The organism is Sphingorhabdus sp. EL138, assembly GCF_900258045.1.
Taxonomy (GTDB): Bacteria; Pseudomonadota; Alphaproteobacteria; order Sphingomonadales; family Sphingomonadaceae; genus Parasphingorhabdus.
This window is the reverse complement of sequence record NZ_OGVD01000003.1, coordinates 461,374-574,527: the sequence shown is the minus strand read 5'-3', so window position 1 is coordinate 574,527 and position 113,154 is coordinate 461,374. Positions and strand designations below refer to the sequence as shown.

116 protein-coding genes and 1 pseudogene (2 of these 117 cut by a window edge) are annotated in these 113,154 nt (G+C 53.2%); 52 read left to right on the top strand and 65 right to left on the bottom strand.

What is annotated here, in order from left to right; genetic code table 11:
• On the bottom strand, positions 1-493 hold the 5' portion of the coding sequence (locus tag DK507_RS08895) for a diacylglycerol kinase family protein (RefSeq protein ID WP_109356005.1). Its footprint begins 479 nt before the window's first position; the window shows 493 of its 972 coding nt (coding positions 1-493); its start codon is at positions 491-493; its stop codon lies off the left edge, out of view.
• Between the two features lie 29 nt (positions 494-522).
• Here DK507_RS08895 and DK507_RS08890 point away from each other — a divergent pair, with 29 nt between their 5' ends.
• Entirely contained in the window at positions 523-1,614 is a 1,092-nt protein-coding gene (locus DK507_RS08890) for an NAD(P)/FAD-dependent oxidoreductase (RefSeq protein ID WP_109356241.1), read from the top strand.
• Here DK507_RS08890 and DK507_RS08885 read toward each other — a convergent pair.
• The 8 genes from DK507_RS08885 to DK507_RS08850 all read right to left on the bottom strand — a co-directional run bounded on the left by DK507_RS08885 (position 1,611) and on the right by DK507_RS08850 (position 12,742).
• Entirely contained in the window at positions 1,611-3,251 is a 1,641-nt protein-coding gene (locus DK507_RS08885; protein ID WP_109356004.1) for an acyl-CoA synthetase, read from the bottom strand. The genes DK507_RS08890 and DK507_RS08885 overlap by 4 nt on opposite strands.
• Before the next feature lie 73 nt (positions 3,252-3,324).
• Positions 3,325-4,143 (bottom strand): TIGR03084 family metal-binding protein, encoded by an 819-nt coding sequence (locus tag DK507_RS08880; RefSeq protein ID WP_254054314.1) that lies wholly within the window; start codon positions 4,141-4,143, stop codon positions 3,325-3,327.
• The gene (locus DK507_RS08875; RefSeq protein WP_162558980.1) at positions 4,143-5,297 is read right to left on the bottom strand and encodes a CaiB/BaiF CoA-transferase family protein; all 1,155 of its coding nucleotides are present in this window, start codon (positions 5,295-5,297) and stop codon (positions 4,143-4,145) included. Before DK507_RS08875 ends, DK507_RS08880 begins: the two co-directional genes overlap by 1 nt.
• 13 nt (positions 5,298-5,310) lie before the next feature.
• The gene (locus DK507_RS08870) at positions 5,311-6,453 is read right to left on the bottom strand and encodes a nitronate monooxygenase family protein (RefSeq protein WP_109356002.1); all 1,143 of its coding nucleotides are present in this window, start codon (positions 6,451-6,453) and stop codon (positions 5,311-5,313) included.
• The gene (locus DK507_RS08865; protein ID WP_109356001.1) at positions 6,453-8,465 is read right to left on the bottom strand and encodes an acetyl-CoA carboxylase biotin carboxylase subunit; all 2,013 of its coding nucleotides are present in this window, start codon (positions 8,463-8,465) and stop codon (positions 6,453-6,455) included. The genes DK507_RS08870 and DK507_RS08865 overlap by 1 nt, the downstream gene beginning before the upstream one ends.
• A 10-nt stretch (positions 8,466-8,475) precedes the next feature.
• Positions 8,476-9,288, bottom strand: coding sequence for an enoyl-CoA hydratase-related protein (locus tag DK507_RS08860; RefSeq protein ID WP_109356000.1), 813 nt, complete (start codon positions 9,286-9,288; stop codon positions 8,476-8,478).
• A complete protein-coding gene (locus DK507_RS08855; protein WP_109355999.1) occupies positions 9,285-10,907 on the bottom strand; it encodes an acyl-CoA carboxylase subunit beta in 1,623 nt (540 codons plus the stop codon). The genes DK507_RS08860 and DK507_RS08855 overlap by 4 nt, the downstream gene beginning before the upstream one ends.
• 2 nt (positions 10,908-10,909) lie before the next feature.
• Complete coding sequence (locus DK507_RS08850; protein WP_109355998.1) at positions 10,910-12,742, bottom strand: acyclic terpene utilization AtuA family protein; 1,833 nt, start codon at positions 12,740-12,742, stop codon at positions 10,910-10,912.
• 68 nt (positions 12,743-12,810) lie between these two features.
• Here DK507_RS08850 and DK507_RS08845 point away from each other — a divergent pair, with 68 nt between their 5' ends.
• Complete coding sequence (locus tag DK507_RS08845) at positions 12,811-13,542, top strand: TetR/AcrR family transcriptional regulator (protein ID WP_162558979.1); 732 nt, start codon at positions 12,811-12,813, stop codon at positions 13,540-13,542.
• A 58-nt stretch (positions 13,543-13,600) separates the two neighbouring features.
• Here DK507_RS08845 and DK507_RS08840 read toward each other — a convergent pair whose 3' ends face one another.
• The 3 genes from DK507_RS08840 to DK507_RS08830 form a co-directional block, all read right to left on the bottom strand.
• Entirely contained in the window at positions 13,601-15,790 is a 2,190-nt protein-coding gene (locus DK507_RS08840; RefSeq protein ID WP_109355996.1) for a 3-hydroxyacyl-CoA dehydrogenase NAD-binding domain-containing protein, read from the bottom strand.
• Between the two features lie 54 nt (positions 15,791-15,844).
• Complete coding sequence (locus DK507_RS08835) at positions 15,845-17,059, bottom strand: acetyl-CoA C-acetyltransferase (protein WP_109355995.1); 1,215 nt, start codon at positions 17,057-17,059, stop codon at positions 15,845-15,847.
• 173 nt (positions 17,060-17,232) lie between these two features.
• Positions 17,233-18,393 (bottom strand): acyl-CoA dehydrogenase family protein, encoded by a 1,161-nt coding sequence (locus DK507_RS08830; protein WP_109355994.1) that lies wholly within the window; start codon positions 18,391-18,393, stop codon positions 17,233-17,235.
• A 182-nt stretch (positions 18,394-18,575) separates the two neighbouring features.
• On the opposite strand from DK507_RS08830, the gene DK507_RS08825 reads away from it, so the two are divergent.
• Positions 18,576-19,160 (top strand): NADPH-dependent FMN reductase, encoded by a 585-nt coding sequence (locus DK507_RS08825; RefSeq protein WP_109355993.1) that lies wholly within the window; start codon positions 18,576-18,578, stop codon positions 19,158-19,160.
• Here DK507_RS08825 and DK507_RS08820 read toward each other — a convergent pair whose 3' ends face one another.
• From DK507_RS08820 to DK507_RS08810, 3 genes are all read right to left on the bottom strand, one after another.
• Positions 19,161-20,177, bottom strand: coding sequence for an NAD-dependent epimerase/dehydratase family protein (locus DK507_RS08820; protein ID WP_254054313.1), 1,017 nt, complete (start codon positions 20,175-20,177; stop codon positions 19,161-19,163).
• Positions 20,178-20,268: 91 nt separating this feature from the next.
• Positions 20,269-21,303 carry an adenosine deaminase gene (locus DK507_RS08815; protein WP_109355992.1) on the bottom strand — a complete coding sequence of 345 codons (1,035 nt, stop codon included), beginning with the start codon at positions 21,301-21,303 and terminating at the stop codon, positions 20,269-20,271.
• A gap of 2 nt (positions 21,304-21,305) precedes the next feature.
• Positions 21,306-21,908: a phosphoribosyltransferase gene (locus tag DK507_RS08810; RefSeq protein WP_109355991.1), complete on the bottom strand. Its 603-nt coding sequence runs from the start codon at positions 21,906-21,908 to the stop codon at positions 21,306-21,308.
• 138 nt (positions 21,909-22,046) lie between these two features.
• Here DK507_RS08810 and DK507_RS08805 point away from each other — a divergent pair, with 138 nt between their 5' ends.
• From DK507_RS08805 to DK507_RS08795, 3 genes are all read left to right on the top strand, one after another.
• On the top strand, positions 22,047-22,679 hold the full coding sequence (locus DK507_RS08805) for a glutathione S-transferase family protein (RefSeq protein WP_109355990.1): 633 nt from the start codon (positions 22,047-22,049) through the stop codon (positions 22,677-22,679).
• Positions 22,680-22,793: 114 nt separating this feature from the next.
• Positions 22,794-25,661 carry a TonB-dependent receptor gene (locus tag DK507_RS08800; RefSeq protein ID WP_109355989.1) on the top strand — a complete coding sequence of 956 codons (2,868 nt, stop codon included), beginning with the start codon at positions 22,794-22,796 and terminating at the stop codon, positions 25,659-25,661.
• Positions 25,661-26,707, top strand: a complete 1,047-nt coding sequence (locus tag DK507_RS08795) for a phytase (RefSeq protein ID WP_109355988.1) — start codon at positions 25,661-25,663, stop codon at positions 26,705-26,707. Before DK507_RS08800 ends, DK507_RS08795 begins: the two co-directional genes overlap by 1 nt.
• 15 nt (positions 26,708-26,722) lie before the next feature.
• Here DK507_RS08795 and DK507_RS08790 read toward each other — a convergent pair whose 3' ends face one another.
• Complete coding sequence (locus tag DK507_RS08790) at positions 26,723-27,535, bottom strand: amidohydrolase family protein (protein ID WP_109355987.1); 813 nt, start codon at positions 27,533-27,535, stop codon at positions 26,723-26,725.
• Positions 27,536-27,652: 117 nt separating this feature from the next.
• Between DK507_RS08790 and DK507_RS08785 the strand changes: the two genes are divergently transcribed.
• The 6 genes from DK507_RS08785 (at position 27,653) to DK507_RS08760 (ending at position 31,685) form a co-directional block, all read left to right on the top strand.
• Positions 27,653-28,033 (top strand): nuclear transport factor 2 family protein, encoded by a 381-nt coding sequence (locus tag DK507_RS08785; RefSeq protein WP_109355986.1) that lies wholly within the window; start codon positions 27,653-27,655, stop codon positions 28,031-28,033.
• Positions 28,034-28,116: 83 nt separating this feature from the next.
• A complete protein-coding gene (locus DK507_RS08780; RefSeq protein WP_109355985.1) occupies positions 28,117-28,890 on the top strand; it encodes an SDR family oxidoreductase in 774 nt (257 codons plus the stop codon).
• Between the two features lie 83 nt (positions 28,891-28,973).
• Positions 28,974-29,906, top strand: a complete 933-nt coding sequence (locus DK507_RS08775; RefSeq protein WP_109355984.1) for an SDR family oxidoreductase — start codon at positions 28,974-28,976, stop codon at positions 29,904-29,906.
• Between the two features lie 4 nt (positions 29,907-29,910).
• Positions 29,911-30,678 (top strand): SDR family NAD(P)-dependent oxidoreductase, encoded by a 768-nt coding sequence (locus DK507_RS08770; protein ID WP_109355983.1) that lies wholly within the window; start codon positions 29,911-29,913, stop codon positions 30,676-30,678.
• Between the two features lie 69 nt (positions 30,679-30,747).
• Positions 30,748-31,311: an RNA polymerase sigma factor gene (locus DK507_RS08765; RefSeq protein WP_109355982.1), complete on the top strand. Its 564-nt coding sequence runs from the start codon at positions 30,748-30,750 to the stop codon at positions 31,309-31,311.
• Entirely contained in the window at positions 31,308-31,685 is a 378-nt protein-coding gene (locus DK507_RS08760) for a DUF6768 family protein (RefSeq protein WP_162558978.1), read from the top strand. The genes DK507_RS08765 and DK507_RS08760 overlap by 4 nt, the downstream gene beginning before the upstream one ends.
• Positions 31,686-31,691: 6 nt before the next feature.
• On the opposite strand, the gene DK507_RS08755 is transcribed toward DK507_RS08760, so the two are convergent.
• The 4 genes from DK507_RS08755 to DK507_RS08740 all read right to left on the bottom strand — a co-directional run bounded on the left by DK507_RS08755 (position 31,692) and on the right by DK507_RS08740 (position 36,441).
• Positions 31,692-32,690 carry a HupE/UreJ family protein gene (locus DK507_RS08755; protein WP_109355980.1) on the bottom strand — a complete coding sequence of 333 codons (999 nt, stop codon included), beginning with the start codon at positions 32,688-32,690 and terminating at the stop codon, positions 31,692-31,694.
• Positions 32,687-33,499: a peptidyl-prolyl cis-trans isomerase gene (locus DK507_RS08750; RefSeq protein WP_109355979.1), complete on the bottom strand. Its 813-nt coding sequence runs from the start codon at positions 33,497-33,499 to the stop codon at positions 32,687-32,689. The genes DK507_RS08755 and DK507_RS08750 overlap by 4 nt, the downstream gene beginning before the upstream one ends.
• Before the next feature lie 48 nt (positions 33,500-33,547).
• Positions 33,548-35,449, bottom strand: coding sequence for a DUF3604 domain-containing protein (locus DK507_RS08745; protein WP_254054312.1), 1,902 nt, complete (start codon positions 35,447-35,449; stop codon positions 33,548-33,550).
• Between the two features lie 131 nt (positions 35,450-35,580).
• Positions 35,581-36,441: a TauD/TfdA family dioxygenase gene (locus DK507_RS08740; protein ID WP_109355977.1), complete on the bottom strand. Its 861-nt coding sequence runs from the start codon at positions 36,439-36,441 to the stop codon at positions 35,581-35,583.
• 197 nt (positions 36,442-36,638) lie between these two features.
• Between DK507_RS08740 and DK507_RS08735 the strand changes: the two genes are divergently transcribed.
• The 12 genes from DK507_RS08735 to DK507_RS08680 all read left to right on the top strand — a co-directional run bounded on the left by DK507_RS08735 (position 36,639) and on the right by DK507_RS08680 (position 46,483).
• Positions 36,639-38,474 (top strand): DUF885 family protein, encoded by a 1,836-nt coding sequence (locus tag DK507_RS08735; protein WP_109355976.1) that lies wholly within the window; start codon positions 36,639-36,641, stop codon positions 38,472-38,474.
• A 272-nt stretch (positions 38,475-38,746) separates the two neighbouring features.
• Complete coding sequence (locus DK507_RS08730; protein ID WP_109355975.1) at positions 38,747-39,589, top strand: DUF6597 domain-containing transcriptional factor; 843 nt, start codon at positions 38,747-38,749, stop codon at positions 39,587-39,589.
• Positions 39,590-39,670: 81 nt separating this feature from the next.
• The gene (locus tag DK507_RS08725) at positions 39,671-40,126 is read left to right on the top strand and encodes an SUF system Fe-S cluster assembly regulator (RefSeq protein WP_109355974.1); all 456 of its coding nucleotides are present in this window, start codon (positions 39,671-39,673) and stop codon (positions 40,124-40,126) included.
• 50 nt (positions 40,127-40,176) lie between these two features.
• Positions 40,177-41,637 carry a Fe-S cluster assembly protein SufB gene (gene sufB / locus DK507_RS08720; protein WP_109356238.1) on the top strand — a complete coding sequence of 487 codons (1,461 nt, stop codon included), beginning with the start codon at positions 40,177-40,179 and terminating at the stop codon, positions 41,635-41,637.
• Positions 41,637-42,068, top strand: coding sequence for a hypothetical protein (locus DK507_RS08715; RefSeq protein ID WP_109355973.1), 432 nt, complete (start codon positions 41,637-41,639; stop codon positions 42,066-42,068). Before sufB ends, DK507_RS08715 begins: the two co-directional genes overlap by 1 nt.
• On the top strand, positions 42,055-42,798 hold the full coding sequence (sufC, locus tag DK507_RS08710; protein WP_109355972.1) for a Fe-S cluster assembly ATPase SufC: 744 nt from the start codon (positions 42,055-42,057) through the stop codon (positions 42,796-42,798). Before DK507_RS08715 ends, sufC begins: the two co-directional genes overlap by 14 nt.
• Complete coding sequence (locus DK507_RS08705; RefSeq protein WP_109355971.1) at positions 42,795-43,103, top strand: hypothetical protein; 309 nt, start codon at positions 42,795-42,797, stop codon at positions 43,101-43,103. Before sufC ends, DK507_RS08705 begins: the two co-directional genes overlap by 4 nt.
• Entirely contained in the window at positions 43,103-43,858 is a 756-nt protein-coding gene (locus DK507_RS08700; protein WP_109355970.1) for a SufD family Fe-S cluster assembly protein, read from the top strand. Before DK507_RS08705 ends, DK507_RS08700 begins: the two co-directional genes overlap by 1 nt.
• Before the next feature lie 14 nt (positions 43,859-43,872).
• Positions 43,873-45,078 (top strand): SufS family cysteine desulfurase, encoded by a 1,206-nt coding sequence (locus tag DK507_RS08695; RefSeq protein ID WP_109356237.1) that lies wholly within the window; start codon positions 43,873-43,875, stop codon positions 45,076-45,078.
• A 9-nt stretch (positions 45,079-45,087) separates the two neighbouring features.
• A complete protein-coding gene (locus tag DK507_RS08690) occupies positions 45,088-45,609 on the top strand; it encodes an SUF system Fe-S cluster assembly protein (RefSeq protein WP_109355969.1) in 522 nt (173 codons plus the stop codon).
• Positions 45,606-46,118: a GNAT family N-acetyltransferase gene (locus DK507_RS08685; protein WP_109355968.1), complete on the top strand. Its 513-nt coding sequence runs from the start codon at positions 45,606-45,608 to the stop codon at positions 46,116-46,118. Before DK507_RS08690 ends, DK507_RS08685 begins: the two co-directional genes overlap by 4 nt.
• 2 nt (positions 46,119-46,120) lie before the next feature.
• Positions 46,121-46,483, top strand: coding sequence for an iron-sulfur cluster assembly accessory protein (locus tag DK507_RS08680; RefSeq protein ID WP_109355967.1), 363 nt, complete (start codon positions 46,121-46,123; stop codon positions 46,481-46,483).
• Between the two features lie 12 nt (positions 46,484-46,495).
• Here DK507_RS08680 and DK507_RS08675 read toward each other — a convergent pair whose 3' ends face one another.
• Positions 46,496-47,509, bottom strand: coding sequence for a cupin-like domain-containing protein (locus DK507_RS08675; RefSeq protein WP_109355966.1), 1,014 nt, complete (start codon positions 47,507-47,509; stop codon positions 46,496-46,498).
• Positions 47,510-47,634: 125 nt separating this feature from the next.
• Here DK507_RS08675 and DK507_RS08670 point away from each other — a divergent pair, with 125 nt between their 5' ends.
• Positions 47,635-48,015, top strand: a complete 381-nt coding sequence (locus DK507_RS08670) for a hypothetical protein (RefSeq protein ID WP_109355965.1) — start codon at positions 47,635-47,637, stop codon at positions 48,013-48,015.
• Between the two features lie 155 nt (positions 48,016-48,170).
• Here DK507_RS08670 and DK507_RS08665 read toward each other — a convergent pair whose 3' ends face one another.
• The 7 genes from DK507_RS08665 to DK507_RS08635 form a co-directional block, all read right to left on the bottom strand.
• A complete protein-coding gene (locus DK507_RS08665; RefSeq protein WP_109355964.1) occupies positions 48,171-49,100 on the bottom strand; it encodes an electron transfer flavoprotein subunit alpha/FixB family protein in 930 nt (309 codons plus the stop codon).
• Positions 49,100-49,846, bottom strand: a complete 747-nt coding sequence (locus tag DK507_RS08660; RefSeq protein WP_109355963.1) for an electron transfer flavoprotein subunit beta/FixA family protein — start codon at positions 49,844-49,846, stop codon at positions 49,100-49,102. Before DK507_RS08660 ends, DK507_RS08665 begins: the two co-directional genes overlap by 1 nt.
• 132 nt (positions 49,847-49,978) lie before the next feature.
• Complete coding sequence (gene sucC, locus DK507_RS08655) at positions 49,979-51,178, bottom strand: ADP-forming succinate--CoA ligase subunit beta (RefSeq protein WP_109355962.1); 1,200 nt, start codon at positions 51,176-51,178, stop codon at positions 49,979-49,981.
• Positions 51,179-51,294: 116 nt separating this feature from the next.
• Complete coding sequence (locus tag DK507_RS08650; protein ID WP_109355961.1) at positions 51,295-51,822, bottom strand: GNAT family N-acetyltransferase; 528 nt, start codon at positions 51,820-51,822, stop codon at positions 51,295-51,297.
• Positions 51,823-51,824: 2 nt separating this feature from the next.
• The gene (locus tag DK507_RS08645) at positions 51,825-52,139 is read right to left on the bottom strand and encodes a hypothetical protein (protein ID WP_109355960.1); all 315 of its coding nucleotides are present in this window, start codon (positions 52,137-52,139) and stop codon (positions 51,825-51,827) included.
• The gene (gene ppa, locus DK507_RS08640; RefSeq protein WP_109355959.1) at positions 52,136-52,669 is read right to left on the bottom strand and encodes an inorganic diphosphatase; all 534 of its coding nucleotides are present in this window, start codon (positions 52,667-52,669) and stop codon (positions 52,136-52,138) included. The genes DK507_RS08645 and ppa overlap by 4 nt, the downstream gene beginning before the upstream one ends.
• Positions 52,670-52,683: 14 nt before the next feature.
• The gene (locus DK507_RS08635) at positions 52,684-54,654 is read right to left on the bottom strand and encodes a M61 family metallopeptidase (RefSeq protein WP_109356236.1); all 1,971 of its coding nucleotides are present in this window, start codon (positions 54,652-54,654) and stop codon (positions 52,684-52,686) included.
• 161 nt (positions 54,655-54,815) lie between these two features.
• On the opposite strand from DK507_RS08635, the gene hisS reads away from it, so the two are divergent.
• From hisS to DK507_RS08615, 4 genes are all read left to right on the top strand, one after another.
• Positions 54,816-56,147, top strand: a complete 1,332-nt coding sequence (hisS, locus tag DK507_RS08630; RefSeq protein WP_109355958.1) for a histidine--tRNA ligase — start codon at positions 54,816-54,818, stop codon at positions 56,145-56,147.
• Positions 56,144-57,220, top strand: a complete 1,077-nt coding sequence (gene prfA, locus DK507_RS08625; RefSeq protein WP_109355957.1) for a peptide chain release factor 1 — start codon at positions 56,144-56,146, stop codon at positions 57,218-57,220. Before hisS ends, prfA begins: the two co-directional genes overlap by 4 nt.
• The gene (gene prmC, locus DK507_RS08620; RefSeq protein WP_109355956.1) at positions 57,213-58,058 is read left to right on the top strand and encodes a peptide chain release factor N(5)-glutamine methyltransferase; all 846 of its coding nucleotides are present in this window, start codon (positions 57,213-57,215) and stop codon (positions 58,056-58,058) included. Before prfA ends, prmC begins: the two co-directional genes overlap by 8 nt.
• Positions 58,059-58,301: 243 nt before the next feature.
• Entirely contained in the window at positions 58,302-58,970 is a 669-nt protein-coding gene (locus DK507_RS08615; protein ID WP_367889555.1) for a DUF4167 domain-containing protein, read from the top strand.
• Position 58,971: 1 nt separating this feature from the next.
• On the opposite strand, the gene DK507_RS08610 is transcribed toward DK507_RS08615, so the two are convergent.
• Entirely contained in the window at positions 58,972-59,721 is a 750-nt protein-coding gene (locus tag DK507_RS08610; protein ID WP_109355954.1) for a folate-binding protein YgfZ, read from the bottom strand.
• Positions 59,722-59,765: 44 nt separating this feature from the next.
• On the opposite strand from DK507_RS08610, the gene pyrC reads away from it, so the two are divergent.
• Positions 59,766-60,812 carry a dihydroorotase gene (gene pyrC, locus DK507_RS08605; RefSeq protein WP_109355953.1) on the top strand — a complete coding sequence of 349 codons (1,047 nt, stop codon included), beginning with the start codon at positions 59,766-59,768 and terminating at the stop codon, positions 60,810-60,812.
• Between the two features lie 6 nt (positions 60,813-60,818).
• Here pyrC and rarD read toward each other — a convergent pair whose 3' ends face one another.
• Both rarD and DK507_RS08590 read right to left on the bottom strand, forming a co-directional pair.
• A complete protein-coding gene (rarD, locus tag DK507_RS08600) occupies positions 60,819-61,736 on the bottom strand; it encodes an EamA family transporter RarD (RefSeq protein WP_109355952.1) in 918 nt (305 codons plus the stop codon).
• A gap of 263 nt (positions 61,737-61,999) precedes the next feature.
• Positions 62,000-62,221 (bottom strand): hypothetical protein, encoded by a 222-nt coding sequence (locus DK507_RS08590; protein ID WP_109355950.1) that lies wholly within the window; start codon positions 62,219-62,221, stop codon positions 62,000-62,002.
• An 88-nt stretch (positions 62,222-62,309) separates the two neighbouring features.
• Between DK507_RS08590 and DK507_RS08585 the strand changes: the two genes are divergently transcribed.
• From DK507_RS08585 to DK507_RS08575, 3 genes are all read left to right on the top strand, one after another.
• On the top strand, positions 62,310-62,861 hold the full coding sequence (locus DK507_RS08585) for a GNAT family N-acetyltransferase (protein WP_109355949.1): 552 nt from the start codon (positions 62,310-62,312) through the stop codon (positions 62,859-62,861).
• A 37-nt stretch (positions 62,862-62,898) separates the two neighbouring features.
• Entirely contained in the window at positions 62,899-63,336 is a 438-nt protein-coding gene (locus DK507_RS08580; RefSeq protein ID WP_109355948.1) for a DUF1330 domain-containing protein, read from the top strand.
• A 114-nt stretch (positions 63,337-63,450) separates the two neighbouring features.
• Positions 63,451-64,209: a hypothetical protein gene (locus tag DK507_RS08575; protein ID WP_109355947.1), complete on the top strand. Its 759-nt coding sequence runs from the start codon at positions 63,451-63,453 to the stop codon at positions 64,207-64,209.
• Between the two features lie 108 nt (positions 64,210-64,317).
• Here the strand turns inward: DK507_RS08575 and DK507_RS08570 are convergent, their stop codons facing one another.
• The 6 genes from DK507_RS08570 to DK507_RS08545 form a co-directional block, all read right to left on the bottom strand.
• A complete protein-coding gene (locus DK507_RS08570; protein ID WP_254054311.1) occupies positions 64,318-65,082 on the bottom strand; it encodes an SDR family NAD(P)-dependent oxidoreductase in 765 nt (254 codons plus the stop codon).
• 28 nt (positions 65,083-65,110) lie between these two features.
• On the bottom strand, positions 65,111-66,358 hold the full coding sequence (locus tag DK507_RS08565; RefSeq protein ID WP_109355945.1) for a cytochrome P450: 1,248 nt from the start codon (positions 66,356-66,358) through the stop codon (positions 65,111-65,113).
• Positions 66,359-66,378: 20 nt separating this feature from the next.
• On the bottom strand, positions 66,379-66,720 hold the full coding sequence (locus DK507_RS08560; protein WP_109355944.1) for a putative quinol monooxygenase: 342 nt from the start codon (positions 66,718-66,720) through the stop codon (positions 66,379-66,381).
• A gap of 12 nt (positions 66,721-66,732) precedes the next feature.
• Positions 66,733-67,143 (bottom strand): nuclear transport factor 2 family protein, encoded by a 411-nt coding sequence (locus DK507_RS08555; RefSeq protein WP_109355943.1) that lies wholly within the window; start codon positions 67,141-67,143, stop codon positions 66,733-66,735.
• A gap of 86 nt (positions 67,144-67,229) precedes the next feature.
• Positions 67,230-68,513, bottom strand: a complete 1,284-nt coding sequence (gene murA, locus DK507_RS08550) for a UDP-N-acetylglucosamine 1-carboxyvinyltransferase (protein ID WP_109355942.1) — start codon at positions 68,511-68,513, stop codon at positions 67,230-67,232.
• 80 nt (positions 68,514-68,593) lie between these two features.
• Complete coding sequence (locus DK507_RS08545; protein WP_109355941.1) at positions 68,594-69,451, bottom strand: class II aldolase/adducin family protein; 858 nt, start codon at positions 69,449-69,451, stop codon at positions 68,594-68,596.
• 198 nt (positions 69,452-69,649) lie between these two features.
• Between DK507_RS08545 and DK507_RS08540 the strand changes: the two genes are divergently transcribed.
• A complete protein-coding gene (locus tag DK507_RS08540; protein ID WP_109355940.1) occupies positions 69,650-70,264 on the top strand; it encodes a GNAT family N-acetyltransferase in 615 nt (204 codons plus the stop codon).
• A gap of 36 nt (positions 70,265-70,300) precedes the next feature.
• Here the strand turns inward: DK507_RS08540 and DK507_RS08535 are convergent, their stop codons facing one another.
• The gene (locus DK507_RS08535) at positions 70,301-72,415 is read right to left on the bottom strand and encodes a S9 family peptidase (RefSeq protein WP_109355939.1); all 2,115 of its coding nucleotides are present in this window, start codon (positions 72,413-72,415) and stop codon (positions 70,301-70,303) included.
• A 147-nt stretch (positions 72,416-72,562) separates the two neighbouring features.
• On the opposite strand from DK507_RS08535, the gene DK507_RS08530 reads away from it, so the two are divergent.
• A complete protein-coding gene (locus DK507_RS08530; protein WP_109355938.1) occupies positions 72,563-73,042 on the top strand; it encodes an Lrp/AsnC family transcriptional regulator in 480 nt (159 codons plus the stop codon).
• 35 nt (positions 73,043-73,077) lie between these two features.
• On the opposite strand, the gene trpS is transcribed toward DK507_RS08530, so the two are convergent.
• From trpS to secB, 3 genes are all read right to left on the bottom strand, one after another.
• Positions 73,078-74,073, bottom strand: coding sequence for a tryptophan--tRNA ligase (gene trpS, locus DK507_RS08525; protein ID WP_109355937.1), 996 nt, complete (start codon positions 74,071-74,073; stop codon positions 73,078-73,080).
• A 3-nt stretch (positions 74,074-74,076) separates the two neighbouring features.
• Positions 74,077-75,720: a murein biosynthesis integral membrane protein MurJ gene (murJ, locus tag DK507_RS08520; RefSeq protein ID WP_109355936.1), complete on the bottom strand. Its 1,644-nt coding sequence runs from the start codon at positions 75,718-75,720 to the stop codon at positions 74,077-74,079.
• A gap of 120 nt (positions 75,721-75,840) precedes the next feature.
• Entirely contained in the window at positions 75,841-76,353 is a 513-nt protein-coding gene (gene secB, locus DK507_RS08515; RefSeq protein WP_109355935.1) for a protein-export chaperone SecB, read from the bottom strand.
• A gap of 307 nt (positions 76,354-76,660) precedes the next feature.
• Here secB and DK507_RS08510 point away from each other — a divergent pair, with 307 nt between their 5' ends.
• The 3 genes from DK507_RS08510 to DK507_RS08500 are packed head-to-tail and all read left to right on the top strand — an operon-like array spanning position 76,661 to position 79,249.
• Positions 76,661-77,350 carry a Tim44/TimA family putative adaptor protein gene (locus tag DK507_RS08510; protein ID WP_162558977.1) on the top strand — a complete coding sequence of 230 codons (690 nt, stop codon included), beginning with the start codon at positions 76,661-76,663 and terminating at the stop codon, positions 77,348-77,350.
• A 28-nt stretch (positions 77,351-77,378) separates the two neighbouring features.
• On the top strand, positions 77,379-78,683 hold the full coding sequence (locus DK507_RS08505; RefSeq protein ID WP_109355933.1) for a murein transglycosylase A: 1,305 nt from the start codon (positions 77,379-77,381) through the stop codon (positions 78,681-78,683).
• Between the two features lie 5 nt (positions 78,684-78,688).
• Positions 78,689-79,249, top strand: coding sequence for a Smr/MutS family protein (locus tag DK507_RS08500; protein WP_109355932.1), 561 nt, complete (start codon positions 78,689-78,691; stop codon positions 79,247-79,249).
• 3 nt (positions 79,250-79,252) lie between these two features.
• Here DK507_RS08500 and dapE read toward each other — a convergent pair whose 3' ends face one another.
• The 9 genes from dapE to DK507_RS08455 form a co-directional block, all read right to left on the bottom strand.
• Complete coding sequence (dapE, locus tag DK507_RS08495; protein WP_109355931.1) at positions 79,253-80,395, bottom strand: succinyl-diaminopimelate desuccinylase; 1,143 nt, start codon at positions 80,393-80,395, stop codon at positions 79,253-79,255.
• A 9-nt stretch (positions 80,396-80,404) separates the two neighbouring features.
• Entirely contained in the window at positions 80,405-81,076 is a 672-nt protein-coding gene (locus DK507_RS08490; protein WP_109355930.1) for a glutathione S-transferase family protein, read from the bottom strand.
• A 102-nt stretch (positions 81,077-81,178) separates the two neighbouring features.
• Entirely contained in the window at positions 81,179-81,799 is a 621-nt protein-coding gene (gene yihA, locus DK507_RS08485) for a ribosome biogenesis GTP-binding protein YihA/YsxC (protein WP_109355929.1), read from the bottom strand.
• Positions 81,796-83,625, bottom strand: a complete 1,830-nt coding sequence (gene yidC / locus DK507_RS08480; protein WP_109355928.1) for a membrane protein insertase YidC — start codon at positions 83,623-83,625, stop codon at positions 81,796-81,798. Before yidC ends, yihA begins: the two co-directional genes overlap by 4 nt.
• A gap of 91 nt (positions 83,626-83,716) precedes the next feature.
• Positions 83,717-83,929: a membrane protein insertion efficiency factor YidD gene (gene yidD / locus DK507_RS08475; protein ID WP_109355927.1), complete on the bottom strand. Its 213-nt coding sequence runs from the start codon at positions 83,927-83,929 to the stop codon at positions 83,717-83,719.
• Positions 83,930-83,934: 5 nt separating this feature from the next.
• Complete coding sequence (gene rnpA, locus DK507_RS08470; RefSeq protein ID WP_254054310.1) at positions 83,935-84,330, bottom strand: ribonuclease P protein component; 396 nt, start codon at positions 84,328-84,330, stop codon at positions 83,935-83,937.
• Positions 84,331-84,363: 33 nt separating this feature from the next.
• Positions 84,364-84,498, bottom strand: coding sequence for a 50S ribosomal protein L34 (gene rpmH, locus DK507_RS08465; RefSeq protein ID WP_082788408.1), 135 nt, complete (start codon positions 84,496-84,498; stop codon positions 84,364-84,366).
• Between the two features lie 141 nt (positions 84,499-84,639).
• Positions 84,640-84,966: a hypothetical protein gene (locus tag DK507_RS17965; RefSeq protein WP_216822366.1), complete on the bottom strand. Its 327-nt coding sequence runs from the start codon at positions 84,964-84,966 to the stop codon at positions 84,640-84,642.
• A gap of 178 nt (positions 84,967-85,144) precedes the next feature.
• Positions 85,145-85,885, bottom strand: a complete 741-nt coding sequence (locus DK507_RS08455) for an alpha/beta hydrolase (protein WP_109355926.1) — start codon at positions 85,883-85,885, stop codon at positions 85,145-85,147.
• A 202-nt stretch (positions 85,886-86,087) separates the two neighbouring features.
• On the opposite strand from DK507_RS08455, the pseudogene DK507_RS08450 reads away from it, so the two are divergent.
• Positions 86,088-86,936, top strand: a pseudogene (locus DK507_RS08450) (YifB family Mg chelatase-like AAA ATPase); the annotation flags it as partial.
• Positions 86,937-87,313: 377 nt separating this feature from the next.
• On the opposite strand, the gene DK507_RS08445 reads toward DK507_RS08450, so the two are convergent.
• Together DK507_RS08445 and DK507_RS08440 are read right to left on the bottom strand one after the other, a co-directional pair.
• Entirely contained in the window at positions 87,314-87,595 is a 282-nt protein-coding gene (locus tag DK507_RS08445) for a hypothetical protein (RefSeq protein WP_109355924.1), read from the bottom strand.
• A 90-nt stretch (positions 87,596-87,685) separates the two neighbouring features.
• Positions 87,686-88,747, bottom strand: a complete 1,062-nt coding sequence (locus tag DK507_RS08440; protein ID WP_162558976.1) for a hypothetical protein — start codon at positions 88,745-88,747, stop codon at positions 87,686-87,688.
• Between the two features lie 71 nt (positions 88,748-88,818).
• Between DK507_RS08440 and DK507_RS08435 the strand changes: the two genes are divergently transcribed.
• Positions 88,819-89,136, top strand: coding sequence for a DUF1778 domain-containing protein (locus DK507_RS08435; RefSeq protein ID WP_216822365.1), 318 nt, complete (start codon positions 88,819-88,821; stop codon positions 89,134-89,136).
• A 6-nt stretch (positions 89,137-89,142) separates the two neighbouring features.
• Here the strand turns inward: DK507_RS08435 and DK507_RS08430 are convergent, their stop codons facing one another.
• Positions 89,143-89,346 carry a hypothetical protein gene (locus tag DK507_RS08430; RefSeq protein WP_109355921.1) on the bottom strand — a complete coding sequence of 68 codons (204 nt, stop codon included), beginning with the start codon at positions 89,344-89,346 and terminating at the stop codon, positions 89,143-89,145.
• Positions 89,347-89,441: 95 nt separating this feature from the next.
• Entirely contained in the window at positions 89,442-89,801 is a 360-nt protein-coding gene (locus DK507_RS08425) for a hypothetical protein (protein WP_109355920.1), read from the bottom strand.
• Positions 89,802-89,869: 68 nt separating this feature from the next.
• Here DK507_RS08425 and DK507_RS08420 point away from each other — a divergent pair, with 68 nt between their 5' ends.
• Genes DK507_RS08420 through DK507_RS08410 form a run of 3 tightly spaced genes read left to right on the top strand, consistent with a single transcriptional unit; the run spans position 89,870 to position 93,227 of the window.
• Entirely contained in the window at positions 89,870-91,444 is a 1,575-nt protein-coding gene (locus DK507_RS08420; RefSeq protein ID WP_109355919.1) for a recombinase family protein, read from the top strand.
• The gene (locus DK507_RS08415; protein ID WP_109355918.1) at positions 91,441-92,337 is read left to right on the top strand and encodes a ParB/RepB/Spo0J family partition protein; all 897 of its coding nucleotides are present in this window, start codon (positions 91,441-91,443) and stop codon (positions 92,335-92,337) included. The genes DK507_RS08420 and DK507_RS08415 overlap by 4 nt, the downstream gene beginning before the upstream one ends.
• Positions 92,334-93,227, top strand: a complete 894-nt coding sequence (locus DK507_RS08410; protein ID WP_109355917.1) for a plasmid partitioning protein RepB C-terminal domain-containing protein — start codon at positions 92,334-92,336, stop codon at positions 93,225-93,227. The genes DK507_RS08415 and DK507_RS08410 overlap by 4 nt, the downstream gene beginning before the upstream one ends.
• Before the next feature lie 179 nt (positions 93,228-93,406).
• Here DK507_RS08410 and DK507_RS18080 read toward each other — a convergent pair whose 3' ends face one another.
• The 7 genes from DK507_RS18080 to DK507_RS08375 all read right to left on the bottom strand — a co-directional run bounded on the left by DK507_RS18080 (position 93,407) and on the right by DK507_RS08375 (position 97,497).
• Positions 93,407-93,658, bottom strand: coding sequence for an excalibur calcium-binding domain-containing protein (locus tag DK507_RS18080; RefSeq protein WP_254054309.1), 252 nt, complete (start codon positions 93,656-93,658; stop codon positions 93,407-93,409).
• A gap of 172 nt (positions 93,659-93,830) precedes the next feature.
• Positions 93,831-94,271 carry a thermonuclease family protein gene (locus tag DK507_RS08400; RefSeq protein WP_109356234.1) on the bottom strand — a complete coding sequence of 147 codons (441 nt, stop codon included), beginning with the start codon at positions 94,269-94,271 and terminating at the stop codon, positions 93,831-93,833.
• 119 nt (positions 94,272-94,390) lie between these two features.
• Positions 94,391-94,834 (bottom strand): hypothetical protein, encoded by a 444-nt coding sequence (locus tag DK507_RS08395; RefSeq protein ID WP_109355915.1) that lies wholly within the window; start codon positions 94,832-94,834, stop codon positions 94,391-94,393.
• Between the two features lie 75 nt (positions 94,835-94,909).
• Positions 94,910-95,101: a DUF2384 domain-containing protein gene (locus tag DK507_RS08390; RefSeq protein ID WP_109355914.1), complete on the bottom strand. Its 192-nt coding sequence runs from the start codon at positions 95,099-95,101 to the stop codon at positions 94,910-94,912.
• Between the two features lie 39 nt (positions 95,102-95,140).
• A complete protein-coding gene (locus DK507_RS08385) occupies positions 95,141-96,022 on the bottom strand; it encodes a hypothetical protein (RefSeq protein WP_109355913.1) in 882 nt (293 codons plus the stop codon).
• A 346-nt stretch (positions 96,023-96,368) separates the two neighbouring features.
• Entirely contained in the window at positions 96,369-97,085 is a 717-nt protein-coding gene (locus DK507_RS08380) for an RES domain-containing protein (RefSeq protein ID WP_109355912.1), read from the bottom strand.
• The gene (locus tag DK507_RS08375; RefSeq protein ID WP_254054308.1) at positions 97,066-97,497 is read right to left on the bottom strand and encodes an MbcA/ParS/Xre antitoxin family protein; all 432 of its coding nucleotides are present in this window, start codon (positions 97,495-97,497) and stop codon (positions 97,066-97,068) included. Before DK507_RS08375 ends, DK507_RS08380 begins: the two co-directional genes overlap by 20 nt.
• A 39-nt stretch (positions 97,498-97,536) precedes the next feature.
• On the opposite strand from DK507_RS08375, the gene DK507_RS17855 reads away from it, so the two are divergent.
• The 8 genes from DK507_RS17855 (at position 97,537) to DK507_RS08335 (ending at position 106,800) form a co-directional block, all read left to right on the top strand.
• Positions 97,537-98,274 carry a multiubiquitin domain-containing protein gene (locus DK507_RS17855; RefSeq protein WP_162558975.1) on the top strand — a complete coding sequence of 246 codons (738 nt, stop codon included), beginning with the start codon at positions 97,537-97,539 and terminating at the stop codon, positions 98,272-98,274.
• A complete protein-coding gene (locus DK507_RS08365; protein WP_109355911.1) occupies positions 98,249-99,445 on the top strand; it encodes a ThiF family adenylyltransferase in 1,197 nt (398 codons plus the stop codon). The genes DK507_RS17855 and DK507_RS08365 overlap by 26 nt, the downstream gene beginning before the upstream one ends.
• Entirely contained in the window at positions 99,442-99,906 is a 465-nt protein-coding gene (locus DK507_RS08360; protein ID WP_109355910.1) for a DUF6527 family protein, read from the top strand. The genes DK507_RS08365 and DK507_RS08360 overlap by 4 nt, the downstream gene beginning before the upstream one ends.
• A gap of 86 nt (positions 99,907-99,992) precedes the next feature.
• Positions 99,993-103,382: a TM0106 family RecB-like putative nuclease gene (locus DK507_RS08355; protein WP_109355909.1), complete on the top strand. Its 3,390-nt coding sequence runs from the start codon at positions 99,993-99,995 to the stop codon at positions 103,380-103,382.
• A 79-nt stretch (positions 103,383-103,461) separates the two neighbouring features.
• Entirely contained in the window at positions 103,462-104,886 is a 1,425-nt protein-coding gene (locus tag DK507_RS08350; protein WP_109355908.1) for a DUF2235 domain-containing protein, read from the top strand.
• Between the two features lie 32 nt (positions 104,887-104,918).
• Positions 104,919-105,407, top strand: coding sequence for an MbcA/ParS/Xre antitoxin family protein (locus tag DK507_RS08345; protein WP_254054307.1), 489 nt, complete (start codon positions 104,919-104,921; stop codon positions 105,405-105,407).
• Between the two features lie 71 nt (positions 105,408-105,478).
• The gene (locus DK507_RS08340) at positions 105,479-106,111 is read left to right on the top strand and encodes an RES family NAD+ phosphorylase (protein ID WP_367889554.1); all 633 of its coding nucleotides are present in this window, start codon (positions 105,479-105,481) and stop codon (positions 106,109-106,111) included.
• Positions 106,112-106,173: 62 nt separating this feature from the next.
• A complete protein-coding gene (locus DK507_RS08335; protein WP_162558974.1) occupies positions 106,174-106,800 on the top strand; it encodes a hypothetical protein in 627 nt (208 codons plus the stop codon).
• A 69-nt stretch (positions 106,801-106,869) separates the two neighbouring features.
• Here the strand turns inward: DK507_RS08335 and DK507_RS08330 are convergent, their stop codons facing one another.
• Both DK507_RS08330 and DK507_RS17850 read right to left on the bottom strand, forming a co-directional pair.
• Entirely contained in the window at positions 106,870-108,078 is a 1,209-nt protein-coding gene (locus DK507_RS08330; RefSeq protein ID WP_254054306.1) for a tyrosine-type recombinase/integrase, read from the bottom strand.
• 354 nt (positions 108,079-108,432) lie between these two features.
• Positions 108,433-108,576: a hypothetical protein gene (locus tag DK507_RS17850; RefSeq protein WP_162558973.1), complete on the bottom strand. Its 144-nt coding sequence runs from the start codon at positions 108,574-108,576 to the stop codon at positions 108,433-108,435.
• A 37-nt stretch (positions 108,577-108,613) separates the two neighbouring features.
• Here DK507_RS17850 and DK507_RS08325 point away from each other — a divergent pair, with 37 nt between their 5' ends.
• On the top strand, positions 108,614-109,222 hold the full coding sequence (locus DK507_RS08325; RefSeq protein WP_162558972.1) for a DMT family transporter: 609 nt from the start codon (positions 108,614-108,616) through the stop codon (positions 109,220-109,222).
• Between the two features lie 267 nt (positions 109,223-109,489).
• Here the strand turns inward: DK507_RS08325 and DK507_RS08320 are convergent, their stop codons facing one another.
• Together DK507_RS08320 and DK507_RS08315 are read right to left on the bottom strand one after the other, a co-directional pair.
• Positions 109,490-112,606 carry an efflux RND transporter permease subunit gene (locus tag DK507_RS08320; RefSeq protein WP_109355904.1) on the bottom strand — a complete coding sequence of 1,039 codons (3,117 nt, stop codon included), beginning with the start codon at positions 112,604-112,606 and terminating at the stop codon, positions 109,490-109,492.
• A protein-coding gene (locus DK507_RS08315) for an efflux RND transporter periplasmic adaptor subunit (protein WP_109355903.1) crosses the window boundary here: on the bottom strand, positions 112,603-113,154 show its 3' portion. 561 nt of this gene lie beyond the right edge of the window; 552 of the gene's 1,113 nt are visible here — the last part of the coding sequence; its start codon lies beyond the right edge, outside the window — the gene reads right to left on this strand; the stop codon is at positions 112,603-112,605. Before DK507_RS08315 ends, DK507_RS08320 begins: the two co-directional genes overlap by 4 nt.

Below are 113,154 nucleotides of genomic sequence, written 5' to 3'. Positions count from 1 at the left end.
CCACCGCAACGCCATCGGGACCAGCGCTCAAACAGGCGGCAAAGGGGCCATGGTCACTGGTAACAATGGGTTCTTTCAATCGCGCATCTTTGCCGGCAAGAAAACCGCGCATGACTTCGCTCGCAAACTGCTCCGGCTCTGACGCGTAGCCGATCTCACGGGCTACCAGATTCACGGTTCCTGCAGGGAAAATACAAAGCGGTGTTTGCGATCCGCTTTTTTGCATCGCGGCGATCACCAGGCGCAATGTTCCATCACCGCCCGATACACAGATCAGATCACTGTCGCTGGCCAGTTTCATACTACCATCAATTTCTGTTGTCCCCATGACGACTTTTGCTCCGCACGCTTCAAAAGCCTGTGCAAGAACACCAAGGCGCAATTCGTGATGGGTACCGGATGCCGGATTGTGGATCAGTTGAACAATCATTGGATCGACATGGCGACAGTTTTCCCGCCGCGTCAATGACCAAGGTGGAATAGAGTTGTCCATCGCGGCGAAACCGTTTTATGATTCATCCGATGACCAAAAAAATTACAATTATTGGCGGCGGTTATGCCGGAACCATGTTGGCCAGGGAGCTGGACCAGTATGCCGAAATCAGTCTGATCGAACCGCGGGAGAAATGGGTCCATAATGTCGCGATGATCCGGGCGATGGCACGGCCGGAACTGCTTGATGAGATTATGATACCCTATGACGGCTTGCTGAAAAGCGGCAAAATCATCCGCGGCCGTGCAGCTTCGATTGATGGCCATGTCGCGATATTGGAAGATGGCACTGAGATTGCCGGAGACATGATCATCATCGCCACGGGATCGACCTATGCGGCCCCGTTTAAAATGCAGGGTGATGATGAAGCGGCGTTTCTGACCAAAGCCAAGCAAGTGATCGCCCAAATCGACAAGGCGAAAAATATCGCAGTTGTCGGCGCGGGCGCGGTGGGTAGCGAACTGGCGGGGGAACTGGCTTTTGCGCGGCCGGAGAAACAGGTCACGCTGATCTCGGCTGATGAGAATCTGTTTCCGGACTATCCAGCCAAGCTCGGACGCTCGATGCTGCGACAATTGGGGGAGCTGGGCGTGAAGGTCCGGCTGGGCGAACGGATTGCAAAACTGAAACAAACTGATGCGCCGTTCGTACCGACCAAGAGCAAGATCAAACTGTCCGACGGATTTCCGATTGATGCCGATCTGGTGATTCCGGTTATCGGGTCGAAACCGGTGACGGAACTTTTGCAGGCTCTGGACGGCGTGGGCTTCGATGATCATGGCCGCGCCAAGGTGGACGGCTGGCTGCGGCCCGCGGCCAATCCCGATCTGTATATCATCGGCGACATTGCCAGCACCGGTGACACGATGACGATTGTTGGCCTGACACGTCAGGTGGGGTGGCTGAAAAGAGCCCTGAAAGCCCATTTGCGCGGCCAGCGGATCGAGGATATGAAGCCTTACAAACCGTGGTCCAAGCCTTTGATATTATTGCCATTAGGACCAGACAAAGGAGCCAGTGCACTGCCTTTTGGTGTGACGGGACCGTTTTTAACCTCAGCCATCAAGGGCAAGAAACTGTTCATCCCGCGCTATCATCGGGAATTTGACTGGAAGCCTTAAGCGGCGACCATATCCAGCATTTTTAGCGCGAGATTCTTGGCATCCTTGTAACCGGGCTTGCCATTGGCGGCGCGCGGTACATCATCGACCACCAGAAACGCGCGCGGCGACTTATAGTCGGCGAGTATGCGATGGACATGATCGTTAAGAGCGGTTTCGTCCAGCCCATGTCCATCAGCCAGCGATAAGACCGCAGTGACCTTCTCGCCAAAGCGATCATCAGGCACGCCGACCACCAGACAGTCATAGATACTGTCATGGGTTTTGAGCGCTTCTTCGACCTCTTCAGGGAAAATCTTCTCACCGCCACTATTGATGCAGACCGAACCACGGCCGAGCAAGGTAACGCTGCCGTCAGCCTCGACCATCGCGAAATCACCAGGAATCGAATAGCGCACGCCGTCAAACGTCTTGAATGTCTCGGCGCTCTTTTTCTCATCCTTGTAATAGCCGATCGGAACCATCCCGCCATTGCAGATCATACCGATTTCGCCAGAGCCTGGTTTGACCTCTTTTCCATCTTCGGTCAGAATCTTGGTGGTATCGGCCATGTCAAAGCTCGCGGTTTTGACGATCTGGCTGTTTTCACGGGTCATGACCGATGCACCCATACTGCCTTCGGTTGATCCCATGCTATCGACAATCACCATTTCAATATGGTCGAGCAGGCCTTGCTTGACCTCCGAAGACCACATCACGCCGGATGATCCCATCATTTGAACGGACGATAAATCATAAGGCTTGCCGGCTTCCCTTGCTTCGTTGAGAGCTGCCAGCATTGGCTTTGCAAATACGTCGCCGACAATGGTCAGGTCGGTCACTTTTTCATCGTCGGTCAATTTCCAAAGCGCATGCGGATCAAAATGCCGGTTGTTGAACAGGATGACACAGCCGCCGAGCGCGTGCGGAATCATCGCGCCGATCCACATGCCGGTTCCGTGCATGATCGGGCAAGCGGGGATCGCGCGGCTGGTGGCGCCTGCGGCATGAAGTGCCTGAACCAATGGGCCAAAACCTTCGGCGCCTTCGGGCAGGGCCATTTCCCGCATTTCAAAGCCCTTGGTGAACAAGGCGCTGGAAAAAGTCTGGTGATCATACATCACGCCCTTGGGCATGCCAGTCGTTCCGCCCGTATAGAGCATGTAGAGATCTTCACCGGAGCGCGGGATAATCGGCATCGGATCAGCAGCATTTAAAGCCGTTTCATAGTCCACCGCGCCTTCGAGATGTTCGCCGGATCCATCATCAATTTCCAGGAAAAGCTTCACATGCTCCAGCCGATCCTTGATCGCCGCGACACGCGGGGCGAACTGGGCATGATATACTAGGGCTTCGCTGTCGCTATTGTTGATGACATGAGTCAGTTCGGCTTCGAGATAGCGGTAATTGACGTTGACCGGACAGATCCGGGCTTTGAAGGCGGCAAATTGCGCTTCCATATATTCGGCGCAATTATAGGCGTAAATAGAGAGCTTCGCGCCGGGCTTCAGGCCATGATCCGTATAAACTTGCGCCAGCCGTGCGGCACGCTCTTCATATTCGGCCCAGCTATAACGCTTGTCACCGTCTACAATTGCGGGTTTGTCGGGTATCGCCTGGGCAATATTTTCCCAGATATCGGCCATTTGCCAGCTCATGCGAATCTCTCCTTTTTCTTTTGAACATAACCAGAAAAAGGTGATTCACAATAGATAGACGCGATAGATTTATTTACCTGGTTTTGATAGAACGCATGCCCGGTGCTGGGGGTTTTTCCGCACCCCCGGCAAAACATTGGGCTATGGCCATCCATCTTGTGGCATTTGGTCCGGTAACCTGCAGGTCCGTATCGGCAATGTTGCGGGTCTGTGTGACGACCTGGCAGAACTCCTCGGCCAGCCCCTCAATCCGCTCTTCCGTGCTCTCGTCCCCATAGTCCCAGACCGCGCCGGACGGGGCAGTAAGCTTGAGATAGGGCACAGGCTGTGGAGCTTCTTCGCCATTGACCTTGAACGTCCAGCCATAGGTGTTAAGACCAATCATCACGATGTTGCGGATACGATCTGCATTCTCCCGCTTGAGGCCCAGCACATCATAAATGGCCTGTGCATGGGACCAGTTTTCCATCAACCGCGCCGTGATGGAGGAACGCACACTCATGGAAGGGCCTGCCCATTCGACCCGCATTGCCGGATCGGCTGCACCAAATTCCGGCACCATTTTCTGATAGAAATCCCGCCATGTCTTCACAAGACCCGCGCCGGACAGATTGTCTAGATAGTCCGCCTCAAAGAACCGCATGGACGTCTGGCCCTTTTTTGCGCTCTCTTTCATCCCGGTCATCGCCTCTTTGAAAAAGCCATGGAATTTTTGTGGGTCGGTCAGCGACCAATAGGCCGCCATGTTCCAGATATGCAGATGGCGGAGGATCGCATTGATCGTCCAGCTTTTGAAACCGGTTTCCTGTTCCATCTCCTCATCGGACAGATCTTTGACGAGCGCATAAATGGCTTCGCTTTCGTCGAGAAAATCTTGTGCCTGCTCCATCATTACTTAGTTCCTATTTCCTGCATTATTTCTTCGCTATGCTCGCCGAGCGCCGGACTTGGCCCGGTGGCGGGCAGTTTCTGGCCATTGATATGCACCGGTGAGGCGGCATTATGGATGGTGCCCAGTAGCGGGTGATCCTGTTCCTCAAACGCCTCGATTGCCATGATCTGCGCATGTGATTTCACATCGTCTAGGCGCAGGCATGGCGCGGCTGGCACATCGCCTTTGGTCAAGCCGGCTATCATCGTATCGGTATCATGGCGCGGCGGTTCGGCCGAAACAATCTGCGCAAGCTCGGCCATATGCATGCTGCGATTTTCGAGGCCTTGATATTTTTCCTCCGACTTCAAATCTTCGCGGCCCACCATTTCGAACACGACTTGCCAATGCTCGTCGCTCATTGCGGCATAGGCAATGGCCCCGTCGGTCGTGCGTAGCGGCATCTGGTAATAGTCTGCAAAGGGCGCGGCATGCATCACATCATCGTCCATCAACGTCAGGTGCATGCCCCCGTCGGGCCAGAGGAAGGCAATGCAACTGGCGAGCATCGACAGATCAATATGCTGCCCTTCACCAGTGCGCTCGCGGACAAATAGAGCAGCGGTAATCGCCTGCGCTGCGGTATAGGCGGTCAGCTTGTCGCACAGCAAGGTTTTCACATAGGCAAAGCCATCGGGATGGCCTTGCGTCCCCATGAATCCCGCCATGGCCTGCATCACATGATCATAAGCCGGGCGATCCGCCATCGGCCCGTCGCGGCCAAAGCCGGTAATGGCGCAATAGATAAGTTCCGGTTTTTCGGTGCGCAGGTTTTTGCTGTCGAGGCCTAGGCGCTGCATTACCCCGGGGCGATAATTGTGGATGATAATATCGGCATCGAGGCACAGTTTACGTGCTGTCGCAACGCCATCTTCAGTTTTCAGGTCCAGCGTAATAGAGCGCTTGGCGCGATTGCAATTGTTGAACAGGCCGGAGATGCTTTCTTTGCGGCTGCCGAGCCAGCGCATCGGATCACCAATGCCGGGCGGCTCTACCTTGATAACGTCCGCCCCTTGTTGCGCAAACATCATCGTGGCGAGGGACGCGGTAATCATCGTCGAAAATTCCACGACTTTGATTCCGGCTAGCGGCTGCTGTGCTGTCACCTCTGCCATATTGTCTCCCCGTTCATTCTTCCAGATTGGCGGCAAGCCTTTCATAGGCGGCGATAAAATCCTCCTTGAATCCCTGGACGACCTGCGCAGTTGACATCGGTTGGTTCATCAGGCCGACGCCTTGCCCAACCCAATAGGTGGCAAGATCTTTCGCACCCTGATTGTCGCCCTGACTCAATTTGTCGATGGATCGGAGCGGCGGTTCGGCAACTAATGATTGCAAAGGCATGGGCAGTGGTCGCGGTGCTTCTTCCGCCTCCCAGGCATCGGTCCAGGGGGATCGCAATTGCCGCGATGGTTTGCCGGTGCGGGACCGGGCGCGAACCGTATCGCGCGACGTGGCGCTGAGCATTTTTTCTTTCACCACCGGATTGGTCTCTGCCTCTGCCGTGGTCAGCCAGACCGATCCGCACCATACGCCGCTTGCACCCATGGCCATAGCGGCGGCCATTTGGGACCCGGTAGCGATACCGCCTGCAGCAAGTACCGGTGTATCATCACCAATATCACGCAAGGCGTTACATACTTCCGGTATCAAAACCATGGTCGCGACATCGCCGGTATGACCGCCCGCTTCTCCGCCCACTGCGATCAGGATATCGACGCCAGCGGCGACCTGGCTCATCGCATGTTCCTTGGTGCCGATAAGCGCAGCCACTGGCACACCATGTTCCCGCCCCATATCGGTCATGACCTGCGGCGGTATGCCAAGCGCATTGGCAATCAGCTTGATTGGATGCCGAAAGGCAACCTCCAGCAAGGCCCCCGCATTGCCGCCGCGCAGATTGTCTGCACCGACCGCATGTTCCCGGCGAAGCTCTTCCAAGTCACCGGGATCGACGCCATGACGCGCCATGATGTCCTTGGAAAATTGCTTATGTTCATCGGGAATCATCGCCAGCGTCGTATCGACATCGATCTGTTCGCCTTTGCCTTCAACCTTGTTGGGGACAATGATATCGAGGCCATAAGGCTTGCCATCGACATGATCGTCAATCCAGCTCAGTTCCTCTTCAAGTGTTTCGGGCGTACAGTTGACACCGCCAAAAACCCCCATGCCGCCTGCTCTCGAAACCGCAGCGACAACGTCACGGCAATGGCTGAAGGCGACCAGCGGGAACTCAATTCCCAGCATGTCGCAAATCGGGTTTTTCATCACGTGTCGTCCTCTTCACCCGCCTCATCAGCGGTAATTTCCATGATCAGGTCATCGGCCGCAATCTGGTTTCCAGCGGTAGCGGCAACGGTTTCGACGGTGCCGTCAATCTCTGCCAAAATCTCATGCTGCATTTTCATCGCTTCCAAAACCGCCAGCTTGTCGCCTTTTGCCACAGCCGCGCCTTGCTCGACGAGTATCTCAAGTAATAGGCCGTGCATCGGTGCAACCACCGTGCCGCCGCCAGCCATATCCTCCATGGCGCTGAGGCCCGTCATATCGGTGACCGACAGCGATCGTTGCGGTAGCGCGAGATGCAGATTGCGGCCGCCTGCATGATAAATGACGTCGACCGTCCGGCCATTGACGCGCAGCTTTGCGGTGTCACCGGTTATGGTCAGCAGGGTAATCTGTGCCTCTTGTCCAGCACCTTCGACATGATAGTCCCCGGGCTGTTTCACATGCACATGGATGGCGCCATCACTACCGGTCGCTTCGCCAAGACTCGCATATTGAGTCACGGTTTGCAGATTGGCATTGGTCGACCAATCCAGCATTTCCGGATTGACGTTGAGCGCCAATCCATGCGCCGCCTGTTGGCGCAATTTATGCTGCAGCACAGCAGCAATGGCAAAGGCCGCAAAATCATGGGCGCCAAGATCAACACCCTCCTCGCCATAATTTTCGGCGATAAAAGCGGTAGTTGCCTGACCGTCGATAAAATCGGGCTTGCCGAGTGCGTCTATCAGGAAGTCGCGATTGGTTTTCGGACCGAACAGGGCAGTCTGCGACAAGGCCTTGACCATTTGTCGCCGGGCATCTTCACGGGTTGCGCCGTGGGTGATGATCTTGGCGACCATGCTGTCGTAAAAGGGAGAAACTTCGCCACCGGTGGCGATGCCGCTATCGATGCGGGCCATATCCGATGGATGCCACAAGTCGATATGGCCGGTGCTGGGCAGAAAATCATCGGCTGGATCTTCGGCATAGAGCCGCACTTCCATAGCGTGGCCGGTCAGTGTGACATCTTCTTGGCTGAGCCCTAATTTGTCGCCTTGCGCGACTTTGAGCTGCAGCGCGACGAGATCGAGGCCGGTTATTTCTTCGGTTACCGGATGCTCTACCTGCAGCCGAGTGTTCATTTCGAGAAAGTAAAAACTGTCGGATTGATCGAGCAGAAATTCCACTGTACCCGCGCCGCGATAATCGACTGCGCGGGCCGCTTCCACGGCCGCCGCACCCATTTCGGCGCGCAGTTCTTCAGTCATGACCGGGCAGGGCGCTTCTTCAATGACTTTTTGGTGCCGCCGCTGGACCGAACAATCGCGCTCACCCAGATGGATGGTGTTGCCATGGCTGTCGGCAAAAACCTGAATCTCGACATGGCGTGGTTTGATAATCGCTTTTTCAAGGATCAGCTCGCCGTTTCCGAAAGCGTTTTCCGCTTCCGATCGCGCGAGTTTGATCGCATTGGGAACCTCATCCTGGTCATGGACCAGCCGCATACCCCGGCCACCACCGCCCGCGGCGGCCTTGACCATCAACGGTACGCCAATTTTTTCCGCTTCTGCGATCAGAGTTGCATCGGATTGATCATCATCCTGATAGCCGGGCACGCAAGGGACGCCGGCTTCGATCATCGCGCGTTTGGAACGCGCCTTGTCACCCATCACATCTATGGCTTTTACGGGCGGTCCAACAAAGATGATATTGGCGTCGGCACAGGCTTGTGAGAAAGCCGCATTTTCGGACAGGAAACCATAGCCGGGATGAACGGCATCGGCGCCGCTGTCTTTCGCGGCCTGAATGATTGTATCGATCAGCAGATAGGATTCATTGACCGGCGCGGGCCCGATATGCACCGCATCATCAGCCATGCGGACATGGGGGGCATCGGCGTCGGCGTCGGAATAGACGGCGACTGTTCTGATTCCTTGTGCCTTGGCCGTGCGCATCACGCGGCAGGCAATTTCACCGCGATTGGCAATAAGGAGGGTGGATATTTGTGTCATCTCTGGTTCCTTATTCCGGCTTCACAACCCAGTTGGGTTTGCGCTTTTCAAAGAAGGAGGCGACGCCCTCTTTGGCTTCGTCGCTGACCATTCGGTCTGCGAAATTCTCGGCGGCGAGGCGGATCACCTCTTCGCGCGGTTTGCCCGCGATCTGGCCAAGCAGTTCCTTGGTTGCGGCCACGGCGCCGGGCGCTGCGCCCAGCACCTGTTTCCTGAGCTGCATCTCTATGGCTTCAAGCCCGGGAACATCATCCGCAATGAAATCGGCAAAGCCAAGTTCATGCGCCTGTGTGCCGTCGAAGCGCGCAGCGGTCAGCATCAACCGGCGGCCGGTTGCATAACCAAGCTTTTGAATGACAAAAGGCGATATCTGTGCCGGGGTCACCCCGATCGCGGTTTCGGTCATTGCAAAACGCGCACCAGATTCGCAGATGACCACGTCGGCACAGCAGGACAGGCCAAATCCGCCTGCCATCGCCGCTCCTTCGATCAGTACGATGACCACTTGCGGTGCGGTATTGACCAGGTCGAATATTTCCGCTGCCCCCGTTGACATGGTGATGGTGGCTTCGCGGTCCCCACTCGCCTGAAAATTCTCTTTGAAATTTTTCAAATCCGCACCGGCACAAAACACCCCGCCGCGTCCGCGCAAGGTGATGCCCCTGACCGTCCGGTCATCACGAACGCCTTTTAAAACAGAGGCTAATTCTGCCACCAAGGCGTCACTTAAGGCATTGCGATTATCCGGCTGGTTGAACCAGATGGTGAGCCAGCCTTGCTGAAGATCGAGTTCGAGCGTCTCGGTTTGCGGAAGGTTTGTCATATGCGCGCTACTCCGAAAGCATTGGGATGGAGGGTGCGGTTTTGCGATTCAAAAATTGTTTCGAGGGCAAAGCCAAGCACTTTGCGCGTGTCTCGTGGATCGATCACGCCATGATCCAGCACGCGGCCGGAGGTGAAGAAAGCGCTTTCCTGCGCTTCGAAAATATCTCTGATGCGCTGGTTCTGTTTGGCAATGGCTTCTTCGTCGGGCTCGATACCTTTGCGCTGTGCCTGTACCTTCGCGACATGGCTCATTGTGTTGGCGGCTGAGGCACCCGCCATCACACCGGTTTTAGCATTGGGCCATGAGAACAGAAAATCCGGTTCAAACGCAACACCGCTCATCCCGTAATTGCCCGCACCAAAGCTGGCACCAATATAGAGGGATAGCTTCGGCACGCGCACATTGGACACCGCCTGGATCATCTTGCTTCCGAGTTTGATCATGCCCTTATGCTCGGACTCGGTGCCAACAATATAGCCGGTGGTATTGTTCAGGAAGATGATCGGCAGTTCGGACTGATCACAAAGCTGGAAAAAGTGCGTTGCCTTGGCCGCGGCCTCGGGATCGAACGGGCCGTTATTCCCGATCAGTCCGACCGCATGGCCCATGATGCTCGCCTGCATACAGACTGTGCCGGGCCCATAGCGGCTTTTAAATTCTTCAAAGTCTGATCCATCGACAATTCGCGCCGCGACTTCTCGAACATCATAGGGGATGGTGTAATCGGTGGGCACGATGCCGGCGATTTCGTCAATATCATAGACGGGTTCGTCGTAATCATTCTGCCGGATCGGCGCGGTATTCTTGTTCCAGTCAATCCGCCCCATGGTGTCGCGGGCAATCTCGATGCCGTGCGCATCATCATCCGCCAGATATTCGACAGTGCCGGTCGTGCTGGCATGCATCTCCGTGCCGCCCAGTTCGCGGTCATCGGCCACTTCGCCGGTTGCCGCGTGGACCAAGGCCGCACCGCCCAAGGCCGCCATGCCATTGTCGCGCACGCCGATGACATAGTCGGACATGCCGGGCATATAGGCGCCGCCTGCGGTTGAGGGGCCGTGCAGGACCACCATTGTGGGAATACCCGCTGCGCTCAGCCAGGCGAGATTGCGGAACAGCATTCCACCATAGGCCCAAAGCTCGACTTTATATTCCATCAAGTTGGCGCCCGCGCTCTCGACGAGATGGATGAAGGGCAGTTTCAAATCCTGCGCCATTTTTTGCGCGCCCTTTGACGCATCCCATCCGCCAGTCGTCGCGGCCCCGGCGCGAATGCCGCTGTCATCAACCCAGATCATGCATCGCACGCCTTTGACAAAGCCGATGCCGAGAATGACACTGCCGCCGGGAATGCTGGTGTCGGGATTGGGATCCTCGACCAGATAATTGGCCATATTATAAAGCTGCAAAAACGGCATGCCGGGATCGAGCAGCCGGATCAGCCGTTCATGCGGGGTTAGCTGGCCGCGTTTTTCAAAAGTCGGGCGGCGTTTTTCGGAAGCTTGAACCGCGCGCTCTTCCAGGCTGCGCAATTTTTCAATCAGCGCCAGCATATCCTTGCGGTTCTGGACAAAGCTTTCGGAGCTGACGGAAATTTTGGATTTAAACTGGGGCATGGTCAAAGCGCCTTTGCCAAAGAAGATTGGAGTGATTGCGGAATTGAAACGGGAGCGGCGAGCAGGATCTGGGCATAGCTCTTACCCTGCGGATCATTGCGCATGGATGCAACCCCGCCGCCGCCGAGAATGTCGTGCAGCAGAAAATTGATCGCGCCGGTGCCGGGCATATAGAAACGCTCGACGTTGTCCGGCGCTTCGGGTTTCGCCAGGAAATGGGCGAAGCGTTCGTGCACTTTATCCTCGCCAAGCGCCGCCCAGATGTATGGCGCGAATTTCGGATCACGGGGCAATATGCCGATATTGGATTTGTCACCTTTGTCTCCGGACCGGCCCCACGCCAGAGCGATCAGGGGCACCTCTGTCATTAGCTCAGCGTTGCCAAGATGAGCAGGAGGATCAGGGCGCTGGATGGATGCGGTATCAAAAGCCGCTCCCTTGGCTTCAGCAAATTCTTGACTATCATCGCCTACCGTCACGGAAATCGAAACTTCCGATTTCGGCACCAGCAAGGAGAACAGCCGCACTACCGGGGAGGGCTTGGGTCTTCCACCAGCGAACAGCGCCAATCCCGGCGGCGTGGCGAGGCCCATGCCGGTTGCTTCCTTGAGCAGCAACATAGTTGCTTTCGGATCGCGATGTTTGACGCCGATTTTCAGAACCAGTTCGCGTGTTTCCGCAGCCTGTCCAAAGGCACCAAAATGACTGTCATCGCCCAGTGTCTCAATCAGCACCTCGTCAAAGTCACCGGCATTGGACGCGCGCAATTTGGCTTGTGTCCGCTTGAGAGCATTTTCGGCAAAGCTTTCCGCTTTTCTTTTCGCGTCCATGCCGATGAAGAAAAACGGCGCGACCATCTTCCAGCCATCGGAGTAGGTGGCACAGGTCTTGTAGCTGTCCGGTGCGACATGGCCGATGGCACCGGAAACGGCGACGCGATTATCGCCTATCTGCTCCAAAGTCACCGCGCTGAAATCGCAAACCACGTCTGGCAGCATATAGGCTTGTGGATCGCCGATTTCATAGAGCATCTGCTCGCCGATCGTGCCGATATTGACGATACCGCCTGTGCCTTGCGGTTTGGTGGCGATGAAGCTGCCGTTCCCGGAAATTTCGGCAATCGGGTAGCCGGCATTGTCCATGCTGTCCGCGATGCTTTCCCAGTCTGTGAAATTGCCACCGGTCGCTTGCGGCCCGCATTCCAATATGTGTCCGGCCAAGCTGGCGCCTGCCAGTTGGTCCAGATCATCACGACTCCAACCAAATTCATGGATGCAGGCTCCGAGTGTCACAGCGCTATCAACACAGCGACCGGTGATCACTATTTCTGCTCCCTGATCGAGAGCGGCTGCAATCGGAAAAGCACCGAGGTAGGCGTTGATGCTCGCGATGTTCTCCGGGTCTGGAAAAGTTTCGCCGGAAAACATTTCATGAGCGCCGGCAAAGTCCGCGGCACGGGCGGTCAGGTCATCGCCAGTCACCACGGCGACTTTAATATCCAGCCCGGCTTCTGCAATCACCTCGCGCACGGCCGCTGCACAGGCAACCGGATTGGTACCGCCAGCGTTGGAGATCAGCTTGATACCCTGTTTGGCGATAGCGCCAATATGCGGCCTGATCACTGCAGAGACGAAATCGGTCGCATAGCCGAGATCGGGATTTTTCGCCCGAGCCCGCGCCATGATCGACATGGTAATTTCCGCGAGATAATCGAAGACGATATAATCAAGACCGCTGCCATTCTCAGCCGCTTTCAAAAGCTGCGGCACCGCCATATCGGACTCGCCCCAGAAACCACTGGCTCCGCCAATCCGGATGATCTTGTCATTTGACACATCGAGTCTCCTATGGCTATTTGAATAGCACTCGGCATTTTCGAGTCAAGCTCAATAAGGGACAGGTTTTGACCACTAAAGCAGTCAATCCGGAGACACAGCGCGCCAAGCTGGAGCGCAAGGAGCGCGCTATTCTGGAAGCCGCGCGTGGCGTCTTTGTTGAGCATGGCTTTGATGGCGCACGCATGTCCGAAATTGCCCGCCGCGCCAGCATTGGTGAGGGGACCATCTATAGCTATTATGAATCCAAGGCGGAATTGATGCTGACGGTGCTGCAGCAATTTTGGGATGGCCTGACCTTGGAGGCTGAAGCTGTCATGGCGTCTAGCCAAGTGGATGGATTTTTTGAACGTTTACAGGCGCTGGCGGAATATCACCTGGGCACGGTGATCGCCAATGCGGACTTTATCAACCTGACCTTTGCCCTGCGTCGCAACAATAGCGAGGTCAGCGTGTCGCGGGATCATTTGCGGCACTATGTCGCGGTGTTTGACCAGTTGTTTCGGCGCGGACAGGATCGTGGTGAAATCCGTCAGGATGCTGTACTCTGGCAGGCGCGTGATGTGTTTTATGGCACGCTGGAATATAGCGCGCGGTCGATTGAAATGACGATGGATACAGACCGCACGGAGCGGCTGCAGGGACCCGTTGTGGATGAGATGATATCCCTGTTCCACAGCCATTATGCGGTGGCTCATGACACCATTGAAACCGACAGGGTGACGCTGGATAGCCTGTCGTCGAAACTGGATCAGCTTTCCGAACAATTTGACGCGCTTGCCAGACGGCTACCCCAATAAACGGCCCAATAAAAAAGGGCCCCTGAAGGAGCCCTTTCATTTCCGTTTGTAAGCTGGCTTATGCCGCTTTGTAAAAGCTCTCACCCGCATCCGCTTTTTCGCGGAAGCTCATCGGCGGCTTGAACCGCTCGCCATATTTCTGGGCGAGCATATCGGCGGTGCGCACGAAATTATCGACGCCGATCGTGTCGATATGGCTCATCGGGCCGCCGGTCCATGGTGCAAAGCCCCAGCCGAAGATCGCGCCAAGATCAGCAGATTGCGGATCGGAGACAACGCCTTCGTCGAAACATTGCGCTGTGGCAATCAGCTGGATGTACATCAAACGCTGTTTGACTTCTTCAACCGTTGGCTGGTCTTCGGCGAGCGGGAAATGCTCTTTCAGACCGGGCCAAAGTTTCTTGGAGCCATCATCGGCATATTCATAGAAGCCGCCACCAAAGCGACGACCGCGACGGTCGATCTTCTTGACCATCAGCTCCATCAGATCCTCGGTCCCGCTGGGAACATAGGCGTCTCCCATTTCTTCCTTGGTTGACGTCATGATGTCGTAACCGAGTTGCAAGGTCGTTTCGTCGACAATAGCCAGCGGACCGATCGGCATGCCCATGGATATCGCGGCATTTTCGATCAGCGCGGGGTTCACGCCTTCGGCCACCATCATGGTTGCTTCATTGGCATAAGGCGGGAAGACGCGGTTGGTATAGAACCCGCGGACATCTTTCACGACAATCGGTGTCTTGCGAATGCGCGCATTATAATCAAGCGCTACCGCCAAGGCCTTGTCACCAGTTTCTTCGCCGGGGATGATTTCCAGCAATGGCATTTTCTCAACCGGTGAGAAAAAGTGCATGCCGATAAATTGATCGGGGCGCTCACTGTTTTTCGCGAGACCCGTGATCGGAAGCGTGGAGGTGTTGGATGCGAAGACCACATCTTTGCCAATCACCGCTTCGGTTTTCTTGATAACATCGGCTTTTACGTCAGGACGTTCAAACACCGCTTCGATAATCAGATCGACATCTTTGAGATCGTCATAATTATCGGTCGGTGTGATCCGCGCCATGAAAGCATCGGCTTTTTCCTGTGTCATCTTGCCGCGCTTCACGCCTTTGTCGACAATCTTCTGGCTATAGTCGATCGCCTTTTGTGCTTCTTCCATATTGCGGTCGAGGACGATGACATTCATCCCGCCTTTGGCCGTGACATGGGTAATGCCCGAGCCCATCAGACCCGCGCCCAGGACACCAACAGTCTTGAGTTCGGTGGGCGGAACGCCTTCCGGACGCATCGCGCCTTTGTCCGCAGCCTGCTTGTTCACAAACAAAGTACGGATCATATTCTTGGCTTGCGGGCCGGACAGCAGCTTTGTGAAATATTTGCTTTCCACTTTGAGCGCGGTGTCAATTGGAAGCATTGAGCCTTCATAGAGGCAGGACAGGATCGCCTTGACCGCTTCATAATTGCCTTTGCTCTGTTTCAGCGCCATCGCGGATGAACCGAGGTAAAGAGGCACAGCGCGCGGGTCCATGGAACCGGCACCACCGGGGAATTTCCAGCCTTTCTTGTCCCAAGGAGCAGAAGCTTTCGGATTGGCTTTTACCCACTCTTTCGCTTTGGCAACAACGTCTTCAGCCGGGACGACTTCATCGACAATCTTCTGCGCAAGAGCGGCTTGCGGATTCATCGGCTGACCCATCATGATCGCCATGCCAGCAGCCTGCAATCCTGCAAGGCGCGGCAGACGCTGGGTTCCGCCGCCACCGGGCAACAGGCCAACCTGCACTTCGGGAAGGCCGAGTTGCAATTTCGGGTGATCGGCACAAACGCGGTAATGGCAGGCCAGTGCCAGTTCCAGACCGCCGCCCAGGGCCAGCCCGTTGATCGCGCAGGCAACCGGCTTTGCATGGGCCTTGCCTTTCAGCAGTTCTTTCGCGCTGTTGCCGCCAGTTTCCATCTTGCGTAAAATGGCGTTTAATCCCCAAGCCTGTTCAAACGCTTCTTTCATCGTTTCGGCCTTGGAAGAGCCAAGCATGTTGAGGTCGGCACCGGCGAGAAAACCGGATTTCTTGCCCGATGTGATCACCGCGCCTTTGATGCCGTCATTGGCAATCAGCTCATCAACGAATTTCGGGAAGTCAGCCATCAGGCCTTCGTTCCAGACGTTCATCGACTGGCCGGGAAGGTCGATAGTGACAAGAGCAATGCCGTCGCTGTCAATATCGACGGTGAGTGTTTCGTAAGTCATGAATTTTGTCCTGCTAAATATGGGATTGGAGTGATTGGAGGCTCTCGCCGCGCTCTAGTTCACTCGCTCAATGATGGTGGCAATGCCCATGCCGCCGCCGATGCACAGCGTCGACAAAGCGGTCTGCTTGTTCGAGCGTTCCAGCTCGTCCAGTACCGTGCCAAGGATCATCGCGCCCGTGGCGCCCAAAGGATGGCCCATGGCAATCGCGCCGCCATTTACATTGATATCGCTATGATCGACATTCATCGCCTCCATGAAGCGCAGGACCACGGCAGCAAATGCCTCGTTCAATTCCCATACGTCAATATCGCTGGCGTCCATGCCGGCACGCTTGAGTGCTTTTTGAGCCGCAAATTCAGGGCCCGTCAACATGATGGTTGGCTCTGATCCGATCGACGCCATGGATACAATCCGCGCACGCGGTTTCAGGCCATATTTTGTGCCTGCTTCTTCGTTGCCGATGAGGACGGCTGCTGCACCATCAACAATACCGGAGCTGTTACCGGCATGGTGGACGTGATTCATTTTCTCGACATCGGGATGCTTCAGGATCGCGACATCGTTAAAGCCGGGCATCTGCTCACCCATCATCTGGAAAGCGGGGTTGAGTGAACCCAAAGACTGCATGTCGGTTTCGGGGCGCATCAACTCGTCATGGTCGAGAACGGTTTCGCCAATGACGTCCTTGATTGGCAGGATCGATTTTTCGAAACGCTTTTCTTCCCAGCTTTTGCCAGCGCGTTTCTGGCTTTCCACAGCGTAAGCGTCAACATCATCACGGCTATAGCCATATTTGGTGGCGATCAGATCGGCGGAAATACCCTGCGGCACGAAATATTCCTGAAAAACGAGGGTGGGGTCAGCCATGCCGCCCAAACCGTCGCTGCCCATCGGGATACGGGACATGGACTCAACGCCGCCGCCAACGGCCAGATCCGCTTCGCCCGATTTAACCTTGCCGGCTGCGATATTTACGGCTTCGAGGCCAGAACCGCAGAATCGGTTAACCTGAATGGCCGAAGTGGTGTCGGCATAGCCTGCTTTGAGTGCGGCCATACGGCTGATCACGGCACCCTGTTCGCCAACGGGGGAGACACAGCCATAAGCAATATCTTCGACTTCATGACCGTCCAGTTCGTTGCGGTCATTGACCGAAGCAAGCACCTGGGATGCAAGATCAAGAGCGGTGATTTCGTGCAAGCTGCCGTCGCTGCGGCCTTTCCCGCGCGGGCTGCGCACAGCGTCATAAATATAGGCTTCGGTCATGCGATATTCCTTATTTTGAAAAAATCTGAACTATTAAGTGCATAGTTAATGTTGCGCTGCAGCACAGTCAAGCAGTTTACGTAAACGTCAATCAAGAAAGAGGGCGACTCGCCTTGCCCTTCTTCTGCTTCCGACCAGTCTAGCCGGGCTCAAGAGCTATTCAAGCCAGAAGCCTATTCAAGGATGCTTTGATATTTCTGGCTGAAGACATCACGGCCGACAATGTAGCGCATGATCTCGCTACTACCGGCATAAACCCGGCTCATCCGCGCATCGGTGAAAATGCGGCTGATCTCATATTCCTTCATATAGCCCGCGCCGCCATGCAATTGCAGACCCAGATCGGCCATTTCCCATTCAATCTCACTACCCAGCATCTTGCCCTTGGCCGCAATATTGGCGTTAAGGCCGCCTTGATTATGCACCTCGACGCAATGGTCGATATAGACTTGCAGCATATCGATCTTGGCATCCATCTCGGCCATTTTAAACTGCGTATTCTGCATGTCTGACAGCTTCTTGCCAAACACATCGCGTTCCATGACAAATTCCCGCGTCACGTCAAAAGCCCGCCGCGCGGACGCGCCATAACCGACCATACCGATCAGTCGTTCCTCGGCCAAACCTTCCATCAGATGGATAAAGCCTTTTCCCGGTGTACCGAGCTGATTTTCCTTTGGAATTTTGACGTTATTAAAAAATAGCTCCGCCGTGTCCTGCGCATGCAGACCGATTTTTTCCAGATTCTGGCCGCGTTCAAAACCTTCCATGCCGCGCTCGACAATCAGCAACACCATTGCATGCTTGTCGTCGACGCCCGCTATTTTTGCTGCAACGATTACCACGTCCGCGTTAATGCCGTTGGAGATATAGGTTTTGGAGCCGTTCAGCACCCAGTGATCGCCATTATCGGTGGCGGTTGTCTTCATGCCGGACAAGTCACTGCCAGCGCCAGGCTCGGTCATGGCGACGGCGAGGATGGTTTCGCCACTGACGCATTTGGGCAGGAAGCGTTCGCGCTGTTCCTCGTTTCCGATATTCTTGAAATAGGGGCCAACCAAACGGCTATGCAGCGTATTATACCATTCGGCGCAGCCCGCCCGGGTGGTTTCCTCAATAATAATTTGCTCATAGCGGAAATCATTGTCACCCATGCCGCCATATTTTTCATCCGGCCAGATCATCAGGAAGCCCTGATCACCGGCTTTCTTGAAAATTTCGCGGTCGACTATGCCTGCTTCGCGAAATTCGTCCATGCGCGGAGCAACTTCATCAGCCAGAAAGCGGCGATAAGCATCGCGGAACATATGCTGTTCTTCGGTAAATTTACGCATGGGAGGAATCCTTCGAATTTATCTGATAAGCGCCAATATGGCCGTCAAGCGCGATATCGAATCGGCTTTAACCGGTCAATTAAAACATGGTCCGGACACTGGCTGCAACCCGTATTTTTTGCCATGAGCGCTGATCCCAGTTGGTCGTTGCAATTATTTGAAAAGCCTTGTTAAGAGGTTCAATGGCGAAAAATGAAGACAGACCATTCATATTGGGCCTTGGCGGCACAACCAATCCGCACAGCTCGACCGAACAGGCATTGGCCATCGCCCTGAAGACCGCTTCGGAAGCCGGTGCTGAGACAGAATTGTTCGGATCGGAGCGGCTTTGCGCTCTTCCGCATTATCTTTCGGATCCTGCCGGACTCAATGAAACCGGTAAGGCGCTTGTAGAATCCGTCCGCCGAGCTGATGGGATCATATTGGCCAGTCCCGGTTATCATGGGACCATCTCGGGTCTGGTCAAAAACGCCGTTGATTATATTGAGGAAACGGCGGGTGATGACCGGGTCTATCTGGATGGCCTGCCCGTCGGATTGATTGTTACCGCCTATGGCTGGCAAGCGACGGGTTCAACCTTGGCGGCGATGCGTTCGATTGTTCATGCGCTGCGCGGCTGGCCGACACCGCTTGGTGTGGGGATCAATGCGTCCGGCGGAATATTCAAAGACGGACTATGTACGGATGAAAGCGTGAACGAGCAGCTCCACCTTGTCGCCCAACAGGTTATGCGTGGTTCGCACCGGAGAGAATATCTCGATCAATAATTATTCCGGCGGTGAATTGCCGTAAAAGTCGCGATACCAGCTGACAAAGCGCTTTAAGCCGTCTTCCAGCATGACCTCCGGTTCATAGCCCGTCAGCGCATGCAGTTTCGACACATCGGCATAGGTTGCGGTGACGTCTCCGGGCTGCATGGGACGCATAATTTTTTCCGCTTCCATGCCCAGTGCCTGCTCCAGCGCTTCGATCATCTCCATCAGACCGACGGGCCGGCTGTCACCGATATTCAAGACCCGGTGTTCGCCAGAGGCTGGCGGATTGTCCAAAGACCCCAATATACCATCAACAATATCGTCAACATAGGTGAAGTCCCGGGCCATTTTGCCTTCGCCATAAACTTCGATGGGCTCGCCAGCGAGGATCTTTTTGGTGAATCCGAAATAGGCCATATCTGGCCGGCCCCATGGCCCGTAGACGGTGAAAAACCGCAGGCCGGTTTGCGGAAAGCCGTAAAGCTTTGCATAGGATGCGCTCATCAATTCGCAGGAGCGTTTGGTCGCTGCATAAAGTGACACAGGATCAACAGCGGGTTCTTCTTCTACAAAACCCTCGCCGCCCATCGGTTTGTCGCCATAGACAGAGCTGGATGACGCATAGACCAGATGTTCAAAATCCGGCGCATGGCGGCTGGCCTCCAGCAGGCTTAAATGTCCTTCCAGATTCGATTTTTGATACGCGAATGGATTGTCGATGCTATAACGCACACCGGCCTGGGCGGCGAGATGGATAATGCGCTTCACGGCATGTTCTTGCACCAGTTTGCTGACACCATCGGCACCGGAGACATCCAGTTCCGCAAATTGAAACCCTGGCAATTGCTGCAAATTTTCAAGCCGTGCCGCTTTTAGCTTCGGATCATAATAATCATTCAGATTATCGATACCGATGACGCTCTCTCCCCGCGCGATCAGTTGTTGAGAAACCGCGTGGCCGATAAATCCCGCTGCGCCGGTAACCAGTACGGCATCAGAACGACACAATTTATCACCCATTTGGCTCATAAGTTCATTCCTCAATCATTCAGGATCATCGTTCTGCGCAGTAACAGCAAAAAACAAAGATTTCCAATGGAGTAACTTCGATTCAGCCCATTTATCCATCAAATTGCAAAACATAGTCATCAATATGACGGAGGGATTGCGCAATGGTTTCCTCGTCGAGAAACGAACCGCGGAAGCTGTTTTTAGCCAGCGCGACAATGTCATCCTTATCAAGGTCCAGGGCAGACGCCGTTGCCTCGTAATTATCATTCAGATATCCGCCGAAATAGGATGGGTCGTCGGAATTGACGGTGGCACGCAGGCCAAGGTCCAGCATCTTCTTCAGCGGATGGTCTTTGAGATCATCAACAACGCATAGTGACAGATTGGACAACGGACAGACAGTTAGCGTCATTTGACTGTCTTGCAGTCTTTGAACAAGCCGAGGATCTTCCAATGACCGGTTGCCGTGGTCCATGCGCTCTATCTTCAAAATGTCGAGGGCTTCCCAGACATAGTCCGGTGGCCCTTCTTCGCCGGCATGGGCCACTGCCTTGAGGCCAAGGGCTTTAGCTTTGGCAAAGACCTTTGCAAATTTGGAAGGTGGATGACCCAGTTCGGATGAATCAAGCCCAACCCCAGCGATTCTATCTAGATAAGGCGTTGCCTCGCCAAGCGTTGCGAGCGCATCCTCCTCGCTCAAGTGACGCAGGAAGCACATGATCAGCTGTGATGATAGCTGCAGGTCCGATTGTGCATCGTCCATGGCGCGCAATATGCCGTCTATTGCGGTTGAAAAGGCGATCCCGCGCTCGGTATGACCCTGCGGATCAAAAAATATCTCGGCATGGATTGCATTATCAGTGTGGATACGCTGAAAATAGGCCATGGTCAGGTCATAGAAATCCTGTTCGGTGCGCAGGACATTCATTCCCTGATAATAGATATCCAGGAAATCCTGCAGATTTGAGAAGGCATAGGCCTTGCGCACTTCTTCGGCCGAAGCAAAGGGTATGTCGATGGCGTTGCGCTGCGCCAGCGCAAACATCATTTCCGGTTCAAGCGATCCTTCAATATGCAGATGCAGTTCGGCTTTCGGAATACCGGCAATGAAGGCTTGACGCTGTTCGGGGGATGCAAAAGACATATCTAGCTCTTTATCATGACAGGGTTGGGGATTTCTTCTTCATCAAAAATGACCGCGGCATCCGATTTATTTGCGCATATTTCTTCTTTGGTCAGTCCATCCAGCTCATGCGGAAAGATCAACCAGTCCTCGGTTTCGTGAATGAAGAAATCGGGCTTCAGAGCCGTCTTGTTACGCGAAGGCTTACTATAGACCGTGGCTACCCGAACATCCTTCGGCATATTATGGCGGCATCGCTCTCCAAGTTCTTTGAGGAACGCTTCGATGCTTCGGCCACTGTCAAACACATCATCGACAATCAGCAAATTATCTTCCGGATTGAGCGTATCGATCAAATAGCCGAGCGCAAATACCCGCACGGATCGTTCCTGTTTATCAATACCGGAATAGGAAGATGTCCTTATGGCAATATGATCCGTCGAGACGCCGTGGAATTCCAATATCTCCTGCACCGCAATGCCGACCGGTGCACCGCCGCGCCAGATGCCGACAATATGAGTTGGCGAAAAATCGCTTTTCAATATCTGCATGCCCAGCCGAAAGCTGTCCGACAGCAAGGCGTCGGCAGTGATATATGTTTTTGTGATGGGTGTTTCTGAGACCATATTGATCACATTCTCCGGCTGCCTTTGGGAACGCTATCACGAACAAAATCCTAGGATATTACCGCATTAGCATTATGCAGGGAGACAAGTAGCCGCTGTTTTACACATGTTAAACCCATATTTCCCGGAGAGCTGAAAATGACACTGATCGTCCACCATCTTAACAATAGCCGGTCCCAGCGGATATTATGGCTGCTTGAGGAGATCGGCCGCCCTTATGAGATTCGCCACCATCAGCGTGATACCGAGACCAATTTGGCACCGCCCAGCCTGACCGCGCTGCACCCGCTGGGCAAATCACCGATGATTGAAGATGACGGACGCATGATCATCGAATCGGGCGCGATTGTCGAACATATCTGTGCGCATCACGGCGGCGGGCAATATGTGCCAGAGCGCGGGACGGATGACTATGTTCGTCATCTTGAACTGATGCATTTTGCCGAGGGTTCGGCAATGACGCCAATTTTACTGAACCTCTATGTGGGTCGGCTGGAAGAGGCCGGTGCGCCTTTGATGCCGCGGATCAACGAACAGCTGACCAGCCATTTTGACTTCATGGAAAACGAACTCAGCCCGTCGGGTCATTTTATTGGCGATAGCCTCAGCGCTGCAGACGTCATGCTCAGCTTCCCGGCAGAAGTGGCTATCGCTCAGGGCAGAGCCGAGACACATCCGAAGCTGGCCGCATTTGTTAAGGAATTACAATCGCGCCCAGCCTATCAAAAAGGTCTTGAGAAAGGCGGAGAATATAGCTTCGCCTCAGGCTGACGTTTGTGAGAACATAAAACTGCAATAGCACCGTCACAGCAGAGTCACGAACAACGCATATTTTTGGAACAAGCAGTCCCTAGGGCACCCTGAAATCGAGGGAGTTCTTAATATATGCCTGCACAAAAAAATATCCGCCGCCTTGCCGTTTACTCAGCGCTGTTTGCCACCGCAGCCATGCCGGTGACGGCTTGGGCGGGGACGATTGTCGGTACGGTCAGCGATCCAAGCGAAACCCGCGGTTTGCAATCCGCGCAGGTGCGGATTGTGGAGCTGGACCGGACGGCGACAACCGGCCGTGACGGCAGCTATCGCTTTCCCGATGTTCCTGCGGGCAGCTACACGCTTGAAACACGCTATGTCGGGGCAGATACGATCCAGACTCGCGTCACGGTTTCTGACACAGGTCTGAACCGTGCAGATATCGTTCTGCGAGCCGGTGAAAACAATGAGATATTGGTGATCGGACAAAGTGCGAACCAGGCGAGCGCCTTGTCCCGCAAGCGTGAGGCCGACGGGGTTTCATCCGTTCTGACGCGCGATGCGATCGGACAGTTTCCGGACCAGAATGTTGCCGAATCGCTGCGCCGTTTGCCGGGTCTCAATGTGCTCAATGACCAGGGCGAGGGGCGTTTTGTATCGGTTCGCGGCCTGGACCCCAGCTTGAACAGTTCGTCGTTGAATGGCGTTCGCATTCCCTCGCCCGAGGATGACGTCCGGTCGGTGGCGCTGGATGTTATTTCCAGTGACCTGATTGAATCGATCGAAGTCAAAAAATCGCTGACACCGGATATGGATGGCGACACGATCGGGGCTTCTATCGAGATTAATACGGTCAGTGCTTTTGACCGCAAAACGGACCTGCTCACGGCGAAAGTGGAGGGCAGTTATAATGATTATTCAGGGGAGGTTACGCCGAAAGCGAGCGTCGATTTTTCGACGCGGCTGACAGATGACATCGGCATTGCGGGCGGCTTCTCTTATTATAATCGCGAGTTCGAGACGGATAATATTGAAGCCGAAGGTTGGGACATAAATGACGACGGTGTGGTCTATGCCGATGAAGTTCAATATCGCGACTATGATGTCGAGCGCGAACGGATCAGCGCGTCGCTTTCTCTTGATTTCCGCGCGAGCGACAGCACCGAACTTTATGTTCGCGGCGTCTACAGTCAGTTTGACGATCAGGAATTTCGTCGGCGTACGACTTTCAAATTGGACGAAGAGGCGAGTAGCGGCGACGCGAACGGTGCTTTGTTTGATGATGCCGATGGTGAAATAGAGATTGAGCGGGACAATAAGGATCGCTTTGAAAGTCAAAAAATCCGTTCTGTAATCTTGGGCGGCAAGACCGAAACCGGACCATGGAAAATTGAATATTCCGGCAGTTGGGCCAAGTCGAGCGAGCGTGAAGATGGTTCAGTAGATCCCACGACATTCTCGAATGATTTTGATGGTGACGGCGTCAGTATCCTGTTTGACTATAGCGATGACCGGACACCGTTTTTCAGCTATCCTACGGGATCGGCTCTGGCCAATGATGCGAGTATCTACGCGCTGGACGATGTTGAGCTGACAGCTCTTTCGGACTCACAAGACGAAGAATTTGCCGCCCGTCTCGACGTGTCACATGTTTTCGCAATGGGCAGCGGTGAATTCACTGTGCAAGGCGGCGTTAAAGGTCGTTGGCGTGAAAAGAGTTTCGATAAAGATGTCGATTTTTATGAAGATGGCAGCGGAAACTACTTTCTCGATGATGTGCTGGGAGAGCAAACCTATCGCTTGACCGGCCTCGGGCCATTTACCAGTCGTCGGGGCCCGACGGAATATTTCCGGGCCAATTTTGGTGATTTTGAGTTGCAGGAAATTGACAGCCAGTTTGACTCTGCTGTCTCCGATTATGTCAATCAGGAAGATATTTACGCAGGCTATTTGCTGGGCCGCTGGGACAGTGACAAGCTGAGGGTTATTGGCGGTGTTCGCTTTGAGCGGACCGAAAATGATATCTCGGCCAACACTGTGACCTTGGGTGAAGAGGGTGCAACTGTAGATGGGGTAGAGCTGACCGATGACACTGTCTTCGTGACGCCTAATAATTTCACCCGCAGCTATGATGACTGGCTGCCGAGCCTGAACATTCGTTTTGAACCACAGCGCAATCTGGTGCTGCGTGCTGCCGGATATCGCAGCGTGGTCCGACCGAATCTGCAGGATCTGGCGCCCCGTTTTGCGGTGGAGCAAAATGATGATGATGAACGGGAAGGCGAATTTGGTAATCCTGACCTTCTTCCTTACGAGGCCTGGAATTTTGACGCTTCGGCTGAATATTATTTCAGCTCCAACGGTGCGATTACGGCCAATGTCTTTTACAAGGATATCAAGAATTTTATTGTCGATAGTTTCAACGAAGCCGAAGAAGACGCAGACGGTAATTTGATTCCGCTTTTTTATCAGGGCATTCCTTATACGGAAGCCGTGATTCCGGTTAATGGGCCAAGCGCCGAAGTATTCGGATTTGAGTTTGGATTTGCGCAAGCCTTTACCTTCCTGCCCGGTCCGCTCGATGGCCTGCTTTTCAATTTCAACTACACCTATACGGATGCAGCCGGATCGGTTTTTGCCGAACCCAACAGCACGGCGACCAGAGACATACCACTGCCAAGCAGTTCCAAACACACGTTTAATGCGGTTCTGGGCTATGAAAAAGGGCCGGTAAATTTCCGGCTCGCGGGCACATACCGCGATCGTTATCTGGATGAACTTGGGGCCGAGGCCAGCGAAGACCGCTATGTCGACAATCACTTCCAGCTGGATGCCAGTATCAAATTCAAACTGACCAAGAACATCCGGCTATTCGGGGAGTGGATTAACATCAACAACGCCAAGTTTTTTGCCTATCAAAATTTCGACACACGCAAACGGCTGCTGCAATATGAAGAATATGGTTCGACATTCAAATTCGGCGCGAAGGTGAATTTCTGATGCGGCGGTTGGGAAAGGCCCTTTTGGTCGGCAGCTGTTTCTTCGCTGGTGCTTGCAGCGAACAGGCTGCTCCAAGTCTGGATGTTACCGCTGTGCCAGCTGTCGCAGAAACCGAAAGCGTTGGCACGGTCGGCGATGATGCGGCCGATGATCCGGCCATCTGGCGAAATCCGAACAATCCAGCGCAGAGCCTGATCATTGGGACGGACAAAAAGGCCGGCATCCATATTTATGATCTGAAGGGACAACAAAAATCATTCCTTGCAGCTGATGCCTTGAATAATGTTGATATCAGAACGGTGTCTTCCGCATCCGGTGACGTGATCCTGGTCGGTGCCAGTGATCGTAGTGATCGCACGCAACCTCGGCTCGCGCTCTACACGCTGGATAGCGAAAACATAAAATTGAACGCGCTGACCAATATCGCAGTGGGCACGGGCGAAGCATATGGGTTCTGCTTTGGCCTGTTGGGCGATAGCGATTTGCGTGCTTTCATCGTGACCAAAGAAGGCAGCATCATCGATATGTCTGTCGGGCTTTCAAAAGCCATGCCGACTGTTAACGTAAACCGTACTTTCAAACTGGCAACACAGCCGGAAGGCTGCGTGGTCGATGATCGTACGGGCATGCTCTATGTTGGCGAGGAAAACGTTGGCATCTGGTCGTTCGATCTCAAGCAGGACGCGCCTCAGCCGGTTCGGTTTGCTGTGCTGAAGGCGGGTGAATTGACCGCTGATGTTGAAGGTCTGGCGCTGGCTCCGGAGGGTGCATCCGGCGGCTATTTGCTGGCGTCGAGCCAGGGCGACAACAGCTACGCGATTTATGACCTTGAAAGCGGTGTGTTTCGAGCACGTTTTGCGGTTGAAGATGGTGTCATAGACACGACATCAGATACGGATGGCATTGAGCTGATCCTTGGCGATTTTGGCCCGGACTATCCCGGCGGGCTTTTTGTTGCACAGGATGGTGACAATGGTGAAGGCACGCAGAATTTCAAACTCTTGTCCTGGGACGCTATTCGCAAGTCTTTGAATCTTTATCCATAATGCCTTGGATACCGGTTAGAGATTGAACACGCGGCGGGCATTGCCAAACAGAAAGGCATCCTCTTGTTCACGGGAAAGGCCGAGCTGATCCAGATGCTGCAGGCACTGTTCTGGAGAAAGCATGGGCCAGTTCGTTCCGAACATTACCCGCTTGGACCCGATCCCCTTCATGAAGCTGACAAAGTCGCCGGGAAGACGATGAACGGCATAAGCCGACGTATCGACATGGAAATTGGGAAACTTGATGGTTAGCGATGTTAGTTCGTCAATCCATGGAAAGCCGACATGACCCCCCACGACGATCAGCTCCGGAAAGTCCAGTAAGACATCTTCAAGATAGGGAATGGGGCGCCCTGTTTCTGATCGCAGCAGCGGCCCGGTATGCCCGACCTGCGTGCAGAACGGTACGCCAAGATCAACACAGGCCGCATAAACGGGATAATAACGGCGGTCATTGGGCGGCAGATCCCACAACCATGGCACTACACGAACGCCGACAAATTTTTCACCATCCACCCATTTGCGGATATCCCGGACGGCCTGCATCGGATTGCTGAGATCAACGGTCGCAAGGCCACGAAACCGATCCGGCGCGCTGTCGATTTGATCACTTACTTCCTCATTGCTGATCAGCGAGCCCTGCGGTCCATGCCAGGCCGACAAAAGAGAGATATCCACGCCCGCTGCGTCCATTGCCCGCAAGGTGGACTCGGTGGACGGGATGAGTGGATCCCCGGACTGACCTGTCCACCTTAGCAAGGTCTCCAGCCATGGAGCCTTGGCCATCCGCTCCGTTGTCATCTGCGCCCAGACATCAATCGCGCCCATATCAATCTCCTCTTGCAATAAACTACACACATGTAGTAATTAGATGTGAGTAAAATTGTCAACATGAAAAAAACGCCGCTATGATTGGGCGGAGAGATTGGGAATGAAAGGTTCGTAATGCCAAGCCGCAAGAGAGTTGAGCAGTTTATTCACGCCGTGGTGCATGGGGATCATGCCCAGGCCATAAAAGATTTTTATCATGCAGATGCAACGATGCAGGAAAATTGCGAGCCACCACGCCGCGGTCGCGACAATCTGATTGCGCATGAAAGACAAGCGATGGGCCGGTTGCAAGAGATGAAAACACATCCACCTGAAACGGTGCTGGTGGATGGTGATGACGTGATTATCATGTGGACATTTGATGCAACGGACAAACAAGGCGTGACGCGCAGGCTCAATGAAATTTCTCATCAGGTCTGGTCCGCTGATGGCATCATGAAAGAGCGGTTTGTCTATGACAGTGCAACCGCCTGGCAAATTGTTGAACCGGCTTGATCAGAAAAGCCAATCGCGGTCTGTTTATTTCCGAAGCCATCCTCTAACGTCCTGAGAAACAGTTTGAACAGGACATCGGATTTATGAATCTCAAAGACAAAATCATCGTTATCACGGGAGCGGCAAGCGGTATCGGGGCCGCTATGGCGCGGCGCTTTGCTGCTGTGGGCGCCAAGCATGTTGTATGTGCCGACCGGGACGTTGCGGGCGCGCAATCCGTTGCCACTGAAATTGACGGAACGGCGATACAGACGGATGTGTCTTTGGAAGCTGATATCACATCTCTTATTGAGACTGTCGAGCGGGACATTGGTCCAATTGACCTGTTTGTGTCCAACGCCGGGATTATCATGGAGGGCGGCGTCGAGGTCGGCGACGATGGCTGGCAGAAAATCTGGGACATTAATGTACTTGCACATATTCGTGCCGCCCGTACCCTCGTTCCAAAAATGCTGGCCCGCGGCGGCGGGTATATTTTGAGCACCGCCTCTGCGGCCGGACTGCTCGCACAAATTGGTTCAGCTCCTTATTCCGTCACCAAACATGCGGCAGTCAGTTTTGCCGAATGGCTTGCGATCACTCACGGAGATGACGGGCTGAAAGTATCGGTGCTTTGTCCGCAAGGCGTGGCAACGGCAATGACGGCCGATATTGATACGTCAACGGTAGCGAAAGACGGTATGCTGACAGCCGAAGCGGTTGCGCAGACCACATTGGATGCCATTGAAGAAGAACGCTTTTTGATCCTGCCGCACCCGCAAGTAGCCGACTATATCAAGCAAAAGGGCAGTGACCCGGAGCGCTGGATTTCAGGCATGCAAAGATGGCAAGCAATGCTGACCGAGCAGGCATCCTAACACTAATGTCCTGATAAAATGGAGCATTGGGCAGAGGTGCCAGTGCGACTAGCCTCCCGATTAATTATAAAGGAGGATTCGAGATGGCATTGGTATCAGTGGTCGGCGCAACCGGGCGCCAGGGATTGGCACAAATCAGACAACTGGGCGCAACGGGCCATAGGGTACGGGCGCTGTCACGGAGTGAAACGCCTGATTTGGGCGGGAGCAATGTTGCTGATGAAGCGCGGATCTTTGATTTGTATGATGAGGACACCTGGGTCCCGGCTTTTGAGGGCTCCGATGCTGTTTTCTATACTCACCCCTTGCAAGCGCGCGAAGATCGCGCGACCCTTACCGGTCGGGTTGCTGCCGCGGTTCAAAAAGCGGGGGGTAAGCGTTTCATCTGGAATACATCGAGCTGGATTCCCGAACGCCCGGGCGACCCTTTCACCTATGGCAATAACACGATCGCGGTAAATGAGATTTTCCGCTCAGGCGTTCCCGCAACCGTTTTTGGTTCGGTGCTTTTCATGGATAATCTCCTGACCAACTGGGCACGGCCGTTCATCGTTGACGAAAGCCGGTATGTCTATCCGCACGAAGCCCACTTGGAAGCCAACTGGATCAGTCTGGATGATGTTGGCAAATGCATGGTGGCTGCGATGGATCGTCCCGATTTTGAAGGGTCATGGATGAATATCGGTGGACCCCAACGGATCAAGCCGCCACAGGTTGCCGAAATCCTGTCCAAGGTTTTTGGTCGCGAGATCAAATATGATCCCTGCACGCCAACCGAATTTGGCGACCTGTTAGTGGGTGCATTTGGTGATGACGTGCCGGAAGAAAATCGCGCCACCATGTCTGCGGGAATCGCGGCCTTCTACGAATATAATAACAAAGCCGAGACCAAGCCTTTTGAGGTATGCACAGACTTCATGCAGCAACGCTTGCCAGAAGTAGAGTTTGAAACGCTGGAGCAATGGGCGATGCGGCAAGACTGGTCAGACGACGCGCACCGACCACCTGCAGGTTAATTCGATGACCAAACGATTGGAAGGCAAGGTCGCGCTCGTCACGGGCGGTGCCTCTCGCCCGGGTATTGGTGCTGCCATTGCGGAACGGTTGGCGGAAGAAGACGCGATCGTCGTGGTCAGCGATATCGATCATGCTGGAGCGGCGGAAACCGCTGCTTTGATCAGCGAAAAGGGCGGCAATGTAACGGCCGTCAAACAGGATGTGACCTCGCAGCGGGATTGGGAAGAAGTGATGGCGGCAGTGCTGGCGGACCATGGACGGCTGGACGTGCTGGTTAACAATGCCGGTATATTGGATGTGGCGGCGATTAACAGCGACAGAGCTGTGCCCGCGCTTCGCCGTCAGTTTGACGTCAATGTTGAGGGTAGTTTTATCGGAACCCAGGCAGCTGTCGCGGCGATGCGGCAATCCGGCGGGGGATCGATTATCAATCTGTCGTCTGTGGCCGGGCTAGTCGGTTTCCGTGGCAGTGCCAGCTATGCAGCATCGAAAGGTGCCGTAAAACTGTTCAGCAAATCGGTGGCGCTGGAAGTGGCAGAAGAGAATATTCGGGTCAATACAGTGCACCCGGGGATCATTCGCACCAATATGCAAAGCGCAGGTGCAGACACAAACTCGGACAATTATGCCGCGATAGAGGCGGCGATTCCGGCCGGCAGATTAGGTGAACCAAGCGATATTGCGAATTGCGTCTTGTTTCTAGCATCGGATGAATCGAGCTATGTCACTGGCGCGGAATTTGTTGTCGATGGGGGCTACACGGCGCAATAGCGCAAATTTTTTTTGCCAAGTTGAACCTTTTGGCGCTTTGCCCCGACTATAGGGGTAAAGGCCATCAGGATGTCTATGCGCTACAGTGATACAGACCGGGTTTATGACGAATTGTTGCTCAACCGCATTCAGGCCGGAGACCGGCGCGCGGGAGAGCGATTAGCGGCGAGGTGGCATCCGCGTCTGATGCGTACAGCCTATCGGCTTTTGCGTGACGAAGAACAGGCGCGTGCCGCCGTGCAAGAAGCATGGAGCGGTATTTGCAAAGGGTGGCGCAGGTTGCGCAATCCCTCCCGATTTCCGGCATGGGCTTACACGATCCTGCACCGAAAATGTGCAGACCAGATAAGCAAGAACAAAAAGCATCGAAGTCTTCATGCCGTCGCAGTTGAAGATGCGGACATTTCCGTAGCGCCGCGCGGCGAAGACAAGGTTACCATTGATCAAGCCTTTGATCGTTTGAGCGATGACCACCGGACGGCGGCTTTGCTCTATTTTGGTGAAGGCCTGACGATCAAGGAAATTGCCGAGGTAACGGGTACGGCAATTGGCACAGCAAAATCCCGACTGTTTCATGCGCGCCGACAGTTAAAGGCAGCGCTGGATGACGAACCAAATGAAGGAGAAACATGATGACAAAATTTGATGACAAGCTTGGCGCTTCGCTCAGCGCCGACGACCGCGCGTTTTTGGAAGACCTGGAAGACGGGCGCGGATTGTTTGAACAGCTGGGCACCACCTTTCAGGGTCCAATGCGTTTCTGGACCTATTTGATGGGCCTCTACACGCTTGGCTTTGCCATATTTGCATTTATCTGCGGATGGCAGGCGATTGAAGCCGGAGAAGTTCGGGAAACCATCCTGTGGTCGTCGGGCTGTATCATTTCATTCATTGCCATCGGCCTGCTGAAAATGTGGCTGTTCGACCGGATGAATACGCTTACCATTTTGGGTGAGCTCAAAAAAATCGAACTGCGCGTCGCTCAAATAGATGATGCGCGCGGCTAGACCCGCTCAGGCGATCATCCGTTCGATAAACCAATAGGTGGCGATGATGCCGATGGCATAGGAGGTCGCTGTCTTGGCGGGTTGTAGCCATGATTGCTGAAAGCGGCGGATCAAAGCCAACACAGCAAAGGCAATTGCAACGATGATCAACTGTCCGATTTCAACACCCAGATTGAATGTGAGCAGCGCCATTGGCACATCATCCTGCGGCAATCCGATTTCAGCCAATGCGCCTGCAAAACCAAAGCCATGGAGCAGACCGAAGAGGAAGGCGACGATCCACGGGAAGCGTTCCGACAGACGCGGCCCGTGGGTTTCATGATCCTTTTGTGCTTTGACGATTTCAACTGCGAGAAAGATAATCGACAGGGCGATTATCGCCTCCACCGGTTGCGAGGGCAGGGACAGATAGCCCAGTGTGGAACCGATCAGCGTTATGCTGTGGGCTATGGTAAAAGCGGTCACCGTTTTGGCGACCAGCCAGCCGCCTTTCAGCAAAAGGACAAGCGCCAGCACGAACAGCAGATGATCAAAGCCAAACACAATATGCTCGATGCCGATGATGGTATAGGTCCAGGCAACATTGGCGATCGCTTCCTCCCGCGCGATTGTGGCCATCGGCGCGTCGGGTGTCAGGCGCAATGTTTGCGTTTCTTCATCAAGCGGCGCGATCCGGACCAGCGCATCGGTTGTCGCGAGCTCCAGTCCTTTAAGGCCAATGGACTGTCCGGCAATGGAGCCGGAACATTTTAATGTTTGGCGGGTCAATATATTGGATGCGGAAAAGCGCCGTTCGGCTTCGCCAACAGGAGTACAGGATTCAGGAATTATGACCTCTCCCGTGCGGCCCAATCTGGAGCGCGCGGACGCCTTCCACAGTACGGACCACTCGCCCTGAGATATCTGGTTCAGCTCCACATAAGCGGGGCGCAGTTCATCGGCATGGGCGTCAGATGGCCAAAACAGGCCGACGAAACAGGCAATGGCGAGCAGGCAGGTCTTCATTCCCGGCCAGAAACTTTAATATCATATTGCTTGCGATATTTGTCGAAGGCAGCTTCCTCCAAACGCGCTGTTTGTGCGGCTTGCCAATCATTACTGACTGATTGTCGAACATCTTTCAGTGCCGGTGCTTTGCCGGGTATTTTCGCGGTGATTTTGACGAAATGTTGCCCAAATCCTGACTCTACCGGCCCCTGCCACTGACCAACGGGCAGAGTGCTGAGCTTTGCGGCGAACTTTTCTCCGAACTGCCGCGTAATTTGGGAGGCTTCTGCCTGAACCAGTTTGGCAGGGAGCGAAATTGGTTGTCTGATTGTGTTGGGTTCAACGGCTCCCTGATTCAAGCCATCCAGCTGGGCCAAAGTTGAGGACTCCGGATCTTGGCCGAGATAGACCTGCTCCAGATCATAGATTGAAGACAGAGCATATTTATCAGGATGGTCATCCAGCCATTTCTGCAATAGCGCATCTGATGGATTGTCTTCGGCATCTTCCTGATTGTCCAGAAACCGCATTTTGGTAAACAGGCGTCTGCGGATAAGTGGATCGTTGCGATCCAGACCGAGACGCAATGCTTCGCGGTAGTAAATTTCCTCCTTAATCTCTTGATCGATTAGGCCGTCCAGCTCGTCCTGTGTGGGCGGCCGGCGGAAATTTTGTACCCAGCCAGCCTGTAATCGCGCGACATCCGATTCACCGATGGTGATTTCATAGTCCGCCGGATCACGGTTCGACCCGGTGGCCCAAAAAAAAGCGAATACCATTAACGCGCCGCCCAAAAAATGGACCAAAGGTTCTTTCAGCAGTTTCATCTCCGCACGATATTCCCGATTGGCCGCACAGATTCATTGGTCATGGGGTTAGCTTGTCGTTGCGGCTGGTGTGTACCAGATCGGCGATGAATAAGCCCGTTCTTGCTGAATCTTAATCACATCATCCGGCAGTGTCAGGCCGAATTTCAGCGCGTCGTAAACCGGCCAAGTCGGTGTGGGAATTTCCAGCACACGGACATAATAAAACGCATTTTGCGCCGCGTCGAAATCCGGATCTTGCCACCATGTGGTCAGCTCCGGCGCACCGATATTATTCTCCCAAGTGCCCTTGGTGAGATCAACCGTGTTCCCGACAGCATCAAGTTTTCCGTCAGCGCCGACCTTACGGCTATCCGGGCTGCTCCAGCTGATATTGTAGATTTTCTCGTAGGATTTCCCGCTGGAATCGACCCAGCCTTTAACGACTTGAATGCGATCCAGATTTGCGCTTTCTGGGTCCATCAAGGCAGCGATCAGGAAGGTCGGCGCTTTGCCATCTCCGCCAGAAAGATCGCCGCCCATTGGCACGCCCTTCGCATAGCCAGTTTTGACGAGATCGGCCGTATCGTCTTCGGTAAAATCAAATCCGCCAAAGAAACGTACCTGCATGCGTGGGCCAGTCGTCGCATAGACTTCACGGCGCATCATTGCATCGAAAATGGCCTCCCGCGTGTTGCTTGTTGCCCAGACGGCTGCATAACCGCTCGACAGATAATGCCAACCAAAACGGCCTCTGCGCGTGCCCAGATTTTGCGGCGCCAGTGCCCGGTCCTTATTGTTGATTTCATTGCCGCTATGCTTGCCGTAGAAGTTATTCTCGTCGGCGGTCGCCAGTGAAGTGTGGCTATCGGTCGAACCGATCATGCCGAATTTGAAAGGATTCGCTCCTATTTTCAGCGTGAATTCCAGACCGCGCTTCAACGCCTCGCGGGCATAGCTGCCACCGTAGCTTTCCGGTGGCATATCCTTGCCGCAGCTCAGGTTGCATTTGTCCCAACCGGCATCACCAAAATCGGCAAATTCATCATTGGGGGAAAGGAACGGATGGCTTTCGCTGTCGCCCTTAATCTGCGTCACCTCGACAATTGGCTCGCGCAGAGCGCGTGTTTTTATATATGCCTCGTCAATGGGACTGCCGTCCAGCTTGTTCATCGCAAACATGCGGCCATTGGACACATTGCTGTTATGCGGGATGGCAAGAACTTTTCCGCCCGTGCTTTTTTCATAGGCCGCCATATAGGCCCAAAGCTGTTCCGGATCGCCAGCGTCAAAACTGGCAAAGGGAAGCATGGTGCCGGTCTTGTCCCCGCCGTCGCGGAACATCACTACGCGGTGCAAATTATCTCCGCCGGGCATCGGCGTATATTCAAACCCGTGAAAGGCGGTAAACTTGCCGGGCTCATTATATTCGTCGAGCTTCTCACCATGTTCGGTCCACAACGATTTGATCCGGTCTGCGGATTCTTCCGGATCGAAAAGACCTTCGGGTAAAGTTCCCGCAGCAGCGCCATCGATCAATTCGGCTGTGACCGCCAGTGAGCCTTCATCGCTTTCGTGCATCATGTCATACCAGCGGAGCAGAAAGTCATTGCCCAAAAGTGCAATACGGGGGGCTTCATAAAGCGCCTTGGTTGCGCCCACAGCGTCGCTATGATCCGCGATCACCAGAAAGTCGAGGGGACGGGAAAGCTTGGCCTTTTCACCCTTGGTAGCGGTTACCTCTTCTCCTCTGGCAAAGCGCAAGGCCGCCTCGGTATCGAGCCGGTTGCCAAAACCGAATGCATCAATGCTGTTGTCAGTGTGGAGATGGGTGTCACCCCAGAAAACCTGTTCGGGATATTCGGTGTTGGTGACCTCGATATCGGAACCACCTGATCCACTGTCTTTGCTGCATCCAGAAATGGCCAATGCTGCTGAACAGGCCGCCAGTAAAAGTGCTTTGCGCATCATATTTTCCCTCATCCAATGGAAAGAAAACTATCGGTCATCCGGTCATCGCGCAAGGATTTCATGACGAGTCATTTTATCAGGCGGATTCCGTAGCGTCATCGCTATGACATGTGAAGGCTGGCCAGTTGGCTTTAGCTGTCAGCGGAAAAATATGGCCGATCGCCAGCGATTGTAGCGCGCTCCATGATGCGCCGCGCGGGGAAATAATCGGATGCGGCAAAATGCTGCGACGCTCGGTTATCCCAAAAAGCAATGGCGCCCTTGGTCCATTTGAAGCGGCACTGAATTTCTGGATTGGCAGCCGTTGCGTAGAGCCTCCGGAGCAGTTCCTTGCTGTCGTCTGCATCCATGCCCACTATATGGCTGGTGAAAGCACTGTTCACGTAAAGACTGCACAATCCGGTCTCTGGATGCGTACGCACCACAGGATGCTCTTGTGGCGGATATTGATCATGCAGTTCTTCGGGCTTTTTGTTCAGACGTTTGGCGAACACTCTGGCGATATCATGGACGGCTGTCTTGCCGGCAACAAACTCGCGCACGTCCTGCGGTAGCTTTTCATAGGCAAGGTTCATATTGGCAAATAATGTATCCCCACCTACGGGGGGAATTTCGAGAGCGCTCAGCACCGATCCCAGCGACGGTTCTGGGCGCCATGTGACATCGCTATGCCACATATTTTCCTGACCTTTGCTTTTCGCACCATGTTCGATGCGCAGTATTTCGGGGTTGAGCTGGTCCTTCGGCGTGGCAGGATGGATCTCCAAAGTTCCAAATCTCTTTGCGAAGCCCAGCAGCTGTTCTTGCTCGAGATTTTGATCGCGAAAGAAAATGACCTTATGGTCGAGCAGAGCCTGCCGTATATCCGCAATTGTCTCGTCCGGCAGCGGGTCGGACAGATCAATGCCTGAAAGTTCGGCGCCAATAGCAGGGGTGAGCGGATGAATCTCGAAAGCGCTCTCCATTCCGGATGCCTGTGCCGCACCTGCCATGCCAAATCCTCCCACTATTTTTGCTGTTAGCCTTTGATAGCATGATTGGTTGAACGGCCGCTACCATAAGATCGCTGAATATGACTTTATCGGCAGGATGGATGAATAGATTGTGAGGAATTGTAATAAAGTTGCGTGGCTTGTTTACGGCAGGAAAATGAGCTGATACCAACAGGGTAGTTACAAAGGGAATCGCAATGACAAAATATGTCCTCCTCGCCACCACTGCCTTGCTTGCTGCTTGCTCACCCTCAAACGGAGAAGTTGCTAGCGTCAGCGGGAATGCATCGTCTGCGCCAGCGGAATCAGCCGAAGTCACTCAGGATATTAACACACGTCTCACTGCCTTTTTTGATGATTATGATCAGATAGAATTGGCAAACTCGCCCATTGCAAAATCCTTTCGCGGCATCCGGGACGCGGACTATGGGAAGCTTGATGATCCGAGCGATATTGCAGCGGTTGAGCAATATGAGCGCGGTCAAGAGGCTTTGGTGGTGATGGAAGCGGAGTTTGACGAAAGTCAATTGAACGAAGCCAATCAATTGAGTTATCGTCTATTTCAGGCACGGGCCGAACGATCTAAGGACGCTTTCCCGTTTCGTCGGAACGCTTATATTTTTGATCAGATGAATGGTGCGCAGAGCCAGATTCCAGCCTTCATGATCAATATTCACCGCGTCAGCAACAAGGCGGATGCCGAAGCTTATGTAAGCCGGCTTAGCAATTCAGGGCCTTATATCGAAGCATTGGTCGCGCAATCGGCGGAGCGCGCGAACGATGGAATTATCGTTCCGGACTGGGTCTTTCCTTACGTGATCAACGATGCCAAAAATGTCATCAGTGGCGCGCCATTTGATACAGGCGCGGACTCCCCGATATTCGCTGACCTGAAAAAGAAAGTGAATGCGCTCTCAATTGCCGATGGCGAAAAGGCCGACTTGATCGCACGGGGCCGTAACGCTTTGACCAACAGCCTGGCACCAGCCTATGAAAAACTGGTTGCTGAAATGGAACGTCAGCAGAAAATGGCGGTCGATGGCGATGGTGTGTGGCGGTTCAAGGACGGCGCAGCTTATTATGCGGAGCGTCTGAAAAACTATACGACCACCGATCTGACCGCTGACCAGATTCATCAGATTGGCCTGGATAATGTCGCCCGTATTCATGGCGAAATGCGTAAAATCATGGCCAAGGTCGGTTTTGAAGGCAGTTTGCAGGACTTTTTCAAACATCTCAGAACAAGCGATCAATATTTCCACACCAGCCGGGAGGATTATCTTGCCGAGGCTAATCTGAAGCTGGACGCAATGGAAAAAGAGCTGCCGAAGTTTTTCAATACATTGCCAAAAGCGCCATTTGTCATAAAACCAGTGGAAGCTTTTCGTGAAAAATCAGCCGGTAAGGCTTTTTATCAGCGGCCCGCGCCAGATGGATCGCGGCCTGGCACTTATTATGTCAATCTCTATGACCTGAAAGGCATGTCGAAAACCGAGCTGGAGGCATTGGCTTATCACGAAGCGCTACCGGGCCACCATTTGCAGCTCGCGATTCAGACGGAACTTGGGGATTTACCAGCATTCCGCAAATTTGGCGGAATCACCGCTTATTCGGAAGGTTGGGGCCTCTACACCGAGGAGCTGGGCAAGGATATGGGCTTTTATACCGATCCCTATTCGGATTTCGGTCGCCTCGGCATGGAGCTTTGGCGCGCCTGCCGCCTGGTTGTCGACACCGGCATTCATGACAAGCGCTGGAGCCGCGAAAAAGCGATTAAATATCTGACCGACAATACGCCCAATCCAGATAGCGATATTCGCAAGGCGATTGAGCGCTATATTGTCTATCCCGGCCAAGCGACCGCCTATATGATCGGCAAGCTTAAAATCATGGAATTGCGGGCAAAAGCGCAAAAAGAGCTAGGTGAAAAGTTTACCATGGGTGATTTCCATGACGTGATCTTGCGCAGCGGACCTGTGCCTTTGAATATCATGGAAGAACGGGTTGATAGCTGGATTGCCAAAACACGCTAGGTGCGGCAAATCGGCCGATGCATGGCCGTAATTGTCAACAAATAAAGCGGGATATTGTCTTTTTTGTCCAATCCCCGCGCCGCGGTTTGGGTGCATTTACAGGATGCGACCCAAAGAACCCCACCCGCAACGATTTTGCGGAATGGACTTCTTTTCCTTATTGGCCTGGCTAATTAATTGGCCAGGCCAGTTTTTTTTCCTATTTTTTTTGGCTATAAACGTGCAACCAATGGAATGCCGGTTTGCCCCCGAACCGGGAAAAGGGGTTCGTTTTGGTAAGTCTGAGATATTTCGCGCCTGCAGAAGATGTTCGAGACTTAGTCTCGGTCTATTATTTATTTGAGGTCGAGCACCCTAAATTTGCAGACAATGAGCGTGCTGCCATTGCGCAGCTGCGTTTTCTTTTGGAAGGCACAGCTGAGCTCGGTTTTGCGGATGGAAAAACTTATTCTGCCAAAGATTCGATGCTGGTTGGCCCCTCAACCGGCGCAATGCATTTTGATGTGAAAGGCCCGTTTCGCATGTTTGGCGTCGGTTTGCTGCCCGCGGGCTGGGCTGCGCTGACAAAAAAATCCGCTGCTGATTTTGCCGACAAGGCTGTGCCCGCCGGCAAGATATTTACGGATGAGATCGACAAAAGCCTTGAGTTGTTGAGGAATTGCAAGGATGTGGATGACATGACCGCCTGGGCCGACCGGGTTTTTCGGGACTTGCGGCACCGCGTGAAACCCGAGGTCCGGCAGTTTACAAAAATGGTGGACGAATGGCTGTCGTCCGAACCGTCACCGCCAGTAAGCGCGCTAATGGAGCGATCAGATCAAAGCTCTCGCCAGGTTCTGCGCACGGTTAACAAGCTTTACGGCATGGCACCCAAATATCTCGCACGCAAATACCGCGCTTTGCGGGCGGCCCGGGCTTATGCGGAACAGAATGAGGATGAGCTGCTTGCGCTGGAAGACTCCTTTTATGACCAGTCGCATATGATACGCGAGATAAAGTTTTTCGCTGGAACGACGCCGACCAAATTACGGGTTGCCGAGGGGGAAACCGCGAAGCTGATAGACCAGCGCGGCCTTTTGAAAGGACATATCCCCCCTCTCACTTCTGATACATAGCGCTCGCTGGGAGTTGCAATCCTTCTTAAATACGACTAAATAAGTCTTATTTAGAGAATCACACGAATTTTGAGAGATTTTATGCGGCTTTCCAGCCTTGCCGACTATGCTGTTGTGCTGATGTCTGCTGCCTCGCGGCACTGCGGTGCTGCGCTGTTGGCAGAAGGAAAGCTTAACGCATCTACATTGTCCCAGGAAACAGGCGTGCCGTTACCGACGACGCAAAAGCTGGTCAGTCGTTTATCTGCGGCAGGATTGATCGAATCAACCCGCGGTATTGGTGGCGGAATTCGGTTGGCGCGCCCGCCTGCGTCCATCAGCCTCGCAGATATTGTCGAGGCAGTGGAAGGGCCTCTGGCGATTACATGCTGCACGATTGAAGGCAATCATGATTGTGCACTGGAAGACAGTTGTACGGTCAAGCCGCATTGGGGTGTGATCAACCAGACTATCCGCAAAGCATTGGACGACGTTAGCCTTGCAAGTCTGGCCGAGAAGCCGGCTGCACAGACAATCAAAACTATGGAACAAGCGTGATGAGTGAAGAAGTAAAAACGGATCTTCAGGAACAGGATGAGCGGGCGGCGATGAATGCCGAAGCGCAAGCGGCCGTTGATAATGCCAGCGCCTATGAATTTGGCTGGTCATCCGACATCGAACAGGATTTCGCGCCCAAGGGTCTGAACGAAGATACGGTGCGCTTCATTTCCGACAAGAAGGGTGAGCCGCAGTGGATGCTGGACTGGCGCCTCAAGGCTTTTCGGATGTGGGAAACTATGGAAAGTCCGGATTGGGCCAAGCTCGACATCCCGATGATCGATTATCAGGATGCTTATTATTATGCCGAACCCAAGGCCAAGCCAAAGCTGAACAGCCTCGATGAGGTCGATCCGGAAATCCTGCGGGTTTATGAAAAACTTGGCATTCCGATCGAAGAGCAAAAGGTACTCGCGGGCGTCGAAGGCGCGCGTAAAGTTGCTGTAGACGCCGTGTTTGACAGCGTCTCAGTGGCAACAACCTTCCGCGAAGAACTGGAAGAAGCCGGCGTGATTTTCCGTTCCATCTCCGAAGCGATCAAGGAATATCCCGACCTCGTCCGCAAATATCTCGGCAAGGTCGTACCGATGAAGGATAATTATTTCGCGACGCTCAACTGCGCCGTGTTTAGCGACGGGACATTTGTTTATATTCCCAAAGGCGTGCGTTGCCCGATGGAGCTTTCCACCTATTTCCGGATCAATGCCGAAAATACCGGCCAGTTTGAGCGGACGCTGATCGTCGCCGATGAAGGCAGTTATGTATCCTATCTCGAAGGCTGTACCGCGCCGATGCGGGATGAGAATCAGCTCCATGCCGCCGTGGTAGAACTGGTCGCCATGGACGATGCGGAGATTAAATATAGCACAGTCCAGAACTGGTATCCCGGCGATGAAGAAGGCAAGGGCGGGATTTATAATTTCGTGACCAAACGCGGCCTGTGTCAGGGCAAGAGCAGCAAAATCAGCTGGACCCAGGTCGAGACCGGTAGTGCCGTGACCTGGAAATATCCCAGCTGCGTCTTGAATGGAGAGAATAGCGTCGGCGAGTTTTACTCTGTCGCGCTGACGAATAATTATCAGCAGGCCGATACCGGCACCAAGATGATCCATAACGGCAAGAACAGCCGTTCGACGATTATCTCGAAGGGGATCAGTGCGGGTAAAAGCGACAACACCTATCGCGGTCTAGTTCGCGTCGGCGCCAATGCGGAGAATGTTCGCAATTTCACGCAGTGCGACAGCCTGCTGCTCGGCGATACCTGCGGCGCGCATACCGTGCCCTATATCGAGGTGAAGAACCCGACCGCGCAGATTGAGCATGAGGCAACGACTTCAAAAATCAGCGATGACCAGATGTTCTACGCCCAGCAACGCGGGCTGGATGAGGAAGAAGCGGTATCCCTGATCGTCAACGGCTTTGCCAAGGATGTGCTGAAACAATTGCCGATGGAATTTGCCGTCGAAGCACAGAAATTGCTGGCGATCTCCCTTGAGGGGAGCGTCGGGTGATGTTTCGCTTCGTCATTTTCGCTCTTTTTGTGGCCGCCGCCCCTGCAATGGCGGAAAAATGCGAGAGTGCCAGATTGGACCTCCCGGATATGATTGCCGACTCTGTACGGCCTTATGTGGTTTGCGGAATTTTCAGCGGAAGAAATAGCCATATTTCGACGGAAATAAACGGTACCAGTGCAAGTGTAAGGGGACTTGATTTCAGCACTTGCAAAAATATTCGTTCACAGGCTGTGACAAACGCTGACATAGCTCTGCGGCCGGAAATACCGGACAGTAATGATCGCGAAGAATATATCGAGGACGTCCTACAACAGATCGACATATTTGTGTCGAAATTACAATCAAGCGATTCAATCGGGATTGACCCGACAGAGCAGACAGCACTGTGCAAGACCAAGGAAACTAGGACCAAGAATGCTAAAAATTGAAAACCTCCACGCCAATGTTGGCGATACAGAAATCCTCAAAGGGCTCTCGCTCGAGCTTAATGCGGGCGAAATTCATGCGATCATGGGCCCCAATGGTGCTGGCAAGTCGACACTGTCCTACGCACTCGGCGGACGTCCCGGCTATGAAATCACGTCAGGAAGTGTGAACTTTGACGGCGAGGACCTGCTGGAGCTTGACCCCCATGAGCGGGCGGCTGCGGGCATTTTCCTCGGCTTTCAATATCCGGTTGAAATTCCCGGTGTTTCTAACCTGCAATTCCTGCGCGAAAGTCTGAACAGCCAGCGCAAGTCGCGCGGTGAAGAGCCGCTTTCCGGTGCGGAATTTATCAAGCTGGCGAAGGAAAAATCGGCGCTGCTGAAAATGGACATGGATATGCTGAAACGCGCGGTCAATGTCGGCTTCTCCGGCGGTGAAAAGAAGCGCAACGAGATGGTTCAGATGGGCATTATCGATCCCAAGCTGGCGATACTTGACGAGACAGATAGCGGCCTCGACATTGATGCGCTGCGCATCGTCGGATCGGGTATAAATGCGATCATGCGCCAACCGGATAAAGCCGTGCTGCTCATCACCCACTATCAACGCCTGCTCGACGAAGTTAAGCCGGATTATGTCCATGTGCTCGCCGACGGCCGGATCGTCAAAACCGGTGGCCCGGAACTGGCGCTGCAGCTCGAAGAAGAAGGCTATGAGGCGGTGGCGGCATGATTTTAAGTGCCCTCTTGCTGGCAGCGGTGCAACCGGCTGCGATTGCGGTCGAGGACGAGATTGTCGTCATCGGACGGCGATTGAACAGCATATCGACCATGGTCGGCAAAGACCAAATAGGGCGTTTCACCTGTTCGGTCGACAAGTCATCCGGCAACGTCAATCTGGACAAGCGACTGTGCAAAACAACCGTGCGGTGTATCCGCGACGGGGCTGTTGGCGATGGCGCCGTAAAAGCCTGTGTGGAGGCGGAGAAACCCAAATTACTGGCCAAGCTGCGCCGCGAACTGGAGGGCTCCAGATAATGTCAGCAACAGTTCCTCTCCCCACCAGGCGCGATGAAACATGGCGCTATTCCGACCTCAAGGCGCTGGAGCCGCATTGGCCATTGCCGGAAGCGGAAAAGATTACCATTCCGGCCGGCGCAGGCTGGGATGAAGTGATCATTCTGGAAGGCGGAGCTGATGAAACCATTGTCCGGCGCATTGATCTGACGCTTGGCTGGGAATCGATCGGTAATGTTCATATCCTCAATATCGGCGGTGGTTACAGCCGATTCGAGCTTACCGTCACGATGGACGAGGAGGCGGAGTTTAATCTCGGCGCAGCGCAGATTGGCGGCGGTTCTCAAAATTTGGAAATTGTGACGAACGTCAAACATGATATGCCGGACGGGCAGTCGCATCAGGTGGTGCGATCGGTACTGGCCGGAAAAGCAACCGGAACATTTCTTGGTAAAATTGATGTCGCCCGCAACGCGCAAAAAACCGATGCGGAACAATCGATCAAGGCGATGCTGCTTGATCGTACCGCCACTGCCAACGCGAAGCCCGAGCTGGAAATTTTTGCAGATGATGTGAAATGCGCCCACGGCGCAACTGTTGGAGAACTCGACAAGCAGGCGTTATTTTATATGGCGTCGCGCGGACTGCCGCCGGCAGAGGCGCGCAAGCTGATGCTGCAGGCGTTTATTGGTGATGCGTTCGTGACACTGGAAGATGACGAGAAACGCGCGATGATCGAAGAAAAAGCCCTCGCGGCGCTGGAGAAAATCTCGTGAACGCGCCAACCACCATTGCCCGCGATTATCGCGCCGAGTTTCCTGCCTTGCGAACGGAAGACGGTGGCGATTGGCACTATCTCGACACTGCCGCAACCGCACAAAAACCTAGAGCGGTGCTGGACGCCATCGCGCGTGCCTATGGCCCGGATTACGCGACTGTGCACCGCGGTGTGTACGAACGCTCGGCCAATATGACGCTCGCCTATGAGGCGGCGCGCAAACGGGTTGCTGGATTGCTCAATGCCGCCAGCGAAAGCGAAATTGTCTTCACCAGCGGTGCAACCGATAGCATCAATCTGGTCGCCGAAAGTTGGGGTAACACCAATGTCGGCAAAGCCGACCGCATCATGCTGTCGCAACTGGAGCATCACAGCAATATCGTGCCATGGCAATTGCTGGCCGAGCGGGTGGGTGCGCATATTGATGTCGCGCCGCTGACGGATGATGGCCAGATTGATCTCGACTGGATTGAAGCCAATCTTACTGAGCGGCATAAGCTGGTGGCGTTGGCGCACGTATCCAATGTGCTCGGATCATTGCTGGATGCCAAGCGCGCAGCAGCCATCGCTCATAAAGTCGGTGCGAAACTGTTGCTTGATGGCTGTCAGGCTGCACCGCGTGTGCCCGTCGATGTGCAGGATATCGGCTGCGATTTCTATGTCTTTTCCGGCCACAAAATTTACGGTCCGACAGGCATTGGTGCGCTGTGGGCGCCCTATGAAATTCTTGACGCCATGCCTCCATGGAAGGGCGGCGGGTCGATGATTGATCGGGTCAGTTTTGACGGCATAACCTACGCGCCGCCGCCGGGACGGTTCGAAGCGGGCACTCCGCACATTGCCGGCGTTGTCGGTCTGGATGCTGCGATTCAATATGTCGAAGGCATCGGGCTGGACGTCATTTCTGCCCATGAAAATGCAACGCTGGCGCTGGCGCGTGAAGCATTGTCCGGCATCAACAGCGTGCGGGTATTTGGCCCGGATAAGAGCATGGGAATATTGAGTTTTGCGGTTGGTGACGTGCATCCCCATGATGTTGCCACTATATTGGATGAGGGCGGGGTTGCCATTCGTGCCGGTCATCATTGTGCGCAGCCGCTGATGGACTATATGGGCGTGCCCGCTACCGCACGGGCGAGCTTTGGAATTTACAGCGATGCAGAAGATGTCGCGGCCCTGGTCAAGGGTATCGAACGGGTGAGAAAGATTTTCGGGTAGGAAGTAGAGATGAACGAAGAACGCAAGATATTGGTCGAAGAAGTCGACAGTGTGGAAAAACCCCCTTTGGCAAAGGTCGAGGATGCGGTTGAAGAAAAACCTGCGCCCGTCGTTGCGCCGTCTCCCTACGAAGCGGAAAGTGATGCCAGCAAGCTCAGCCGCAAGCGCGACTATCTTGAAGGTTTTCTGGCGCAGCAACCGACCGAAACACCGGCCGGTGAGGCGGGCGGCGATCTCTATGAGGCCGTCGTCGATACCCTGAAGTCGATTTATGATCCTGAGATTCCGGTGAATATCTATGATCTTGGTTTGATATACGGTGTGGAAATTACCCCGGATAATCACGCGATTGTCACCATGACTTTGACCACGCCGCATTGCCCGGTCGCAGAATCCATGCCCGGTGAAATAGAAATGCAGGTCGGCAGCGTGCCCGGTGTTGGCCATAGCGAAGTGAACCTCGTCTGGGATCCTCCATGGGACCCGCAGAAGATGAGCGACGAGGCGAAGCTTGAACTGGGAATGTTATGACCGCGACAGCGACCCTTAAGGCAGCAGCAGTCGCGACGGTTGTTCGCGCGGACTATTCCAATGCCGATCATGCAGCGGATATCGTCAAGATGCTGCGCGTCTATGCGATGGACCCGATGGGTGGCGGCGAAGACCTTTCGCCAGAGGTTCAGGCGAATCTGGTGCCCGGACTGGCAGCGACACCGGCAGCATCCTCCTTGCTGGCCTATGTCGGCGATGAGGTTGCGGGTCTCGCCAATCTGATGACGACATTTTCGTCCTTTGGCGGGAAACCGCTGATCAATATTCATGACATCGTGGTTTCCAAAGAATATCGCGGCACCGGCGTCGGACGGGCGCTGTTCGCGGAAATTGAAACGATTGCCCGGGAAGTCGGGGCCTGCAAAGTCACTCTGGAAGTGCTGGAAGGCAACGCACCGGCCAAGGCGCTTTATGAGTCGCTGGGCTATGGCGATTATGTGCTCGATCCCGAAATGGGTAGGGCATTGTTTTGGCAGAAAAGGCTTTAGAAATGACCGATACGAAAACCAAAACCAGAGAAATTCCTGCAGCCATCATTCTTACGCCAGCGGCAGAACAGCGTATCGCCGACCTGATGGCCAAAGCGCCGGAAGATGTGATCGGCGTAAAACTGTCCACCCCGCGCAGAGGCTGTTCCGGCCTTGCCTATTCCGTTGACTATGTGACCAAAGAAGTGAAGTTCGACGAAAAGATCGTGACCCCCGGCGGCGTGTTTTACGTGGATGGACCAAGCGTACTGTATCTGATCGGCTCAACCATGGACTGGCAGGAAGATGATTTTACCGCCGGCTTTGTGTTCAACAACCCCAATTCCAAGGGCGATTGTGGTTGCGGGGAGAGTTTTACGGTTTAGGAAACCGAAACGTCAAAACTCCAGTTCAGTCGGATAATCAGTATAAAAATCATTATCGACCGGGAAGTTGGTGAACGACATGCCGATCGTGTGGTCGAGCGCTTCGACATGGTGCCACCAGCCGACGGGCAGGAAAATGGCTTCGCCCGGGCCGAAATCGCATTGCCATAGTTTTGGCGCGGCGTCGCCCAGCGCGCGGATCTCGTCCGGTGCGGCCCACTCGCTAAAGCAATGCAGGTGGTTGCGCATATGGGCGCTGTCATAGGCGGCGACCATGGTGACGCGCTTGCGCCCGGATATTTGCAGCAGCAGATTGTTGGTCAGGTCATGGTGAAACGGCGTGATCGTACCCTTCGGGCCCATCCAGAAAAAACCGTCCTGTCCGCCACTGGATTTGAGCAGCGAGATATCGCCAACATCCTCCCATAGCGGCGCCAGCGCCTGTTTGTTGACCGTGTCGTTATAGGCAGTGATGTAGAAATCATTGCTGCTCTCCGTCTGGCGGAGCAGGGCGACAAATTCGCTGAATTTCACATGGCGCTTGTGGTTGTCCTTGGCCATTTCATAGTCATCGCTTGATTGCCGCTGACCCTGCAGCTCAACCACCGCGTCTCCGATTTTGCCCGCGAGATAATCCAGCGTCCAGCGCTGCATCGCCGGCCAGTGATCGACCAGGCCGGTAAGTTTTACCGGCAAGTTGCGATGATGGTAGTCACTGAAAAACTGATCGGGATCGATGGCATGGACGGTCGGAATCTCCGCCCCGTCACCAGCATCCGCCCGGTGCAGGCGGCGATAATTGTCCAGCGTCCAATTGCTTTTGCGCAGCCGGTTGCTGACCCGCTTGCCAGCATTGAAAAGCGGATCCTTCATCGCCCGCCCGACCTCATAGGCGGCGGCTTTTTCGCTATAGCCTGCGGCAATAAAGCGCGCGGGCAGGTTGTTGATTGGGCATCCATCAAGAATGGCCTGCGCCAGGACTTCGCGTTTGTCGATTTTCGATTTGGGGGAATTGGTGGCTGTCATGAAACTGCCATATCAGCGGGACGTTTCAGAAAAAAGACTTTGAAATTCGTCCGGTTGGGGAGTGTTATGTAGCTTGAGATTTGCCAATTAACGAAATTTTTCGGTTGGCAGGCTATTCCAATAACATGGAAACGACAGAGCAATTATTTAAACCAAACCGGAATCGGCGGTTGCGCGACGCGTTTTCTGTTGGGCTGTTTGCGGTGCAGTTGATTAGCTATATATTCTACCCGACATGGCAGTCACTCGTTTTCCCCGTTCTAATATTCGGATCACTTGCTGCCTACTTTACGATGCGGGATGATGGTATATTTTTTATGTGGGGGCGACATTGGTCGTCGGTCAGCACAACGCTAGTGATGATTACACTAGTAGTGATTATCATGGCCCTTGTGGTAGAAGATGCAAAGCTGAGAGTGGCAACAATAGTAATTGCGGATGGGATAGCCGTTTATTGGATGGGCAGTATATTTTGGCTTTTACGCAAATTTGGTTTTGTAAAATAAAACCCCAGCGCTTTCACGCTAGGGCCTTATACTTCGCCATTCTGAACTCGTTTACCATCAGTGGCCTATCGGTTCAGAATCTATTTCTCAGATTGCGCCTGCCACTCGTTAGATGCTGAAACGAGTTCAGCATGACGGTGGTGGTTGGCCTCTGATCAAACCTTCCCGGTCAATTCCGGTACGGCGTTGAACAGATCCGCAACCAGCCCGATATCGGCAATCTGGAAAATCGGCGCGTCTTCGTCCTTGTTGATCGCGACGATTGTTTTCGAATCTTTCATGCCTGCCAGATGCTGGATCGCGCCGGAGATGCCGATGGCGATGTAGACTTCCGGTGCAACGATCTTGCCGGTCTGACCGACCTGATAATCGTTGGGGACATAGCCCGCATCGACCGCAGCGCGGGAAGCACCGATGCCGGCGCCGAGCTTGTCGGCCAGCGGGGTAATGACTTCTTCGAATTTCTCGGAAGAGCCCAAGGCACGACCGCCGGATACGATGATCTTGGCGGAGGTCAGTTCCGGACGCTCGGACTTGGCGATTTCTTCGCTGACGAAGCTGGACAGGCCGGATTCGCCTGCGCCGGTGACGCCTTCGATGGATGCGGAACCGCCTTCGGCAGCGGCCTTGTCAAAAGCCGTACCGCGCACGGTGATGACTTTCTTGGCATCGCTCGATTTGACAGTGGCAATCGCGTTGCCAGCGTAGATCGGACGCGTGAATGTATCTTCGCTTTCGACCGAAAGAATGTCCGAAATCTGCATGACGTCGAGCAGGGCGGCAACGCGCGGCGCGATGTTTTTACCGGTGGTTGTGGCAGGCGCGAGGAAAGCGTCATGGCTTTCCATCAGACTGGCGACCAATGGCGCGACATTTTCAGCAAGCTGATTGGCAAGCGCGGCATCATCGGCGACATGCACGGTGCTGACACCGGCAACCTTGGCAACCTGTTCACCAACGCTGGCACAGCCGGAACCGGCGACCAGAGCGTGGACTTCGCCCAGTTGCGATGCGGCGGTAACAACAGCCAGCGTCGCGTCTTTCATTTCGCTATTGTCATGTTCTACGAGTACAAGAGTCTTCATCAGATGGCTCCTACAGCTTTAAGTTTGGCGACCAGCGCATCCACATCTTCAACCTTTTCACCGGCCTGACGGACAGGCGGTTCGGAAACATTGGTGGTGGTGAGGCGCGGTGCGATATCGACGCCGTAATCGGCAGGTGTTTTCTCATCGAGCGGCTTTTTCTTTGCCTTCATGATATTGGGCAGCGACGCATAGCGCGGCTCGTTCAGGCGCAGGTCGGTGGTGACCACGGCAGGCAAGCTGAGCTTAACCGTCTGCAAACCGCCATCAATTTCACGCTTCACTTCAACGCTGTCGCCATCAACAGAAACCGTGTTGGCGAACGTACCCTGACCCCAACCGAGCAGAGCAGCAAGCATCTGGCCGGTCTGGTTCGAGTCATCGTCAATCGCCTGTTTGCCGGTGATAACCAGTTTCGGCGCTTCTTCTTCAACGATTTTCGCAAGGATTTTGGCAACGCCCAGTGGCTCGACTTCTTCGTCTGTCTGCACCAGGATCGCACGGTCTGCACCCATGGCGAGAGCGGTGCGCAGGGTTTCCTGTGCCTTTTGCGGGCCAACTGAAACCGCGACGATTTCTTCTGCCTTGCCTGCTTCTTTCAGGCGAATCGCTTCTTCGACAGAAATTTCGTCAAACGGGTTCATCGACATTTTGACATTGGCGAGATCCACGCCGCTGCCATCGGATTTCACCCGTGGTTTCACATTATAGTCAATCACCCGTTTGACGGGCACCAGGATTTTCATTGCTGTTTCCTTCTTTCAATTTCTGCGAACGCTTTAGCTTACGTTCACGTAAACGTCAAATATCTATGTTGCGGCGCAGCATCATCATTTTTGAGGATGATGCCTAGCTGTACTTTGTGCCTATGCGGCGCTTCAGGCCGCGTCTTTCACTTGCGCAACAATTTTCTTCGCAGCATCGCCCAGATCATCGGCAGGGACAATCGGCAGACCACTATTTGCCAATATTTCCTTACCCTTGGTGACATTCGTGCCTTCCAACCGGACCACGAGCGGAACCGAGAGATCGACTTCTTTGGCCGCAGTGACGATACCTTCGGCGATGATGTCGCATTTCATGATACCGCCGAAGATATTGACCAAAATACCTTCTACAGCGGGGTCAGCGAGAATGATCTTGAACGCCGCGGTCACTTTTTCGGTGGTCGCGCCGCCGCCCACATCGAGGAAGTTTGCCGGGAATGCGCCGTTGAGCTTGATGATATCCATCGTCGCCATGGCAAGGCCCGCGCCATTGACCATGCACCCGATATTGCCGTCCAGTTTAATGTACGCGAGGTCAAATTTGGAAGCTTCGACTTCTGCCGGATCTTCCTCGGTCACATCGCGCAGTTCCATCAGGTTTGGGTGACGCATCAGGGCGTTGCCGTCGAAGCTCATTTTCGTATCGAGCACCAGCAGCTGCGCATCTTTGGTTTCCACGAGCGGGTTAATTTCCAGCATCTCGCAGTCCATATCGGTGAAAGCGGTATAAAGCTGCTTACCGAGTTTCTGCGCCTGCTTGTTGAGATCACCCGAAAGACCGAGAGCAAAAGCCATGGACCGGCCATGATGCGGCATGAATCCTTGCGCCGGGTCAATCGTGATCGTCTTGATTTTTTCCGGTGTGTTATGGGCAACATCTTCAATATCCATGCCGCCTTCGGTGGACACGATCATCGCGATCCGGCCGGTTGCCCGGTCCACAAGCATGGAGAGATAATATTCTTCGGCAATATCAACCCCGTCGGTGACATAGAGCCGGTTGACCTGCTTGCCTTCATCGCCAGTCTGGATGGTAACCAGCGTGTTGCCGAGCATTTCGGTGGCATTTTCGCGCACGGCATCGACCGATTTGGACAGACGTACGCCGCCGCTTGCATCCGAGCCCAATTCCTTGAACTTGCCTTTGCCGCGTCCACCAGCATGAATTTGCGCCTTCACCACATAGAGCGGTCCGGGCAGTTTTTCGGCCGCCGCGACAGCTTCGTCAACGGTCAGGGCTGCGTGGCCCGCAGGGATGCCGATGCCATATTTGGCGAGTTGTTCTTTGGCCTGATATTCATGGATGTTCATGGGACGATGCAGCGCCTTTCTTGTATCTTTGGTTAGCGAGTCTTGCGGAGGGCTAAAGCACAGTCAGGTAGGGATTTCCACCCCGATTTACGATAATATCCGGCGAAATCCGGCTATCACAAAGACAATTGCATCGCGCAGCGCCGCTCTATGGGCAGACCGCTGGCTTTTTCAGTCGCCAATACGGATTGGAGTCGCCCTGATTGCTGACTTTCTTCCAGCGTTTGGAAGCCCGTATTCTGATAGAATTGCTCGTTAAATGGCAGGTTGCGAAAGGTGGTCAGCGTAATCGTCGTGATTTTCTCGCGCCGCGCTTGATCCGTCAGGGCTTCTAGTAAGGCCCGGCCAATGCCGCGCTTTTGATGCTCCTGGTGTACGGATAGTTCCCAGATATGATATTCTTGATCAAATTGTTCGGCGGTCAGAAACCCTACCCGCTCTTGATCGGCCGTTTCGGCTACCCAGACCAGCCCTTGCTTTATCCGCTGAAGCTGCGCCTCTGCTGATAGGACATCATCGCTGTTGGCAATCCATTCAAGCCCGGGAACAGACAGAAAGGCTGATCCTGCTGATCTTTCAATAGCAGGCAAATGGTCCGCGTCCTCGGCCACAGCTTTTCGGCATCCGATTGGCTGTATATTCATGGTCATTTCACCGCGCAAACCAGTCCCGAAGAGGTCACGACACCCAGTATCTCAGGGTCCTGCAGCGCTTTGGTCCGCTTTACAAACTCATTGACGCTGATATCGCCGGGATCGCGCTTGCGCAGTTTGTCGAGGCGGCCGAGCTTGTCGATTTGTGCGTAGGACAGGCGATCCACCATCCGGTCTGCCATGCAGCTTGCAATCGGTTTGGACAGGCCTGCGCTCATTAAGCCATTGCGGACGCGGGTTTCCGGTGTTGTGCACGCGGCCAGACTGGCGATCAGCGCCAATCCGGCCACGAGATGCGTCGGGTTCATTTCTTTTCTTTGGCCAGTTCGATGGCGTCCAGCACGACTTTGCGAGCCTCTTCGGCATCACCCCATTTACCAACACGGACCCATTTTTCAGGTTCCAGGTCTTTGTAATGGGTAAAGAAATGTTCGATTTGCTGCATGACGATCTCGGGCAGGTCGCCGCCTTCTCCGATCGCGCGATAATAGGGGAAAGTCGCATCGATCGGGACGCAGAGCAGCTTTTCGTCACCGCCATGCTCGTCTTCCAGATTGAGCACAGCAATCGGGCGGCAACGCACTACACAGCCAGGCATGAAAGGCGAGCGCGCGACGACCAGCGCGTCCAGGGGATCGCCATCGGGGGACAAGGTATGCGGAATAAAACCGTAATTGGCGGGATAGCGCATCGGCGTATGCAGGATGCGGTCTACGAAAAGCGCGCCGGAGGCTTTGTCAAATTCATATTTGACCGGTTCACCGCCAACGGGGACTTCGATGATGACGTTCAGGCTTTCCGGCGGGTTATCGCCGATAGGAATCTGGGTGATGTCCATGGATTATGGTCCTACTATCTGGTTTTTGGCTTTAAAAGCCGGTCAATGCCCCCTTCAATTGCGTCACCCTCTTCCGTGGTTATTTTTTTCAGGTGCGGATAGCGAAGCCCACCGGAATAATCGACCATAAAATTGCTATATTGATCGTCATCCTTCGCAAAAATCTCGATTTTGTTCATTTGCCCGCGATTTTCCTCAATCGCCTGGGTTAGCATCTCACCGCTATAGGCCTTGCCATTGACTGCGGTGATGGTGAGACCGGTTTTCAAGCCAGCCTTAAATGCCGGACCATCCCACATGACTGCCTTCACCACACCCTTGTCGCTCATCACCATGCCAATACTGTGGCTGAGATCAATTTGCTTTCGGCGTTTGTCATTGGCTTGGATATAGTCGCTACGCGTGGCATCATAGACCAGCTTATACCCGCCAAGGGTCAAACCGTTTTTGGGTGCTTCTGTCGTCGGCTGGTAGACGCGCTGCTCGATAAACCCTGCCCAGTCATAGGGTTGAATGGCATTCAGAGTGTCTATGACATCTTCCAGCTCATAAGTGACCACGCCATAATCACCGTTTCTGCCCTTGAAGAAGCGGCGGGCGAAATTCTCGAGCGATTTCTTGTCGCCTGATTCGCGGCGAATAATGCCATCAACCTCCAGCCATATCAGCAGGCCTTCATTATAATAATCTTCCTGCCGCTGCCAGCTGCTCCACGGTTTTGGTTTGCGCGCGGCGATTATCGGATCATGGGTGGTGTCGATCAGCGGGCGCCATTGCCGCCCCACACGCCGGTCCATGCCCGCTGCAATAGCCGCAAAGGCGTCCAGCGTGTCCTGTTTTGAATAGAGCCCAGATCGGGCGCCGAGCACATAGCCCCAAAACTGGGTCTGCCCTTCATAGACCCATAGCAGATTGTCGCGCATCGGTTCGCGAAAATCAGGCGTCCACATGCCCGCCGGACGGCGATACTTGCCGTTCCAGGCGTGAACAACCTCATGCGGCAACAGGTTACGGCGGCCCGGCCCTTTTTTCCATTCGGTAAAATATTCCCGGTTCACACCATTTTCGGAAGACCGGTGATGTTCAATTCCGATACCGCCCATTTCTTCGGTCAGAGCGAGCAGGAAATCATACCGGTCATAGGGATGGGAACCAAACAGGCTTTCGGCTTCGCGCATCAGCTTGCTGTGCTTGGCAATGTGGGACTTTGCGGGCCTGAGATATTTCCCGTCATCGGCGACAATATTCAGGTGGGCACGGCGGCTTAGACGATAGGTTTGAAAATGCTTACCAGCAAAGACAGGGCTGTCGACCAAGGTGTCATAATCCGTCTTTTGATAGGCGACACGGTTGGTACCGGTTGATTTATCCTGCCTTGTTTTCGGCCGCATGGCGCTGGCTGCGCGCCAGCCGTCCGGATAGATGGCGGTCGCTTCCACCGGGATCTGGCGAACATAATGGCCAGCGGGATAGAGCGACACCTGATGCCAGCGCAGGTTCAGCATCGATGGCGCCATCACGACACGGCCCTGACTTGCTGTCGTGGCGGAAGTGAACTGGAACCGCGCTTCAATTTCCTCTATCCCGGGCGGAATATCGATATGAAATGCATAGACATCGACATCATCGCGTACCCAGGCTAAATCTGTTTTGTCTGCTAAAATGCGCAGCCCGGCCAGCTTTTCAATCTCTCCCCGCGGCGCATGATTACCGGGCAGCCATTCAGGGTAAAGCAGCGTTAGGCGCTTTAGTCCGGAGACTGGAATAAACTGTTGGACCTTGAACACACCCTGTTTGTTATCGCGCGCATCGACAATCAGGCGCATGGTGCCGGGAAATGGGATATCCTGCGCTTTCGGGATTGTTTCTTCCGGCGCGGTATAAACCGGTTTGCTCAGATTGTCCGGCATTGCGGCTGAGGCAGTGTTGAGGGGCGAAACAACGGAAAGGGCCGAAACCAGGCCCAAAAGTGCAACCAGACGCATACTAATTTTATCCCCGTAGATTATCGCCAAGTCTGAATGGCGGGTTTTGGCGGCTTCGTCCAGAGGGTGGATAAGAAAAGCACCAATATAAACAATAGAAACAAGCCATCTTTCGCTTTTGCGCAGCACCGGCTAAAGCGCGCTCAAGACAAAGGGCAAATATGGCAAAGATACAAACACCGCAACCGGTACGCGGTACGCAGGATATATTTGGCGAAGACCAGGAGCGTTTCCAGCATGTGGCGGAGACGTTTGAACGCGTGCGACGCCTTTACGGGTTCAAGGGGGTGCAAATGCCGGTGTTTGAGCCAACGGCGGTTTTTGCCCGTTCGCTGGGCGAAACCACCGATGTTGTGTCAAAGGAAATGTATAGCTTTGAGGATCGCGGCGGCGACAGCCTGACCCTGCGTCCGGAATTTACCGCCGGAATTTCACGTGCTTTCCTGACCAATGGCTGGCAGCAGCATGCTCCGATGAAATTGTCCACCCACGGCCCGCTATTTCGCTACGAGCGTCCACAAAAGGGTCGCTATCGCCAGTTTCACCAGCTCGATGCCGAGATTATCGGTGCCGGTGAGGCGGCGGCGGATGTCGAATTGCTCTGTTTTGCGGATCAGCTTTTGAAAGAGCTGGGCATCTCGGACGGTGTGACCTTACAGCTTAATACCCTGGGTGACGCGGAAAGTCGCGATGCATGGCGCGATGCGCTGGTCAAGCATTTTCAGGCGAACAAGGCCGATCTGTCCCAGGACAGTCAGGACCGGCTGGAACGCAATCCGCTGCGCATCCTCGACAGCAAAGAGCGCCAGGACCGCCCGATTGCCGACAGCGCGCCGGAGATTGACGCCTATCTGTCGGATGAGGCGAAGGAGTTTTTCGGGCAGGTGACCGAGGGGCTCGATGCTTGCGGCGTAGCATGGGAACGCAACAGCCGATTGGTGCGCGGGCTCGACTATTATCGTCATACCGCGTTTGAGTTTGTTACCGACCGGTTGGGCGCGCAGGGTACAGTGCTGGCCGGTGGGCGTTATGACGGTTTGATTGAATCGCTGGGCGGACCTGCGACACCGGCTGTTGGCTGGGCCGCGGGGATTGAGCGGCTCGGGATGTTGCTGGATGAGGCCATACCTGATCCCGTGGAACTGGCCATCTTGCCCATGGGGGATGATGCGATAATGAAGGCCTTGTCGGTAGCGAGTGAAATGCGCAGCTCACAATTTTCTGCTGAAATATTTGCCCGCGGTAAATTCAAAAAACGGATGGCGCGTGCCAATCAGGTTGGCGCGCTTGCTGCGATCATCATAGGCGAAGATGAATTGGCATCAGGCAAAGTGCAGTTTAAAAATCTGGCCACTGGCGAGCAAAACGAGCTCGAATTGGCGGATGTTACCGAAAAGATGTGGGACCTCAGATTCTCTGAGGATCTGGACAATTTTGAGTCTCATCTGGATGATCTGGAACAAGAAGTTGCACAATCGGGAGAGGGTGATTGACCACCATTACACCCCAACGCATCGCCCAGATCGAAGCGCGCTTTGCCGAGCTGCAGGCGATGATGGCGTCTGGCAATCTCGATGGTGATAAGTTTGTCGAGGTTTCCAAGGAATATGCCGAGATCGAACCGGTAGCCGAGGCTGCGGCCGAGGTTCAGCGCCTGCGAGACGAGCAGACGGGGCTGGAAGAAATGCTCGCCGGTGATGATGCCGAGATGAAGGCCATGGCCGCCGATGAAGTCGATGACGTCAAGAAAGCGCTGGAAAAAGCCGAACATGCGCTGGCGCTGAAACTCTTGCCGCGGGACAGCGCCGATGATCGCCCCGCGATGCTTGAAATTCGCGCCGGTACCGGTGGTGATGAAGCAGCGCTTTTTGCGGGCGATCTCTATCGGATGTACAGTCGATTTGCCGATGAGCAGGGCTGGAAGGTTGAGCTGATCTCGGCCAATGCGTCGGAAGTCGGTGGGTTCAAGGAAGTGGTTGCGAATATCAATGGCAAGGGCGTGTTCGCCAAGCTGAAATTCGAATCCGGTGTGCACCGCGTGCAGCGCGTACCCGAAACGGAAAGCGGCGGGCGGATTCATACATCGGCGGCGACAGTGGCGATTCTACCGGAACCCGAGGAAGTTGATATCGACATCCGTTCCGAAGACCTTCGCATTGATACCTATCGGGCGAGCGGCGCGGGCGGGCAGCATGTCAACAAGACTGACAGCGCGATTCGTATCACTCATTTGCCCACCGGATTGGTGGTGCAATGTCAGGATGGCAAGTCGCAGCACAAGAACAAGGCGCAAGCGATGAAAGTGCTGGCCGCGCGGCTCTATGAGCAGGAACGTGATGCCGTGCAGAGCGAGGAAGCGGAAGCGCGCAAATCGATGGTTGGTTCCGGCGACCGTTCCGAACGCATCCGTACCTATAATTACCCCCAAGGCCGGGTTACCGATCATCGGATCAACCTGACGCTGCACAAGCTGCCCGAAATTGTCGAAGGCGGAGGACTGGGCGAGATGGTCGATGCGCTGATCGCCGAAGATGAGGCCAGCCGTCTCGCCAATCTGGATGGCTGACATCGCTGCGGTATTGCGAAACGCGGCGCAGGCTCTGGGATCGGTCAGCGATACGCCGCGTCTCGATGCAGAATTGCTGATGGCGCATCTTTTGGGGATCGATCGGGAGCAGTTGCTGCTGGATTTGCCAAAGCTGACCGTTCCGGAAGGTTTTGCAGAACTGCTGGAGCGCCGCAAAGCGCACGAACCCGTAGCGCATATCATTGGTGAGCGGGAGTTCTGGAGCCTGCCGTTTCATGTCAGTCCCGATGTCCTGATTCCCCGTCCCGATAGCGAAATTCTGATCGAAACAGCTGTGCAGATCGGCAAGATTCATCCACCGGCACGCATATTGGATCTCGGGACAGGAAGCGGGGCGCTGTTGCTTGCCACATTGTCCGAATTTCCAGAAGCGCAGGGCGTGGGAATGGATGCCAGCGCTCCGGCTTTGGCGGTCGCTCATAACAATGCTGATCGCCTGCGACTCAGCGATCGGGCGCATTTTATATTGCAGGACTGGACAGCAGTGGGCTGGACACAGTTCCTGAACGGGCGGTTTGATCTGATTCTTGCGAATCCGCCCTATGTATCAACCAAGGCTGAATTATCCCGCGAAGTGGCTGACTTTGAGCCCCATCAGGCGTTATTTGCCGGCGCGCAAGGCATGGATGATTATGAAATCATCATTCCGGCGTTGGTGGAGCTATTGTCCGAAAACGGCACCGCGCTTCTGGAAATAGGTTTTGATCAGGCGGAGCCGGTGACAAAACTGGCTGAAAAAAACGGCTATATTGTTGAATGCAAACAGGATTTGGGTGGTAATGACAGGCTTCTCGTCCTGCGACGGCGCACCGGTTGATAAAAATCACTTGGATTTGGCTTATGAAGGCGCTAAGGATGTTTCAGGCCCGGATGATTTCTGGCAATTTCCCTAAAATCGCTGGCCTACCCCCATATAGATAATATTGCTGATGTCCGGCGATCTTTTATCTTCTTTGGGTTGCTGCGGATCATGTGATCGGCGGCACGGGCACTGCCTTTGTGGCAGTAAAATAACAGGAAAGACCGAGTTTATTAACGGTATAAGGACACCCAGAATTTGATGAATAATCGTCAGGCCGGCGGCCGTCGCCGTGGCCGGAACAACAATAATCGCAATCAGGGCAACCGCGGTGGCGGCGGTATGGACCGGGAAAACCGGATCGACAACCGCGCACGTGGCAATGCAGCCCAGATGCTGGATAAATATAAGAAAATGGCGCAGGATGCCCAGGTGAATGGCGACCGCGTCAATGCCGAATATTATCATCAATTTGCCGACCATTATTTCCGGGTGAACGCAGACAGCCAGGCGCGCCGCGAAGAGCAGCGATTGGCCCGCGAGGAACAACGAAACCAGAATAATGATCGCAATGACACTGCCGATGACACTGCCGATCAGGATGATCGCGGACGTCCGCAGCGCGGACGCCGACCCAAGGCGGATGATCAACCGGAAAAAGCAGCCGGTTCAGACGGTCAGGATGCTGTGGACGCGCCAGCTGAGAAAAAGCCTGTCCGTGCGCGCCGCCCGCGCAAACCAGCTGCAGAAGCCGCAGAAGCCAATGGCGAATCAAATGGTCTGGATGCCAGCGCTTTGCCTCCTGCCATTTCGATCAAATCGGATGATAGCGCTGATGGCGATGCTGAGAAAAAACCGGTTCGCAAGCGCCGGACAGTAAAAGCCAAGGCGGCGGAAGCCGAAGCACCGTCGGAAGGTGACGCAGCCTAAGTCACTCTGACTTTTCGGTTAAGGCACTATTGAGCCATCCCGGCAAATCCAGCCCGTCAAGATCGTCAACGCGGCGATGTTCGATGGACAGTCCAAGATCGGGATAGGCCACGCGCTGACGCTTTTCGTCGACCTGATCCAGCGGCACTACGACAAGACGGCGGTTTATCTTTTGCCGATAGTTCATCCGCGCCGTGTTTTCCTGCCCAACATAGCAGCCCTTGGTAAAGCTGACGCCGTTCAGTTCGGTCGCATTGCATTCCAGCCACAGGGTTTTGTCGCTACCCAGTTCTTCCTGGCCTTCGGTCACACCGAGCGAAAGACGATGCGCCTTATAAGCAGAATCGGCGCTTTCGTCTTTCTGACTGTCGTCCAGCCAGCGATGACCAAGAGCCATGAGTCGCGGATCAGTCGGCTTTCCGGCGGCATCACGGGACCAGTGTACGGTGATGGCTTCGTCCATCTCGATCACGATCTTCCGGCGCAGGCGATAGAGTTTCAGGCGCTTCGCCAGCGCTTCGGCATGCTCCTTTTCACAGTCGATCAGGATGTCATCACCATCGGCCCACAGGAAAAAGTCGAACAGTGTTTTGCCCTGGGCCGTAAGCAAGGCCGCCCATTGCGGGGCGTCCGGCTGAACGGCCTGCATATCCTGTGTGACAAGGCCCTGCAGGAATTCCCGGCAGTCTTCGCTATCATGGCTAGCAGATATGCGGATCACCGCGCGTTCATTTAGTCTGGTTTCGGTCATGCAGATTAGGTAGGGACGCTCAGCGTTAAAAGAAAGCCCGAACCATGAATCAATCGCCCGACCAGATTACCATCCGCCAGCCGGATGACTGGCATGTCCATCTGCGTGATGGCGATATGCTGCGGTCAGTGGCCAGCTACACGGCGCGGCAGTTTGCCCGGGCCATTGTCATGCCCAACCTGTCGCCGCCGGTAACGGACAGCGCCAGTGCGGCGGCGTATCGGGAACGGATTTTGGCGGCGGTCCCGGATAACCCGGCGTTCACGCCACTGATGACATGCTACCTGACGGATACATCTGATGCCGATGATATGGCACAGGGATTTGAAGACGGTATTTTCACCGCCGCCAAGCTTTATCCCGCCAATGCGACGACCAACAGCGCCCATGGTGTTACTGATGTTGCCAATATCATGCCGGTGCTGGAGCGGATGCAGGATATCGGCATGCCGCTATTGATCCACGGTGAAGTTACCGATGCGGATGTGGATGTTTTTGACCGCGAAGCAGTGTTTATCGACCGCACTCTGTCGAAAATCGTCTCGCAGTTACCCGAACTGAAAGTGGTGTTCGAGCATATCACCACCGCCGATGCGGTGGATTTCGTAAACGCCGCGGGTCCCAATGTTGGCGCGACGATCACACCGCAACATCTTCACATCAATCGCAATGCCATGTTTCAGGGCGGGATTCGCCCGCACGCCTATTGCCTGCCGGTGGCCAAGCGCGAACAGCACCGACTGGCTTTGCGTAAAGCGGCGACGTCGGGATCGGCGAAATATTTCCTCGGCACGGACAGCGCGCCGCATGAAATTCACGCCAAGGAATCAGCCTGCGGCTGTGCCGGTATCTTCAACGCGCCCTATGCGCTGGAAAGCTATGCCACGGTTTTTGAGGAAGAAGGTGCGCTGGGCAAGCTGGAAGGTTTTGCGTCTGAACATGGCCCCAATTTTTATGGCCTGCCGCTCAACGAAGGCACCGTCACTTTGAAACGATCCGCGATCACAGTGCCGGACAATATCGAAGCGGGAGGGGCGACAATCGTACCTTTTCACGCCGGACAAGAACTGCGTTGGCAAATTGTCGGGTAAGGGGACCTAGGTCGCAGCCGTTTTCTTGCTGGCGCCGCCGAAAATCGCGTCGGCGGAGAATATCGCAAGGCTGATCCAGATCAGGATGAAGCAGATGATATGCGATGTCGTGAGCGGCTCGCGATAGAGCAATACCCCAATCAGAAACTGCAGCGTCGGCGCAATATATTGCGTTAATCCGATGGTGCTGAGCTTCATTTTCTTTACGGCGGCAGCAAACAGCATCAGCGGCGTGGCTGTGACTATTGCACCGCCAAGCAGCAGTATATCGATGGTGAGATTGTCACCAAGATGCGTGGTTGTGGTCGGCGTTGTGGTACCAAAAGTGATCCAGCCGATGAACAGCAGGAACGGCAAAAGCAGATAGCTGGTCTCGACAGTCAGTCCAACGATTGGGCCGACATCGGTCATTTTGCGGACCAAGCCATATAATCCCCATGACCCTGCCAGTGCGAGACTGATCCACAGGGTCTGCCATGCCTCCATCGCGAGGATGGAAACGCCAATGGCGGCTATGCCGACAGCGATCCACTGATTACGACTCAGCTTTTCCTTAAGGAAGATGTTAGCGAGAAAAACGCTGAGCAATGGGCTGATGAAATAGCCGAGGCTGGCTGCGAGAATGTGGTCTTCCTGAATGGCCCAGACATAGACGAGCCAGTTAACGGTAATGAGCAGGGCGGTCGCCAGCAAGGGCCCACGTATTTTTGGTTCTGCCCAAGCGATGCGCAGACCGGATAGATTTTTACGGAAATAGAGGATGATCAAAAGGACCGGCACCGACCAGACAATCCGGTGGGCGACGACCTCAAGCGGGGCAACGCTCTCTAACAGTTTGAAATAGATCGGCATTACGCCCCAGATAATGCAAGCAAGAAATGCCTGTAAGAGCCCCAGTCGGCTGGTGGATGCTTGGCCCGTCATAGCATAGCGCCTAGGCCTCGGCCGATGGAGTGGCAATATAAATTAGCTTGGGCTGCTGATAAATTAGCTGTCCTACAGGACCACGATTGGGTTATAATCCGTACTATGGATATGACGCGATCTTATTGGATATTTCCGGTTACGGGCCAGCTCGCCCTGCAGAAGGCTCGGCTCTGCAGAATTTCGCCCCTTTTCCGCGTATAATTTGTCGCCTTTTGCGGGCGGCTTTTCAATTGTGCGGCCGCTGACGCAAAGACGGGGGATCAGATAATCCCGCCACCTATCCACAAGCGAAAGGCACAGATGCACATGACGATCAGGCAGAAATACATGCCGCTGCTGCGGGATGAAATCAGACCGAACAAAGCGCCAACGCCAGCAATGGGTAAAATCAGCCAGTTGGTCCAGCCGAGAAGTGGAACAAGTCCGACAAAAGCCAATATGAGGGCGATGCCGCCGATGAGTATAGAAATTAGATTAGCCATAACTGTATTATAGGTATAGTGCACCGGTTTTGCAAGTGTTTCTATGGAGATAAGCCTAGGATAACAGGGCGTTTAAGGGAGGAAGACCATGGATATCAATGAAATCAGGATAGAAACCGAACGCCTGATAATGCGGCCACCCAATGCTGATGATTTTGATGCATGGGCGGCGTTTCACGCAGATGAAGCGACCATGACCTATCTTGGCAGCGTGCAAAGCCGTGCGGAAAGCTGGCGGGGTCTGTGTGCCATGGTTGGTGCGTGGCACGTGCGCGGCTATGCGATGTTCTCGCTCATCCTGAAAGACAGCAATCAATGGATCGGCCGAATCGGTCCCTGGTATCCCGATGGCTGGCCCGGCACGGAAGTGGGGTGGGGCGTGGCCCCGGAATATGCTGGCAAAGGCTATGCGCTGGAAGCGGCAGTGGCGAGCATGAACTATGCAGTGGATGAGCTGGGCTGGAACGATATCTGTCATACGATTGATCCTGAGAACCTCGCTTCGATAAAATTGGCCGAACGGGTCGGTTCAACCAATCGCGGTCCGACAAAGCTGCCCGCTCCCTATCAGGATGCGCGGGTTGACGACTGGGGGCAATCGCGTGAACAGTGGCTGGAGAACAGAAAGCAGTTTCAATGAGCTGCGAAGGAACAAGAGCATGAGGGAGAGCATTTAAATGGCTGAAGACAGATATCTGGATCCGACGCGGGAACATTTTGATGCATTCAAGGCGCTGCCCCGCGATGTGCCGATCAACATGCTCAACCTGCTGCGTTTCCATGAGCATGCCCAGTATCCTGAAGATCATCCCAATGCTGCGCACGGCTGGAGCGGTGCGCGTGCCTATGAAGAATATGGCAAGACGAGCGGGCCGATTTTCAAACGGGTCGGCGGGACGATCATCTGGCGCGGCAAGATGGAAGCCATGGTCATCGGCCCCGATGACAAGCAGTGGGATAGCTCTTTCATTGCCCGCTATCCGAATAGCGGCGCGTTTCTGGAGATGGTCACGGATCCGGAATATCAAAAAGCGGTTATCAACCGGCAGGCGGCTGTCCTGACGTCCAGACTCATCCGATTCGGGGAAATTGACGGGCCGGACGAGTTTGGTTGAGAATCCCGATTTGGGACAGGCGGTTAACGGAAGATTGGCGGTTTAACCATATTTCCTAACAGAAAATTAACGCTTTTTGGTGCAATTGTTCGGGCATATTCAGGAGCATATTGCATGACACACCTATCCCGTTCCCTCTTGCTGACAGCCACGGCATTTACTTTGCCGTTGACCTTGGCTGCCTGCGGAAGCAACGAAGGCAATGAAGCGGAACTGGCAGAGCTGGACGATAATCTGACGGCGGATCCGGCGATGAATGATGCTCTGGAAGACCAGATTTTAGTTGATCCTGATCTTACCGATCAGGCAAATACCAACGCGATCCGCGGTGCCAATGGCGCGATTGATGGCAAAGTCCCGCCAGAGGGCGGCAAGGCTTATGCTACCGCCCAGTTTGAAGGCAAGATGCTGAGCGCGCCCAAGCCGCGCAACATGACATCGGACGACGAATGCACCAGCTGTGCCGGTTCAGAAGGCATAACTCTGGGAGCGAAGGCCGAGGCGCAGGCCGCACAGCGCGGCAAAGGCACATGTGACCAGAAATTGAGCTATGATATGGGCTGGGCCAACCGGATGCCACCGGAGTTCCCGGTTTATCCCAAGGCCAATGTCAAGGAAGCAGCTGGCGTTGAAGGCGGACTATGCGATATTCGCGTGGTCAGCTTCTCTACCGCCAGTCCGATCAAAAATGTCGTCGATTATTATTACACCCAGGCCAAACGTGGCGGCTATAGCGCGGAATATCTGCTGCGCGGCAGCGAACATGTATTGGGCGGAACCCGCGGCAATGATGATGGTGCTTTTGTCATCACGTTAAACAAGCGGTCCGGCGGTGGAACGGTAGTTGATATCGTTGCCAATAACGGGCGCTAAGATACAAAGAAATTACCGCGAATAAATTACTGGCGCCAGATTTTCGCATTTCACATATCTGGCACAGGAAGGGGCGGCTTCGGCGGCCCCTTTTTCTATGGGGCAGGCTTACTCGCGATAGCTGCCGCCGCCGTCGACGGTAATGTCATTTGCAGTAGTGAAGCTGCTCGCATCACTTGCCAGCCAAAGCATAGCATCGGCGACTTCCGTGGCTAGTCCGACCCGGTTTATTGGATGGTTGCGGTTAAACACCTCCACCGCCTCGTCATGCGGTCCGGGATAGGCGGCAAGATAGCGTTGATACATCGGTGTATCAATCGCGCCAGGATGAACAGTGTTGACCCTCACCGGGTATTTCTCTGCGGCGCAATGCAATGCCAAGGATTTACTGAGCGAGGTAACTGCTGCCTTGCTGGCGCAATAGGCGGCAAATTGCGCGCCTGGCCGCATGGCCAGCATCGACCCGATATTGACGATAGTGCCGTCTTCGCCGCTTTCAATTATGGCGGGCAATCCTACGCGGCAGCCATTGAACGTGCCGTGCAGGTTGATGTCGATAGTGCGGTTCCAGCTGTCGAGATCAACTTCGTCCACTGATCCGGGCTCGGAAATACCCGCGACGTTGAAAAGGGTCGTGATCTTGCCGAATTTGGCCTTGGTCGCGGCTACCGCCGCCTCCCATTGGTCCAGATTACGGACGTCCAGCTCCACAGCTGCGGCGCGTTCGCCCAGTGCCTTTGCATGGGCCTCGGCTTTTTCCAGCTGGATATCGCCAAGCATGACAGACCCGCCTTCTTCGACAAACCGCTGCGCGGCTGTGCCACCAATGCCTTCAGCGCCGCCGGAAATCAGCGCAACTTTCCCGTCCATCATCCCCATAATCTCTGCCCTTTATCTATTATCAGCGTTTGTCAAAAGTGAGCGGCAGATTGGTTAGGCCGCGCAGCATCATATTGGGCGGATAGGTCAGCTCTGCGCCTTCCTGTATCCGGATATTGTCAATCCGCTTGGCAAATTGCTGGAAGGATACCGTCATCTCCTTGCGCGACAGCATATTGCCGACGCACATGTGAATGCCCTTGCCAAAGGCGAGATGAGTGCGTGCGTTTTTGCGCTCGACATCAAATTTATTGGGATTTTCAAACTGCTTGGGATCGCGATTGGCGGCATGATAGCGCATCATCACCATCGCGCCCTTGGGCAGCATGACCCCGCCCAGTTGGGCATCCCGGTGCATAACCCGCCAGATACCGGATGATCCGCTGGACATGCGCAGCACCTCTTCGACGGCATTGGGTATGAGGGAGGGGTCGTCCTGGATCTTCTTATACTGGTCCGGGTTAGTGGCAAACAGACGTAGCCCTTCACCCAGCGCTGCCGTTGTGGTCTCATTGCCTGCGACCATAAGCTGTTGGACAATGGATAGCGATTCTGCATCATCCAGCGGCCGTTCGCCATCGACCTGAGCATTGACCAGATCGGAGAGGATATCGTTCTTCGCCTCTTTCCGGCGTGCATCCATATTGGCTTTGAGCGCATGTTGATATTCGACTACTTCGCGCTCGGTTTCCAATTGCCGTTCCCGGGTCATCATGCCGGACAGTCTGTCGACAAAGGCATTGGTCCAGCGTTTTATCGTATCCGCATCGGCGACGTCGAGGCCCAGTTGCACGGCAATGGTCCGAACCGGCATCGGGATCGCATATTCCTCCATGAATTCGCATTCGCCCTTGTCGACAAAATTGTCGATCAGTTCGTTCGACATGGCTCTTATGCTGTCTTCCAGCTTGTTCACCTTGGGCATGGAGAAAGCCAGGTTGACGAGTTTGCGAAAGCGGGTGTGCACGGGCTGATCTGCCGTCAGCAGCGTGTTGACCTGCGGCCACCCATCTGCCTGAATGGCCTGAATTTCCTCATCATTGGCGAGCTCTTCGTCGGATTTTCCTCCAGAGAGCAATGCTGTAAAATTATTGGAAAAATCATCTAGCCGGCCCACGGCTTCGGATATCAGATCATAGTCGAGGACAATATAAGCGCCGCTGGCTTCGTCCAGGAACACAGGGCTTTTGGCGCGCTGTTCTTCATAAAAGTCAAAGGGATCAACCAATATATCTGGCTGAAATAGAGATTTTGAAACCGCTTCGTTCATGTCTTTGTTCCTGTTAGGGTTCAGTCAAAGGCGGGTGTTGGCACGCCTTCTGCGTTGTAAACCGGGCTTTCTGCGTCCACGCGATATTTTGCACTGACGGCATTGGTCAGGCCAAATTTTCCGATATGAGCAAGCATGCTGGCATAATGGACATCTTTGAAATGCTGAGCGAGAGCGTCTTCGTCGGTCCATTCCTCAAACACTTCGATACGGGCGGGGTTATGCATATCTGCACACCAGCTATAGCATAAGCAACCTTCCTGACTTAGCGCTCCATCAATATAGGGCTGGGCCGTCTTCAAACATTCTTCCCGAGTTGTCGGCTCCACATCAATATGCGCTGCGATCAGTATTTTAGCCATGTTCCATTCCCCTTAAAGCTTCTGCCCGCCTAGTTGAGCGACGACATTGAATATGCGTTTCTTGTAGAGCCACTGGCCGTCAATCTTGACGAACTCGTCGTCATAGCGGCCACCGGCAATGCGCGGCTCGCCATTTTCAACCAATATTTCATGGGTTTGATAGCGACCGGTGGCGGTGTCACCTGTGATTTCAAGGCTGCCCGGTATGCCCAGGAAGCTGACGGCATCAAACTGGCTCATTGCGCCATTCCACAGATTGACGATATTCTCGCGCCCGACAACTTCGGTGCCCATTAGCGACCAGACGGCGTCTTCCGTCCAAAGCGCGCCCCAGTCATCGGGGTCGGTGCGCAATACTGCATCACAATAGGCGTCATGTAATTCCCGGATTGCCAGCCGGTCTTCTATTGGTCCTGAAAACATGGACTCATCCTCTCCTCTTTATGGGAGAGATTACACGGTAAAAGCGCCAGACATGCAAGCTGCCATAAGTGCTAGGTAATAACCCGCTAGTCGCCGCTGATGCGTTCGATGTCCGCGCCGACGGCCGCCAGCTTTTCTTCCAGCCGTTCATAACCGCGATCAAGATGATAGATGCGCTGTAACTGCGTTTCACCTTCGGCTGCGAGTGCTGCGATCACCAGACTCATCGACGCTCGCAGGTCGGTGGCCATGACCGGTGCGCCCGTCATTTTTGTCACGCCGCGAACCACGGCGGTGCGGCCCTTGGTCTCGATATCCGCACCCATCCGGTTAAGTTCGGGCACATGCATATAGCGGTTTTCAAAAATGGTCTCGGTCAGCACACTGGCGCCATCGGCCATGCAGAGCATCGCCATCAACTGCGCCTGCATATCGGTGGCAAGGCCAGGATAAGGCGCGGTTTCCAGGGTGAGCGGTTTGAGCTTGCCGTTGGCCGCGACCTTGATGCCCTTGTTATACGGTTCGATATGTAGTCCAGCTTCAGTCAAAGCGGCCAGTGTTGCTTCCATCTCATCCGCCTTGGCGCCAACCAGATCCACCTCTCCGCCGGTAATGCCGACCGCACAGGCGTAGCTGCCCGCTTCAATGCGATCCGCCATGACGCGGTAGGTACAGCCATGCAGGCGCGGCACGCCATGGATGATGAGGTCAGACGATCCGATTCCTTCAATTTCCGCGCCCATCGCAACCAGCATATTGCACAGGTCGACAATTTCCGGTTCCCGCGCCGCGTTTTTCAGGCGGCTAGTGCCATTGGCCTGGACCGCGGCCATCAGGGCATTTTCCGTCGCTCCCACGGAAACGACCGGGAAAGTAAACTCGCCGCCCGGCAGGCCGCCATCCGGCTGACGCGCTGTAACGTAGCCGCTGGTTGTTTCAATCACAGCGCCGAGTGCTTCAATTGCTTTAAGGTGCAGGTCAATCGGCCGGTTGCCAATCGCACAGCCACCGGGCAGCGACACCCGGCATTCGCCCGCACGGGCCAGCAAAGGCCCGAGCACCAGGATGGAGGCGCGCATCTTGCGAACTATATCATAGGGCGCTTCGGTTGAGGTAATCTTGCCGGCTTTCAGCGTCATTACCCGGCCGAAATCTTCCGGGCGCGCACCTTCAATGGTGGTGGATACGCCAAGCTGGTTCAGCAAGTGCCCGAAACTATCCACGTCAGCGAGCCGTGGCAGATTGCGCAAAGTGACCGGTTCGTCTGTGAGCAGCGCACAGGGCAACAGCGTCAAAGCGCTGTTTTTTGCGCCGGAAATCGGAATGATGCCAGACAGCTTTTTGCCGCCGCGTATTGAGATAATATCCATCGCGATGGTTTAGCGAAAATGCGCTGCCGTGCAAGAGACAGCGACCATCATCGCGGTAAAGTTACAAAAGCGCTTTGTGCCTAGTGGTCGAAGCCCGGATTGGTCCGGTTCAATTTGCGCATCAGGCCAGGCCAGACCAGATTGTCGCCTAGGCCGGGCATAAAGGCAGGCGCGGTTTGCTGATGCACACGCTGACCCATATCTTCCGGCTCCTCGTGCAAATGCTCTGCACCGCCAACGGCTTGCGCCAGAATTTGCGTCTTGCAGGCATTTTCAAGGAAATACATGCGCAGGAAAGCCAATGCACAGTTTTTGCCAACAGTCAGCGTGCCGTGATTGCGCAGAATCAGCAGGTTCTTCTCGCCCACATCTGCAATCAGGCGCTCGCGTTCGTCCAGGTCCAGCGCAATGCCTTCATAATCATGATAAGCGAGATCTTCATGCACCTGCATGGAAAATTGCGTGTAGCGGCGCAGGCCCTCTTTTTGCACCGACACTGCGATTCCGTACGGTGTATGGACATGGATGACGCAACCCGCATCTTCGCGGGCGCTGTGGACCGCGCTGTGAATAGTGAAACCGGCGGGATTGATGAAGTAAGGCGTGTCCTGCTTGATATTGCCTTCGAGGTCGATCTTGACCAACGAGCTCGCGGTCATCTCGTCAAACATCACGCCATAGGGATTGATGAGGAAGCGTTCTTCGCCATCTTCGTCAGGCAGGCGCGCGGAGATATGGGTGAAGACCAGATCGGTCCAGGCATGCATCGCGCAAAGCCGATAGGTTGCCGCGAGATCACAGCGTAATTTCCATTCAGCGTCAGAGACTTTCCCTTCCAGCCGGTCAATGGTCGTTGGGTCGGGAATGTTGAAACCGGCATCAACCTGCATTGCGCTGCCTGCGTCTTTTTCGGGAGCGTCTTTTACTGCGGTGGCCATCACTGTCTCTCCTTGTAGAATCGTTTCCGTCTATTGCTCCGATAATGGCATAATCATGGCTGCCTAGGACAGCTTTTTTATCTCGAACCGGTCTGGGCATTGATTTCAATAGGGGCGTTCCCAATTCGGCAATCCTGTCCACGCCTCTGAAAATTTGATAAGTGAGGTGATATTCTTCCCCCTGCAAAAAGGCAGCCTGTGCCAGAGCAACATGAAAACGCACCAGAACTACCCTGTTCCATTGTAACAGAGCTGCGTTCCGGCATGAAGGTTTGTTTGCGCCCTATCCACCCTTCCGATCAAGGTAAGATTGAGCGCGGTATCATGGAATTATCTGATCGCTCGCGCTATCTGCGCTTCTTCTCCAGCTTTAAAATTGCCCCTGCGTCCGTGGTCGAAAAGCTATCGGCCGTAGATGGCATTAATCATATTGCTTGGGGCGTGGTCAATCTGGATGCGGATGATCACCCGCCCATTGCGGCGGCCCATGCGATCCGAAGTACCGATGACCCGGCAAGGGGTGAGTTCGCGATCGCGGTGCTCGATGAATATCAAAGCAAGGGTGTATCACGGGTGTTGATTGCCGCATTGTTCAGCAACTGCCTGGAACAGGGGCTAAGCAAGCTGGATATTGCGGTGTTGCGTGAAAATAGAAAAGCCGCTGGTCTGATCGCTGCAATGGGCGCCGAGATGACGAGTAGCCAAGATGCAATTGCTTACTACAGCCTTGATCTGCAGAGCGCTTTAGATGCTTTACGGGCGATGGAAAAGCCGAAGGGTTTGCGCAATATATGGGCCGCTTTTGACGGCTAGGCGATGTTGCTGACGCCGATTTTCACGCCACCGCCTTCAGGGGGCGCTGAGTTCCAAGTTTGCCGCATCCCTGTCACCAAATAGATAAGCATCGAACCAGCGGGCATTATGTTCCATCGCGGCCATCCGCTCTTTGGGCCGGGAAATCACATGACCGGTATCCTCATAGACAACCAGTTCGGTTTCGACGCCAGCATCCTTCAGTCCGCGGAAAAACTCCATTCCATTGGCGAAAGGCACACGGTTATCATTGCGGCCATGTTGAATCAGTGTCGGTGTAACCGCATTTTTGATCGACCCCATGGCTCCGGTTGCCTTATAAATTTCCGGATCATCCGATGGAGTTGCTTCCAGATAAGCAAGCGGGCTGGTGGGTTGATCGCTTAGGGCATAATATGTCCCATAGTCGGTGATTCCCGCTCCCACAGAAAACGCCTTGTAGCGCGCCGTTCGTACGACAAGACCAGCGGTTACTGTGCCGCCCGCACTCCAGCCCATGGCACCGAGCTTTTCGGGGTCAGCTATGCCGATCTTTATGAGGTGATCGATTCCGGATTCGACATCTACCGTGTAGCCAATGCCCAAGGAGCGGACGTTCGCTGCCATCAGTTCGTCGGTATAGCTTCCCGACCCCCGATAATTGGGTTCAAAAATCGCAGCGCCTTTACGTAGCCAATATTCGGTCGGGTAAATTTCATCCGGCATCCGCCGTGGGCGCGAGGTGGCTGATGGACCGCCATGAGCGATAACCAGCACGGGCATTGGTCCATCCAGCCGGTTTTCCGGAGCTGGCAGGGTCAGGACCCCTTCCAAATCCAGCCCGTCCGGCGTGGTCCACTGAACCAGGCGCACTTTGGTATTCGGCCAGTCGGCGATCGCCTGACTGAACTGAGTAAGACGCTTTTTATCAGCATATCCGGTCGCCGTCACTTTGCGGGTGTAAATCTCCTTCGCGCGCTCGCCATCCACCGCGCCAAAAGCAACAGTTTTGCCGTCAGCGGTAAAGGAATATCCCTCTACCCGGCCGCGACCAGCGGTCAAATTAGTGACTTTCCGCGAATCCAGGTCCATGCGGTACAGATTGCTTTCGACCCGATAGTGCGACATGAAAAATATCGCGTTACCTTGCCAGCCAATAATATTGGCATCATTATATTTATCGGTCGTATCACTGATCTGTTCGATCTTTCCGCCTTCAATCGGCGTCAGGCCCATCCAATATTGACGGGTATAGTAATAAGGCGGTTCGCCCATGTGGAAGGCCACGGTTTTTCCATCCGGGGAGACTTTGGGGTCGAGATCCATGCCAGGACGGCGGACAACGGGGCGCTGCTCGGCGGTCGCGATATTGACCGCGGAAATATCCTGCGTCCCCAGATCATAGGGCGATCCGCTTTTGGCATGATCGAACAGGATTTCCTTGCTATCGGGCGTGAACGTAAAGCTTCCGCCAAAGAAGCTGCCAATGGTGAAGGCTGTGCCTCCTGTTAGCCGCCTTAATGGTGCCTCTGTGTCCGTATGTTCGGAACGCTTGGTAATTGGTGCATTCGCACTTTGGGCCTTTGTCAGGTCGAGCAACCACAGATGATCGCGGCCAGAATAATCGTCGGCAAATGCGAAATTACCATAAGCTTTTTCGACCTGCGCTTTGGACTTTGCCGGTGACTCGCTCAGTTTCAAAGCCATGTAGCGGCCATCGGGCGACCAGATATAGGAATTGATTCCGCCCGGCAGAGCCGTGATTTGCCGGACGTTGCTGCCGTCCCGGTTCATCAAGAAAATCTGCGTGCCGATATCGGTGTTGGCTTGGTAGGAAATCTGCTCACCATTGGGAGACCAAGCAATGTCGCCGGACGATCCTTTTGGATTATTGGTCAGCTGAACGGATTTGCCATTTACTATGAGATGGATTTCCCGATCATAGCGGTTTTTCTCCCAGTCAGCCGTGCGGATGGTGAAGGCAACGGCTTTACCATCCGGTGATATCGCAGGCGAACCGGGTGTTTCAATGGATGCCATGCATTCCAACACACCATCGCTACATCGGTTCTCAGTGACGGACGGCGAAACGACCGCGTCGGCGGCATGAGCGGGCATAGCCGTGTTGGACAGTATGACGGCGGCACTGGACAGGCAAAGGGAGCGTTTCATTATGAGGACCTTCTGAATGTTGGGGGGTATCCAAAAAGAAAAGGGGGAGTTGAGGAAGAAGTGAAGGTCATCTAGCAACGATTTTCTGCTTTTTCTCGCTTTTTATCGTTACTGATTCGGCGTAAATATGTGTCAGGAGCAATAATTATGGTGAAAAACGCAATAGCGAAAATCTCCGACCTGGATGGTTTTGATCGGCAGATTCTTGAAATCATCCAGCATGATAATCAGCGGACCCATGCGGATATTGGAGAAACGGTAGGGCTGTCGGCCTCGGCGGTGAGGCGGCGGCTGAAACTGCTGCGTGACAGTGGTTTCATCGAAAAAGACGTGGCGGTGCTACGTACTGGCGATATCGGCGTTCGTCTGGTTGTCCTCGTTTCCTTCCAGAACGAAACTATTGAGGCTTTTGATGCTTTTGACGAGCAGATCCGCTCGACGCCGGAAATTCTGCAGGGCTATCACATTTCAGGCCCGGTCGACTATTGCCTGATCGTGCAGGGACCCAGTCCGGAATGGTATGAGGACTGGGGCAAAGAAGCCTTTATGAGCAACCCCGCAATAAGGCGCTATGACAGCCATGTTGTCTGGTCCTGCAAAAAGTTCGAGACCGCGATACCGTTGTAGGATGTCGCAGTTGATCGAAATTGTCTGGGTGGTGACTAGTCCCTGAGCAATCCCAAGGCGGCATAGGTCTTGTCCACCGTCGGCTGCGCCAAGATCTGTGCGCGTTCGGCACCATCCCTTAGAATCGCGTCAATCGCGTTTTTATCTTCGCGCAGTTCTTCATATCGATCGCGGATCGGGGAAAGCTTTGCAACGGCAAGGTCCGCCAGAGCGGGTTTGAATGCGCCAAAACCCTGTCCGGCGTGTTGGTCCAGCACCGCCTGCGGTGTGCTGTCATCCAGTGCCGCATAAATGCCGACCAGATTGGTTGCTTCTGCGCGTCCCTCCAGTTCCTCCAGTTTGCCGGGCAAGGGATCGGCATCGGTACGGGCCTTTTTGATCTTTTTGGCAATCGTATCGTCATCGTCGGTCATGTTGATTCGGCTCAAATCCGATGGGTCGGACTTCGACATTTTCGCTGCGCCATCGCGCAGTGACATGATCCGCGCTGCCGTTGCGCCGATATAGGGTTCGGGCAGAGTGAAAACCTCTTGTTCGGTATCATTGTTAAACTTGGCCGCAATATCGCGCGCCAGTTCCAGATGCTGTTTCTGATCTTCGCCCACAGGCACATGTGTGGCTTGATAGATGAGCACATCGGCGGCCTGCAGCACAGGATAGCCGTAAAGACCCAATGAACTGCGCTGTTTATGTTTACCCGATTTTTCCTTGAATTGCGTCATCCGGTCCAGCCATCCCATTGGGGTGTTGCAGATCAGCATCCAGGCGAGCTCGGCATGCTGCGGCACCCGGGCTTGGTTGAACAGGATCGACTTTTTGGTATCGACGCCCGCAGCGACGAGGGCTGCCACCATGTTCCGGCAGTTGTCAGACAGTTCCGCCGGATCATTGGGGACTGTAATCGCATGCAGGTCAGCCAGAAAAAACAGGCATTCGGATTCTTCTTGCAGCTTCACCCAGTTTTTGATCGCGCCCAGATAATTGCCGAGATGGAGATTACCTGTGGGCTGAATGCCCGAAACCGTACGCATGGTCTATTGTCCTTCTTGTGCTGCCTCTTCGGCGGCTTTCTTTTTGGTTAACATGGTGATCTTGTCGCGGTCGACCGCGCCGGTCGCCCATGCCAACACCGCATAGACAAGACCGCCCACGCTGACCAGCGCTGTAATTGATCCAATCCGCTGCCAGATATTGCCATCATAAAGCCCTTCGCCCAGTGGCGCGGTATAAATCAGCACCACCGCCATGCCGAGCGCCGAGAGAGTGATCCGCAAGATACGAAGCAACAGCGACAATTCGATCCGGTAATGCCCGCGCCGGTGCAGCATGGTGTAGAGCATGGCGCAATTGCACCAAGCTGCGATAGCTCCCGCCAGTGCCAGTCCGTAAATACCGTAAACCGGGATCAGGATGATGTTGAGCGTGATATTGATCAGCAGCGATATGCCTGCAGTATAAACCGGCGTCCGCGTATCCTTGCGTGCAAAAAATCCGGGAATCAGGACTTTGACAAGCACATAAGCAGGCAGGCCGATGACAAGGGCGGCAACTACGTTGGCAGTGGTGGTGCCATCGCTGACTTCAAAATTGCCGCCAACATAAAAGGACGTAACGAGCGGCCCGGCTGCGAAAAACAGGGCAATGGCTGCCGGTATGGTCAACAGCATGCCCAGCTCTATGGCATTGCTTTGCAGGCGCTGTGCACCGGCCTGATCATCCTTGGCAATGAAACGGGACAGCGCGGGCAGGATCGCCGTGCCAAGGGCAATGCCGATAATCCCGAGCGGCAACTGGTTGAGACGGTCCGCCATCGCGAGATAGACAAAACTGCCCTCCGGCAGACGGCCAAGAAAGAACAGGTCGATAAACCGGCTGATCTGATAAATACCGGCCCCAAAAACCGCAGGCAGGATGAGGATGCCCAGCTCTTTCACATCGGCGTTGAATTTCGGTTTTCTGATTGCAAAGGAAAAACCTGCCTTGCGCGCCCAGTAGAAGAGCCACAGCATTTGCAGCAAGCCGGCAAAAGCGACACTGAACGCCAACAGATAAGCGGCCAGATGCTCGGAGCTTTTTAGTTCCATACCACGAATGGTCCAGTAGTTTTCCGAATTCGCTGCGATGGAGCCGTTGGTAATAGCCATGGCGATGAGAAGCGCGCTGATCATGCAAATATTGAGCATGATCGGTGCGGCCGCTGCGGCAGCAAAACGGCTCACGCTATTCAGGATTGCCGCGAACAGCGTCGTCACACTGATCAGGCCGAGATAGGGAAAGGTGATCCGGGCCAGGCTTATCGTAAAGTCTGTGGTGCGACCGCCTTCACCAAAATCATCAATGAACCAGATGATTGCCGGCATGGCGAGCATCATGATCGCTGAGAAGATCAGCAGGATCGGGACAAAGACCGACAGCACATCAATCGCAAAATTTTGTGCGGCGGAGCGTTGCTCATCTTCTTCCATCTTGCGATTGTACAGCGGTACGAAGGCTGCCGAAAAAGCGCCCTCCGCGAACAACCGGCGAAAGATATTGGGCAGTTGAAATGCCAGCTGCCAGGCATCCGCTGCCGCTCCGGCACCTAGTACGCGCGCGAGGATTATATCGCGCACAAAACCAAATATGCGGCTGACCATGGTCAGCCCCGCAATGGTTCCGGTGGATTTGAGCAAGTTCATCGAGCCCGCAACCGGCTTAAGTCATTTCCGTTGGTCCTGAGTCTGTCGAAACACGTCTCAAGATGACAAACGGGCTTCGACAAGCTCAGCCCCGATGGCTTGCTTGCAAAAGGAGATCGATCAGGCGTTGCCAACCGGTTGTTCTCCGGTTTCCATCGCAGCCTGCTGCTCACGCTGCTGCATGTAAAGCGCAGTGAAATCGATTGGCTCAAGCATCAGTGGCTGAAATCCGGCATCGCGCACGGCGTCGGAAATAATCGCACGGGCAAACGGGAATAGCAGGCGCGGTGCTTCGGCAAACAAGAACGGATGCGCTTGCTCATCTGGCACATTACGCAGCCCGAAAAGGCCGCAGTATAATAGTTCAACCTGAAATGCGATGCCCTGATCGGCCTTTGCGACAACGTCGATCTTCAGCTCAACTTCATTGACTTCGTCCGCCACCGGCTTTGAGCCGATGTTAAACTGCACGTCGATTTGCGGTTGGGTTTCCCACTGATAGACGTCCGGCGCATTCGGGTTTTCAACCGACAGATCTTTTATATATTGCGAGATCACCCCAATTTGCGGTTGGTTGTCCGCGCCATTGGCCGCCGGATCCGGGGTTGTCACATTACCATTTTCTTCGGCCATTTGGCTCGTCCTTTCGGGATATTCCACAATATTCAGATCTGGAGCATAGCCATGCCCCGTTTGCAGCGCGCCTAGCAGGGGATGGGGGACAGGGCAATGCCCGAAATGTGCTGGCTGTCCGGTCTATAATGCAGCGACATTGGCATAATTTCGTCAGCGGCCGTTCACAATCAGACGGATAAACCGTCAGAAGTTATGAACCGATTGTGACTACATTAAGCGCTGCCGCTTGTAAAAGACGCGAAAGCCATTTGAAACTGGCGCAGTTCCTGCCTATGTAGGGGGTAACTGAGATATTGGAGATATCGTGACTATCGAGATTGTTCTTTTAGCGATGGTAGCTGCTTTTCTGGGCCTGCGCCTCTATTCCGTTTTGGGTAAACGCACCGGCCATGAGCAGGAGCATACCCCCCGAAACGTAGAGAACGGCTTGGATAAGCGTGCTCAAGACCGGTCTGTGCGCGATGATCAGCGGGATAGTCCGATTCCGGATATCGTCCCCGCTTCACCTGCTCCGGCGCCACAACCGACGATGATCTATGATGCCGCTGCCGAATCGGGCATGCGTGCGATCATCAATGCGGACCGCAATTTCGATGCCGGACGTTTTGTCGAGGGTGCCAAGGCTGCCTATGGCATGATTTTGGAAGCATTTTGGACCGGCGATCGTGAGCAGTTGAAAGAATTGTGCGACGATGATGTCTATGAAAGCTTTGTCGAGGCCATTGACACCCGTGAGGCCAATGGCGAGGTCTTGGAAAACCGTCTGGTAAGGATCGAAGAGGCACGGATTGCCGATGCGGATTATGATCGTCGGATGGCGCGGATCACGGTGCGCTTTGATGCCGATATCGCCGCTGTTGTCAAAGACAAGGACGGTAAATTGATCGGCGGATCGCTTACTGATGCGGTCGAGACGCATGACGTCTGGACCTTCATGCGCGATCTTTCCAGTGCCGATCCGAACTGGATTCTCGACGAGACAGATGAAGCGTAAGTCCTGCGTGGGACGAAGCATTAATATCATGAAAATCGGGGGATTATTCGGCGTAATGGCGCTTGTCAGCGCCTGTTCGCTATCGATTATTCCCGAAGGTACGGCCCGCGGCGCACCTGCTGAAGACGGTCAATGGACTGCAGGTCCGCCGCCTAGCCCCGAACCAGCGCGTAATCCCGTCCGGCAAGCACCAGTCAGTCAAACGGCCGGGACTTTCGAGGCCGTCACCTCTGATCAGGTCACGCCTGTTTCTGACGATGACACCAGGGCGACTGGTGTGGGCGTTGCGCTGGGCCCTGATGTTTCGTCGCTCAATCTGCAATCGGGCAAAGCCCGTGCGGCGCTGCAGTCTTTTCGCACCAGCTGTTCGTCCTTGGTACGGCGGCCTGACAATAGCGGCCTGACCCAGGGCGAAGATTGGCGGCAATCCTGCGATGCCGCCAGTGGTTGGCCGGATGGCGATGCGCGCAGCTTTTTTGAACGCTATTTCGAGGCCGTGCAGGTTGGTGATGGCAAGGCCTTTGCCACCGGTTATTTTGAACCACAGATTCAAGGATCGCGCGTGCGCACCAATGGCAGTCAGGTGCCGATTTACAAGCGCCCGTCCAATTTGCTCGATGTCAATCTCGGCGAGTTTTCTGATGACCTGAAAGACAAACGTATCCGCGGCAAGGTGGAGGGCACCAGGCTGGTTCCGTTTGAAGAGCGCGCGCAAATTGACGATGGTGCTTTGCAGGGGAAGGGCCTCGAACTGGCCTGGGCGTCTGACTATATCGAATTTTTCTTCCTGCAGATTCAAGGCTCCGGCCGTGTCGCCATGCCTGATGGGTCGGTTATGCGGATTGGTTATGATGGGCAAAATGGCCGTGACTATACTGGCATTGGCCGTGTGATGCGCGAACGCGGGTTACTCGCTGATGGCAAGACCAATATGCAAGGCATTATCGAATGGTTGCGGGCCAATCCGGAAGAAGGCCGCAAGATCATGCGGGAAAATAAAAGTTACATTTTCTTTCGCGAGCTAACCGGACCTGGCCCTCTGGGGGCGATGGGCCATCCGGTTGTTGGCCGCACGTCGGTCGCGGCCGACCGGAAATTTGTGCCTCTGGGCGCGCCAGTATTCCTCGATATGGAGCATAATATCGCCGATGGTATCTGGATTGCGCAGGATACCGGCGGCGCGATCAAGGGCGCCAACCGCTTTGATACATTCTGGGGGGCAGGCGAGGAAGCGGCACAAATTGCGGGCGGTATGTCGTCGCGTGGACAGGCGTTGATCTTCCTACCCAAAGGCAGTGTGGCCAAGCTGCTCCAAAGTCGGCAAGGCAATTAGGCCGGATGTCCGACCGGCCCCTTACCGCCGGCGAAAAGGCGTTGTGGCAGAAGGTCATCGAGACGGTGGAACCGCTGGATCAAGCGCGCGTCAGCCGTGTTAAAGCACTGCCAGTGGCGAAGAAGCTGCCTGAGGTGCGCGGGCCCATTACAGCGTCAACATTCGGCGGTGCGCCAACCAAGGCGATCCCGTTAAGAGAGCAGATTGCCATTCCGGAAAAAGCGGGGCTGGACGGTCATTGGGACCGTCGGTTGAACAAGGGCGTTGTACAACCGGACGTCACCATCGACCTGCACGGCTACACGCTGTCATCAGCGCATGGACGGCTGGATAGCGCTCTGGAACTTAGCATTGCAGCAGGTCATCGTGCGATCCTGCTAATCACCGGCAAGGCCCGTAGCGAAGAACAGCGCCGTCGTGAAGGGGGGCGCGGTGCCATACGGGCGGCAATCTCGGATTGGCTGGCGGCCTCTCGTCATGCTTCGCATATAGCGGCAGTCAGACGCGCTCATCCGCGTCATGGCGGTGCCGGTGCTCTCTATATTATTCTGCGGCGAAGGCGATAATTTCTAACCAAGCGCCCGCTCAACAACCAGGGCGTAAATTTTCGACAATTGCTCCAGGTCTTCCATCGCTACGGCTTCATCCAGCTTATGCATGGTTGCGTTGCAGAGGCCAAATTCCACGACCGGCACAATTTTCGACAGGAACCGCGCATCAGACGTGCCGCCCGTAGTGGATAATTCCGGTTCGACCCCGGTCACTTCCGTAATCGCATCGGCAATCAGACCTGATAATTCCCCGGGTGGTGTCAGAAACGGCTCCCCGGAAATAATCGGATTGAGCTCGCCACCATGGCGTTCGACAATTTCACGAACCAGCACACTCAGGCTGTCGCCGCTATGCTGATCATTAAACCGGATCGAAAGGCGTCCTTCGGCTTTGGCGGGGATCACGTTATGCGCCGGATTGCCGACATGAATATCGGTAAATTCGATATTACTCGGCTGAAACCAGTCGGTACCTTCATCGAGCTGGACCGCATCTATTTCGCTCAGGATCTTGCCCAGCTTCGTGATCGGATTGTCAGCAAGATGGGGATAGGCAACATGACCCTGTGTGCCGTTGACAGTAATCCACATATTGACCGAACCGCGCCGACCGATTTTCATCATGTCACCTAGCCGGTTCACCGATGTCGGCTCACCTACAAGGCAAAGATCTGGCGTAATGCCGCGCTCTGCCATCAGGTCCATCAGGGCAACTGTACCAAAACGCGCTGGTCCTTCTTCGTCACCGGTGATGATCAGGCTGATCGTACCCAAGTCGCTCGGCAAATTGTGAAGCGCGCTCACAAAGGAGGCGATACTGCCTTTCATATCCACCGCGCCGCGCCCGTGAAGCAAATGGCCTTTGACCTCGGGAACAAACGGATCGGTTCCCCAGCCTTCACCGGGAGGCACTACGTCCAGATGTCCGGCAAAAGCAAAATGGCGGGATCCTTCCGGTCCCTTACGGATCGCGAAGAGATTTTCGACCGCTCCGCCCAGACCTTCATCCTCTGTTCTGTCGCCGGCAATAAAGCGTGACACTTCAAAACCCAGAGGCTCCAGCATCGCTTCCATTTCATCAAACACTCGCCCCGTTGCGGGCGTGATACTCGGACAGGCGATCAGCCGTTTGGCCAGTTCAAGGACGCTAGAGTTGCTCATGCTTTTGGTTCAGCCTTTTGCAGCTTCTGGCGTATCAAAATGTTCAATCACCCAGGGTTCTTCCTCGGCAGCCTCCATCCATTCGATCATCCAGTCATGGCCCAATATGGTGTCCATATAGGATGCGGCAAAGCCGGGAACCTGAACGCCGTAGGTTTGGAAACGCGATACGATCGGGGCGTACATGATATCGACAGCGCCAAAAGTGCCAAACAGAAACGGGCCGCCGCGACCAAAGCGCGCCCGCGCCTGTGCCCAAAGCTGCATGATACGGGCGGCGTCCTGAATGACCTCTGGCGTGAATTGAAGCCCTTCATAGCGTTTGCGTGTGTTCATCGGGCATTGTTTGCGCAGGGCCATGAAGCCGCTGTGCATCTCGGCGGCCATCGACCGGGCCATGCCGCGGGCGGTTTCGTCCTTCGGCCAGAAACGGTCACGATGGGTTTTGTCGGCGAGCCAGTCGATAATCGCCAGACTGTCCCAGATCACGCTTTCGCCATCCCACAGGATTGGGACTTTGCCGCCTGATGGAGCAAAATTCTCGGTCTCCCGCACATCATCCCAATCCTCTCCATAGAGCGGGACGGTGAGCTCTTCGAAAGAGAGGCCGGATTGTTTGCAGGCGAGCCATCCGCGCATGGACCAGCTGGAATAGGCTTTGTTTCCGATTATCAGTTTCATAGACACATACCTAACCCACTCATCATGCAAGCGAAAGCGGGAATCTTACATACTGATATTCGCGATGGCGATGGGCAAAGTTACGCCGACCGATAGTTGAGCCTATATCTGAACGGCTTCCAGTACGGCCATGCGCAGCTCGTCAATGCCCTGCTTTTTCTCTGAAGAGGTAATGATCAGATCTGGATGCGCGGCGGGATGCTTCTTCGCCTCTGCCAAGACCTTTGCCTTGGTCGCTTCCAGCGCGGCTGTTTTCACCTTGTCGGCCTTGGTCATAACGATCCGGTAGCTGACGGCTGCCTTGTCGAGCATATCCAGCACATCTTCATCAGTGTTCTTGATCCCGTGACGGCTGTCGATCAGCACAAAAGTCCGTTTGAGCACTTGCCGTCCGCGCAGATAATCGTTGATCAGATAGCGCCATTTTTGAACCACTTTCGGCGGTGCCTTGGCAAAGCCATAGCCGGGCATATCGCAAATCCGGAAGATGAGCGGATCACCGATATCAAAGAAGTTCAGTTCCTGTGTCCGGCCCGGCGTATTGGACGTCCGTGCAAGTCCATTGCGGCCGGTTAGCGCATTGATCAGCGATGACTTGCCGACATTGGACCGGCCCGCAAATGCAATTTCCGGTACCGACGGGTCGGGCAAAAACTGCAGCTGCGGTGCCGATTTCAGGAAAGAAATCGGCCCGGAAAAAATTTTCGGATGAAGCGGGGTCATGCGCCCGCTTTTTCTTCCGCAGCCTTTTTCGCTTTTTCCTCAGCATCCTTGGCCATCTGCTCCTTCAGCTGTGGATGGCGGGAATAGAGCCATTTCTGCTGCGCGATTGTAAGGACGTTGGATACTGTCCAATAGAGCTGCAAGCCGGCGGCAAAGGGTGCCATGATGAATACCAGGATCCACGGCATCAGGCCGAAAATCTGTTGCTGCATCGGGTCCATTTGCTGGGGGTTCAGCTTGAATTGATAGTGCATCGTAATGCCCATCAGGATTGGCAATATCCCTACAGCCAGGAAACTTGGTGGATCAAACGGGATCAGGCCGAACAGATTGACCGGCGTGAGCGGGTCGGGCGCAGACAAATCCTTGATCCACAGGGCAAAGGGCTCATGACGCATTTCAATGGAAAGCATCAGCACCTTATACAGCGCAAAGAAGATGGGAATCTGCAGGAAGATCGGCAGACAACCGGCCAAAGGATTGACCTTTTCATCCTTGTACAGCTTCATGATTTCCTGCTGCTGCTTCTGCTTGTCGTCCTTATATTTTTCCTGAATTTTCTTCATTTTTGGCTGCACGGCGCGCATCTGCGCCATTGAGGCAAATTGTTTTTGTGCGATCGGGAACATCAGCCCGCGCACAATGAAGGTCATGATGATGATCGCAACGCCGAAATTGCCAACCATTTTGAACAGCCAGTTGAGCAGATAGAAAAGCGGCTTTTCAAACCAGTAGAACCAGCCCCAGTCGACCGCCCGGTCCAGCAAGGTGATGTCATATTGCTCTTTATAAGTGTCGAGCAATGCTGTTTCCTTGGCGCCGGCAAACAGGCGGGTGGTGGTTTTCAGTACTTTTCCGGGCGCCACAATTTGCGCATTTTCGCGGGCTATCTGTGCTTGATAAACGTCGCCGCTTCCTGCGCGAAACTTGGCTTCGACTTTCGCATCGCTGACAGGAATCAGCGCGCCGAGCCAATATTTGTCGGTGAAGCCGACCCAACCCTTGGTAGCATCGGCCGCAATGCCATTGGTGCCCGCCTCGTCGACATCATCATAGTCGGTATCGAAATTGGCGATTCCTTCGAACACGCCCATTGGGCCTATGTGGATGGTCCAGCTATCGGCCTCCCCCGGTGGTACATTGTCGAGGTCGCGGACGCGGCTGAGTATACCGAAAGGATTGAGTGCGATTGCATTGCCACCGCGATTGGTCGCGCTTTGCTCAGCTGTGATCAGATAATTCTCATCAATTGAAAATGTGATCGCAAAAGTCTGTCCGGTTTCGTTGGACCAGCTCAGCGTTACAGGTGTGTCGGGCGTCAGTTTGTCCTGATCCGCATTCCAGACCGTTTTGTCATTAGGCAGCGTGACGCCATCACCAGCCCAGCCAAAACGGCTGAAATAGGCGTCCTTGGTACCGGATGGAGAGAATAGACGCACAGGTGGACTATCCTTGGCAAGCTCTGTTGTATGGTCGGTCAGCGTCAGGTCATCAAGCCGCGCGCCCTGCAAGTTGATCGAACCCTTCAAGCGCGGTGTTTCAATTGCAACGCGGGGACTTTCTGCCAGTACAACCGGCAGCTTGCGGATCGTGCCTGCCGCGGCATCTGCGCCTATGGTGGCGGAGCCGGGTGTAGTCGAAACAACAGGAGCAGATCCATCAGCCTGCGTGGCTCCCTGTGAATCGGCAGTAGCCTGTTCGGATTGCTCAATCGCTTCGTTTTTGTTCACCATGTCCGGGAAAAATGTTTCCATCAGGACTGGCCAGCCAAACAGGATGATGCCGGTTAGCAAGACCGCCATGATGATATTACGCTTGTCGTCCACTATTTTTCCTAAACTCTGGTCTTAAAGATCGGTTTTACACCAAGTAAGACTGGTGCCTGTCCTATTCAATCAGCTCGATATAATATTGGGTTCAGGGAACCGGGTCATAACCAGAGCCCCCCCACGGATGACAGCGCAATAGCCGTTTCGCGCCCAACCAGCTACCCTTAAATGCACCGTGTTTTTCGATCGCCTCGATCGCATAGGCTGAACAGGTCGGACTGTACCGGCAGGTCGGTGGCAAAATGCGTGACGGGCCCCATTGCCAGCAGCGTACAAAGAAGATGAAAACGGCTTTTATCATGGCTTTCAGAGCTTTTTGGCGAGATGTTTCAGGGCTTTTTCAAGGTCTGTTTTCATCACGATGAAATCTCGTTCCTCATTTTCCTTACGGCCAATCATGATATGATCCGCTCCGATTATACCATATTGGGGGAGTGTTTCGGCCAAAAGCGCCCGAAATCGGCGCTTCATGCGGTTGCGGGCCACCGCGTTGCCGATTTTTTTTGTTACAGTGGTGCCGTAGCGTATAGTTTCTGAAACGGCGGGATGATCTTCTGGGCGTTTATATACCAGCAGCACGAAACTGGGCGTCACGAATCGCTTGCCGCGATTCGCCGCAAGAAAATCCGGGCGCTTGCGAATCACCTGGATATCGCGAACGGGTCTTTTCTTCTCGGTAAGTTGAGGCTGCGGATCGGTCACCGCATCACCCGATTATCTGCAGGAGCAGGTGCCTTAGGCAGAGAGCTTCTTGCGGCCACGCGAACGGCGGGCAGCCAGCACTTTGCGGCCTCCAACAGTTGCCTTGCGGGCACGGAAACCATGGCGCCGTTTGCGGACCAGGCGGCTCGGTTGAAATGTGCGCTTCATCGCGTTTATCCTACGTCTAAAATTTCGATAAAAAAGGCCGCTAAAAGCTGCGGCCACCTTGTTGACGCTGCGGATAAGTGCGCAGCCGCAGAAAGTCAAGCGTTAGCCCGAGGTTCGCTTAAAAAAAGTGGCACAAAAAGATCAGCTTTCTGACTTGGTTTTTACCTTACCAAATATCGGCAGTTCAAAATCATCCGGCAGCTTCTTGTGCCGTTTGCGGCGCATGGCCCAGTCGGTCCATTGACCATATTTCGGAAAACGCTGCTTGAAATCGACGTAGCGTTTCTTCGCCCAGCGTGAATTTTGCAGCACAAGAGCCAGTCCGATCGGGAACATGATAATGAAACCGGGCCCGGGAATAGCGCCGACGATAGGGGACAACAGCATTAGCGCAAAGCCGAGCATCGACAGCGCAAAACGCGATCCCGATGTGTATCTCCACCTTTTTTTTCTCAGTTTCTCGTTCATATCCACTTTCATGCGCTCTATGTGATGCATCGCGGTATGACCCGCAAGCCGCACTGTCGAAGAAATCACGCTCTTGGTCGATTATCATTCTATTTTATGCATATAGCATGAATGAGAGACGGAGCAGAATCCCCGAACCCGTAACTTACACTTGTCAATATAGATATGGGTGTCGCCCTCAGTGTAACAGCTGGAAGCGGACCAGGTCGTTGCGGGACAGTTTGAGCTGCCGGGCAAAAGGAACGCTGTTGGTCAGTGCATAAAAGGCACGGGCCTTGTCAGCGGGAATACCCATTTCGGCATAGTAGCGCAGATATTCGGCATGTACCGGATCATTGGGTGGATAGTCATTGGCTTCCCGCCCGTCTTCATCAATCCAGCTATGGACAATAAATTCAGCACCCTTGTCGGCAGTGTGCCGCACACCGGCGAGAAACAGCTCAACCGCACCTGAGCGCACGGAGCCACGTGCAGGTACGTGTGTGCTGATCCCGGCATGGCGAATTTGCCGGGCGAGGCTCAGATTGGCATCTTCATCAATGGACCCGTCACAGTCGATCATTACGATATGTTTGATACCGGGATGTTGTTGGAGCATCTGCTGAAACAGGGCCGGCGAATAGCTGTCCACGGTGCCCGACATTTCTGCCGTATCTTCCGATATCACCCGAAAAGGCCCATAGCTTTCCTGCGCTAGAGCGCTGGACCAGCCGCTCTGATGTTCCGGTTCGGCAAGATCATATTCGAACGTCTCAATGGTCTCGGTGACCGTATAGCTGGAACCGGACGCCCGTGCCTGTTCGGCCGGCAATAGAAACAGCGCAAGAAAGGTAAATAGAGTGACCCAGAGTCCGAGGCCGAAATTCCCGTTCAAACCATGATCAGGCATGCCCAGATTTTCGCGGGCTGGTTGGTTCATTCCCCGTTGCATTGGCCGCTTTTGTCCAAAGGCGCTTGATAAACAGTGGAAGCGATTGGTTTGCGTATGATTAACCAGCAGCTGACGCAGAAATAGGTGTGGGTCGGGATTGTTGACGGTTCCGGCCAAGCCTCTGGTATTGCTCGACTCTTTGGATACGCCTTGCCACAGTTGCGCCAGTAACAGGGCAATAAGGCATTATATGGTAGCACTGGTTTCCACTGTCGCCTATTTGGGCCTGGAAGCACGCGGGGTCGAGGTCCAGTGCCAGGTTGCCCCGGGCGTGCCGGCTTTCAATATCGTCGGACTGCCTGACAAAGCCGTGGCCGAAAGCCGGGAGCGGGTGCGGGCAGCGATAGCGGCGCTGGGTTTGTCACTGCCGCCTAAACGGATCACGATTAATCTGTCACCTGCGGATTTGCCCAAGGAGGGTTCGCATTATGATCTGCCCATTGCTCTGGCTTTGCTTGGTGCGATGGGCATTATAGATGCAGAGACTTTGGCCAGTTATGTGGTGGTGGGGGAATTGTCTCTGGACGGGCGGCTGGCAGCCACGCCCGGTGTTCTGCTCGCAGCCTTACATGCATCAAGCGAGAATTTGGGACTGATATGTACCGCATTGCAGGGGGCGGAGGCGGCCTGGGCTGGCGACGTCGAAATATTGGCACCGAAAGATCTGCTCGCTTTGCTCAATCATTTCAAAGGCCAGTCGGTGCTCACACCGCCCGAAGCTGGAACCGTACCGGAGCCAGATCAAGGACCGGATCTGAAAGACGTAAAGGGTCAGGAAACCGCCAAACGCGCGCTAGAAATTGCGGCCGCGGGCGGACATAATTTGTTGATGAACGGTCCGCCAGGCTCGGGTAAATCCTTACTTGCGTCCTGCTTGCCTGGCATCTTGCCGCCCTTGTCACCCGCCGAAGCCCTTGAAGTTTCGATGGTGGCCAGTGTGGCGGGTACTTTGGAGGGCGGCCAGATGAGCCGGACCCGACCCTATCGAAATCCCCATCATTCTGCTTCGATGGCGGCTCTGGTTGGTGGCGGTGTAAAAAATCTCAGTTGTTGAGATTGCGTCCGTTCGAATGAGACTGAGTCTCAATTCAAAGAACATAAAATAACCTTAATAGGCTGGAAAACAGCATTTATTTTCTAAATTGATAAAGGCGGCTATTTATTCTTCATCTTTTTTTACAGATACTACACTGGAAAATGCAATCGCACTTTTGCTGGTCCTTTCCAAATTACAAAGTTGATGCAAAATTGCAAATCCATAGTTCAGATGTCAACTTGCGATGCAATAATGACTTAAATGACTTATTACTAAAATTTGGGAAAGCGCCTCTCTTCTAACTTCCGGGATTTGTTGTGCAATATAATCTGATGATCATGTGCAATATAATCTGATGATCAATTGCGCAGGCGAGCTGGCTATGCTCCATCAATGGCTTGAAATTCAGAATCAATCATTCGTCCGCGTTGTTCCCTACCATTCAAACGCCGGATAAAGACATCTGGCTCGTTCTTACTTACCCAAAACAACGGTACGCCCCATTTCTCTTCAATGACGATGCCAGGCGTGAGCAAAGATTTGAGTGCCAGCTCCAGCCTTTTGTTGACTGCTTTGTTTCGTTTTCTGAATTCTTCTTCTGCAGCTTTGTATTTTAAGCTGTCAGTTGACTGGATCGTGGACTCTTGTTTTCGTTTTACCATAGCTGATTGTATCAGTTTCGAAGCATTTTTGCTATTCGAGTGCCGTCGATTTTCATCTTTTGAAAGGGCATGAGAGTATTCAACCCTCACCTAACGCGGCGGTAGCGGTTTGATTCCGTCGGAAGCAGGCACGCCATTGGCCATATTGGTATCCATCGCGGCGATCACGGCGTCGCTGCACCCAAATGTCTTCAGCTCGGCGGCAATACGCGGATCGCTCTGTGTCGGTGAAACGACCTGCGGAAAGTAAAATTCAACCGGCTTTTCCTGCTGGCACATATTGCGCCGCGCCAAGCTGTTGAAAGTTTTCAATTCGGCCAGCACGCCATTATGATCCTCGCGCCCGGCCAGGATATAGATTCTCAGGATGCGGACCGGATAATAGACGAGATCCTGGTGACGGCTATGGCGCTCGGTCTTTTTCAGGAACAGGTTGATCACATCCAGCGCGCGGTCTTCATCCTTCGCGATAGTCGCGTCATAGGCAATCAGTTCGGCATGCTCGACATTGGATATCAGGTCGATCGGCTGGCTGTCCGCCAAGGCGACTGCCGCTTTGAAATTGGCCAGCGCGTCATCGCGGCGGCCCAGCTCAAGGAGATACTTGCTCTTGTCTTTGTAGATATAACCCCGTCGCGCGGTACCACCGTGCATCAGGCTGCGCGCTTGCACCGCAATCAGGCCGTCATAAGCTGTCAGAGCAGCATCATGATGGCCAAATTGTTTATGCAGCGCAATCAGCGAACGATAGGCGCCTTGCGCGATTTCGTCCTGCATTGGCCAGCGGCCCCCGCCATGTTGTTTTGCCGCCTTGATCGCCAGCATCAGCGCGCGGTTTCTTAAATCTTCAGCATTGGGAGCGGTCCTCTTTTGCGCGGAAATTGCTGCCTTGCTGGCTTGCTGCAAACGGATCAGATCCTGATAGGCTTGCAGGACCGGCCAGCAGGTTTTTGCGACAAATTCGAGGGACGGCGGGTCCCGGTCATCGCAGGTGGACAGGTCGCCGCGTTTCTCTGGCGCTATAGTCATTTTGAGGATCGGGTTAATCGGCCGCGGCGATGAAACGATCGGGATCGGCTTTTTCTCTGCGGCGACCGGCGTAGCGGTCTCGGGTGCAGAAGTTGAAGATTGTGCCGCTAGCGGGAAGGTCATGAACAGGGCCGCTACAGCGCCCAAGCCAGAAAACATATGCATATACAGCGGGATAATGGGTCCCCTGCTGCTTGTCGATCAAAGAATTACCTCACGCATTTCTCTTAGATGATTCTACATTTGTCATGGAAGCTGCATTTGAGTTAGCAAAGGCGACCATTGAAACTCACGAACGGACTGACCTCCAAGCTGTCGACCATGCCGCTTTCTTTGAGGTGCTGGATAATTCACCTAAGCTTGCCAAAGAGCTTCGCGAAGCAGCGTTGATTTCTGTAGCAATCGAAATCTATCTACGCGCTGTTTTTATGCTTATTCTCTTTTCACTAACCAGAGAATATCCAGAGCTGATCTTACTACCATTTTTGCCCTATGGGACCAACCCTCCATGAGCTAGACTAGCTCTCAGTCTTTTTTCTAGCATCTTGTCCCCGGAGACGCACGGAGGCGTTTGACAGATCGATACGGGAGAAAAAACCATTACGACGGTTCAAAGCTTCCGGAGATATGACGCCATCGCGCAAATCCCGCTCATCCTGTTTGCGAGCGCGTTGTTTTTGGCGCTGACGCTCTACTGGATTGTATCGTTCGACCTTTGGCATATCAAACTCCTCATGGCGGCGAACTAGGCATCAAATCCTATCTGGTCAATGAATGAACCTTAGCCTTATAGCGACGAGATCCGATTCGACCCAATCTACTGATCACTTTGGAGCATGCGGATTGTTTTCAGGACATTTTCAATGGCCGCTTCTGCCGCAACGAGATCAACGTTCGCGACCATTTTATGATGACCGCCAAGTTTAAGAAAAGCTATAAGCACTGTTTTGCAATGAGCAGATAACAGTACCAAGTGAATTCCGCTCGGGCTTGTAACTCCATTGATCCAAGAACGTGCGGTGCGTTCGCTGACACTGGTCCATCGCATCACTGTTTTGGTTGCTCTTCGGCTACCTCCAAGTTCTGACATCAGCGCTTTGCTCACCGCTGCGCTGAGATCTCCATCCGTAATCCTGATCGATGATTTCGGAAGCAAATTGCCGGTTTTAAGAACCATCTTGCAGACCCTTTCAGTTTAAGGATGGGGGATAGGAGAGACTGTCTTGAAACTGGTGGATACCTCGCATGGTTATTGATTGGAGTCAGCCGGATGGCGATGACGAGGATTCCAACTCCGACAAAATTCCAGCAGCTGAATATGTTCGCATGTCAACGGAGCACCAGAAGTATTCTGCCGATAATCAATCTGAAGAAATTCATCGATACGCTGAACGTCGTGGGTATAGAATAATCGAGCGCTATGCGGATGAGGGGAAAAGCGGCCTCAATATTGGCGGCCGTAAAGCGCTTCAACAGCTATTGAGTGATGTTGAGACAGGACAGGCAGAATATAAGGCGCTGATTGTATATGATGTAAGTCGCTGGGGACGTTTTCAGGATGTTGATGAAGCGGCTTCATACGAACTGCGATGCCGCCGTGCCGGTGTGGCTGTTCATTACTGCGCGGAACAATTTGAAAATGATGGAAGCATAGGGTCTTCGATAATCAAGACCGTGAAGCGCGCAATGGCCGGCGAGTATAGCCGTGAGCTATCTGTAAAAGTCTTCAAGGGTCAATCGCATTTGATCCGGCTTGGTTACCGTCAAGGTGGCCCAGCAGGCTTTGGTCTAAGACGAATGCTAGTGGATCAAGAAGGAAATCAGAAAAATGAACTTAGGCTAGGTGAACACAAGAGTATCACCACAGATCGGGTGATATTGGTTCCCGGACCCACAAAGGAAATCGAACTGGTCCGCGAGATCTACAGGCGTTTCGTGGAAGATAATTTGTCTGAGCGGGATATCGCTAGTTGGCTCAATCTACAGGGCATATCAACGGATCGTGGATCAGAATGGACGCGGGGTACCGTCCATCAAATTCTGATAAACGAAAAATATATCGGTAATAATGTTTGGGGTAAAACATCATGCAAGCTTAAGGGTAAGCTCATTGAAAACGCGCCAAATGATTGGGTCAGGTCAGATAACGCATTTCGCGCGATAGTAGATAAGTCAGTATATGAAAAAGCCCAGGCTATCATCGTTTCGCGATCGGCAAAACTGAGCGATGAAGAAATGCTCGCTAGCCTAAAATCAGTGCTTGATCGCAAAGGTATATTGTCTGGCCTTATTATAGACGAAGTGGACGATTGCCCCTCTAGCGTAGCATTTAGAAGCAGATTTGGCGGGCTTTTACGGGCATATACTCTTATTGGGTTTCAGCCAGATCATGACTATTCATACTTGGAAATAAATAAAAAACTGAGGCTTTTGCACTCTCCAATCGTCGGCGACATCATATATGGTTTGGAACAAGCTGGAGGCACAGTTGATCGAGATGAGGAAACCGATCTACTCACAGTGAACCAAGAGTTTTCGATATCGATATGCATGATGCGTTGCCTATCGACAAAGGCGGGCTCCTCTCGTTGGAAGTTGAAATTTGACACATGTCTGTCGCCCGACATTACGGTGGCGGTCAGAATGAACACGGGCAATGACGCGGTAAAGGATTACTATTTACTACCGCGCTTGGATATGCGTCAGGCAGTATTGCGACTTGCTGAATATAACGGTCTCTCGTTCGATGCGTATCGAACGAATTCTTTGAGTGGCCTTTTCGCTTTAGCGAAACGCGGCAATCTGAGGTACGCAGCATGACCAGTACAAAACCCGCCCAGCGCGTAGAGTTAATCCCGATAGATAAGATAAACATCCTAAATCCACGTCATCGTAATCCGCAGATTTTCAATGAAATAGTTAGTAATATCAAAAAAATCGGTTTGAAGCGGCCAATAACCGTGTCGATGCGTATCCGAGAGATTGACCCTATCTATGATTTAGTCTGCGGCCAGGGTCGATTGGAGGCTTGCCAAATCCTGGGTCATAAAACAGTACCGGCATTGGTGATTACGGCGGACAAAGAAGATTGCCTTATCGCAAGTCTAGTCGAAAATTGCGCCAGACGTAATCACGGCACTTTAGATCTCCTTCAAGATATTATCGGTATGAACAAGCGCGGCTTTACGGAAGAGCAGGTAGCCTTAAAAACAGGTCTGACGGTTGACTATGTTAAGGGAGTCACCCGTTTGATCGAAAGGGGCGAGCACAGACTGTTAAAGTCGGTGGAAAGTGGCGTTATTCCAATTTCGGTAGCCACCGAAATAGCGGAAGCCGCTGATAAAGACATACAGGCAGCGCTAGCCAAAGCTTACGAAGATGGAACCTTAAAAGGTAAGAAACTCTTGGCCGCCAAACGATTAGTAGAGGTGCGTCGGCAGCGGGGCAAAGGTAGCGAATATCCCAAGGCAGTTCCCAATAAAAAGATGACAGCTGATGCACTGGTAAAAGCATACCAAGAGGATGCGGAACGAAAAAAGGATATGATCCAAAGGGCCGAGACAACCAAGAATCATCTGATTTTTATAACCGAAGCGCTTCGCAAACTCGTCGCCGATGAAAAATTTTTCAGTCTTGTGGAGAGAGAAGATCTGAATTCTATACCTGAATGCATAGCGCTGTCGCTGCAAGAGGAAGAGAGTTATCTGAAATGACCAAAAAGGACACGCCTTCCTGCATTGATCAGGTGTTTGAAGAATCCACACTCCGCATTCCTGTTGCCGATATTTTTCCGCTGCGCGAAGTCGGTGACGGTATCAGAGCGTCGAAGAAGTTTGCTCAAATTGCGGCATCAATTCGCGAGATTGGTATGATTGAGCCGCCGGTCGTGTACAGAGATAAAGAGGATCCTGGCACTTTCCATCTTTTGGATGGCCATATCCGGTTGGCTGTTATGAAGGATATAGGTGCAAAAGATATTGTTTGTCTGATTGCGACTGAAGATGAAGCTTTCACATATAACAAACGGGTAAACCGCCTAGCCCTCGTCCAGGAACATAAAATGATCTTGAGAGCGGTAAAGAAAGGCGTACCGGAAGAACGTTTGGCCCGCGCGCTGAATGTTAATATTCGCGCCATTAGAGCCAAGCGGAATCTATTGGTTGGTATCTGCAAAGAAGTTTCAGAACTTTTGCGCGATAAACACGTACCACATAATAGCTTTAAAGAACTGAAAAAGCTAAAACCGATGCGGCAAATTGAGGCCGCTCAGCTCATGATCGCGATGAACACATATTCTCTCCCTTATGCACGCTCGTTGGTTGCAGCTACGCCGCAAGACCAGCTTGTCAGCAATAAGCCGAAGCAAACCAAGGGGTTGAGCGGGGAGCAAATAGCGTTGATGGAGAAGGAATCTGAGAATCTTGATCGGGATTTCAGATCAATTGAAAAATCATATGCGGCAGACCATTTGAACCTCGTTCTAGCGGTTGGATATGTCGGGCGTCTCCTCGAAAGTGCAAATATCGTCCGATATCTAGCTGAGCATAATCCAGACATATTGTCAGAGTTTCAGTCAATCACGGCATTGCGCAAAACCAGCTAGCAAAACTCTACGGCTTTCTACGCAGCGCCCAAATAAATGACGAAAGACTTGCAATCACTGCCGCCAGAGCAATGACCATTGATGTATCCAGTAGAACCATAGTGAACCTCTCTTACGAATCATATGAGACATATTGTTCACTTTTTGTTCTATGTAGGACAGCACTTTTTAAAGACAGCTCATTCGCAGCCAATACCGTCATTGTCGCGGTCCAGATGTGAGGCATAGCCAGGTTGCCCTCTTCTGACCGGAGCCGCACCAGCAGCCCGGGCCGCTGAACAATTGGGATAATAAACGCTGCCGTTCGCTCTAACCTGTTTTTTGGGAGCGGTTTTCCCGCCGTGACAATGACGGCCGCCGCTTTTGCGGTCGTTGTGACAGCCATCGGCAGCGGTGCGTCCGCCATGCGCATATGCATCTGGAATTACCAAGGGTTGGCCTAGCGTTAATGCGTTTGCTACGGCTATCCCCAAAGCAATTCGCATTGTTTTAGAGATCGGTCTTAGAGAAATATTCTGCATCAGCCTGTCAACCAACCATAGATGGGCCATAGGATGATCAGCGCGATAAATGCCGTCGAAACAATGATAACGGCACTGTCTTTCAAGGTTTTTTGCATTGATGCTGTCCCCAGTATTTTTGCCAGCGAAGTGCATAACCGCCCTTGATCATCGCGCAGGACAAATCGCCTGATTTGCTATTGCTGCACCAGGCCGCTGTCCGTGAACCACCAGCACCCCCAACAGATTTGCAACTCAGTTTGGGCCCAGTGACCAATATATGCCCCTCTCTCGATACGCCTTTGGGTTTTCCAACAAGTTTAACCAGATAGTCGCGAGCAGCTGTACCGCTTGCTCTGGGGCAAGGGTGGCCCTGCCGACATGTTCCGTCCATTTCCCGTGCAGCAATACCGGAAAGCCTGATGCGCGGGCCTTCAGCGCACCAGATTGGGCCATCGCCATCCCATACACGGATGGGCGTACAGTCAAACGACTGTCCAGCAGGCACAATTGGCGTCGCAAGAAGCATGAGGGCAAACAACATGGCGTGAACCTTATGCTGTGACATTCAACAAAAGGTTGATAGCGCAATAGCCTTCCATTGTCCTTTGACAATTGAGGCCTGAACCAGTCATTCCAGAGCCAGCTGTTCTGATCTTTGCACTATCCGCCTTGCACGCCCATGCGGCGTGCGGCGATGACAACAGCGCCAACTTCGTATTCACGCAGCTTGTCGATCGGAGCGATATTGTCGAGATCGTTGTGCGGGTTCACCAGAAAGTTGAGGATTGCTAGGCCATTTTCAGTAGGAAGGGCTTCGATGACGTCTTTCAATCCTGCCACCGGCTGCCCGTCTTCCGTAAATTGAACAGCTGGAAATACAGATTTTCCGTTTTGATCCGGGACCGTGAATAGGTTTTTGTGTCGAACCATCGAGGAAATGGCCTGGTAGGAAACGTTACCCAGAAGGTCGCGCACCTTATCGATATCATAAGCTCCGCCCGATTGTCCCAAATCGGCTTTGGTGTTCTCAGCGCCTCGGTGAATGAGCTTCTTCAGCAAATTTGGTTCAGGGACATTATTGGCAGATGCAGATATTTCAGTCATGCAATCCTCTTCATTGCCTGTTGAAGCGCCGAAATATTTTAGAATTAGAGTGCTGCAGGTCTTGCAAGTTGATGGTCATGCATAGCCACCCACTGCCAAATGATCGAGATAGTTATGGATTACATCCACACGACCTGACTTTACCATTGCCTCAGCCGTCTCTCCGCCGACGGAAGGAATAGGTTGGGTGCGATACCAGGCATAGGCCTGGTCCTGGCTACCCGCCCATTCGAGGATGCGTTCGATGATTTTGAGTTCTTCGTCCATGTTTCTGGTTTCTCATTCCTGATCAGATGGCACGATGTATCAGCCCTTGGTACAATCGACTGGCCGGCCATTTGTCAGACGGTCTTTGTTGATCCAAGCAGATGACTTTTTGTGGAAAAGGACGCTTTTGGGCAATTTGATTTTGACCAATGGGCCTCTTATTTCCAATACCTTACCGCAGTTTGTTTGATCGCCAACCGCTAGATTTGCCTGAAATTCTCTTTGTCGAAGCAAATAGGGTGATTGGTCATTACGGAATTCATCTAAGAGAGGAGATGGTGCACTTTTATGCGGGATCGGCATTAAGTTGCGCACTTTTTCCTGCATTTTTGGGTCGAAGATGGCAGGATCAACAGCCATCACGGTCGTTGTTGTTGAAAAAGTCTTGAGATTCAAAGGAGCCACATTGCTCCAATCAAATTTCCGTTCGAGGGTGACGCGATCAGCGATAACTACCGCCATGGCGCTCCACATTTTGCTTGTACGATGCTGGCATACTGCTGTGAATAACTGATAGCCTGAAATATTTGGCCAGTCGTATCGATGGAATTCGTTAGAATAATAATCTTTGATATAATAATTATTCTTGCTGGCAGTTAAATCCAGTTTACCATCTCTTGCCTCGCAATAGCCTTTATAGGCATCCCTTATTTCAAAGAACGTATCATATGGGGCGTAGTTATCGTCAACAATGATCCGATATTGGCTTTTGTTGATACCGTTGGCGTCGATATATTGGCGAGCAACGTTGGTAGCCGGCAGGACTTTGGTATCTGTTGACCCAATCACAGGTTTTAAAAACTCGCCGATCGTAATGTCGGTTGTCTCCGCATTGGCTGAGGCGGATCCACTGGTAAGCACTAAAGCCAGTATCGCATACGCATACCATTTGGGTGCATTAGTTGAGTTGATTTTGGCCATCTATCGCCTCCGTCGTGATTTTCACAAGAGGCGGGCCCGGAGCCGGGTGTTAGTAACCCTGCGCACGCACAGAGCGCCGCCACCTTTAGGCGAACCCTGGACATACGTAACGGCCACCCGGCCAACATAATGTTGACCGGCGCGTGCGTTGTTGAGGTTACTATGCCTCACAGTCGGGACTGACCGAACTGCGTATTAAGAGTTAGCGAGTTTGAAGAATTGCTGCAATAGGATGGTTGAAGCAAGCCTTCGCCAGAGAAAAAGCTTGGGAGCCGGTTGCTGGCAGACTAAAATATACTTAGATAATCGGTTGTGTTTTTGTATGCAGTGAACATGATTGTGTCGATCATGCCGCGAGAATGTCATTTGGTAGCTGTAGATCAGTCGGATCATAAGTCTTGTCAGCTCCAAATGCATATAGCACCGTTATGCAGTTGCCGTTCCAAAGAAATTTAAAGTGCTCTGCCTGATTGGGCCTCCCCAAGCAATCGGGCTTCAAAACAACAACGCTGTTTGCGGAAGGGCGCTCATGAGGATGGAAGATGATACCATCCAAGGACCGGCTCACGGCTTCTTCTCCAAGATTTAATCTCCGCTCTCGATCTGAAATTCCCTTCCAGTTTCTTGCATCAATAAATGATCCAGTCACTTTGCGCGTCAGCTGTCTAATTTCTATTGCAGTGGCAGGTTCCGATGTGCGCTTGAGAAAGTTCTCTCGCCTGATTACAGATACAGCAAGCGCTGTTTGAAGATCTGCCGCTAGTTCGACGACGTTTCGGTCACGTCCGTAAAATTTACTACCTTCGGGGTTAGGGTATGCGAATGGTGCGTGATTCCAGCTTTGCAATCTTGGAGATTGCTCATCAACTGCGGCTATGCCTTTGGTTAATCGTTGTTTCTCACGAACGCGAGGATTCGTAAGCTCCTCGACCGCTGCGAAATACGCATCATTCCCGTTGGCGATCCGCTCATACACAGGCACTGGCGGAAACCGAGACGGGATCAAGTTGTGGTATTGGCTGTCGATCTCGATAACCGGTAAATTAGCCCCCTCGCTGTGCATCGAGATACTGCCTCACTTTTACGATGTCTGAAAAATCGCCTCTTTCAAGCATAATGTCCAGAGCCGAAAGGCCACCGAAAAATTCATTCTTTCTTTTCAGCCATTCTTGCGAGCGCACCGGGTCAGTGAAAAGAATTTCGAGAGCTTTCCATATCGCCAATAGATGGGAAATGCGCTCGCCAGTATCCCTAGGCACCTCAGTACCCTCCTTCTTCCATTTGAAGAACGTCGAGCGGGGTGGCGATCCCAAAAGTTTTATTTGCTCATCTGAAGATAAATCCCAAGCTTCTGCCAATGGTGTGAACGCAGCCAAGCTTACGGGAATCGCAATTTCCCCCCCGCCCATTTGGGCGACGGTTGTTATGGCCATAAATAAATCTCCCATTTGTCCATATTTGGACTTGATTTCCATAGTAGTCTCGATATAGATAGTCCATATCAAGACTCATATGTGGCTGTAGTCCAAGATCGAATCATCCGCAAGAGTCTTAAGCGAACGGTCCGTTACGGCCGCAGGAGTGTAATTATGTCCAAGTCTCGCAAATTTGAACTTAATGGTTCAGTTTATTCCATTGATGATAAGCTAGTTGACGGCCGCCAAATCCGTGTCGAAGCAGGGCTGGTTCCGGCGAGCCATCATGCAATGGTGCGTATTGATGAGGGCATTGCCCAGTCGGTTGGCTTGGAAAACGAGATAAAATTTGAGTCAGGCCAGATACCTGTTTTTCGATCATTTGAAACCGATGATATCCACACTTTCACTGTGAACGAACGGGGTTGGGAATGGGGTGCGGATGAGATTTCAGCAGATGATATCCGGCAAATTGCTGGGATTTCGGATGACCACGAGCTCTACTTGGACTCCGATCAGGATCTCCCAATTGCTGAGAATGGTTCGGTTAAGCTTGAAGGTGGTGGTGTCGAACATATCCGATCCCGCAAATCAGAGCCGAAAACCATCAAGATTATTGTGAATGCTCGGGAACGTGAAGTCAAAAAGGGCAAGATCAGTTTTGAAGAGTTGATTGCATTGGCTTTTGAAGTGCCACCTGTAGGTGCTCAGATTTGCCTGACAGTTAGTTTTCGTAAAGGACCGCCCAAGCGCCCAGAGGGCTCTTTAGTCAAGGGCGAGACAGTTCGTGTTGTTGAGGGGATGGTTTTCAATGTCACAGCAACTGATAAATCATAATTCGGATCTCCTTCGCCTGCAAGAAGATGGATATGAATTGGATATCATATCAGGACATATTGTGGTTCGGAACGTCCCATACGTGACCCAACGCAAGGCAATCAAGCGAGCCGATCTTGTATCAACTCTGACTTTGTCGGCTGATCAAACTCAACGACCTGATACACATGTTGCAATGTTTACTGGAGAGCTTCCATGCAATTCCAAAGGAGAGCCACTTCATAAAATTATCAATTCCAGCTCAACGCAGTCTTTGGGTGGGAAGTTGGTGATCACTCACAGTTTCTCGAGCAAACCCAAGGTTGGCTATTATATGGATTATTACGAAAAAATGTCCACTTATTGCTCAATTATTGCCAATGAAGCTGCTGTCATTGTTCCTGATGTCACAGCAAGGGTGCGCCGAGTGGTTGCCGATGAAGATATCAAATCCCCTTTTGTTTACCTAGATACCGGATCATCCCGCGCCGGGATCGGCGAATTAGCAGAAAAGCTGGCAGGAGAACGTCTAGTTATTATCGGTGTTGGAGGCACTGGTTCGTATGTTCTGGATCAAGCTGCCAAGACGCCCGCTGAAAGGATCGATATCATTGATGGCGATGATTTTCTTCAGCATAATGCTTTTCGTGCACCCGGAGGCGCTTCGCTCGGCGCATTGCGAGAACGTCCCAAAAAGGTAGATTATCTCGCGGGTATCTACTCCAACATGCACCGGCAAATCATTCCACATTCGGTCCGGATGTTGCCTGATAGCTTCCACCTTTTGGCTGACGCAACATTTGTGTTTCTTTGCTTAGATTCTGGTTTGGAGAAAGCGGCCATTGTTGCTGAACTTGAGCGCCTAAATTTACCATTTATTGATGTAGGAATGGGGCTCCATATGACAGACGGATCTCTGGTTGGGCAACTAAGGGTCACCACCAGCACTCCAAGCATGAGGGAGCAAGTGCATTTGAAAGACCGCATCCCGTTCGATAGTAACGGGTTGGACAATGTGTATGCTCGCAACATTCAGGTTGCTGATTTGAACATGATGAATGCGGCATTGGCCATTGTCCGTTGGAAGCGATTTCGTGGCTTCTATAAGGATTTGGAGAGTGAACATTTTTCGCTTTTTACTATCGATGGCAATCATCTTCTCAATGAGGATTTCATTGGAGAGGCTGCATGAACAACATTGCTCAATTGATTCCAAAATTTGTTCTGAACATACCTGAAGACCTTGAAGGCGGAATATTGTTTATTTCAGGGGAGCATCGCACGATGATACATTTGTGTGCGTGTGGATGCGGTAATGAAGTTGCTTTGCCAATCTCGCCTATTGATTGGCGTTTTACATTCGACGGCGAGACCATCTCTATATCACCGTCTGTGGGCAGTTGGAGTTTGAGCTGCCGGTCGCATTATTTCATTCATGAAAATCAAGTTCACTGGGCTGAGGATTGGTCAGATGAGCAAATTGAGGGCGGCCGTCGCCGTGATAGATTGCGTAAAGATAACTACTATCCAAAACTGTCACCACTTGGTGCTTCAACCCCATCTGCAGTTTCTCATAATGGAAAGAAACCAGCAGGCTGGGCTTGGTTGAGCAAGCTAAAGCACTGGATTACAGGGCGATTCGATAAAAAATAAAACCAATATGGGTGTACTTTAGTGTCATATTGCTCGTCGCAGGCTGAAATTTAAGTAAAGAATATAGTCAGTTATTGGGGGGTATTATGCAAATATTTAATGGAATGAAGCTTTTTTCAGCTAGCGATTTGATTAACTTCATTGGCTGCACACACTCAACTTTTCTGGATCTGAAGAACCTAGAGAATCCAATCATTTTTCCTCCTGACGATGAGCAGATGCAGTTGTTTCAAGAAAAAGGCCTTGAGCACGAACAAGCCTATTTGGATCAACTAAAGGAAGATGGGAAATCCATCATTGAGATTAGCGGTGACGTCGATATCATAGAAAAAGCTGAGATTACCAGGGCAGCACTCAAACAGGGTCCTGACGTAATATTTCAAGCGGCGCTTCTTGAAGGAAACTGGCAAGGCTATGCTGACTTTCTTGTAAAAGTAGACAGGCCTTCATCACTAGGCGACTATTCATACGAAGTTGCAGATACCAAACTATCTCGCACAGCAAAGCCCAAACACCTCATCCAAATGTGTGTATATTCGGAAATTCTGGGTAAAGAACAGGCTGTGGTACCCGAAAAGATGCATGTCTTTCTGGGAAATCATGAAACAGCATCTGTTCGCGTCGATTCAGTATTCCACTATTTTGAATTTGCGCGTCAGAGCTTCGTCAAATTTGTAAGCGAACCGCCCCAGCAATCTGAAGGAACGCCGTGCAATCATTGTTCGCTTTGCCGGTGGTCGTCTAACTGTGAAGCGCAGTGGGAAGCCGAAGACCATCTTAGTCTAGTTGCTGGTCTTGGTCGCGGTCAGGCTGCGATTTTACGTGAAAACGGTATTGCTGATTTAAAAATGCTCGCTGAGATTCCGACATCTCGGGAAATATTAGGAATTCAAAATGAAACTTTAGAACGGCTTCGTGATCAGGCAAGGTTACAGGCTGCTGAGCGCGAAACAGGCGAGCGCAGCTATGAACTTCTGCAAACACTGCCCGGTAAAGGTTTGTCCCGTCTTCCGCGGCCTTCAGAGGGTGACATGTTTTTCGATATGGAAGGCGATCCACTTTTCGAAGAAGGACTTGAATATCTTTTCGGGACAATAACCGTTGATGATGGCAAAGCGGTTTTTCACGAATTCTGGGCTCATGACAGAGATGAGGAAAAAAGAGCTTTTGAGGATGCCATGGATTTTATGGCGGCCCGTTTAGCTAGATATCCAGACGCACATATTTATCACTACGCGTCCTATGAAGAATCTGCCCTAAAAAGGCTCGCCATGTTCCACGGAACGCGTGAAGGCGAAGTGGACGATTTCTTGCGTGGCCATAAACTCGTGGATCTTTATCAAGTCGTTCGCGAAGCGATCCGAACATCCGAACCCGGTTATTCGATCAAAAACATGGAAAAATTTTACCTAGAAGATGCTCGAAGCGGAGAGGTTACAACTGCGGGGGACAGCATCGTAATGTATGAACGTTGGCGCACCCTCAAAGATGATAAATTGCTTAAAGATATCGGCGATTACAATGAGCAGGACTGTATATCCACGCTAGAATGTCGGGATTGGCTGCTGGGCATGCGCAGCAACGAAACACCTTGGTACGAAGGTGCAAGTGATGCAGGGGCGAAGGGTAAATCGGAAAGCATTTCCGAAATTGAAGCAAACGTTGCGGCTATGTCGGATGCATTATTGGCAGGAGAAGAGGGTGATGACACATGGCGCCAGTTGCTCGTTGATCTGCTCGAATTTCACCGCCGAGAAAGCAAACCGGGATGGTGGGCAATGTTTGCGCGCCAAGAGTTAGATTATACGGCTCTGCTGGAGGACGCAGAATGTCTTGCGGGATTGACAGCCCATCCAAATATTGGCCCGCGTGCGGACAAACGATCGACGATCCATGCGTTTCAATTTCCAGCTCAAGACTTCAAGCTGAAAACAGGAGATAACCCAAAACGCGCGATAACTCTGGAGCCAGCTGGCGAAGTTATTTCGGTTAATGAAGATGGATTGACGATTGAACTAAAGCTGGGACCTAGCAGAAGTACAATTGAGGAGGGAACGTCCCTCATTCCCTCTGGGCCGATTGGCGATAAGCCGCTGCGCAAGGCTGTTTACCGGTTTGCAGAAGCTGTCAGAGACGGTCGAGCAGAGCATTACTCCGCTATCGTCTCGATATTGCGCCGCGATTTACCCGCACTCATCGGCAGAGAGCACGGCTTCCCAATTATGTTGCCGGAAGAAGAGCCACTTGTTGCGACGATTGATGCCCTTCTCGCGCTCGATCACAGTCATTTGCTCATTCAGGGTCCACCAGGAGCGGGCAAGACCTATACAGCATCGCGGGCGATTGTTGCTTTGCTGAAAGCTGGCAAACGAATTGGTGTTGCTTCCAACGGCCACAAAGCAATTAATCAACTTATCATGGAAGTTGAATCGCTAGCGTCGGCAGAAGGATATTCCTTCAGAGGAATCAAAAAAAGCAGCCGTGAAGACCAGATGCTTGGCACGGGTGGATGGATTCAGGAGACGCTGGATAACAAAGACGTTTCAGGGTCTCATCAGCTCGTCGCCGGGACCACCTGGCTATTTGCCCGGGAAGAACATGATAGGTCCCTCGATTATCTATTCGTAGACGAGGCAGGCCAAGTGGGGCTCGCCAATATCGTGGCGATGGGTGTCGCGGCTAAGAACATTGTACTTGTTGGTGATCAGATGCAGTTGTCTCAGCCTATCCAAGGTACACATCCAGGCGGCAGCGGCGTGTCAGCGCTTCAACACCTCTTGGAAGATCACGCCACCGTTCCTGCCAATCGAGGCGTTTTTCTCTCAAAAACCCGCCGGATGCACCCTGATCTGTGCTCCTTTATTTCGGCCGCCGTCTATGATCGCCGATTGAGTTCAGCGGAAGGATTGGATGCGCAGCAGATTTTGGCTGACCCGGTGCTTGACCCTGAAGCTATTGCAGCGGCAGGACTGCGTTTTGTCTATGTGGATAGTGAGGGATGTACACAGCGCTCGGAACCTGAGGCCGCCCGCGTCAACCAAACTTATTGTGGACTGCTGGGTCAAACGTGGCGCGATAAAGATGGCGCCGAGCATGAAATTGGCACGGAAGATGTTCTGGTAGTCAGTCCTTATAATATGCAAGTGGAGCTATTGAAACGAACGCTGCCAGATGGAGCGAGGGTAGGAACAGTTGACAAATTCCAAGGGCAAGAGGCAGCAATAGTGTTGGTGTCGATGGCTACCTCAAGCGGTGAGGATCTTCCTCGCAACATTGAGTTTCTTTATAGCCGTAACCGCCTCAATGTCGCGATCAGTCGTGCTCGATGTTTGTCAATCATCTATGCAAATCCGCGTTTGCTCGAAATACCCTGCAATACAATAGCTCAAATGGAACTCGTTAATGGCCTGTGCTGGGCGCAGCGGTTCGCCGAGGCCCAAGCGGACAGAATATCAAACGCCGGAAATGGGCCTTAGTGCATGAAGCCACTGGAATCCGGGTTCCGGATTTCAATTATACTTCACCAACAATCTCCTTAAATTACGGAGTTTTCCAATGCCAAAAAACATATTGATATTTTCTGACGGTACTGGCCAAATTGGCGGATTGAAGCCGGATCAACGTCTGTCCAATATATATAAGATGTATCGTGCAATGCGTCCGGGACCGTCCTCGCCGATCAAACCTTCGCAGCAAGTGGCTTTTTATGATGCAGGCTTAGGGGCCGGCGAGGTTGGGGGCATGACTTTTAAACGTGTTCGGCACATATTAGAAGCAGCCGTCGGTACAGGAATAGATAAAAACATTACCGATTGTTATGAGCAGATTATTTCCTATTATGAACCCGGCGATAAGATATTCCTCTTTGGTTTTTCTCGAGGCGCTTACACCGTAAGAGCGCTTGCAAATGTTATGAACCTTTGCGGTGTACCTACCGAAATGCCGGATGGTTCACCCATCCCAAAATATGGCCCACGGTTGCGTAAGATTGCTGAAGATGCAGTGAATTACGTCTATAATCATGGCGCTGGTTATCCGCGCGGCCATAAAGAATATTCCCGCCAGCGCGAGGAAAAGGGAAAACGCTTCCGCGACAAATACAAATCTGCTCCTCCACAAGGCGAGCGGAATGTGCAGGGTAATGTTCAACCAGACTTTATCGGTGTCTTTGATTCAGTCGCTGCACTTGGGAACGGGGCAATTACTTGGCTGGTTCGTGGTGTATTCTTTGGAGCTGCGGCGTTGCTGTTCGCCGCGATATATTGGGTTTGGTCGCTATGGTTCACGATTCCATTTGCCGGTCTTTTGGGGGTTACAGGTTATTGGTACCTGAAAGTTTTAAAATCACAGTTCAAATATTATTCTCCGGATCCTGATAAGCCGCTCCGCTTTGGCAATCCGCTGCACTGGTATAAAATCTGGAAGAACGGGCATCGCGCAGTTTGGAACAAAGAGAATTATGATGGCTGGCTTGATTCTGATGTCGGATTTGCGAGACATGCTTTGGCAATCGATGAAGATCGAGCAGATTTCCCGCGAGTGATATGGGGCAGCCAAAAAGAAGCTGATAAGAATATAGATAAAAAACCAATTTGGCTAAAGCAAGTCTGGTTTCCAGGATGTCATAGCGATATTGGTGGCAGTTATTTGGAAGCGGAATCGCGTTTGAGCGACATTGCATTGGATTGGATGGTTGATGAGCTGCGTGATTGCTTTTCCGATGTTCAGATACAAGATAACCTTCTAGTGAGATCGCCAAATCCGAAGGGTTTGCAGCACCAGGAGGAGTTTCTCTTTAAATTCGGGCCATTTTCGAAAAGATGGAAAACGGGCCCAAGATATGTAGATCCCGGATTTACATTGCACGCCTCAGTGATTGAAAGGCTAAAAGCTGATGTCGTTCCGCAAGTGGGCGATATTAAGCCTTATCGACCTGTTCAACTAGCAGGGCATCCAGACGCGCAAGAATACTATCCATAGAATGGCAGGTTTATTGTCACTTGGGATGCCTAATGGCCGAATGGCGCTATAATCTTGACATTTGTCGTAAATGTTCTATATATGTGCCATATGTCAAGGAAGAGAATATGGTTCAACTTCGGGTTATAGCACAAGATGCGCCGCCCCCTATTGTTGGTTTTAGCGACGCTGAAGAGCGTGCGATGCAACGTGCAGCAATCAATTTATTTGATCGTTGGGAGCTAACCGATGCTGAGGCGGCCACTTTGCTTGGAGGTATTTCTGTACGCACATTTCAGCGTTGGAAGGATGGAAACTTAGGGCATGTAGGTAATGATCTTGCTGCAAGGCTTTCCAATCTTATGGGTATTCATAAGGCGCTACGGTTACTTTTTGCTGAGAACGAGCGCGTTTATGCTTGGATCAAAAAGCCCAATACAGCTTTTGGTGGGAATTCCGCGCTTGGTGTCATGCTCGCTGGTCAATTAACCGATCTGATGCGTGTCCGGCGTTATTTGGATACGCAGCGCAGTCCTTGGTGAATCCGCCATTATCTCGATTAGATTGGCGGCGCACATTCCGTCTTATAAACTCTGCATATCCGCCGATTGATTTGTTTGAAGATATCGCAGATCCTGCTGACTGGGCCGTATTGGCTCAAGCTGAAGGCAAGACCAATCCGCGTTTGGCTGAAACGATTGCCAAGTTGGATCTCATACCACCTGAGCGCCATGTAGGCGGCTTCGGAGCATCCTATGTGATGTCGCCTTTCACTCATTGCTCGGCCGATAGTGCTGGGCGGTTTCATGATGGTAATTTTGGCGCTTATTATGCCGCTAATAGCTTTGAGACCGCGCTGGCTGAAACCATATTCCACACGGTTAAATTTCTGACCGCAACGGACGAGGAGCCGGGATGGATCGCTCAAAAGCGTGAACTCATCGGCTCGATTGATGCGGAGCTTATAGATCTGCGCGGGGGTGATTATCTAGCGCTATTGGATCCGGTAGATTATACTGCCTCTCAAAGCTTCGCAAATGAGGCTAGAAAAGCCAATGTTGATGGTGTTGTGTACCCAAGTCTGCGGCAACCGGGCGGAGAATGCTTTGCTGCTTTTTGGCCAAATGTAATGAGCATACCGTTGCAAGGCCGTCATATTAGTTATCATTGGAACGGCAACCGAGTGGACTATATTCGTGATTTGGCGATTGATGGTGATGGGCCTGTTTATGCGCTGGATGAATAGGATCAGGTTATATTCTGCATCCAAATTTTTACCTTCTAGTGAACTAGCCACAAGGAGAAGCTTTGAGTTTGTCGATGCCCTTTGAGATTGATCACGTCGCTAGGGACAATGCGCTGCATCGTTGGGGATTACCAGAATGTCTTCATGTGCCCACGGGAGCTATCAATGAAAATGCGATTTCCAAGTATATCGGGGAAATTGTTGACGTCGTTTCATCCCGAACCGCAAATAGGGCGTTGTTAGTCAGGCGTGAGCAGCCGGTTCCCCCAGATAAAACTCTTCCGATCTGGGATTTGGAGAATGCGAAAACGCTCCACAGCCCAATGCAACTATGGGTTCATATAGATTATACAGGCTATAGATCTGCATATAAAAGGACATTTTCTGACGATGATATTTCAGGAAAAATCATAAGCCATTCTATGAATCGTCGGTTTGGCCGTCTGACGGGCTTTCAGTATGTGAGAGTTACGCCAGTATCCAGGGCGTCAAATTCCAGCAGCGCTACGCGAGAAGATTGGGCAATGAGCTTGTATGACCCGTTCAAGCAGACACAGGAAGAAATGCGCCGTGGCGCGGCTATTCGTTATGGTGATTTGGCCGACCTTATGTTGATGATGGACATAAAACTCGGCGGCGGCATTATGGATGTCATTAATGAAGGTCAGAAACTCGTGGAGCCGAGATAAGCTTCAGAGAGGAACCAATATTGATGGTTTCGTTCTTTCCTAGTTAGACAGCCGAAATTGCAAGTCGCGTTAACGCAATTGGCCGAGCAATCTACCCGCAGCCCCAGCTTCGGCGGCAAGTTTGCGATTGTATCGAAGCGGCATCTTCTCCGACTGCCACCGAAGCGCATCCATAATCGCACCAATATCTTCTCCTACAGAAAACAAATCCTGGGTCAGTCCCACCCGCGTCGAATGACTGCTGATCGCTGCAACCGCATCCTTGATGCTGTTCTTATCAAAGTCTGGCAGCAGCCCTCGATCAAATGTATCCTGAACCGCGCGTTTGAATATCGGCGGGATGGATCCCGGATGCAGCGCCTCGTCGCCTACCCGATACGTGGTTCGGGTCGGTACGGCTGCCTTGGGATAGCGTTTGCGCTGATCCCAAATTGCGCGGCCAGAAAGATCTCGCATATTGATACCGGGATGGGCAGGCTTTGCTTTACGGTGCCAAACGCGAACTCGTCGAAACAGGGGCCCAGTTTTGATTTCTCCTGCCTGCGTCCAGGCTTCGATTGCCTTGACGGACCGTGGCGACAAGTAGGCTGTGGCGCCTTCACCTATCTGGTCGCCTTTGGTTCGAGATATATTGAGCAACCGCGCATCGGCATCGAGGGCAGGCATAATATCGTCCAGTTGCACAGCCACCAGTTCAGATCGTCGCAGTCCCGTATCATAGGCAACCGATAACAGCGCGCGATTGCGCAGCCCAATCAAATTGTCTCCGCATGCCTCCAGCAACTGCTTGATCGCGATCCCACGCGGCTTATCGCGCAGCACATTTTTAACATCGCCCTTGAACCGGAGCGCTTTGGCCTGATTTTGTACTGAGCCATTTTTTCTGCGCAAGCCATAAAGGGTAAGCCGCACGGTTTCATTCTTTGTGGGATCGGAAAGATCAAGCAACCGATGAATTTTTGCAATAGAGGCGACATAGCGGGACAGGGAAGCTGTTTTGGCACCTTGCTCGGCTCGATGATTAAGATAAGCAGCTATTGTTGCTGGTTCGGAGGGAAGGGCAGGGAGGCTAGAGCGCCGGCACCACAGATCAAATGTTTCAAAATCATTGCGCAGGGCACGCAGTGTGTTGGCTGGGCATTGGGCCACAAAAGCGTTGAGCAGATCCCAGTCGATGTTTGTGTGGGGCGGTGCGGCAAAGCGAATATCACCGATCAGCTGCATGGCATGATTGTTCGTGGTTTCGGGAACCTGGGTAGCATCGATCGGATCAGTCATTTGCGATGGTTCCTTGCTGTGAATCGAGCTTGATTTGGTAGTCCAATCATCAGAATCGCGCAATAAATAGCATGTGATAATTACCCTTATCGCATGCTGATACATGAACCGCATGAGAGGTTGAAAGTAACAAGGCAGTTTGCTTTCAAAAAATCGCAAGTCCAATATCGGCTTTCGGGATAAAACGGACATAGGAATAATATAACGAATTTCAGGCAGGGTTTGTCATTGACGTCTGTGCAAGGTTGTAATTCGCATCCGTACGACCCAAACAGAAAACTCAAGTAAACGGCGCAATTGAAAGGCCGATATGTCTCCAATCATCGTTGGCCTCCTCCTCGCATCGGCACTGATTCATGCAAGCTGGAATGCCATTGTCAGGAACGGAGAGGATCGCCTCTGGTCGATTTCTATCATATGCTTGGTTGGTGGGATAGCCGCCTTACCCTTTGCTTTGGCTTTAGAACCGCCGGCCTCACCGAGCTGGCCTTTTCTCACTCTGTCTTCCTTGCTTCAGATAGGATATTGTCTATTTTTGGTTCGAGCCTACCGCGATGGTGAGCTTGCCAGTGTCTATCCTATAGCGCGAGGAAGTGCGCCTCTTTTGGTCACCCTTGGAGCCACCCTGTTCGCTGGCGAACTACCCGACAATATTGGTCTTGCTGGAATTGCGTTTGTCTCACTCGGCATAATTGTTCTCGCACTGGGAAACAATCGGCCCGATACAAAGTCGATCTTCGCAGCTCTCGCAGCCGGACTTTTCATTGCCAGCTATATGGTAGTCGATGGTCTGGGTGTACGCCTAGCCGAAAGTGCCACCGGATATGCGGCATGGCAGGCTGTCGTGGCGGGTTTTTTGATCCCATTATCTTATGTCGCGATAAGGCGGCGGGCACCTAGCCTACCCCGTGGAAAAGAGGGTGCACTAGTCGTTGTCGCCGGATTACTAGGAACGCTGGGTTATTGTATCGCAGTTTGGGCGATGAGCCTGACCACGATGGGCGGTGTTTCCGCCATTCGCGAAACCAGTATTTTATTCGCAGCGTTGATCGGCACATTCATTTTGCGTGAGAAGATGACGGTGCAAAAACTATTGGGGGCCATCACCGTGACCGGCGGAGTAGTGTGCCTTTCGATAAGCTAAATTGAACTGGAGGCAGCTTACCCTCACTTTGGTCCAAACCGGCTAGGCCACTTTCGTTGCATTGTTACGGATTAGTAGAAGCGTACTAAATGTTCGCGATGGGTGTGTGAGCCGACAATAGAAATGCGCCGTCTTCCCATCCGAGATTAGAGGCTGTAAGGTGTTAGCTTTAGGCGCAAAAGCGGATATCGACTGGATACAGTTTGCTTCAAATATGATGCAAAGTCTGGAACAATGAATAGGTTGTCGAACCTCAACGATAACATACTAAGCACCGCTCAGGACTTCTTTGCCTTGGCGCAATCTTTTGAGGCGCCGCGTCACAGCGAGAGGGCTGCCAGTGCCGCGTGCTAGCAAATAGTAAAATGACGGTATAATGATCAATGTCAGCATCGTGGAAATGCTAACGCCCCACACGATCACAATGCCGATCGCTTCGCGGCTTGCGCCGCCTGCGCCAGTTGCGAGCATTAGCGGAAGCGCACCGGCAACTGTGGCAATAGATGTCATCAGGACAGGGCGGAAGCGGCGTTTTGCAGATTCCAATATGGCTTTTTCAAATTCTATACCTTCATCGCGCAGCTGGTTGGCAAATTCGACGATTAATATGCCGTTTTTGGCGGCTAACCCGACAAGCATGACCAAACCGATCTGGCTGTACAGATTGAGCGTTCCGCCCAACACGGTGAGGCCCAGCAGCCCTCCACTGACAGCTAGCGGCACCCCTAGAATGATGATCAGCGGGCTGATAAAACTTTCAAACTGCGCCGCGAGCACCAGATAAACCAATATGATTGTAAAGCCGAGGACGAGCCAAATGGAACCACCCGTCTGCCTGAGCGCGCGGCTCTGGCCTTCATAGCCAATCGATACCACTTCCGCCAGCGATGCGGCTTCGTCTTCCAGGAAGGTTAGCGCCTCGCCGAGCGAATAACCATCTGCCACCGTGCCTTCCAAAGTGATTGCACGCAATTTGTTGAACCGGTTCAACTCGCCAGCTTCCGCTCGGCTAGTCAATGTTACCAGACCCGATAACGGGACGAGATTATCATCTCGCGCACGGACATAGACATTGGCGAGATCCTCGGCAGTGACCCGATCTTCCGGTTCCGCCTGCAGCACCACGTCATATTCCTCACCCCGGTCCACATAGGTTCCGGCATTGCGCGACCCCATCATGGTCTCCAAAGTTCTACCGATTTCCTCAACCGAGACACCGAGGTCAGCGGCTCGCAGCGTATTGACGTTGACCACCAGCTGCGGTCGGGTTTCTTTATAGTCGGACTCCAGCGTCGCGATGCCGGGATATTCTTCAGCGGCGACAAACAGCGCGTCGCGGGCGCGAGTCAATTCTCCATAAGTATCACCGGCAATCACGAAGCGAATGGCCTCACCGCCACGTCCGCCGATGGTCGAACCGCCGGAAACAAACACCCGCGCCGCCGGGTAATCCCGAAACAGCTTGTTGACCGCCGACTGGGTTTCAGCGGTTGTCATATCGCGTTCATCCCAAGGTTTCAGGAACATGATAATCCGACCCGAAGAAAAATCTCCTGAAGGGCCAAAAGAACCAGGTGCTCGGAACAAGACCCGGCGCAGCGGACCATCCTCCTCGGTCAATGGAAGCGCAAGCTCTTCGATGTCGAGCATGGTCTTGACGAGTCGGTCCCAACCCGCGCCCTCGGAAATGGTTGCACGGCCAAACATGAAACCGGTATCTTCCGGCGGAGCAACCTCGCTTTTCAGCGTTTGCAATCCGATAACAGCGAATAAAGCGGCCAGTCCGAAGGCGACGCCTCCTAGCAGAACAGGTTTGCTAATCCATCGCGACAGGATGCTTTCATAGCCCACGCTTGTTTGCCGAAATTTACCGTCGACATATCGACTCAACTTGGTCTCGCCACCGCCTTTTTTCAGGATTTTCGAACACATGACTGGGATGAGCGTCAGCGCGACGAAAGTGGAGATGGAAACGGCGACAATCATGGTAATGGCAAGTTCGCGAAACAACAGGCCCGTTTCACCAGGCAAAAACATGACCGGCACAAAAACCGCAACCACCACAGCGGTAGTAGCGACGACCGCAAAGCCCACCTGACGCGCGCCTTCAAAAGCTGAAATCAAGCGGCTTTCGCCACGCTCAATGCGCGAATAGATATTCTCTAGCACGACGATCGCGTCATCCACGACCAGACCAATGGCCATGACCAACGCGAGCAAGGTCAGCAAATTAATCGAAAGACCAAGCAACCAGAGCACGAAAAATGTCCCGATAATCGAAATCGGAACTGTCACTGCAGGGATGATGGTGGCCCGCACAGAACCAAGAAACAGGTAAATAACCGAGATGACCAGAATCGCTGCAAAAGCCAGTGTTTGCCAGACATTGTCAATCGCCTTGGCAATAAAAACGCTGCTGTCATAACTCACGGCAAGCTCAACGCCGGGCGGGAGGAGGGGGGTAATCTCCTCAATGCGGTCCTTGATATCATTGGCGACCTGCAACTCGTTCGCGCCGGATTGCCGGATAATACCCATGCCCACACCCGGAAGGCCATTGGAGCGGAAATGGGCATAAACATTTTCCGGGCCCAGTTCGACGCGAGCCAGATTCCCTAAACGCAGCAATGCGCCATCATCGGTACGCCGGATCACCAGCGCCCGAAAATCGTCGACATTGCCATAAGCTCTGGCGACGCGAACCGTGAGATTGAGATCCGAAGATTCAACTCTACCTGCTGGCAACTCAACATTTTCTCGCCGCAGCGCTTCTTCAATATCATTAGGCGAAATGCCGGACGCAGCCATTTTTTCGCGATCCAGCCAGACACGAATGGCCGGACGCGAGGCACCGCTGGGTTGCACCCGGGCAACACCGTCAATCGAAGAAAAACGGTCCACCAACACCCGGTCGGCATAATCGGCCAGCCACAAGGATTCGCGACCTTCGCCGGTCAGGTTGAGCCACATGAAAGGCCGCGCATCAGCATCAACCTTGTTAATTTCAGGTGGATCGGATTCTTCGGGCAGATTGTCCAGCGCGCCGGAGACGCGATCCCGTACGTCATTGGCCGCCGCATCGACATCGCGATCAGGCGAGAATTCAATGGTGATATCAGACCGTCCATCGCGGGAGGACGAACGGATCATCTCGATACCTTCCACCCCGGCAATCCGGTCTTCCAAAATCTGTGTGATACGCGATTCCACAACATTTGCAGCAGCGCCGGGATAGTTGACATCGACCGAAACAATCGGCGGTTCAATTGCCGGATATTGTCGCACTGGCAGATCGAGAAAAGCGACGATACCGGCGAGCACCAACAAAAGGCTGAGAACGACCGCAAAAACGGGCCTTTTGACCGAGACGTCTGAAAGGATCATGAGCCGGTTGCTCCGCTGCTGCGTGCCGGTTTCGCTGGTTTCCCTGGCGCCTTTTCAGCTGCCTTTTCAGGCACTTTCTGACCGGGCAAGACTGCGTTGACCGGTGCATCGTCGCGCACCTTGACGGTTCCATCAGCGACAATCTTGTCGCCTAGAGTGATCCCGATTCTGACCTCCACCATGCCTTTGGAGCGCAAGCCGACTTCGATGACTGTGCGCCGCGCAATCCCGTCTTTGTCGACCAGGAAAACGAAATTCTGGTCTCCTTGGGCGAGCAAAGCGGTTTCCGGAATGGCAAGTCCGGTCCGGGTTTCCGAAACAATGCGTACGCTCATCAACATGCCAGGACGGAGTTTTCGGGCAGCATTCGGCAATATCGCGCGTACAGTCAAACTGCGCGAAAGGGGGTCGACCAGTGGGTTGATATTGTCGATCGTCCCAAAAAAGCTCTGATTAGGATAGGCTGATGTTGTTGCTTCTATCACCTGACCTGCTTCAAGCGCTGTCAGGAAATTTTCAGGTACAGTAAAATCCAGCTTGATTGAGGA

Bases quoted from the DNA above. Each gene is read 5' to 3' on its own strand.
- DK507_RS08890 (WP_109356241.1), top strand. From the start codon at position 523: ATGACCAAAAAAATTACAATTATTGGCGGCGGTTATGCCGGAACCATG.
- DK507_RS08885 (WP_109356004.1), bottom strand. From the start codon at position 3,251: ATGAGCTGGCAAATGGCCGATATCTGGGAAAATATTGCCCAGGCGATA.
- DK507_RS08880 (WP_254054314.1), bottom strand. From the start codon at position 4,143: ATGATGGAGCAGGCACAAGATTTTCTCGACGAAAGCGAAGCCATTTAT.
- DK507_RS08875 (WP_162558980.1), bottom strand. From the start codon at position 5,297: ATGGCAGAGGTGACAGCACAGCAGCCGCTAGCCGGAATCAAAGTCGTG.
- DK507_RS08870 (WP_109356002.1), bottom strand. From the start codon at position 6,453: ATGAAAAACCCGATTTGCGACATGCTGGGAATTGAGTTCCCGCTGGTC.
- DK507_RS08865 (WP_109356001.1), bottom strand. From the start codon at position 8,465: ATGACACAAATATCCACCCTCCTTATTGCCAATCGCGGTGAAATTGCC.
- DK507_RS08860 (WP_109356000.1), bottom strand. From the start codon at position 9,288: ATGACAAACCTTCCGCAAACCGAGACGCTCGAACTCGATCTTCAGCAA.
- DK507_RS08855 (WP_109355999.1), bottom strand. From the start codon at position 10,907: ATGCCCCAGTTTAAATCCAAAATTTCCGTCAGCTCCGAAAGCTTTGTC.
- DK507_RS08840 (WP_109355996.1), bottom strand. From the start codon at position 15,790: ATGACTTACGAAACACTCACCGTCGATATTGACAGCGACGGCATTGCT.
- DK507_RS08835 (WP_109355995.1), bottom strand. From the start codon at position 17,059: ATGACCGAAGCCTATATTTATGACGCTGTGCGCAGCCCGCGCGGGAAA.
- DK507_RS08830 (WP_109355994.1), bottom strand. From the start codon at position 18,393: ATGCGTAAATTTACCGAAGAACAGCATATGTTCCGCGATGCTTATCGC.
- DK507_RS08825 (WP_109355993.1), top strand. From the start codon at position 18,576: ATGGCGAAAAATGAAGACAGACCATTCATATTGGGCCTTGGCGGCACA.
- DK507_RS08820 (WP_254054313.1), bottom strand. From the start codon at position 20,177: ATGAGCCAAATGGGTGATAAATTGTGTCGTTCTGATGCCGTACTGGTT.
- DK507_RS08815 (WP_109355992.1), bottom strand. From the start codon at position 21,303: ATGTCTTTTGCATCCCCCGAACAGCGTCAAGCCTTCATTGCCGGTATT.
- DK507_RS08810 (WP_109355991.1), bottom strand. From the start codon at position 21,908: ATGGTCTCAGAAACACCCATCACAAAAACATATATCACTGCCGACGCC.
- DK507_RS08805 (WP_109355990.1), top strand. From the start codon at position 22,047: ATGACACTGATCGTCCACCATCTTAACAATAGCCGGTCCCAGCGGATA.
- DK507_RS08800 (WP_109355989.1), top strand. From the start codon at position 22,794: ATGCCTGCACAAAAAAATATCCGCCGCCTTGCCGTTTACTCAGCGCTG.
- DK507_RS08795 (WP_109355988.1), top strand. From the start codon at position 25,661: ATGCGGCGGTTGGGAAAGGCCCTTTTGGTCGGCAGCTGTTTCTTCGCT.
- DK507_RS08790 (WP_109355987.1), bottom strand. From the start codon at position 27,535: ATGGGCGCGATTGATGTCTGGGCGCAGATGACAACGGAGCGGATGGCC.
- DK507_RS08785 (WP_109355986.1), top strand. From the start codon at position 27,653: ATGCCAAGCCGCAAGAGAGTTGAGCAGTTTATTCACGCCGTGGTGCAT.
- DK507_RS08780 (WP_109355985.1), top strand. From the start codon at position 28,117: ATGAATCTCAAAGACAAAATCATCGTTATCACGGGAGCGGCAAGCGGT.
- DK507_RS08775 (WP_109355984.1), top strand. From the start codon at position 28,974: ATGGCATTGGTATCAGTGGTCGGCGCAACCGGGCGCCAGGGATTGGCA.
- DK507_RS08770 (WP_109355983.1), top strand. From the start codon at position 29,911: ATGACCAAACGATTGGAAGGCAAGGTCGCGCTCGTCACGGGCGGTGCC.
- DK507_RS08765 (WP_109355982.1), top strand. From the start codon at position 30,748: ATGTCTATGCGCTACAGTGATACAGACCGGGTTTATGACGAATTGTTG.
- DK507_RS08760 (WP_162558978.1), top strand. From the start codon at position 31,308: ATGATGACAAAATTTGATGACAAGCTTGGCGCTTCGCTCAGCGCCGAC.
- DK507_RS08755 (WP_109355980.1), bottom strand. From the start codon at position 32,690: ATGAAGACCTGCCTGCTCGCCATTGCCTGTTTCGTCGGCCTGTTTTGG.
- DK507_RS08750 (WP_109355979.1), bottom strand. From the start codon at position 33,499: ATGAAACTGCTGAAAGAACCTTTGGTCCATTTTTTGGGCGGCGCGTTA.
- DK507_RS08745 (WP_254054312.1), bottom strand. From the start codon at position 35,449: ATGATGCGCAAAGCACTTTTACTGGCGGCCTGTTCAGCAGCATTGGCC.
- DK507_RS08740 (WP_109355977.1), bottom strand. From the start codon at position 36,441: ATGGCAGGTGCGGCACAGGCATCCGGAATGGAGAGCGCTTTCGAGATT.
- DK507_RS08735 (WP_109355976.1), top strand. From the start codon at position 36,639: ATGACAAAATATGTCCTCCTCGCCACCACTGCCTTGCTTGCTGCTTGC.
- DK507_RS08725 (WP_109355974.1), top strand. From the start codon at position 39,671: ATGCGGCTTTCCAGCCTTGCCGACTATGCTGTTGTGCTGATGTCTGCT.
- sufB (WP_109356238.1), top strand. From the start codon at position 40,177: ATGAATGCCGAAGCGCAAGCGGCCGTTGATAATGCCAGCGCCTATGAA.
- DK507_RS08715 (WP_109355973.1), top strand. From the start codon at position 41,637: ATGTTTCGCTTCGTCATTTTCGCTCTTTTTGTGGCCGCCGCCCCTGCA.
- sufC (WP_109355972.1), top strand. From the start codon at position 42,055: ATGCTAAAAATTGAAAACCTCCACGCCAATGTTGGCGATACAGAAATC.
- DK507_RS08705 (WP_109355971.1), top strand. From the start codon at position 42,795: ATGATTTTAAGTGCCCTCTTGCTGGCAGCGGTGCAACCGGCTGCGATT.
- DK507_RS08700 (WP_109355970.1), top strand. From the start codon at position 43,103: ATGTCAGCAACAGTTCCTCTCCCCACCAGGCGCGATGAAACATGGCGC.
- DK507_RS08690 (WP_109355969.1), top strand. From the start codon at position 45,088: ATGAACGAAGAACGCAAGATATTGGTCGAAGAAGTCGACAGTGTGGAA.
- DK507_RS08685 (WP_109355968.1), top strand. From the start codon at position 45,606: ATGACCGCGACAGCGACCCTTAAGGCAGCAGCAGTCGCGACGGTTGTT.
- DK507_RS08680 (WP_109355967.1), top strand. From the start codon at position 46,121: ATGACCGATACGAAAACCAAAACCAGAGAAATTCCTGCAGCCATCATT.
- DK507_RS08675 (WP_109355966.1), bottom strand. From the start codon at position 47,509: ATGACAGCCACCAATTCCCCCAAATCGAAAATCGACAAACGCGAAGTC.
- DK507_RS08670 (WP_109355965.1), top strand. From the start codon at position 47,635: ATGGAAACGACAGAGCAATTATTTAAACCAAACCGGAATCGGCGGTTG.
- DK507_RS08665 (WP_109355964.1), bottom strand. From the start codon at position 49,100: ATGAAGACTCTTGTACTCGTAGAACATGACAATAGCGAAATGAAAGAC.
- DK507_RS08660 (WP_109355963.1), bottom strand. From the start codon at position 49,846: ATGAAAATCCTGGTGCCCGTCAAACGGGTGATTGACTATAATGTGAAA.
- sucC (WP_109355962.1), bottom strand. From the start codon at position 51,178: ATGAACATCCATGAATATCAGGCCAAAGAACAACTCGCCAAATATGGC.
- DK507_RS08650 (WP_109355961.1), bottom strand. From the start codon at position 51,822: ATGAATATACAGCCAATCGGATGCCGAAAAGCTGTGGCCGAGGACGCG.
- DK507_RS08645 (WP_109355960.1), bottom strand. From the start codon at position 52,139: ATGAACCCGACGCATCTCGTGGCCGGATTGGCGCTGATCGCCAGTCTG.
- ppa (WP_109355959.1), bottom strand. From the start codon at position 52,669: ATGGACATCACCCAGATTCCTATCGGCGATAACCCGCCGGAAAGCCTG.
- DK507_RS08635 (WP_109356236.1), bottom strand. From the start codon at position 54,654: ATGCGTCTGGTTGCACTTTTGGGCCTGGTTTCGGCCCTTTCCGTTGTT.
- hisS (WP_109355958.1), top strand. From the start codon at position 54,816: ATGGCAAAGATACAAACACCGCAACCGGTACGCGGTACGCAGGATATA.
- prmC (WP_109355956.1), top strand. From the start codon at position 57,213: ATGGCTGACATCGCTGCGGTATTGCGAAACGCGGCGCAGGCTCTGGGA.
- DK507_RS08615 (WP_367889555.1), top strand. From the start codon at position 58,302: ATGAATAATCGTCAGGCCGGCGGCCGTCGCCGTGGCCGGAACAACAAT.
- DK507_RS08610 (WP_109355954.1), bottom strand. From the start codon at position 59,721: ATGACCGAAACCAGACTAAATGAACGCGCGGTGATCCGCATATCTGCT.
- pyrC (WP_109355953.1), top strand. From the start codon at position 59,766: ATGAATCAATCGCCCGACCAGATTACCATCCGCCAGCCGGATGACTGG.
- rarD (WP_109355952.1), bottom strand. From the start codon at position 61,736: ATGACGGGCCAAGCATCCACCAGCCGACTGGGGCTCTTACAGGCATTT.
- DK507_RS08590 (WP_109355950.1), bottom strand. From the start codon at position 62,221: ATGGCTAATCTAATTTCTATACTCATCGGCGGCATCGCCCTCATATTG.
- DK507_RS08585 (WP_109355949.1), top strand. From the start codon at position 62,310: ATGGATATCAATGAAATCAGGATAGAAACCGAACGCCTGATAATGCGG.
- DK507_RS08580 (WP_109355948.1), top strand. From the start codon at position 62,899: ATGGCTGAAGACAGATATCTGGATCCGACGCGGGAACATTTTGATGCA.
- DK507_RS08575 (WP_109355947.1), top strand. From the start codon at position 63,451: ATGACACACCTATCCCGTTCCCTCTTGCTGACAGCCACGGCATTTACT.
- DK507_RS08570 (WP_254054311.1), bottom strand. From the start codon at position 65,082: ATGATGGACGGGAAAGTTGCGCTGATTTCCGGCGGCGCTGAAGGCATT.
- DK507_RS08565 (WP_109355945.1), bottom strand. From the start codon at position 66,358: ATGAACGAAGCGGTTTCAAAATCTCTATTTCAGCCAGATATATTGGTT.
- DK507_RS08560 (WP_109355944.1), bottom strand. From the start codon at position 66,720: ATGGCTAAAATACTGATCGCAGCGCATATTGATGTGGAGCCGACAACT.
- DK507_RS08555 (WP_109355943.1), bottom strand. From the start codon at position 67,143: ATGTTTTCAGGACCAATAGAAGACCGGCTGGCAATCCGGGAATTACAT.
- murA (WP_109355942.1), bottom strand. From the start codon at position 68,513: ATGGATATTATCTCAATACGCGGCGGCAAAAAGCTGTCTGGCATCATT.
- DK507_RS08545 (WP_109355941.1), bottom strand. From the start codon at position 69,451: ATGGCCACCGCAGTAAAAGACGCTCCCGAAAAAGACGCAGGCAGCGCA.
- DK507_RS08535 (WP_109355939.1), bottom strand. From the start codon at position 72,415: ATGAAACGCTCCCTTTGCCTGTCCAGTGCCGCCGTCATACTGTCCAAC.
- DK507_RS08530 (WP_109355938.1), top strand. From the start codon at position 72,563: ATGGTGAAAAACGCAATAGCGAAAATCTCCGACCTGGATGGTTTTGAT.
- trpS (WP_109355937.1), bottom strand. From the start codon at position 74,073: ATGCGTACGGTTTCGGGCATTCAGCCCACAGGTAATCTCCATCTCGGC.
- murJ (WP_109355936.1), bottom strand. From the start codon at position 75,720: ATGAACTTGCTCAAATCCACCGGAACCATTGCGGGGCTGACCATGGTC.
- secB (WP_109355935.1), bottom strand. From the start codon at position 76,353: ATGGCCGAAGAAAATGGTAATGTGACAACCCCGGATCCGGCGGCCAAT.
- DK507_RS08505 (WP_109355933.1), top strand. From the start codon at position 77,379: ATGAAAATCGGGGGATTATTCGGCGTAATGGCGCTTGTCAGCGCCTGT.
- DK507_RS08500 (WP_109355932.1), top strand. From the start codon at position 78,689: ATGTCCGACCGGCCCCTTACCGCCGGCGAAAAGGCGTTGTGGCAGAAG.
- dapE (WP_109355931.1), bottom strand. From the start codon at position 80,395: ATGAGCAACTCTAGCGTCCTTGAACTGGCCAAACGGCTGATCGCCTGT.
- DK507_RS08490 (WP_109355930.1), bottom strand. From the start codon at position 81,076: ATGAAACTGATAATCGGAAACAAAGCCTATTCCAGCTGGTCCATGCGC.
- yihA (WP_109355929.1), bottom strand. From the start codon at position 81,799: ATGACCCCGCTTCATCCGAAAATTTTTTCCGGGCCGATTTCTTTCCTG.
- yidD (WP_109355927.1), bottom strand. From the start codon at position 83,929: ATGATAAAAGCCGTTTTCATCTTCTTTGTACGCTGCTGGCAATGGGGC.
- rpmH (WP_082788408.1), bottom strand. From the start codon at position 84,498: ATGAAGCGCACATTTCAACCGAGCCGCCTGGTCCGCAAACGGCGCCAT.
- DK507_RS17965 (WP_216822366.1), bottom strand. From the start codon at position 84,966: ATGAACGAGAAACTGAGAAAAAAAAGGTGGAGATACACATCGGGATCG.
- DK507_RS08455 (WP_109355926.1), bottom strand. From the start codon at position 85,885: ATGAACCAACCAGCCCGCGAAAATCTGGGCATGCCTGATCATGGTTTG.
- DK507_RS08445 (WP_109355924.1), bottom strand. From the start codon at position 87,595: ATGGTAAAACGAAAACAAGAGTCCACGATCCAGTCAACTGACAGCTTA.
- DK507_RS08440 (WP_162558976.1), bottom strand. From the start codon at position 88,747: ATGACCTTCCCGCTAGCGGCACAATCTTCAACTTCTGCACCCGAGACC.
- DK507_RS08430 (WP_109355921.1), bottom strand. From the start codon at position 89,346: ATGCCAAAGGTCGAACGATACAATCCAGTAGAGCGTCAGCGCCAAAAA.
- DK507_RS08425 (WP_109355920.1), bottom strand. From the start codon at position 89,801: ATGGTTCTTAAAACCGGCAATTTGCTTCCGAAATCATCGATCAGGATT.
- DK507_RS08420 (WP_109355919.1), top strand. From the start codon at position 89,870: ATGGTTATTGATTGGAGTCAGCCGGATGGCGATGACGAGGATTCCAAC.
- DK507_RS08415 (WP_109355918.1), top strand. From the start codon at position 91,441: ATGACCAGTACAAAACCCGCCCAGCGCGTAGAGTTAATCCCGATAGAT.
- DK507_RS08410 (WP_109355917.1), top strand. From the start codon at position 92,334: ATGACCAAAAAGGACACGCCTTCCTGCATTGATCAGGTGTTTGAAGAA.
- DK507_RS08400 (WP_109356234.1), bottom strand. From the start codon at position 94,271: ATGTTGTTTGCCCTCATGCTTCTTGCGACGCCAATTGTGCCTGCTGGA.
- DK507_RS08395 (WP_109355915.1), bottom strand. From the start codon at position 94,834: ATGACTGAAATATCTGCATCTGCCAATAATGTCCCTGAACCAAATTTG.
- DK507_RS08390 (WP_109355914.1), bottom strand. From the start codon at position 95,101: ATGGACGAAGAACTCAAAATCATCGAACGCATCCTCGAATGGGCGGGT.
- DK507_RS08385 (WP_109355913.1), bottom strand. From the start codon at position 96,022: ATGGCCAAAATCAACTCAACTAATGCACCCAAATGGTATGCGTATGCG.
- DK507_RS08380 (WP_109355912.1), bottom strand. From the start codon at position 97,085: ATGCACAGCGAGGGGGCTAATTTACCGGTTATCGAGATCGACAGCCAA.
- DK507_RS08375 (WP_254054308.1), bottom strand. From the start codon at position 97,497: ATGGAAATCAAGTCCAAATATGGACAAATGGGAGATTTATTTATGGCC.
- DK507_RS08365 (WP_109355911.1), top strand. From the start codon at position 98,249: ATGTCACAGCAACTGATAAATCATAATTCGGATCTCCTTCGCCTGCAA.
- DK507_RS08360 (WP_109355910.1), top strand. From the start codon at position 99,442: ATGAACAACATTGCTCAATTGATTCCAAAATTTGTTCTGAACATACCT.
- DK507_RS08355 (WP_109355909.1), top strand. From the start codon at position 99,993: ATGCAAATATTTAATGGAATGAAGCTTTTTTCAGCTAGCGATTTGATT.
- DK507_RS08350 (WP_109355908.1), top strand. From the start codon at position 103,462: ATGCCAAAAAACATATTGATATTTTCTGACGGTACTGGCCAAATTGGC.
- DK507_RS08345 (WP_254054307.1), top strand. From the start codon at position 104,919: ATGGCCGAATGGCGCTATAATCTTGACATTTGTCGTAAATGTTCTATA.
- DK507_RS08330 (WP_254054306.1), bottom strand. From the start codon at position 108,078: ATGACTGATCCGATCGATGCTACCCAGGTTCCCGAAACCACGAACAAT.
- DK507_RS08320 (WP_109355904.1), bottom strand. From the start codon at position 112,606: ATGATCCTTTCAGACGTCTCGGTCAAAAGGCCCGTTTTTGCGGTCGTT.